Origin of the sequence: Winogradskyella echinorum, assembly GCF_014297365.1 — a bacterium.
GTDB lineage: Bacteria > Bacteroidota > Bacteroidia > Flavobacteriales > Flavobacteriaceae > Winogradskyella > Winogradskyella echinorum.
Genome location: NZ_JACOQD010000003.1, coordinates 1 through 115,343, shown reverse-complemented (window position 1 = coordinate 115,343; position 115,343 = coordinate 1). Strand labels below are relative to the sequence as shown.

Here is a 115,343-nt window from a genome sequence, read left to right as displayed (position 1 = left end):
CCTACTGAAGTTATGGTACAAAAATAGTAGTGTACCTATTTTTAAAACATGACTATTATCATGTTTGATGATTTTTTAATTATTTTAATCGTTTGCCTAAAACGTTTGTTGCAATTGTTGTAAAAACTACAATACTAATAGAACTTAAAGGCATAAGGATCGCTGCAACAACGGGCTCTAATTGCCCAGTTACGGCAAAGTATAATCCTATGACGTTATATATAAATGAAAGCAGAAAGCTCCATTTAATAATTTTTATTGCCGATTTAGAGGCCTTTATGTAAGAAAACAATTCTTTAAATTTTGTAGCATCTAAAATAGCATCACAAGCTGGTGAGAAGACATTTACATCTTCGGAAATGGCAATACCAACATCACTTTGCGCCAAGGCTCCAGCATCATTTAATCCATCGCCAATCATCAAAACTTTTGCGCCTTCAGATTGATGATATTTTATAAAATCGAGCTTATCTTCTGGTTTTTGGTTAAAAATGAGTTTGGTTTTAGCTGGAAGTAATTTTTTTAAATTTTCGCGTTCACCTTCATTATCACCAGAAAGGATAACCAAATCAAACTGTTGTTTTAATTGATTAAATAATTTTGAAACACCTTTTCGGTAACTATTATAAAATGTAAATTTTCCTTTATAAACATTATTACTACTTATGTGGACAGTCGTATTTAAAACTGTTGTTTCATTGGGATTGCCAACAAAACTGGCCGAACCAATTTTCATATTTACAGCCTTATGCTTTGCTTCAATACCTTTGCCAATGTGTTCTTCAAAGGCATCCAGAATAACAATATTATTTTCCTTTAAAACATTATATAACGTTCTACTTAATGGATGGTTAGAACCTCTTAATGAGTTTTTAAGTACTAAATTTTCAGAATCTGATAACAGATCACCATCATATTCGGCATTACTATGTTTATTAGAAGTTATGGTTCCGGTTTTATCAAAAATTACTGTATTTATTTTGGCGAGTTGTTCAATAACGCTCGCATTTTTTACATAAAATTTTTGCTTACCAAAGATTCTTAATAAGTTTCCAAAGGTAAAAGGTGCAGAAAGGGCTATTGCACAAGGGCAAGCAATAATTAAAACTGCTGTAAAAACATTCATGGCTTTTGTACTATCTGTAATTAACCAAAAAGCAGTTGCAATTACAGAAATAGATAAAATAGCAATAGTGAAATGCTTACTTATGGTATTAGTTATATTGGTAAAGCCATCCTCCTTATTTTTATTAAAAACGTCGTTACTCCATAATTGAGTAAGGTAACTTTGCTCAACAGATTTTAGAGCTTCCATTTCTATTACTCCCTGAGTTTGTTTACCACCAGCAAAGAGTTTGTCACCTGATTGTTTAGAAACGGTTTGAGATTCGCCAGTAACAAAACTGTAGTCTATTTTAGCGTTTCCATTAATTAAAATACCATCAACAGGAATTAATTCCTCATTTCTAATTAAAATACGGTCACCTTTTTCGATATCATAAACCTGTATAGAATTTTCAATTCCATTCTTATCAATTTTTGTAATTGCAATTGGAAAGTAAGATTTGTAATCGCGCTCAAAGGATAAGAAGTCATAAGTTTTTTGCTGAAAGAATTTTCCAACTAAAAGAAAGAAAACTAAACCAGCCAAACTATCAAAAAAACCAGAACCTAAATCAAAAATAATTTCAACAGTACTTCTTATAAACAATACAGAAATACCCAATGCAATGGGTACATCTATATTTAGTAATTTAGCTTTTAAACCTTTAAATGCTGAAATAAAGTAATCTTGAGCTGAGTAAAATACAACTGGTAATGAGAGAGCAAACATTAACCAACGAAACACTGGTTTGTACTGTTCTAACCAATATTCATTTACTTCAAAATACTCAGGAAATGATAAAAACATAATGTTTCCAAATCCAAAAGCAGCCACTCCAAGTTTATAAATTAGGGTTCGATTAATATGTTGTTTTCCAGATTTAAAATCGTCTAAACTAATATAAGGTTCATAACCAATTGAACTTAATAGCAGGACTACAGGTTTTAAATCCGTTGTTTCAGAATTATAAGTAATTCGTACTGTTTTCTTTCCAAAATTGACCTGTGAGTCCGAAATATTTGGATTGAGTTTGTTGAGGTTTTCAAGTATCCAAATACAAGAACTACAGTGAATATGTGGAATGTACAAGGTTACGATTTCTATAGAATCGCTTCTAAATTCCGTAAGTTTTTCTATAATATTGTCTTGAGATAGAAAATCGTATTTACCTTCAATTTCTTTAGGAATAGCACCTGGTGAATTCTGTAAGTCGTAATAACACGTTAAGTCATTTTCATTAAAAATTTCGAAAACGGTTTTACAGCCATTGCAGCAGAATGATTTCTCTTGAAATGTAATAGGTTGACTACCACAGTCATCTCCGCAATGAAAACAAGTATTGTGTTCCATTTAAATTTGCTCATTTATACCTGTAACAAATGTCACAATTGCTTGGTTTATAAAATATGATATTTGTCATGTAATTATTATATTTACAGAGATACCAAGTCAATTAAAATGAGTAAGTGCGAACAATGTATAGTTAAAGAATTTAATGCTCTTAAGACCTTAACTAAGGAGGAATTAATAAGAGTTTCTGCATGCAAAACAGGTAAGCATTACAAAAAAGGAGATGTTATTTTTGAAGAAGGGGAAACACTAAATGGAGTATTTTGTATAAGAGATGGAGTTTGTAAATTAACTAAACTGAGTGAAAACGGAAAAGACCAAGTTGTAAAACTAATTGTTAAAGGAGAGCTATTGGGTAAACGTTCGTTAATTAGTAATGAGAGTACAAACTTAAGTGCTGTGGCCTTAAATGATATGGAAATGTGTTTTATACCCAAAAGTGAAATAATGTTAGATTTAAATAAGAATCCAAAATTCACTATGGATGTTTTAAAGGATATGGCTCATGAGCTAAAAGATGCCGATGATTCTTTGGTAAATATGGCTCAGAAATCCGTAAAGCAGCGTTTGGCAGAAACTTTATTATATATCGAAAAGAATTTTGGTACAGATAATGACGGTTATTTAAGCATTGTACTGTCTCGAGAAGATTATGCGAGTATTGTTGGTACTGCAACAGAATCAACTATTCGAATTCTTTCACAATTTAAAAAAGACGGACTTATTTCTACAGCCGGAAAAAAAATTAAAATAGAAGACGAAAATGAACTCAAAAGAATAGAGTAATTAGTGATATTATAATTAAAAAGGCTGTCTTTTAATTTTAAGACAGCCTTTTTTTTAACTAGTTTATTTAGATTCCGTTTCTATTTTTTCTGAAGGTGTTTTGCCATCAATGGCTTCGTTTTCCTTTTTTAAATGAACATCTAAAAACTCAATGATTTTGCTATAAGCTTCAATTTGGTTTTCCTTTTTTATAAATCCGTGCCCTTCATCCTCAAATAAAACATATTCTACTGGCACTCCATTTTTTCTAACTCCAGCAACGATTTCATCCGACTCTACTTGTAAAACTCTTGGATCTTTTGAGCCTTGTAAAACTATTAAAGGCTTAGTAACTTTATCGGTATGAAATAATGGTGAAATCTTTTTGAGCCTTACAGAGTCTGCTGAAAAAGGATCACCTAACTCATCATAAAGTGCTTCTCTAAACGATTCCCAATAAGGAGGAATACTTTTTAGGGTACGCATCCAGTTGGTTACACCAAAAAGATTAACACCAACATCAAATTCTTCTGGTGCATAGGTTAAGGCAGCCATAGTCATATAACCACCATATGAGCCTCCTATAATACCAATTTTATCACCGTCAATTTCTGGCTGAGTCGCTAACCAGTTTTTACCTTCTACACAGTCTTGCAAATCCTTTTCTCCATGGTTTTTATCATCCATTTGATAAAAGGTTTTACCATAGCCGCTACTTCCACGATTGTTTACAGCTAAAACGGCATAACCTTGATTAACCATATACTGGATTAAAGAACTAAAGTTTTGACGTGTTTGCCCTCCAGGACCTCCATGTACCCATACCATTGCAGGCACTTTATTTTCTGCTGAAGCCTGATGAGGTAAATAATATATAGCTGGAATTTCAACTCCATCAAAAGATTTGTAACGAATTACTTTAGCTGTTACCAAGTCCTCTGAATTTATTTCATCATTAAGAACATCTGTTAATTTATGTTGTTTCTTCGTTTCAAAATTATAGGTATATAAATTAGATGGAGTATTAGAGCCTCCAACATACATACGCATCCATTTTTCATCGTCACTAAAGCCTACACTAGTTATACTTTTTTCTTCAAAATCTGGTAATTCAATTGGCTTCATTGTTTTAGCGTCTAAAACTTCTATGGCATTTTTTCCATCTTCGTTAACGTAAACTACCATATAAGTTCCTTCTGAAGTAAAGCCGCTTCCCATTATATCCCAAGATTTTTCTATTTCCTTTTTCTTCTCTTTTGTTTCAAAATTATAAGACATGAGGTATGAGAATTCTGAGCCATCATCAGTCGTATAGTAGAATTTTGAATTATCCTTAGAAAAATCTTGTGCAGAATTACCACTAAGATTATCGTTTATTTTAATGGTTTCCTTGGTTTTGGCATCATAAACAAATAGATCGCTATCGTTGGTGTTTATGGTTTTTGATAGAGCAAAATAGTTTTCGTCTTCAGACATGCCACTAAAATCCATTCCATCATTATTTTGGTATAATAATTCTGATGAATAATCTTCAATAGACATTTTGTAAACGTCAAAAAAACGTGGGTCTCGTTTATTAGAACCGTAATAAAGATGCTTGTCGTCTTTAGACCAACCATAAAAGTTTGCCTTTGCACCTTCAACAGGTGTAATATCTTTAATGACTCCATTTATTTCCCTAACAAATAAATGATCAATTTCGTCTCCATTGCCATCAGCACTCAACAACATTCTATTATCGTCTGGAAAATAGGCATTAGCAAAGTATGAAGTACTATCTGATGCAGTAATAGGAGTCATTTCACCACCTGTTGTCGGTATGGTATAGACATTATAAATACCAGAACGATTACTAGAAATTAACAGTGTACTATTGTCTGGTGAAAAACTGCCACCACTAACGGCTTCATTATCCATAAATTGTTTTATGGTATAATTTTTAACGTCTCTTTGTGTAATTGTATCACTTTTAGTGTCATCTTTACAAGACAACACAAAAAGCAAAATACATAAAGTAAAAAGTTGTGCTTTCATAATATTTGTTTTTTGATTGTTACTAATCTATCCCAAAAGTTTTTGTTTCCTTAAATGGGTCCATTTTTATCAACTTCATATTATTTTGATAATCTGTCCATTCTTTATTAAAGAAACTATTGGTTTCTCCTAATAGCTTATTTACAGCATCTTTTGCATGTTTTATTAATGTAGTTTCTGTAGAAGTTAAGCCTGTTTGGCTTCCGTAAATATAACCAGTCGCGGTTCTTAATCGTTGCAGAGCAGTTACTTCAGGGTTTCTTGTAATCCCTTGGCGTTTATCAATTTTTCCAAAGTATTTGTCAATTAAACTATCTAACGATTTTACAATTGCTTTAGAAGATTTTATTTCCTCTTTATATTTTTCCTTATCAAGTTGAGATAAATCTTTCTGATATTTTGAAGCAATATCTTTACTTTCTATAAGCTGTTTAGAAGCATCAGCTAAAGTTTCTTGCATTTTTTCTAATTCTTTTGCAGCAGCATAAACTTCGTCTATATTCTTTTGTGAAACATTTAATCTTGGATCTGATTCAACTTTTATAGTCGTTTCAGACATTTGGTCTCCATAATGTAAAACAGCTTTATAAGTTCCAGGTTTTACACTTACTCCTCCTGGTTCTCTGGTTTGTTTTCTAATTCTACGAGATGGTCTGCTAACACCAGCTTCATCCATATACCAAGTCCATTTATGAATACCATTTTCTTTTGGTGCCTTGGTTTTTAAGGTTCTAATTAAACGCGTTCCATCATATAATTTTAGTGTTAATGAATCCCATTTAACTTTTACTTCCTTCTTTTCAGAATCATCTTTTTCGTTGTCCTTTTTTTCTTTTTTAGGTTGTTCCTTTTTGTTAAACAAATAAGAAAAACGCGCTCCTCCGCCACGATTTTCACCATGGTAGGTGGCATCTGCTCCAAAACGACTTCCTGTTGGTTGTTGGTATGCAGCTTGGTAGGCTGTTGGTGGATCAAATAATTTAATATTAGAGGTCAATACGTCACTATTTTTAGCCATATCGCGTAAAGGTCTAATGTCATCTAAAACCCAAGCAGCTCGACCAAATGTACCAATTACTAAATCATTTTCTCTTGGATGAATAACTAAATCTTTAACCGAAGTTGTTGGAAAACCTTCAGTCCATTTTGTCCATTTCTCACCTGCATTTAGGGATACATATAAACCATCATCAGTACCTAAGAACATTAGATTTGGTACTTCTAAATCTTCAATAATAGATAAAGTGTAACTCTGTACATCATTTTCATCTACAATGCGCTCCCATGTTTTACCATAGTTTTTAGTTCTGTATGCATAAGGTGTATAGTTAAAACGTCTATAGTCGTTGGCAATTAAAAGTGCTTCTCCTTTATTTTTATCAGATGCTTTTATCTGAGCTACCCAACTTCCTTTTGGTAAATCTTTAATGTTTTTAGAGACCTCAATCCAATTATTTCCTCCATCGGTTGTATAATGCACGCGTCCGTCATCTGTACCAGCCCAAAGCATATCTTTTTCAACAGGTGATGGTTCTACAACTAGCACAGTACAGTGGTTTTCTGCTCCAGTGGCATCCATAGTTAATCCACCACTCTCGGCTTGTTTTAATTTTTCAGGATCATTAGTACTCAAATCTGGTGAAATGACTGTCCAAGTTTCACCTTTATCAGTAGATTTATGCACAAATTGACTGCCGAAATAGATGGTACTGTTATCAAATGGATCTATGTTAATAGCAGAATTCCAATTAAAACGTAATTCTACATCTGGATCTGGATGCGTTGGTCTAACACCGTAATTATTTCCTGTTTGCCAATCGTAACGACTTACGTAGCCTTGTTGGCTCATGGTCCAACCGTAACGAGAATCATCTCTATCTGGAATGACATCAAAACCATCACCAAAACTAATTTCTTGCCAATAACTGTTTCTTATGCCTTGCGCACGCCAAACGTAAGCAGGCCCTCGCCAAGAACCGTTATCTTGCATACCTCCATAAACATTATAAGGATAGTCATTATCTACGTTAATATGGTAGAACTGTGCCACTGGTAAATTACCAATAAACCTCCAAGTTTTACCGCCATCTTTGGTAATATTCATGCCACCATCATTACCATCTAACATAAAATCGCCATTTTCTGGATGAATCCACCAAGCATGATGGTCTGGATGAATTCCATTATCTACGCCATAAGCTGGCATCAGTTGTGTGAAATTTTTGCCACCATCTTCAGAAACATTTACATAGGTAAAAACAGAATACACACGATTTTCGTTTTGAGGATCTACATAAATTTCAGAATAGTAGAATGGTCGATTGCCAATATCACTCTTATTATTGATCATTTTCCATTTAAAACCACCATCTTCACTTTTATATAATGCATTCTTTTTTGCTTCTACTAAAGCATAAATTATATTTGGTTTGTTTGGCGCAATTGCCACTCCAATTCTACCAAGATTTCCTTTTGGAAAACCATCATCTTCAGTAATTTTTTTCCATGTTTTACCGCCATCGTGTGTAATGTGTAGGCCAGAACCTTCGCCACCAGAATTGAAGAACCATGGGTCTCTTTTGTGTTCCCACATGGCAGCAATTAATTTGTTAGGATTTGTAGGATCCATTACCAAATCGGCAACACCAGTTTTGTTATTTGTAAATAATATTTTATTCCACGTTTTTCCGCCATCTGTAGTTTTAAAAACACCACGTTCAGGATGTTCTCCCCATGGAGAACCAATAGCGCCAACATAAACAACATCTGGATTAGTTGGGTCAACAATTATTCTGTGAATATGTCTCGTTTTCTCTAGGCCCATTGCCATCCAAGATTTACCACCATCTAAAGATTTATAAACGCCATAGCCGCCGTTTAATGAGTTACGTGGATTTCCTTCTCCTGTGCCGACCCAAATCACACTAGGATTAGATTGCTGAATTTCAACAGCTCCAATAGAAGCTGTTACTTCCTTATCAAAAATTGGTTCCCATTTAATACCACCAGAAGTTGACTTCCAAAGTCCACCAGAAGCTGTACCTACATACATGACGTCTGGATTATTTGTAACAACATCAATAGCAGTAACACGACCAGACATACCACCAGGACCTATGTTCCTCGGTTTCATGTTTTTAACCATGTCCATTGAAAATTCTTGTGCAGAGAGAAGTGTTATGCAGAATAGCATAACGAGTGTGGATAATTTTTTCATTATTTTAAAGTTGTTTAACTAATGCTTAAAATTAATGAAAAGAATCTTTAGAATTCTAAAAGAGATGTTAATGCTTTATTCTTTTAATTTTTTAATCTGCTTTGGTTTTATCCATAACCAGAATCCACTAAATGATAATAGCATTAATCCTAAAGATGTAATTGTAGAGTACATAAATTTTACTGGTGTAGACTGGTTTTTAAACAGAAAATCAATGATAGAGCCATCATGTATCATTTCAATAACATCTGCGGTTCTCGTTTTTTCTGAAATTATCTTTCCGGTGTAACAATCTACTTGTAACTCCGTAAAATGATTTTCGAATCTCACTTTAGCAACACCTTTACTCGGTCTGTAGTCTATTCTATTAATTTCAGATGATAAATTGAGAGAGTCAATATACGCTATGGCATTAGATTTTATTTTATCTAAAGAAATTAAAACTCTATTATTAGCATTAATAGTTTGAGTACTAGGTTTAAATTGTAATTGATCTTTCCAGGTAAGAAGCAATCCAGTTGCACCTAATAAAAACATAAAAACAACCAATGGAATAGCAATAGCTCGATGCAATTTCCTATAAGTTCTAGATGTTTTGGCTAGTTGTTTTCTCTTTTGTCTCAAGGCTAAATATTAAGAAAAATAATATGTTTACTAAAGTATGTAATCTTGCATTAACGAAATCTTAAACTCTTGTTAACGTATTCATGTAGATTTAAAATTGCTTTTGTAAATTAGTTAAACTCTTAATTAGGAATTAGGAGGCGTTAATAAAATGTTAGAATAGAAATTATGTAAATATTACATTATGAAAAGCGTTATTTTTACATAGCTATGAAAAAAAAAATAAAAAAATCGGGATTCGTATTTAAAACCTACGAAGCGCCAAATCAATCGCCTTTCGAAAAACTCTTTGAGATTTTTAAGGAACTAATTACATATACTTCTGGTGATTTTGACGAAGCTATTGATTGGTTGCGTCAATTAGATAAAGAATATAAATTAACGACTCCAGAATATACCATTGATGATTTTATTGAAGACTTAAAGAATAAAGGTTACATACGCGAAGAGATTGATCCTAATGGAACAGGTGATGGAGATATTAAAATTACGGCCAAAACTGAGCGCGCCATTAGGCAACAAGCTCTGGATCATATTTTCGGAAAAATTAAACGAAGTGGTACAGGCAACCATAAAAGTAAAGGAGTAGGACTAGGCGACGAACATACAGGTGATTTTAGAGGGTATCAATTTGGAGATAATTTAGATAAAGTCTCAATGACAGAAAGCATTAGAAATGCACAAATAAATAATGGTATTGGTGATTTTAGTCTAACAGAAGATGATTTGGTGGTTGAAGAAACGCTTCATAAAAGCCAAATGAGTACAGTATTAATGATCGATATTAGTCATAGTATGATTCTATATGGTGAAGACCGTATTACTCCTGCTAAAAAAGTAGCAATGGCATTAGCAGAACTAATAACTACTCGCTACCCCAAGGATACTCTAGAGATTTTGGTTTTTGGAAATGATGCTTGGCCAATTAAAATTAAAGAATTGCCCTATTTAAAAGTAGGACCTTACCATACAAATACTGTCGCTGGATTACAATTAGCCATGGATATGTTGCGACGAAAGCGAAACACCAATAAGCAGATTTTTATGATAACAGATGGTAAGCCAAGTTGTTTACGTATGCCAGATGGTCAGTATTATAAAAACAGTAATGGGTTAGATCCGTTTATTACCAATAAGTGTTATGCTATGGCGCAACAGGCGAGACGTTTGCATATTCCAATTACCACATTTATGATTGCTGAAGATCCATATTTAATGCAGTTTATTAGAGAATTTACACAAGCAAATAGAGGTAAGGCATTCTATACAGGTTTGAAAGGGTTGGGTGAAATGATTTTTGAAGATTACGAAAACAATAGAAAGAAAAGAATTAAAGGATAAAAAAGCTTTTAGTGTTTAGGTGTTAACCTTTAGCTCAAACGAGCCGGTTAATAGCTAAAAGCTAATAGCCAAAAGCTATAAAATGAAAGATATAAAAACACTCGGAGAACTAAAAAAAGCAGGTTATAAATCGAAATCTATAAAAGATGAATTGAGGGATAATCTCATTGAAAATATAAAAAATAAAGTCAATACGTTTGAAGGCATTCACGGTTATGAAAATACTGTGATTCCAGAATTAGAACGTGCGATTTTGTCTAGACATAATATTAATTTATTAGGATTACGAGGTCAAGCGAAAACCCGATTAGCACGTATGATGGTGAATTTGTTGGATGAGTATATTCCAGTTGTAGATGGTTCTGAAATAAATGATGACCCTTTACAACCGATATCCAGATTTGCCAAAGAATTAATCAAAGAAAAAGGTGATGATACGCCAATCATTTGGTTACACCGAGATGAGCGTTTTGCTGAAAAATTAGCCACACCAGATGTAACCGTTGCCGATATAATTGGTGATGTTGATCCGATAAAAGCAGCAAATTTAAAATTAAGTTATGCGGATGATCGCGTAATTCATTACGGAATGATTCCAAGGGCTAATCGTTGCATTTTTGTGATTAATGAATTGCCAGATTTACAAGCCCGAATTCAAGTGGCACTTTTCAATATTTTACAAGAAGGGGATATTCAAATTAGAGGATTTAAATTGCGTTTGCCATTAGATATGCAGTTTGTCTTTACAGCAAATCCTGAAGATTATACCAATAGAGGAAGTATTGTTACACCATTAAAGGATAGAATTGGTTCTCAAATTTTAACGCATTATCCAGAGTCGGTAGATATAGCCAGAACAATTACATCTCAAGAGGCAAAATTAGATTCTAGACAATCAGAATCCGTTTATGTACCAGATTTAGCAAAAGACCTTTTAGAACAAATTAGTTTTGAAGCTAGAGAAAGCGAATATGTAGATGTAAAGAGTGGTGTAAGTGCTAGAATGAGCATTACAGCATTTGAAAATTTACTAAGTACAGCGGAACGACGAGCATTACTCTCAGGTGATGAGAAAACAACAATACGTTTATCTGATTTTATTGGTATAATTCCGGCTATAACAGGTAAAGTAGAACTTGTCTATGAAGGAGAGCAAGAAGGTGCTGATTATGTTGCTAATGAATTATTAAATAATGCTATTAAAACTTTATTTCCCGAATACTTTCCTAAAGTTGAAAAGCTTGAAAAACAAGGAGAAGAAACACCTTATGATGATTTAATTTCTTGGTTCTTTAATGGTGATGGTTTTGAATTGTTAGATGAATTTGATGACTCGACTTATAAATCTAAATTAGATGAAGTAAAACCTTTAGACAAATTGATTGCAGATTATCAACCAAGTATAGATGCAAATGATGTGTATTTTGAAAAAGAATTTATTCTTTGGGGTCTAACGCAATTTAAGAAACTGAGTAAATATCGTTTTTCTGAAGGGTTACAATTTAAAGATCCTTACGGAAGTTATATTAGTGGGTTGTAATTTACCACGAATCACGACTTTTAACATTAGCATCGCAGAGTTTAATTATCTCTGCGATTCTTTTTTGTTTGGTTTCGTCTCGTTTGGCTTGGTGTAACCAATACAAATAATTTTTTCTATAGCTAGGCGCAAAGTTGAGGAAGTTAATATGAGCATTTTCATTGGCATCAAATGCATTTTGAAGTTCTTCTGGGATAATTCCATTTTCAACATCATCCAAGGCAGACCAACTTCCATTTTCTTTAGCGATTTTAATCGTATTAAGTCCGCTTTTATGAATCAGCTTTTGTTGCTTTAATTCTTTAATGTGCGTTTTGTTTAGGGCACTCCATACGCTTTTTGGTTTTCTAGGGCAGAAGTATTGTCTGCGTTTTCCATCGCCTAAACTTTTTACCGTAGAGTCTATCCAACCATAGCATAGCGCAACTTTAACAGCTTCTTCCCAACGCATGGAATCGTTTTGATGTATTACTTTATAGAAAATAAGATAAACTCCATTTACTGTGTCATGGTTTTGGTGTAACCATTCTCTCCATTCGGTATCGGTTTTGAAATATAATTCAGGTAAATCTGACACTTATAATTTTTTTGAATTCACATAGAAATCCCTGTCAATTTTGATAGCATCAGTCTTAATTTTCTTCGTTTGCCATTTCGCTTTAGGAAACAGCCATTCTGATTTTCCATCAATTTCAATTTGAATAGGCATATCAAAACCATCAACGATTTCTGTCCAACGGTAAGTTAGTTCACCGTTCTCAATTTTATATTCTAGCATTGGTATTTTTGTGGTTCTTAAATACTGATTGAAAAACTCGGTTAAATCAATACCAGTTTTTAAACTGATATAATCTTCTATCTGTTTTGTAGTCACTGTTTGATGATAAAATTCTGAATTTAGACCTCTGAGAATTTGTCTCCATTTTTCGTCATCTTCAATAAGCTGTCGAAGTGTATGCAACATATTTGCTCCTTTGTAGTACATGTCACTAGAGCCTTCATTATTTACATTGTAAACACCAATTAATGGTCTGTCATTCTGAATACTTTCGCGCGTACCAATAACATAGTCAGAAGATGCCTCTTTGCCATAATAGTAGTCTAAAAAGAGGTTTTCAGAATAGGCTGTAAAACCTTCGTGAATCCACATATCTGCAATGTCCTTGTTGGTGATATTGTTTGCAAACCACTCATGACCTGCTTCATGTATGATTATGAAATCGAATTTCAAACCCCATCCTGTTTGTGATAAATCATGACCTAAATAGCCTTTTTTGTATTGATTACCATAGGTAACAGAACTTTGATGCTCCATGCCCAAATAAGGTACTTCAACTAGTTTAAAACTGTCTTCGTAAAAAGGATATGGCCCGAACCAATGTTCAAATGCTTTCATCATTTTAGGAGCATCCTTAAAATGATCTTTTGCTTTTTCAAGATTATAAGAAAGCACCCAATAGTCCAAATCTAGCTTCCCTTTTTCACCTTCATATACTTCAGAAAAGTTGACATAATCACCAATATTTACATTAACTCCGTAATTGTTAATTGGGTTATTTACAAACCAGTGAGAAGTTACAGTGTTATTATCATTTTCTACCAATTTTCTCAGACGACCATTAGAAATGTTAGATAGCCCTTTTGGGTTTGTAACACTGATGAGCATACTATCTACTTCGTCGTACATGTGGTCTTTGTTTGGCCACCAAACACTAGCACCTAAACCTTGGCAAGAGGTAGCAATGAAATGGTTACCATTTTCATCTTTCTTCCATGAAAAACCACCATCCCAAGGAGCACGTTTTGCTTCTCTGGGATTGCCTTTATAGTAAACTTCAATTGAATTTATATCTCCAATATTTTGATTATCGGTAAGTGTAATAAAATGCGCGTTACCGTTATGTTCAACTTGTAATTCTTTACCATTCTGAAGTACTTTGGTTATTTCCATTGGTTCTTGCAAATCAATTTGCATCACCTGATGAGGTTTTAATACTTTGTATTGAATGGTATTTTTTCCTGAAATAAATTTTTCTTTCGGTTTGACTTCGATATCGAGATGATAATAGGTTAAATCCCACCATTCACGCTCTGGTGTGATGCTACCTCTCAACGTATCTTGTTTTGTGAAATTTGTTTTATCTTGAAGTAACTGTGCTTCTGAAAATGAGAATATTAATACGAAAATTATAACTAGTGTATGTTTCACCTTTTAATTAATTTTTAGTTTCAAATATTTAAAAAACATCAATCCGGCCATTAGTAAAGTAAGCCCTAAATATAATGTACCGAAAATGATGAGATTCTTGTAGTTTTGATTAACGACTTCAAACTCTGATAATTCTGAAATCAATGCTAATACCATAAACAAAGTTAGAAGAGCAACGATAGAGGAAATAATTAATCCTAAAGTCGCATTTTTATTTATAACTTGATATACAATGATTGCTAACAATCCAATAGCGAAAGGATTTAAAAGATTTGACGTTAAAACCCAATAGTACATCACTGAAGCAATTAAAAATAATTCAGGAATTAAAGATTTTATATGTTTTAGCATATGATTTAAATTTTAAAAGAAATGTCTGTCTTCGCAGGAATGACAAAATCTATCTAATTATTTTATTCGGAAACACTACAACGCTTTCATGTCCATCTGCACCAACTGCTGCAACGCCAAAGAAGAAATTATCAATAACAATACCATCTAGAGTAAATTCAGTAACATTTTCTAAATAACGACTATGATTCCAAGTTGGTGAAGTTGTATCTCTCCAATAGATTTTGTAACCTTTTGCAGCTTCAACTTTAGTCCATTTTAATTTAGCAGAAGCTTCTACAATACCTCCAATACCAACTTCGGTTGGTGCAGGTGGAGCAGAGGCGAGACTTGCCATGGTGATGGCATTAACTGCAGTTAATTTTTTACAATACGGGAAATTGACATGCTCAAAGGTATCTCCATACTCAATACCGTTTTCAGTTCTGATATCCTGATGTTGCTGTGTGTAATTTTCGTGCGCTTCCATAATTCTAATACCTGCGAAACCAACATCATTAAAAGGTCTGTGATGTCCACCACGACCAAAGCGGTCTAAACGATATACCATCATTGGATTCATTTCTGGCATGTAGGTTCTAGTTGTTTCATAGACGTATCTCGCTAACTGACGAGATGTGCCATCAACCTCTCCACCATAAAAACGGCGACTTCTGGCTTGTCTTGCTAATTTTTCAAGATCTGTTTCTGCAGTTGTTATAGGCTCGGAGAAAATTCTGAAAGTACGGTTGTCAACAACACTGTCAACACCAGAAATATTGCCAATCATATCGTTATTTAAAACTCCGATGATGTCCCAGTTGTTATCTTGTGCATATTTCGCCATACCTTGACCACCAAACAAACCTTGTTCTTCACCTGAAAGTCCTAAATAAACAATACTGCTTTCAAATTTATATTTAGAAAGCACTCTTGCAGCTTCCATAGCACCAGCCATACCTGTAGCATTATCATTCGCACCAGGTGAATCTGAAGTAAAATCTGTTGGGTCTGATACTCTAGAATCAATATCGCCACTCATTATAATATAACGGTTTGGATATTTTGTGCCACGTTGAATGGCAACAACATTAACCACATTGACATCTTTTACGATGCGCTGGTTAGTGCCTTTTTTAATTAAATTACTTTGATAAAAAACTTCAAGACAGTTATTACAATCTTTAGAAATATTATCGAATTGCGATTTTATCCAACGACGAGCAGCACCAATACCACGTGTTTGTGAAACGGTGTCGCTAAGCGTATGCCTTGTGCCAAAATCGGCAAGTGTTTTTACATCGTTACGCAATCGCTCTTCTGAAATAGCATCTATTATGTCATAGATTTTTTGATCGGTTTGAGTGAAAGATTTTAATGAAAAGAAAATAACAAAAAGCGTGATAATATATTTCATAGCAGTCTTAATTTGTAAGCTTTAAAGTTCCGAAAATATTAGCATCAATCCAACCTTTGTTTTTGTCTTCTCCTTCTACATTAATGGACCCAATAAAATTTTCGCGCTCTGCACTTTTATCGTTATCGCAGTAGGCTAGAGCAAAGCCAATAGTTTTACCAACATGAAGTTTTACTGGTGAATTTTGAGCATCGTCTTTAAATGTATTATCAAATAATGAGATTTTTACTTCCCAAATTGAAGTATTGCCTTTAGTAACTCTTTTAGACTCTATATGCGAATTATATAATTTCCCTTCTTTTTTTGTTGACATATCAACTACGTTGCCATCCAAGGCAATATGATAAGCAAAGGCATTATGGTTGTATTGATGTTCGCCGCCACTGTTGTCTTCATCAACAAAAATTTCAAGGCAATCATCATCCCACCATGCTTCGAGAGGATTACTGTTTTTATCTAATAATACGTCATCTTTTATTTCGGCTAATAGATATAATGCGTCCTTAGACCAAGTTAATTTGTAACGACCAAAAAAATCGTCTTTAGCGTAAGCTTCACCTAGCCATAATTCATTCAGTGGTAGCCAATCCGTATGAGACCAGATAGCATCATCAGCTATTCCATTGATAACAGGGTTTGTTTTTGCTTTTTTTACAGTAGTGATTTGGCTATTACGTTTATTAACTTGCTTTTTATAGTGAAATCTTACGGTTTCGGTTTTGCCTTTATCTTTGATATCTACATAAACATTCATTTCCGTGTCATTTACTTTTTCAAAAGACATACCTTCAAAGACTACTTTGTTCTCAGTAATTTCTTTAAGCGGAAAATCGACCGTTTCCTCTTTAGTTTCCCAACCCTTTAAATCTGGTCCAAAATGTTTGAGTTGAAGAATTAATGAGTTTTCAATTTCTCTGATGACTTCGACTTCATAAAAGGTAACTTTTCCATCATTGATTAATTTGAATGTTGCCATCATAGAACCTCCAGATGGTTCGCTCCAGATTTCTTCAGTTTTACCACCAAAAGCTTCACCATGCCATGTGCCAGTAATCCAAGCAATGTTTTCAAGTTTTGGTTCTAGAGCTTTTTTATCTTGTGCGTAGAATAGTGTGCCTATCGCTAGTAATAAATTGGTGATAACATATTTCATTTGAGTACTTTATAATTAAGACGTTTACTATATGTAAATAGTGGACATATTTTTTAATTTTATTGTATAAATGTCACTTTAGATATTAATCCGTTTTCAACTTCGTAGATTGCGACTGCGTAATATATTTTACCATTGATTATTACTTTTTCTTTATCAATGACTTTATTACCAAGAACAATTCGATTTACTATTTCTGCATTTAAGTCTGGTACGTTTTCGAAGAAAGAGGTATAACCTTTACGCAATGCTTCTTGTCCTTCGGAATTTAATTTATTTGGGAAACTGTATAGTTTTACATCTTTTGAATATGTGTTTGTGAAAGTTTCAATATCTCTATTGTTATATGCCAATAGTTGTTTATTTACAATAGCCTCAGGATTAGAAGTTGTTTTTGAGTTTCCTATAAAAGTCATGGAGTTAATATCCTCATCAGTCTCGTATATAGTAACTTGTCTATTCGTTGTATTGTTTAAAGTTGCTAATTCTTCATCAACAACTATATTGTTTAAAACGATACGGTTTAAAACTTTTACTTGCGACTTTTTATTGTTTTTATAAAATTGCCTGTAATTTTCCTTTAGTGTATTACGTCCAGAATACATTCTTTCATTAGGAAATCTGTTGACTACCACATTTGCGTCAAAAGCATTTGCAAAAGCATCTAGATTTCTGGTATTAAAGGGTTCAATATGCTTTTGAACAATTTCTCCTGGTTGTGTATCAGTTGCTAGAGTAGTTTCATTACTATCATTATTTTCACCTGTTGTATCATCAGGCTCTGCTTTAGTTGGCTCGGTTTCCGTACCAATGTCACCAGCGATTAACAATTTTGTAGCAGTAGTATTAACTGCTAAGCGCGTAATTTTGGTGATATTGTTGGTTGATAAATTCGTAATTTGTTTCCAGTCATTATGTCGTTTTAATCGCAGTTTGTAAAGTACATCGTCTTTTCCAGAAAGTATGGTGTTTTCATTTAACCAGCAAATATCTTCAACACCAGCCATAGTATTAGTAATGACTTTTACGGCTCCAGTGTTTGGGTTTAAGGACTTTATTTGCCATTGATTATCATTTTCTTTTGAAATAAAACTTACTAAATTAGTATTCGGGATTTTATGAAAAGAACGTCCGACATTAGAAGCATATTTTACATTTGTTCCATCTTTAAGGTTGCTTACATATAAGTTTAAGTTATCTTCTTCAATAACTGCTGAAACAATAATATCCTCATTATACCAGGTATAGTAGGCAACAACCAAATCTTTAATGAGCTCTGTGGAATGTCCATTTCTTAAACTATAACTGTATAAACGTTGCTTACCATCTTTATCTAATCTAACAGCAGATAGTGCATTATTATTAGGGATTTTTAAAGGAGTATATTCTCCACCTTCTGTGAAATTTAGCCAAACTTTGGCGTTATAGCGCGTATCAAATTTAACAATATCAGTTTGTCCATTTCTTGTTGAAGCAAAGGCAATATATCTATCATCTATAAACGACGGCTGATTATCGTAACCTTCATTTTTAGAAATATTTATTCCGTTTTTAAGCTCAATTTTTATGTTATCAGTTTCTAATTCGAAAAGAAAAATTTCAGTATTGGATTGAGAAAAGGAAAATGACGTAAAAAATGATAGAATAATAAGTTGAAATAGTTTCATGACTAGTTTTTTGGAAAAACTAAAGATAGTGAAATAAAAAAAGCCAACTCAAATTAATGAATTGACTTTTTTTCCATTTCTAACTTAAACTTAACCTAAAAGCAGTACTTATTTTCTGCTTTTACTTTTTCAGCTATCTCAATACGTAGATCTACAATATCTGGATAGTTTGTATATTTTGTAAAACGTTTAAGACCCATTAACATCATACGTTGTTCGTCTCCTTCAGCAAAAGAAATAATACTTTCTTTACCTTTTTCTTCAACGATATCTACAGCGTGATATAAATATAATTTTGCCATAGCTATTTGAGCAGATTGCTCTTTTTCGCTAGTTCGCTTAACATTTTTCTCAGTTCTTAAAATTGCAGATTCTGCCATATAGATTTCAATTAAGATATCTGCAGCTGCAATAAGTAATTGTTGGTGCTCTTCTAGTTGCGGTCCAAATTTTTGAACAGCTCCACCAGCAACCATTAAGAATGTTTTCTTAAGCTTTGCAATCATTTGCTTTTCTTCAGAAAATAATTCTGAATAATCTGGAGTATCAAACGATGGAATACCCATTAATTCTTCTTGCACAGCTTGTGCAGGTCCTAATAAATCTACATGACCTTTCATGGCCTTTTTTACTAACATACCAACAGCTAACATTCTATTGATTTCGTTAGTTCCTTCATAAATTCGAGCAATACGAGCATCTCTCCAAGCGGCTTCCATTGGCGTTTCTTCAGAGAATCCCATACCACCAAAAATTTGGATTCCTTCGTCAGCACAATTTTGTACATCTTCGGACACTGCTACTTTTAAAATAGAACACTCAATAGCATATTCTTCCACACCTTTAAGCTCTGCTTCTTGGTGTGTATTACCAGCGGCAACTCTTAATGCGATTCTATCTTCAATATTTTTTGCAGCTCTATAGGTTGCAGATTCACCAGCATAAGCACTAGCTGCCATTTCAGCTATTTTTGTCTTAATGGCTCCAAAGTTTGCAATAGGAGTTTTAAATTGCTTACGTTCGTTGGCGTAATTTACAGCTGTTGTTAAAATACGACGTTGCGAATCTAAACAAGCGGCAGCCAACTTTATACGACCAACGTTAAGTGCGTTCATTGCAATTTTAAACCCTTCACCACGACCAGCTAACATGTTTTCAACTGGTACAACCGTATCGTTAAAAAATACTTGACGTGTAGAACTTGCTCTAATACCTAATTTATGTTCTTCTTCACCTAAAGTAATGCCGTTAGGATTATCGCCATCGTATTCTACGATAAATCCTGTAATATTTTTATCGTCTTCAATACGTGCAAAAACGATCATCAAACTACAGAAGCCTGCGTTTGAAATCCACATTTTTTGTCCATTAATTTTATATGATTTACCATCATCAGAAAGAGTGGCAGTAGTTTTACCAGAATTAGCATCAGAACCAGCTCCAGGCTCAGTTAAACAATAAGCACCAAACCACTCACCTGAAGCTAATTTTGGTACATACTTTTGTTTCTGTGCCTCAGTACCATATAATGTAATTGGCATGGTGCCAATTCCTGTGTGCGCACCAAAAGCAGTACTAAAAGATCCGGTACCAGACGAAATGTAATCACATGTTAAACATGTAGAAACAAATCCCATTCCCATTCCTCCATAAGCTTCAGGAACTGAAACACTTAAAAAGCCCATTTCACCAGCCTTACGCATAACTTCTTCAGTTAATGCATAATCTTTAGCTTCAAATCTTGGTTTGTGAGCGATTATTTCACGTTCGTTGAATTCCATTACGGATTCCTTCATCATGGTTTGTTCTTCTGAAAAATCTTCAGGAGTAAATACATCTTCACACTTTGTTTCTTTTACTAAGAATTGACCTCCACGTAGGATATCTTTTTCTGTATCTGCCATTTTATAGTATTGTATTAAGTTCTTTTGTTAATTTAAAAATTCGAATATTCCACAAGCACCTTGGCCAGTTCCAACACACATGGTTACTGCACCATATTTACCTTTCATGTCTTGCTTACGCATTTCATCAAAAAGTTGAACGGATAATTTTGCACCTGTACAGCCTAATGGATGACCTAATGCAATTGCTCCACCATTTACGTTAATGATATCTGGATTTAAGTTTAATTCTCTGATGACTGCTAAAGACTGCGAAGCGAAAGCTTCATTCAATTCTATTAATGCTAAATCATCTTGTTTTAAACCTGCTTGTTTTAATGCTTTTGGAATCGCTTTTACTGGTCCAATTCCCATAATACGAGGTTCAACTCCTGCAGCGGCATAATTTACCATACGTGCAACTGGTTCAAGACCTAATTCTTTTACCATATCTTCGCTCATTACCATTACAAAGGCAGCACCATCACTCATTTGAGAAGAGTTACCTGCTGTGACACTTCCACCAGCAGCAAATACAGCTCTTAGTTTTGCTAAAGCCTCTTTGCTAGTACCTGCACGAGGTCCTTCGTCTTTAGTTACTGTGTATGACTTTGTTGCTTTCTTTCCATTAGCATCAATATAAGTTTGCTCAACTTCTATTGGTACAATTTGATCTTGAAAACGATTTTCGGCTTGTGCTCTTAAGGCTTTCATATGCGAATTGTAGGCAAATTCATCTTGATCTTCTCTAGAGACATTGAATTGCTTTGCCACGGCTTCGGCAGTATTTCCCATTCCCCAATAATAATCTTCATGACCATTTTTTACAATGGCATCGTAATTCAATTCTGGTTTAAAACCAGTCATTGGGACACTACTCATACTTTCTGCACCTCCTGCAATGATACAATCTGCCATTCCGGCTTGAATTTTTGCTGTTGCCATACCAATAGTTTCAACTCCAGAGGAGCAAAAACGGTTAACGGTAACACCAGGTACATCAACAACTTCTAATCCCATTAATGAGATTAAACGCGCCATGTTTAATCCTTGTGAACCTTCTGGCATCGCGTTACCAACAATTACGTCGTCTATACGTTTTGGGTCTAAATTTGGCAGTTCTTTCATCATGTATTTGATGGTTTCTGCTGCCAATTCATCTGTTCTTTTAAAACGAAACACGCCTTTTGGAGCTTTACCAACTGCGGTTCTGTATGCTTTTACTATATATGCTGTTTTCATATTTTATGCTTTTAATTATTAGCTCTTGGCTTTTAGCATTGTGTTGTTTACTGCATTTGCCAATAGCTAAAAGCTAAAAGCAAAAGGCATAGTAATTTTTAATTACGTAACGGTTTCCCTTTAGTTAACATATGCTGAATTCTTTCCAATGTTTTACGTTCAGTACATAAAGACAAGAAAGCTTCGCGTTCTAAGTCTAATAAATACTGTTCGCTTACTAAAGTTGGTTCAGATAAATCGCCACCAGCCATAACATAACCTAGTTTATTTGCAATTTTTCTGTCGTGCTCACTAATGTAGTTGCTGTCTTGCATAGAGTCTGTACCTACCATAAACATACTTAAGGCTTGTTTACCTAGTACTTTAACATCTGTACGTTTTACAGGTTGCGTATAGCCCATATCAGCCATTAACATAGCATGCTGTTTAGCTACTGCTATTTGTCTATCTTTATTTACAACTACGATATCTTTTCCTTTTTGAAGAATTCCTAAATCGTAAGCTTCGTAAGCAGAAGTTGCTACTTTCGCCATTCCGATCGTTAAGAAATATTCTTGAAGTGTATTGAGTTGTACATCTCCTTTTTTAAATGTGTCTGATGCTCTTAAAGTCATTTCTTTAGAACCTCCACCACCAGGAATAACACCAACACCAAACTCAACCAAGCCGATGTAAGTTTCTGCTGCTGCAACCACTTTGTCTGCATGCATTGATAATTCACAGCCTCCGCCAAGAGCCATGCCATGCGGTGCAGCAATAGTTGGAATAGACGAGTAACGCATACGCATCATACTGTCTTGGAAATATTTGATAGCCATATTTAGCTCATCATATTCTTGTTCTGCAGCCATCATAAAAATCATTCCGATGTTTGCTCCAACTGAGAAATTAGCTGCTTGGTTTCCAACAACCAATCCTGCGAAATCTTTTTCAGCTAAATCAATCGCTTTATTTAATCCAGCCAAAACATCGCCTCCAATGGTATTCATTTTCGATTGGAATTCCACATTAAGAATTCCATCGCCTAAATCTTCTACTACAACACCTGAGTTTTTAAATACTTCGGATGTTTTACGAATATTATCTAAAATGATAAAGCTATCTTGACCAGGAATTTTTTCTTGTGTCTTCGTCGGAATATTATAAGCATACGTTGCTCCATCTTTAATAGAGTAGAAGCTATCGCTACCAGATTGAAGCATATCTTGTACCCAATCTGCAGGTTTTAAACCTTCAGCTTGCATCATTTCGATACCTTTTTCAACTCCAATAGCATCCCAAATTTGAAAAGGTCCATGTTCCCATCCAAATCCTGCCTTCATGGCATCATCGATTTTGTATAAATCGTCTGTAATTTCTGGAATTCTGTTAGAAACATATGCGAATAAAGCAGAGAAACTCTTTCTGTAGAATTCGCCAGCTTTATCTTTTCCTTTTACTAATATTTTAAAACGGTCTACAACCTTATCAACGGTCTTCGTTAATTCTAAGGTGGCAAATTTTGCGCGTTTAGCAGCGCGATATTCTAGCGTGTTTAAGTCTAGCGATAAAATCTCTTTTTTACCTTCTGCCGAAACATTCTTTTTATAAAATCCTTGACCAGTTTTGCTTCCTAACCATTTATTTTCCATCATGGTGTTGATGAAATCTGGTAATTTAAAAAGCTCTAAACGTTCGTCATTAGGACAATTTTCTCTAATTCCGTTAGCTACATGTACTAAAGTGTCTAGTCCTACAACATCAACCGTACGGAATGTTGCTGATTTAGGACGACCTATAACTGGACCAGATAATTTATCTACCTCTTCAATAGTTAAATCTAAATCCTTAACGGTATGAAATAAACTCATAATGCTAAAAATCCCGATTCTATTTCCAATAAAAGCAGGTGTGTCTTTAGCTACGACAGATGTTTTTCCTAAGAATTTTTCTCCATATTCATTTAAGAATTCTAATACAGAAGCATCTGTTTTAGGTCCTGGAATGATTTCAAATAATTTTAAGTAACGTGCAGGATTGAAGAAGTGTGTTCCACAGAAATGCTTCTGGAAATCGTCACTACGTCCTTCACTCATAAATTTAATAGGAATACCAGAGGTATTAGATGTAATTAAAGTACCAGGTGTTCTGTGTTGTTCTAGTTTTTCAAAAACTTGTTGTTTAATGTCTAGTCGTTCTACAACAACTTCCATAATCCAATCTACATCTTTTACTTTGGCAATATCATCTTCGAGATTACCAGTTGTAATTCTGTTTTTAAATGATGGATGATAGAGTGGAGCAGGTTTTGATTTAATGGAAGCTGTTAAAGCATCATTAACCAAACGGTTTCTTACCACTTTATCTTCTAAAGTTAAGCCTTTAGCTTTTTCTTTATCGTTAAGTTCTCGTGGTACGATGTCTAATAGTAAAACATCTACACCAATGTTGGCAAAATGACAAGCAATACCGCTTCCCATAATCCCTGAGCCAATAATGGCTATTTTTTTAATTCTACGTTTACTCATCTTATTTTAAAGTGTGTTCTTTTTGATTGTATATCTGTTTATTAGAAATCATATTATTAATGACTTCCGTTACTTTTTGAAAGTTTGCTAATTCTTCTTCAGAGACATTTGCTTTTATAGCTTCATTAAAAGTCAATACTTTTTCTCTTGAATAGGCTCTTTTCTCTCTACCAAATTCGGTTAAAAAAATTAAGACTCCACGACCATCTTCAGGGTTTGGTTTTCTAATAATCAATCCTTTTTCTTCCATTGTTTTTAGTGTACGAGATAAACTTGTAGCTTCCATACCCATTTTTGGACCTAAAGACGTAGAAGGTGTACCATTTTCTGGATCAATACTTAATAAAGCAAAGCCGGTAGCCATTGTAGAATCAAATTTTAAAGCTTCTTCGTTGTACATTTTGTTAACTGCTAACCAAGTGGTTCTAAGTATATAGTCAATGGTTTTGTCCTTCATAAGAAATAATTGAAAACCAAAGATAATAAAAAAATACTATGCACGCATAATAAATTAAGTATGATTTTTATGATTCCTTATATTTTGCACAAAAAAAGAGAACCATATTAGGGTTCTCTTAATAATTAGAGACTTTAATTGAGAATCCTTTTTTTAAGGTCTATAAATTTTCTCATACAAGTCTTTGTATATATCTTTAATAATGGCTCGTTTCATTTTCATGGTAGGAGTGAGATGACCACCATCTATAGACCAAACATCTGGAGTAAGTTCAAAACGTTTAATTTGTTCCCATTTACCAAAATGTTTATTGTATTTGTCTATTTCTTTTTGAATTCGGTTAATTACAATTTCTGAAGAGGCAATTTCTTCATCTGTTTTTCCCACACCATTTTGTTTATGGTCAATCCAATCTCTTATGAAATCGAAATTAGGCTGAATTAAAGCAGCTGGCATTTTTTCACCTTCACCGACAACCATAATTTGTTCTATAAAAAGGGATTGTTTCATGTCGTTTTCTAAAAGTGGCGGAATAACATATTTACCACCAGAAGTTTTAAACATTTCTTTTTTACGACCTGTAATTTTTAAGAAACCATCCGAGTCAATTTCACCTTTATCACCTGTATGGAAATAATCACCAGACATTACTTCTGCCGTCTTATCCGGATCTTTATAATAGCCCATCATTACATTTGGTCCCTTTATAAGGACTTCTCCATCTTCTGCAATTTTAACCTCTACGTTATCTATAGGTTTGCCAACGGTACCAACTTTATACATTTTGTCTTTGTATAAACCAACTGAAACAACTGGAGAGGTTTCAGTAAGTCCATAACCTTCCATCACTAGCATTTTAGCAGCACCAAAAACTCTTGCTAACCTAACTTGTAATGCAGCACTACCAGAAACCATTGTTGTTAATTCACCACCTAAGGCTTCTCTCCACTTACTAAAAATAAGTTTGTTGGCTATTTTGAGTTTAAACTCGTACCATGCTCCGTTGGCTCCATAAGGCTCCCATTTTTCACCCAGTTTAACCGCCCAAAAGAAAAGTGACTTTTTAATGCCTGTAAGTTCCTCACCTTTAAGCATAATTTTATCAAATACCTTTTCTAGCAGTCGAGGTACAACACTCATTAAGTTAGGCTTAATTTCTTTAGCATTTTCACCAATTTTGTCTATACCTTCTGCAAAATAAATTGAGGTTCCAGCATGTTGGTAAACATATATTAACACACGTTCAAAAATGTGACAAATTGGTAAAAAACTTAGAATGCGAGTTTCGCCATCTACTAAGGGAACTCGAGGAGAGCTGTCTAAAGCATTGCTAGTAATATTCCAATGTGATAACATTACGCCTTTAGGTCTCCCGGTAGTACCAGATGTATATATTATAGTTGCAAGATCTTCTGGTTTTACAGCGTCTTTACGAGCTTCAACTTCGGGTTGGTTACTTTCGTCTTTTCCGAGTTCAAATAATTCTGAATAATGTTTACAACCATCTATATGATTGAAAGAGTAAACTTCTTTTAAACCGGTGTTTGCTTGTACTTTTCTAACCTTTTCTAAAACTTCTTCATCTGAAACAAAGCAGTAAATAGATTCGCTATGATTTAATACATATTCATAATCTTCTGCACATATAGTTGGATAAATCGGTATATTTTGAGCACCCGTTTGTAAAATACCAATATCCATAATATTCCACTCGGTTCTATTGGTAGTAGAGATTACAGCAATTTTATCATTTTTTTTAATACCTAATCTCAAAAGTGCTCTACTAATTGTATTCGACTTATCAATGTATTCTTTGGTAGACATAGGTGTCCATTTACCATCATATTTTGTAACTAAGGCAGAATCAGATGGTTTATGTTTTAATTGATAGTATGGAAAATCAAAGAGGCGGGTTATCTCTGTCATATATTTAGCAATAATTAGTATGGGATATTACGAAAATATAAAAATTAACGGTATTAATCCTAAAGATTGTCAATATAGGAGTAATAATTTAAAATTTTGAGCATAAAAAAAGAGACTTTAAAATAAAGTCTCTTTTGATATTTTATCTCATTGAGTGCTATCAATTATTCAATAACCCTATATTAAATATGTTTAGCAAAAATATCTAAAAACAAAAATAGAGACTAATAATTGAAAAATGATGTAAATTATCGAAGTTAAATTATTTATTTAGATATTCATTTAAAAATGCATTTTCAGACTTAAAGTAGTCTTTAGGTGACTGTTTCATAAAGTGTTTAAAGTCTTTAACAAAATGCGAATGATCATAATAATTGTACATATGTATTAAATCTTTAAGATCAATTTCTTTGCCTTCGTGTTTTCTCATTAGTTTTAAAAAACGATGTAGGCGTATGTATTTTCCTGGTGTTAAACCAACAATTTTTTTAAATTGAGTTTCTAAAGTTTTTTGACTAAAATCTATATAATCCAATAGTTCGTAGGTATTAAGCATACCTTCTTTTTTATGTATAATTGCTATAAGCTTATCTATTAAGGCAGTTGTTTTGTTAGTTGTTATTGGTAGTTCTAAGAAGAATTTTTTCAATGATTTGGTTAAACCTTTAGCATCATCCTTATGAGTTAAAAAGATAGGATTTAGTAATTCATATAGTTTAGGGGCAAACGCTTTTAAAGGAACGTGTTTATTAGTTAATTTATGAATGTCTAGATTTGTTATTTTGTGTAACGCTGTTGGATGAAATGTTATACCGTATGAATTACTTTCTTGGTTAACTAAAAACTGATAAGATTCGTAAAATTGACCTGTTGCAATAAGACCAATTAAAGGAGTTTCTGTTTTTTTATAAACGGAACTTTGACCTTTACTGTATATATTAGTTATGGTTGTAAAACAAATAGGAAGTACAGTAGATTGAAAAGGTATATCCTCTTTACTAAATGTAAGTTGAAATAGCTCTTCTACAATAGGGTTTAGGTTTGTAGTGTCATAATACTTCAGAGTCATAAATCATCTTTGTTTGTAGGTAAATTACCGCAAAAATATTAATAACTCAAATTTAAAAATAGTTTTATTTATTCTCAATCCATTTTCTTGCATTAACAAAAGCTTCTAACCAAGGTGAAACATCGTCCTTTCTACCTTCTGGATAGTGCGCCCAATTCCACTGAAAAGTTGAACGCTCTATATGAGGCATCGTTACCAAATGACGACCAGTTGAGTCGCACATCATAGCTGTATTAAAATCTGAACCATTTGGATTATGCGGATAAGCTTCATAACCATATTTAGCAACGATATTGTATTTGTCTTCAGAATATGGTAAGTTGAATTTTCCTTCTCCATGAGAAATCCAAACACCTAAAGTAGAGCCTTCTAAACTAGAAAGCATTACAGAATTGTTTTGCTGAATTTTTACAGAAGTAAATGAGCTTTCGTGTTTATGGGAATCGTTATGAACCATTTTGCCATGAACTTCATGTTCTGGATTAATAAGATCTAATTCCATCCATAATTGACAACCGTTACAAATACCAACTGATAATGTGTCTTCTCTTTCAAAGAAGTTTTTAATGACTTTATTGGCTTGTTCATTGTATTTAATAGCTCCAGCCCAACCTTTAGCAGAGCCTAAAACATCTGAATTACTAAAACCACCAACGGCTCCTAAAAATTGAATGTCTTCTAAAGTTTCTCTACCCGAAATTAAGTCGGTCATGTGTACATCCTTAACATCAAAACCTGCCAAGTACATGGCGTTTGCCATTTCACGTTCTGAGTTACTTCCTTTTTCACGAAGAATTGCTGCTTTAGGTCGCTTACTGTCATTGCGAGGAACTTGTGACGTGGCAATCTCATCAAGTTTACCTGTAAAATGTGATGGAAATTTATATTGAAGCGGTTGTTGCTTATAATTATCAAAACGTTCTTTTGCTAAACCATTTGCTGTTTGTTTTTGGTCGAGTAGGAAAGAGGTTTTAAACCACATATCTCGTAATCTCGAAACCGTCATAGTAAAGACTTGATTGCCATTAATGATGCCTAAGACATCACTTTCAGTAACTTCACCTAACTTATGAAATTCTATTGCAGCATTAGATAATACGTTTTCAATCTCATTATCATTTTCTGCCTGAATCACGATTCCTGCATTTTCAGCAAAAAGAACTTTGAAAGCATCTTTTTCATCAAGACTTGTTATATCTAACTCAGCACCTATATTATTGTCAGCAAAACACAGTTCTAATAAGGTGGTAATTAAACCACCAGAAGCTACATCGTGACCAGCAACAATTTGATTATCTTTTATTAAATTTTGAATGGTATTAAAAACCGTTTTAACATAGTCTGCACTTTTAATGTTTGGTGTAGTGTTACCAATTTTATTATTAATCTGTGCGAAAGAACTTCCGCCAAGTTCGTAAGAATCTTGAGACATATTGATATAGTAAATTGATCCTTTTCCTTTTTTAAAGACAGGTTCAACAACTTTAGTTATATCGTTACAGTTGGCTGCTGCTGAAATAATAACTGTGCCTGGAGAAATAACATCTCCATCAGGATATTTTTGTTTCATTGAAAGGGAATCCTTTCCTGTTGGAACATTGATCCCTAAATCTATTGCAAATTCTGAAACCGCTTTTACAGCTTCATATAAACGAGCATCTTCACCTTCATTTTTACAAGGCCACATCCAATTGGCTGATAGTGATACACTTTTTAATCCATCTTTTAAAGGTGCCCAAATAATATTAGTTAACGCTTCTGTAATTGAGTTTCTACTACCAGCTTCAGGATTAATTAATCCCGAAATAGGTGAGTGACCAATACTCGTTGCGATGCCTTCCTTACCCTTATAATCGAGAGCCATTACGCCAACATTATTCAATGGTAATTGTAAAGGGCCAGCGCATTGTTGCTTAGCAACTTTACCACCAACACAACGGTCTACTTTGTTAGTTAGCCAATCTTTACAGGCTACTGCTTCAAGCTGAAGAACTTGATCTAAATAATCGTAAAATTTGTCTGTATTATAAGAAATGCCACTGTATGCTTTCTCAACCGTAGTGTCTGTCATTATGGTTTTTGGCGAGCTACCAAACATATCTTCTAAAGCTAAATCCATTGGTCTAGCTCCATTGGTTTTAGATTCAAAAGTAAAACGATGTTTTCCTGTGACTTCTCCAACATCGTAAATTGGAGAACGTTCTCTATCCGCTATTTTATGTAAGGTGTCTAAATGTTTATCTGCAATCACTAATCCCATACGTTCTTGAGATTCGTTACCAATAATTTCTTTAGCAGATAAAGTAGGATCACCAACAGGTAATTTATCTAAATCTATGTTTCCACCTGTATCTTCAACTAATTCTGATAAACAGTTGAGGTGTCCACCAGCACCATGATCGTGAATTGAAACAATGAAATTTTCATCACTTTCTACCATGCCTCTAACAGCATTTGCAGCTCGTTTTTGCATTTCAGGATTAGAACGTTGTACGGCGTTTAATTCGATACCAGAAGCAAATTCACCTGTGTCAGCAGAGGACACTGCGGCTCCTCCCATACCGATTCGGTAATTGTCACCACCAAGAATAACAATTTTATCACCTTCTTTTGGTGTATCTTTTAATGCTTGCTCTGCTTTTCCGTAACCAATTCCTCCAGCTTGCATAATTACTTTATCGTAGCCAATTTTTCCGTTTTGGTCTTGATGCTCAAAAGTTAATACAGAACCACAGATTAAAGGTTGCCCAAATTTGTTTCCAAAATCAGATGCTCCGTTACTTGCTTTAATTAAGATGTCCATTGGTGTTTGGTACAGCCACTTGCGCTCTGGAAATGCCTTCTCCCATGGACGCTCATCGTTTAATCTAGAATATGAAGTCATATAAACTGCAGTTCCCGCAAGAGGTAAAGAGCCTTTTCCACCAGCAAGTCTATCTCTAATTTCACCACCAGAACCTGTAGCAGCACCATTAAAAGGCTCAACAGTTGTTGGGAAATTGTGTGTTTCTGCTTTTAGTGAAATTACAGACTCAAAATCTTTAGTTGTATAATAATCTGGAACATCAGCACGCTTTGGTGCAAACTGTTCCACAACAGGTCCTTTTATAAAAGCGACGTTATCTTTATATGCCGAAACAATATCATTGGGATTTTGTTTCGAGGTTTCTTTTATAAGTTTGAATAACGACGTTTCTTTTTCTTCACCATCAATAACAAAAGTACCATTGAATATTTTATGACGACAGTGTTCTGAATTAACCTGAGAAAACCCAAAAACTTCAGAGTCGGTTAATGGTCGTCCTATTTTTTTTGAAACACTTTCTAGGTATTCTACTTCTTCATCACTTAGCGACAAACCTTCTTGTTGGTTGTATGCTGAAATATCTTCAATATTTAAAATGGCTTCAGGTTGAATGTCAATTTTAAAAACATCTTGATTTAAACTCGAAAATTTTTCAGATATCATTGGGTCAAAATCCTTGAAATCTTTGGTTGTCGAAGTAAACTCTTCAATTCTAATGATATTCGAAATTCCCATATTTTGGGTGATTTCAACAGCATTTGTACTCCAAGGGGTAATCATTGCTGCTCGTGGACCAACAAAAAAAGCATCGAGAGATGCTTGTTCTATTTTTGGCTGGTTGCCAAATAACCATACTAATTTAGAAATGGTTTCGGTTGATAATTCTTTTGTTGCTTGAACAGCAAATACTTTGCTGTTTTGGTTTCCGAAGAAATGAATCATTTATTTGAGATATTTGACGTGAAAATTAAAATGCAAAGTTAATTCATTTTGTGATATTACTATTAAAATTTAGGATACAAAAAGTGAAGTATTCAACAGGTTTTAAACAAAAAAAAGCAGTTCTATTGAACTGCTTTTAAGAATTAAGTTATATGCTTACTGTTTTATCAGCTTCTTAGTGATAGTAGCATTGTCTTGAGATATTTTGACAATATAAATTCCAGCTTTTAGGGACTGAAGATATATAGTGTTGGATGTGGATAATGTGTTTCTATAAACGCGTTTTCCAAGAATATCATAAATTTCTATATCAGTGTCTATATTAGATTTCAAATCTACAGTTAGATTATTTTTAACCGGATTTGGATGAATTTTTACATCAGAGATATCATATTTGTCTGCACCTAGAGTAGAGTAACAAGTATATGATAAGTCGTCAAATATCACTCTATTACTACCAGAACTATTACCGTCAATGACAACAGAAACGTTATTCTCAACATTAATATTTGGAATTGTAATAGTTTGTACTATGTCATCATAAGCAATCGTACCTACTAAATTTCCGTTGACCTTTACATTAAATGTACCAGCAGATCCGCTAAATACACGCTGTGTGGTTACAGTTAATGTGCCTATGCCACCAGAAGTAGTTGGAAGTGTTATAACGCCATCTCTAACAGTAATTGCTCTTCCGTTTAATGTTTGGTCTGTTCTTGCTTCTGTAGCAGAATATGTTAATCCATTATCTCCAGTCCAAGTTCTATCTGAATACGAACCTGAGTTTGAAGGAATAAGTTCAAATGTTTCAACTAGACAATCCGATCCACCGACAGTTCCATTATCTGTAGTTGTTTCACAATCTTGATTGCTAAAACCGGATTCATTACCTGCAGCATCTTTTGCTTTTATGGTAAAGCAATAGTTGGTGTTAGCCGTTAAGCCAGTAACTGTAAAGGAAGTGTTTGCAGTATTAAATGTATTTGTTCCATCAACATAAATATCATAAGAAACAACTCCTATATTATCTGTTGAAGCTGTCCAGTTTAAATCTATTGAGTTGTCTGCAGGATTTGAAGCGACTAAGTTGGTTGGATTTGAAGGCGCTTCAGTATCTGGATTTGGATTCCAAATTAAGTTAGCATATTCCGGATGATCAACAAACGGATTTGCATTGCCTTGGTAGTTATACGCAGCATTATTTCGGTCTATTTCCCTTTGATCTACAGGGTCAACATTGTAATGCCAATCTAATAACATATCTAAAGCCCAATCTTCTAAAGCTTGGTCTTCTGTTCCATTGAACATGTCAAAACTTGTGTAACCATCTACAGTATCTTCATATCGTGTGACGAAATAAAGAATAGCTCTTGCGATGTCACCTTTAAATTCGTCAATTGGTTCGAAAACAGTGCCTGAATAACCAGGTACATTACTGCTGCCTCTTTTAGATCCATTCATAGATGTCCAATTCGCAGAACCAACTGTTCCAAAAGGAAAACTTCCTCTTTGTCCATTAGCATAACCATCGCTTGGTACTACATGGTGAATGTCATTTTGCATAGGTGATGCACTACCAAAAGACGATTGAGGAATTGTATGCTCTCGGTTATAACAATCTCCTTCACCACTATAATTACCACAATTGTTTGAGCCGTGATTAAAGGTGTAAGGATCTGTACCGTTAGGATTTTCTGTGTAGTATAATAAAATGGTTCCATCATTCTCATATCCACTTTCTGAGATATTATCGGTATGCGTTGTTACATAACCAGAGTATAGAGATCCATAACCTTGATCACTATGACCATTAGTTATAATATTTTTTAATTGCGTTTTTAAAGTATAACCAGTTAAACCATCAGCACTATCGTAATAATTTGCAGGAATCTGGGCAAACGTAATATTTGTAATAAGTAAAGTAAAAATTAAAAAGTAAAAGTTCTTCATTTGATAGCTTTTGTTTAATAGTGATTTGGTTATTTTTTTTCTAAAAGTGCCATATAGAATCCATCAAAACCAGACTTATAGGCTAATATCTTTTTGTCCTTAACAAATGTAAAATCTTTTCCGGCTTCGGATGTTAAGAATTTGTCAACTTGTTTTTGATTTTCAGATGGTAGAACAGAACATGTAGCATAGACCATTTTTCCTCCCGGTTTAACCATTTTAGAATATTTTTCTAAAACTTCCTGTTGTGTTTTCTTAATACTCTCCACAAACTCTGGTTGTAATTTCCATTTGGCATCTGGATTTCTACGTAAAACACCTAATCCTGAACATGGTGCATCAATTAATAAACGGTCTGCTTTACCATGTAATTTTTTAATTGGTTTAGTAGAGTCAATTACCTTCATCTCAATATTGTGAACACCATTTCTGCGGGCTCTTATTTTGAGTTTCTTTAATTTACTTTCGTAAATATCCATAGCAATTAACTGACCTTTGTTTTCCATAAGAGATGCTAAATGCAAAGTTTTACCACCTGCACCTGCACAAACATCTACAACTTTCATGCCTGGTTTTACGTCTAAATAATCTGCAACTAATTGAGAAGATGCATCTTGCACCTCAAACCAGCCGTTCTTAAATGCTTCAGTTACGAAAACATTTGCACGTTCTTTTAATTTTAATGCAGAAGGATGATCTGGCAGTAACTCAGTTTCTATATCTTCGGATTGAAGTTTTAACTGTAAATCTTTTTTATTCGTTTTTAAAGTGTTAACTCTAAGAACGACATCCGCTTGTTCGTTTTGTTTGGCAAGCTCTTTAGTCCATTCGGCTTCTCCTAATTCCTTTACTCCTAATTCATCAATCCAATCTGGAACCGATTCTCTAAATTTTCTAATTTTAGAAAGCTCATCAAACCGTCCTTTTATTTTTCGAGATGGAGTATCTGTAAAATATTTCCAATCAGGTAATCTTATGCCTTTAAGTGTTGCCCATACCGCAAATAGTCTCCAAAGATTATCTCTATCGTAGGGTGCTTTTACATCTGCAATTTCTGCATACAGTCTTTGATAACGAACTATTTCGTAAACGGTTTCGGCAACAAAACCTCTATCACGACTTCCCCAACGCTTATCGCGCTTTAGTAATTGTTGTATCACCTTATCAGCATATTCACCTTCATTAAAAATAAGATGTAAGCCATCTATTACTGCAAAGCATAAGTTTCTATGTAGTCGCATTTTTATTTTATTCTTTTTTTAGCTTTAGTTTAAATACTTTAGCCGCAATTGTTTAAATTAAACAAGCGTGCAAAGGTAAGAGAAAAGTTTAAAAGTATTTAAGTTTATATAAAAGTGTTCTTATCTAAAAATATAAAAAATCCGCAAGTTTTTTTTGAAAATTGCATCTAAAGTAAATTACCCGTATTGTAAGCATCTCAATTTTTGAAGGAAACCGAATTTATAACAGAGTTAAAATCAAAAAGCCCTAAGGCTTACAGTGCGCTATTGGATATGTTTCAGCAAAAAGTTTTTGGCACATGTATTTCGTTTGTTCCAAATAGAGAAGATGCTGAGGATATTGCACAAGATGTATTTATGGAAGTGTTCAACTCTATTTCTAAATTTAAAGGAGACTCAAAATTATCGACTTGGATTTATAGAATAACAACCAATAAGTGCTTAGAGTTTATTAGAAAAAAGAATACAAAAAAGCGTTTTGCGTTTTTACAATCAATTACAGGCAATGCAGTTCCTATGGATAAGACTGATTATTTCACAGAAATGAATCACCCAGGAATTTTGCTAGAGAATAAAGAACTTAACGCTACGCTTTTTAAAGCTATTAATAGCTTAGCTGAAAGTCAAAGAGTTGTTTTTACGCTTCATAAAATAGATGGAAAGAGTTATCAGGAAGTGGCAGAAATTACAAAAAGAAGCTTGTCTTCTATTGAATCTGTTATGTTTAGAGCTAAAAAGAATTTACAAAACACTCTAGAAAATTATTATAAAAATGAATATTAACACAAGTTTTTTTAAACTTATGCATCTAAATATATAGTTATGAAATCTGATTTAGACATGGATAAAAAAGTTAAGGAAACCTTTGATTCAGTAGAATCTATTGAAGAGGTTAAAGTCTCACCATTTTTTAAGGAAAAAGTGATGCAGCAAATTCGTAATGCATCTGAAGAAGTGCAAGAAGCAACTTGGTCTTGGTTTACTCCAAAATTACAGTTAGCAACCTTAGTATGTGTTGTTGTTTTAAATGTTATCGCATTTAACAATTTGCAAGAATCTACATACAATGAGAATGTAAATAGTTTTGCTGAATCATATGGTCTTTCAATAAGTGAAGAAACTGTCTTATTAAATTAAATTATGAAAAAAAATACATTTTTATATATTTTGCTCGTTTTTCTAATTGTTGTTAACGGTTTTTTTCTAATTAATTACATCGGAAAAAATAATGATTCGAGGCCAGAAGAATCGCAAAGAGAAAAAGATTTTATTGTACGAGAGCTTGGGTTTAATGATACTCAATTAGAGCGTTTCTATGTGAAAAGTGCAGGACACCATCCAACCATGATGCGTTTATCTAATGATATAAAAGAATTAAAAGATAAGTTGTTTAATAAATTGTCTGATGATGAGATAAATGAAAGCACAATTGACTCAATTACAGCATTAATTTGTGATAAGGAAACAGAAAAAGAAAAAGAAATATTCTATCATTTCAAAATGATTAGAGACATAGCCAATGACAAGCAAAAAGAAAAGTTTAATAGTATATTAATGGATGCTTTACGTCGTGGAGACCGAGGAAACAGACCACGTCCTCCTATGAGAGGAGAAGGTCATAGACCTCCACCACATTAATGAAAATAGTCAATTTTTATAATCAAAAGACCTTCAAAATAATGAAGGTCTTTTTTTTGTGATTTTTTTAACAAGACCAAGCACAAGTTAAATAAAGCAAGTTCATCTAAATAAACATAACTTAAAATTAAATTATAAGAAGTAACACTTCAAAAGATTAGTATAAGCATTTGTTCTAGTAGTTATTTAAAATATTTCAAATGGTCAATCTGTTCGTGATATAAAATAAGTGGAGAAGTTACCTACGTTTAAAGTTTATTAAAAAGAGATGGATAAGAATTGAAATAGATTTATTACAAAGGAGGAATTAAAAAAGGCAACTAAACTAGAGCGAAAAGAAAAGAATAATGATTCAAATTAAACTAACCCAAAAATTTAAAGAGATGAAAAGACTTAGAAAGAATTTTAACCAAATATTTATAGCGTTTATTTTCAGTGCTTTCTTAATAACTTTTAATGGATGTAGCGATGATGATTCTACAACATCAAATGATGAAGATGAGCAAGAGGTAATTATTGACGATACAGATTTTGAAGCTACTGACTGGACAGAAGCCACGCACAGTAAAGACGCAGATCCAAATTTCGACGAAGTTTTTGAAGATAATGCCGTTAAAAGAATTGATATAGTTATTACAGAAGCACGTTGGCAAAGTATGCTCGATGACATGACCAATTTATATGGAGCATTTGGAAGTGGTAATGGTTCATTTTCAGATGATGATGAAGATCCTATTTTTGTACCTGCAGAAGTGTTTTATAATGACATCGAATGGTATCGTGTAGGTGTTCGTTTTAAAGGAAATTCCAGTTTGGCATCGTCTTGGGCAAATGGCGTCTTAAAATTGTCGTTTAAATTGGATTTTGATGAATTCGAAGATGATTACCCACAAATAGATAATCAACGTTTTTATGGTTTTAAAAAATTAAGCCTTAAAAATAATTATGACGACAAGTCTATGCTTCGCGAAAAAGTGGCAACAGATGTATTTAGAAATGCAGGATTAGTGGCTTCCCATACGGCATTTTATGCGGTTTATGTAGATCATGGAGATGGACCACAATATTTTGGGTTGTATACAATGGTAGAAGAGGTTGATGATACAGTTTTAGATACCCAATTCTCAGATGATGATGGAAATTTGTACAAACCAGATGGAGATGCAGCAAGTTTTGCAGCTGGCACCTTTGATGAAGACGAGTATGTAAAGAAAACCAATGAAGATGACGCAGATTTTACTGATGTTGCTAATCTACTTTCAATTTTAAATGATGGAACAAGAACGACTGATGCTGCAACTTGGCGAACTAATTTAGAAACTGTTTTAGATACTGATGTGTTTCTAAAATACTTGGCGACTAATACTGTAATTCAAAATTGGGATACCTATGGCAGAATGACCCATAATTATTATCTATACAACAATCCGGATACGAGCAAATTAACATGGATACCTTGGGATAATAACGAGTCCTTACAATTTGGGAAACAAGGTGGATCGTTGCCATTAGATTTTTCTGGATTAAATGCTTCAGAATGGCCATTGATTGGTTATCTGTACGCAGATGATGTTTATAAAGCGCAATACGATACTTATGTGCAAGAAGTGGTAGATGGAGCATTTAATGTAAGCACTATCCAATCCCAATACGCAACTTATTCGGCTTTAATTGAGCCTTATGCAACTTCTGAAGTGACAGGTTATACATTTTTAAATAGCAGTTCAGAATTTCAATCGGCAGTTAATCAATTGAATGCACATGTTGTATCTCGTGCTAATGCCGTAAATGCATACTTAGATTAAGATATTGAGTTTAGATTGTTTGATTAGTTGATTAAAAACCTCGGGAGAGATTTCGAGGTTTTTTTTTAAGAAAATCTAATATCAATAAAGAATATACATTAAGAAAGAGATTAAATAAATTTAAAATATAGAATTATGAATAAGACTAAAATTAAGGCAATTATTACGTTTTTAGCAATACTGTTAAGTTTCACTGTATTTGCACAAGGACCAGGTGGCAGAGGAGGAAGACAAGGAGGAGGAGAACAACGTGGTGGAAGACCTGATGCTTCTGAAATTCTAAAAATGTTAGATACTAACAAGGACGATAAAATTGACAAAGACGAAGCATCAAAAGATAGAAGAGGCAAAATTTCTGAAGATTTTAATGACATTGATGCTAATGCAGATGGGTTTATCGATTTAGAAGAATTGGAAGTTTCTTTAGATGGTAAAAGACCAAAAAAAGTATCTGCAGAAAGCATAATAAAAGAAGTTGATCAAAATGAAGATGGATTGTTAAATGAATTAGAAGTTGCGGCAAAAGATAAACGCAATTTAATTGATAATTTCAAAGAAATTGATGCTAATGAAGATGGACAACTTGATATTGAAGAATTAAAGTTGTTTTTCGGAAAGGAAGATGGTAAAAGGAAAAAGGGGCGAAGAAAGACAAAGAATTAATAAAATGGACTATTTAAAAATGAAAAGTAAATTATTCTATTATGCCTTTGCAATGGTCACAATCTTCAGTTTTGTAAGTTGTAATAGCCAAAAGAACAATTCTGGTCATACACACAATGGGTCAGAAGACCATTCTCACGACCATACTGAAACGCCAGAAAATTATTTTGGAAATTATACTCTTAAAGATGCCAAATATGGTACACAAACAGTTGTCACCGTAAATGGTGATACTAGAACTATGCTAACCAATGCATTGCCCAACCATAAGACGGGTGATTTTCCAAATCAAGGAAATCCAAATACTATTTCTGCGCAGAATAGAACGTATTCATTTCCAGTAAATCCAAAATATACTAGAAACCCACAGTGGATAAGAGAACCAGGTGTAGCGCTTAATGGTGTTAAATTTGAACCAGGAACAGCAGAAGTTGTCGAATGTGATACGGGTGAGAATTATCGAGTAGAGGCGCTTCAAGATGTCATTGATTTAGGTTTGGATTTTAACCACGCACATGTTCAGCCGACGGGAGCTTACCATTATCATGGTACGCCAACTTCAGTTATTGCAAATTTTGACTCAGGTGAAGATTTGGTACATATCGGTTTTGCACACGATGGTTTCCCAATGTATTATTCTAAAAGCGGAAAGTATAAGCCTAGCTATAAAGCAATATCAGGAAATAGAGAAGGAGAGGATTGCACATATGAAAATCCACATCAATCTATGGATATATCTGTAGGAGGTCATCACGACGGTACATTTACTTCAGATTTTGAATATGTTGAAGGTTCGGGTGATTTAGATGCGTGTAACGGTATCAATATTGATGGAAAATATATGTATTTAGTTACCGCTGAATTTCCATACGTCAGCCGTTGTGTTATGGGCGAGGTTGATGCAGATAAGCAGCGAGAAGTAGGCATGCAAGGAGGACAAGGAGAAGGAAGAGGTGGGCCACCAAATATAAATGAGTTGTTTACTGAAATGGATACCAATAAAGATGGCAAATTATTTAAAGCTGAAGTTAAAGGCCCTTTGAAAGATAATTTTGATAGAATTGACGCCAATCACGACGGTATGCTAATTAAGGAGGAATTGGAAAACGGTGGTCAGCAAAATAGACCGAGACCAAGAGGTGGCAGAAATTAAATTAAACTAAAGCGCAAGATTTTTTAATCAACCGCATCTAAACATTATTCAAACTATAAAATGATTAAACATGAAGAATTTATTTAAATTTATAATATTGATGATATCAATAGTTTTATTAAACATTGGCTGTTCATCAGATGATAATTCATCATCCACTGACGATGGAGATGACGGAGTGATTGCAGAACTGCATCCAGCTTTTGCTGCATTTAATTCAGATGCGACAACAATTTATGTAGATGGATCTAATGTAGTTATAGAAACTACAGGTTTACCAGATCATGAGACAATTTATTGGGGAGAAGGTCATGCATTATATAGAGATGAGCCAAATGTAGCAACTACACCAAGTATTATGTCTAGTAATAATAATGCAACAACAATTACAGTTGATGCTACTCCTAATTTGTCTGGCAGTACTGTTTCTACAACTTTTAATACTATTGGTATAGCGGTAAGTGGAGCATCAATTTTTAACGATCAAGAAGGTGGTGGGCCATTAGACCAGGCAGCTGCTAGTTTAGATTGGACAGGTGCACACATTGGGCCAGGTGTATACCACTATCACTTAGAACCAAAAGCTTTTTCAGATGATGATGAAAATTTAGTCGGAATTCTTTTAGATGGTGTTTTTTTATACGGAAGAAAATGTAATTCTACAGGAACTTATCCAACAGATTTAGATGCATCTGGTGGGCATACTTCAACTACCCAATATACTGATGGTACTGAAGAATATCATTACCATATAATTAACGAAGTGTATTCTACAACTGGGTCTTACTTAGCATTTGCAGGACCATATCGAGGTTATTAATTATGAGAGTAATATTAATAACAATGTTACTTTGTTTATTGGGCTGTAAAGAAGCGTCAATAAATACTTCTTCTGATATTTTGTCTGATATAAAAGAAGATAACATAATTGTTATAGATAGTAGAGAAGTACTAAAGTCTGAATTAGTTTTAAATCAGCTAGAAGGTGTATGGTATTATGAAGGACAACCTTACAATGGCTATTCATTAAAGTTTCACGATAATGACTCTTTAAAAGAAAAGCTAGGATTTTATAACGGAAAAAGACATGGTGTTGCCAGGACCTGGTCTAAACATGGTGTTTTAAGGATTGAATCGTATTATAATCAGAATAAATTAACTGATGACTATAAAAGTTATTGGGAAAATGGAAATTTAGCGTTGCAAGTAAACTATGTCGATGGTAAAAAACAAGGAGAAGAAAAGCAGTGGTACTCTAATGGAGAATTGTCTAAGTTAAGACAATTAGTAGGTGGTAGTGAAGAAGGGATTCAAAAAGCTTGGTTACCAAATGGACAACTTTACGTGAATTATGAAGCTAAAAATGGTCGCATATTTGGATTAATGCGAGCAAATTCTTGCTATAAATTAGAAGATGAAAAAGTTATTAGAAAGCAAAATATATAAAATAGTATTAGTGGTGCTTTTTCTTGTTGTTTTTAGTTGTAAAGACAAGGTGAAAAAAGAATACTTTAAAGCAAAAGAAATAAGTAGGGTAGATTACCTACCTTATTACAATGATGAATCTTTTACACCAAATTGGTTAATACCTGGTACGGAAGAAGAACAACAGTTTCATAGAATTCCAGATTTCAAATTAATTAATCAGTTAGGTGAAACTATAACACAAAAAACGTTTGATAATAAAATCTACATAACCGATTTCTTTTTTGCTAGTTGCCCAGGAATTTGTCCACAAATGACAGGTAATATGTTTAAGTTACAAGAAGAATTTATAGACGATGATGAGGTTTTGTTTTTGTCGCATACGGTTACACCAACACAAGATTCTGTTCCTGTACTAAAAAACTATGCAAAGCGAAATGGTATAATTGATAACAAATGGCATTTGGTTACTGGAGATAAGCTACAGATTTACAACTTAGGACGCGAACATTATTTTATTGAAAATGATCTCGGTGAACCAAAGAATATTGATGATTTTCTACATACCGAAAATTTTTTGCTCATAGATAAAAACAAACATATTAGAGGTATTTATAACGGATTAAATAGAGCATCAATGCAACAATTAATAATAGATGTTAAAGCATTGAAAGCAGAAGCTAGAGTGATGACCTAGCTTATTTTTGATTGATTGATGACAAGCTTCGCGGTTATATCGCGAAGCTTTTCTATTTTTATGGGAAAATTGAGACTATGCGCCATTTAATTGTATGTGTTATTTTGTTTGGTTTGATTTCCTGTAAAAAGGAAAAAGTAAATAAACCTAGAAAATTTTCTAAAGTTGAAATTGATACGCTTTGGGAAGATCGAGAATTAAGTGTTAGAGCTTTGGATTTAGGTGAGAATGATGAATTTTATTTTGCAGGAAATAATACAAAATTTGGTAAATCTTATATAGATGGTTTCGATCCATTTAGAGAGGTTGTAATAAGAGGGTATGATTCATTACTGACGGAGTCTTTATTGGAGTTTCGGTCAGTATCGAAAACAAGTGACCATTATTTCTTTTTTTCTGTTTTGAGTCCTGGATATTTATTTAGGTTAAAAATTGATGAGTTCTTTGATGGTTTACCAGAACGAGTATACCAAGAAACCCATCCAAAAGCTTTCTATGATTCTATGGACTTCTGGAATGACCAAGAAGGTATTGCGATTGGTGATCCAACAGACGATTGTATGAGTGTAATTATCACCAGAGATGGAGGCAGCACTTGGGCAAAGATGTCTTGTGATGATTTACCGAAAGCAAAAGACGGAGAGGCTGCATTTGCTGCTAGTGATACTAATATTTCAATTGTCGGAGATCATACTTGGGTAGCCACAGGAGGTAAAACAAGTCGAGTTTTATATTCACCAAATAAAGGAAAAACTTGGGAGGTTTATAAAACTCCAATCATTCAAGGTAAGGAGACCACAGGAATGTATTCTATAGATTTTTATGATGAAAAAAACGGTTTTGCTATTGGTGGAGATTATACGAAGCCTAATGATACCTTAAATAATAAAATAAGAACTAACGACGGAGGTAAAACTTGGACTGTAGTTGCTAATGGTAAAGGTCCAGGTTACAGAAGTTGTGTTCAGTATGTGCCTAATAGTAATGGGAAGGAACTCGTTGCTATTGGTTTTAAAGGTATTGATTATAGTAATGACGCAGGTGATACATGGAAACATCTTAGTGACGAAGGTTTTTATACAATAAGGTTTTTAAATGATTCTACAGCTTATGCTGCGGGTAATCGTAGAATTAGTAAGTTAACTTTTAGAGAATAAAAAAAGAAGCCAATTGGCTTCTTTTTTTTGTATTTATTTACGATTTTTTCCTCTATCTCCTTGACGTTTTCTAAATTCTTGTAGCATTTTACGTCTAAATGAACTTTCTGCCTGTATAAGAGCGACTATCTTTTTTGCAGGTAATATTTCTAATAAGTCGTTAAGCATTTTAGAGCGTAGCGCAACCTTTTCCTTTTCTACATCTATCATATGTATTAAAAGTGCTTTAGCTTCACTTTCGGTTAAGTCTTCCGACTTTTTTTCATTACGCTTTTTTCGCGATTTATCTCTTAATTTATTTTCAGCTTCTTCATTAGCATTATAAATTGGCCAAAATTTTTGCGCTTCTTTTTGCGTTAAGTCTAATTGCTCCGTTATATGAGCAACTTTTAAGGCTTTAATCTTTTCACTATCTATTTTTTGTGCAAATACACTTACTGAAATAAATAGTAGAAAAAATAGGGTATAGGTCTTTTTACTCATAGAATTTATATTTTCTATATTGAATTTGTGATTTTTTGTTGAAAAACTCATAATTTTTAATCTAAAATAAAATCTTCAGAATCTATAGATTCAATGTATTGATTTATAGTTTCTTCTGAAATTTGAACATCAATAAAGTCATTTACAGAAATATCATTTTCAGTAAATAATACAGCTAACTCATCAGATGTGTAGTCTTCTTGATATAAATAGCTCTCTAAAGCAAGAGTATCTACGGCATCAAAAGTAACATCCTTATTATTAAATACAATACTGAATAATAATGCAAAACTAGCAGCAATACCTGCAACGTAATAAAACTTTGATTTAGATTTTAATCTTATAACAGGTTTTTCCTCATTATTGAGTTTACTAAACACATTATCTTCAACCGTATTAAAGTAATCATTAGGCACCGTAAAACCAGAAGTTTCAATACTTGCAATAGTTTTCTTTTCTGCTAAACGTTCAAAGAGTTTATCATCAAAAGACTCAAAGTATTGCTCTGGTGTTTTAAAACCAGTTGATGTTATGTTATTTAATTTATTCTTTTCCATTGTATGTTGAATTTGATTCTGTATATGTTACTAAACAGTCCAAAATTCTTTTTTCTAACTATTAGACTTCAAATTTGTTAAAAGGTTTAATCAGACTTTAAAAATGCTTCGATCTTCTTGGCTGCTATATGATAAGATGCCTTTAATGCACCTTCGCTTGTTTCTAAGATTTCCGCCATGTCTTTATATTTTAAGTCTTCAAAATATTTCATGTTAAATACAATCTGTTGTTTTTGGGGTAACGAAGCTATAGCTTTTTGCAATTTTAACTGAATATCATCACCTTCAAAATAAACGTCTGCAGTTAAGTTATTAATAGCCTTAGTTTGGTGCTCTTCATTTGTAATTTGTAAACGCTTTGCATTTTTATTAATAAAAGTTATTGATTCATTAGTTGCTATACGATATAGCCAAGAAAATAATTTACTATCTCCTTTAAATTTATCAATACTTCTGTACACTTTTATAAAGGTATTTTGAAGTACATCATCTGCATCGTCATGACTAATTACAATCTTTCTAATGTGCCAATACAAACGCTCCTTATAGAGTTGTAATAGCTCCCTGTAGGCTGTTTCTTTAGACTTAGGATTCTGTAGACGTAATATAAATTCTGATTCGTTATCCAAGTATTTTACTTTGATATTTAGACTCCATAAGTTAATAAAAGTTTAATTGCTATTTATGTTAATTTTAGCCTTATAATGGATGTATTGAAAATCAGTTAGTTACAAAATAATACTTCGATTAAAAGCAAAAAAATACGATAAAATGCAAATTTTTCTTGTTTTGTTTAGTTATTTATTTTATGTTTGACCCAGCTTAACCTATTAAACGTTATCAGTTCCCCAAATCTGATAACAAAAGAGAAGGATGCACGTAAAAGTGCATCCTTTTTTAATTATTAAAATGTTGATAATTATATGGTTATTCGAAACTTTGCATTTCTACTAACTTATGGTAAACACCATTTTTAGCCATTAATTCGGCATGTGTGCCTTGTTCTGAAATTTCACCCTTTTGCATTACAACAATTAAGTCTGCATTTTGGATTGTAGATAGTCTATGAGCAATAACAATAGAGGTTCTGTTTTTCATCATTTTTTCAAGAGCATCTTGCACTAGACGTTCACTTTCTGTATCTAAAGCTGAGGTAGCTTCATCCAATATCATTATTGGAGAATTTTTTAAAACTGCTCTTGCAATACTTAAACGTTGTTTTTGTCCTCCAGATAATTTTCCACCAGAATCTCCGATATTAGTATGTATTCCTTGAGGTAAATCTTTAACAAATTCCCAAGCATTTGCAATTTTTAAAGCTTCTATAATTTCGTCTTCCGAAGCATTCTCTTTTCCAATTTTTAAATTATTAACAATGGTGTCATTAAATAAGATTGAATCTTGTGTTACCAATCCCATTAACCCTCTTAAAGAATTTTTAGTAAGGTTTTTAATGTTTTCACCATCAATAGAAATGTCTCCTACACTAACATCGTAAAAACGTGTTACTAAATTTGCTATTGTACTTTTTCCACTACCAGATTGCCCTACTAAGGCAACACTTTTTCCTTTAGGTACTGTAAGTGAGAAATTTTTAAGCACTAAATCATCTTCATACTTAAAAGATATGTTATTTAGTTTTATCTCAGTTTCAAACCCATTTTTTGTGATAGCATTAGGGACGTCATCTAATGGTGAAGGAGTCTCAATAATTTCTAAAATACGTTCTGCAGCTGCATTTCCAGTTTTTACTTGGTAGCTCGCTTTACTAATTGCTTTTGCAGGTGTAAGAATTTGATAAGCTAAAGCCATGTAACCAATAAAAGCACCTCCAGAAAGTGTTTGTTCTACCATTACCATATTACCACCATACCATAGTAGTGCCGCAATGGTTGCAATTCCAAGAAATTCACTTGTTGGTGAAGCTAAGTTTTGACGATTCATTAAGGTGTTAGAAAAATTGTAGAAGCGGTTTGTAGATTCTTTAAATTTCTCATTAAAACGGTTTTCAGCATTAAAACCTTTAATGACTTTAAGACCTCCTAAAGTTTCTTCTAATGTTGAAAGAAATACACCTTGTTCGCGCTGTACTTTGTCGGATTTTCGTTTTAAACTTTTACCAATTCTAGAAATAATAAATCCAGCAACAGGAATGAAAATAAATACAAAAATGGTAAGCTTTACAGATATCATAAACATTGCTACAATGGCAAAAATGATTGTTAAAGGCTCTTTTACTATAAGCTCTAAAACTGAAAGCATTGAATTTTTCACCACACTGACATCACCAGAAATTCTTGCTATAATGTCTCCTTTCTTCTTTTCAGAATAATAAGAAATAGGTAATGTTATCACTTTATTATAAATTTCATCTCTTATATCTCTAAGAACACCATTTCGGAGAAAAGTGATAAAGAATAGTGCCAAGTAATTAAATAGATTCTTCAATAGGAAAAGGCCTATAATGAGAATAATCATATAGAGTAATGCACGTTGCGGTCCTTCAGTTTCTGTCGTGGTAGTTACTATATAATTTAAATAGTTTTCGGCATAATCTTTAATGTTTTTAATACCATTGTATATAGGTTTATTAAATACTTTTTTACTCTCTCCAAAAAGCACGTTTATCATTGGCATAAGTGATACCATGGCTAATGTGCTAAATAGAGCATAAAAAACATTACAAACAATATTTAGTATGGCAAAGCGCTTATACGGAACAATAAAACGAGAAAGCTTCTTTATATAATCCATTAATTACAAATTCATATCCTTGAGGATTGCATCAATTTTATTTTCCAACAATTGCTCCGTTTCTTTAAATGCAGACACATTGTCTAGTTTGGTGTTAACACTGATGTAGAATTTTATCTTTGGTTCAGTACCACTAGGTCTTAAGGCTATTTTACTGCCGTCTTCTGTATAATAAATTAACACGTTAGATTTAGGAACATCTATAGTTTTCTCAGTATTATTCACCATATCTTTAGCAATAGATAATTGATAATCTTCAATTTTAATAACTTTAGAACCGTTGACCATTTTAAGAGGGTTTTCTCTAGCATCAATCATCATTTGTTTGATTTCTTGAGCGCCTTCGATTCCTTTTTTAGTTAATGATACCAAACGTTCTTTAAAAAAGCCATGTTCTAAATAGAGATCAATTAAGGCCTCATAAGCAGTTTTATTATTCGCTTTTGCTTGAGCTGCAATTTCACAAGCTAAAAGGGTAGAGGTAACAGCGTCTTTATCACGCACAAAATCACCTACCATAAAACCAAAACTTTCTTCTCCACCACCAACAAAATCTAGCTCTGGGTAGTCTTTTATCAGTTTGGCTATCCATTTAAAACCTGTAAGTACAATTTTGCAATCAACATCGTATGATTTTGCTAAAACAGAGAGCATTGGTGTAGAAACAATAGTGGTTGCTATAAATTGATTTCCGTTAATTTTACCAGATGCCTTCCATTGCTTTAATAGAAAATCTGTCATTAAAAGCATGGCTTGGTTACCGTTAAGAATAACCAACTCGTTTTCTAGGTTTCTTACTACAACTCCTAAACGATCGCAATCAGGATCTGTACCAATTACAATATCTCCATCAACTTTTTCTGCAAGTTCCATTGCCATTTTAAGTGCTTCTGGTTCTTCAGGATTTGGTGAAACCACAGTTGGGAAATCTCCGTTTGGTTCACATTGTTCTTCAACAATATTAACATTAGTATAACCTGCACGTTTTAGTGTCTCTGGTATTGCAGTTATTGAAGTACCATGTAAGGATGTAAAAACGATATTAAGATTTTGTCTAGCATCTGAGGACGTGTTAAAACTTCCATTTTTTATAGAGTTATCAATAAATACATCATCGATTTCTTTTCCAATAAATTGAATTAAATTAGGGTTAGCATCAAACTTAATTTCAGAATAATCTAATTTATTTATTTCTGCTATTACGGCAGCATCTTGTGGTGGTACTAATTGTCCTCCATCTTGCCAGTATACTTTGTAGCCATTATATTCTGGTGGATTATGAGATGCGGTTAAAACAATGCCACAATGGCAACCTAAATGTTTTAATGCAAATGATAATTCTGGAGTAGCTCTTAAGTCTTCAAACAGATAAACTTGAATTCCGTTAGCCGAAAAAATATCTGCAACCACCTTACCAAAGGTTTTGCTATTATGCCTGCAATCATAGGCAATGGCTACTTTCACTTGTTCATTCGGAAAAGATTCTTTTAAATAATTACTTAAACCTTGCGTGTTTTTTCCTAAAGTATATTTATTGATTCGGTTAGTACCTAAACCCATAATACCTCGCATTCCTCCTGTACCAAACTCTAAGTCTTTATAAAAACTTTCTTCTAAGCCTTTTGGGTCAGAAGCAATCATATGTTTTATCTGTTCTTGAGAATCTTTATCAAAAGCAGGAGTTAACCAAGAATTTACACGCTCTAAAATTTCAGGTTTAATATGGATCATAATTATTTAGATTTATTAACAATAAGTATCGTAAACAAAAATAAACAATTCACAATTTGTGAAAGATTATAAAGATGTAAAATCTTGGGAATTAAGATAAATTTATATCCTCTTTTATAAAATATCGTTGTTGTTGACGTTTAGAGCGTAAAACAAGTTCGCCTAAGAAACCAGCTATAAAAAATTGCGAACCTATTATCATAGTTGATAACGCTATGTAAAATTGTGGTCTATCTGTTATTAATCGACCCGTTGGGTTAAAGAATAATTTATCTAAACCTAAGTAAAACGAGAACCCAAAACCGATTACGAACATTAATACACCTAAGGCGCCAAAAAGATGCATAGGTCGTTTGCCAAATTTTGAAATAAACCAAATGGTTAAAAGATCTAGAAACCCATTGATAAAACGGTTCATCCCAAATTTAGTTTTACCGTATTTTCTAGCTTGATGTTGAACTACTTTTTCACCTATATTTAAAAAGCCAGCATTTTTTGCTAGTACTGGAATGTAGCGATGCATTTCTCCATAAACATCAATATGTTTTACAACATTGTTACTGTAAGCTTTTAAGCCACAATTAAAGTCGTGTAGTTTTACACCAGATGTGCGTCTTGCAGCCCAATTAAATAGCTTAGAAGGTAAATTTTTAGAGATAACAGAGTCGTAGCGTTTCTTTTTCCATCCAGAAACCAAATCATAATTTTGTTTGGTTATCATTTGGTATAATTCTGGTATTTCTTCTGGGTTGTCCTGTAAATCGGCATCCATAGTAATAACCACGTCACCTTTGGCCTTCGCAAAACCAGCGTGTAATGCTTGAGATTTGCCAAAGTTTTTTAGAAATCTAATTCCTTTTACGCTAGAATTAGCTTGAGAAAGTTGAGAAATGACTTTCCAAGACGTATCAGTACTACCATCATCAATAAATAGAATTTCGTAAGAAAACGAATTGGATTGCATCACTGATACAATCCAATCGTGTAATTCTTTTAAAGAATCTTCTTCGTTAAGTAGTGGTATAACTACTGATATATTCATAAGGATTATCGTCTAATTTCTAGACTTCAAAAATAGAGAATTTTTTTAAGCCTCGTTAGGGTCTTTCTTTTTCATTATTAATGCCACAATTAATCCAATAACTGCATAGAAAATAAGTCCTTTAGCAATATTTAATAATTGTGTACTAATTCCCATTGCATCTTGTTCAGCAGCTTGAGCCATTGCTTTTTCTATTTCACTTTCTGGTGCTCCAAACCTTTCCATTAGAGCTCTTGCTTTTTCCATACCAATCTCTTGTAACATTGCAGCGGCATCTGGATCAATAAAACTAAATAATATAATTGTAACGAGTGTACTTATAATTATACCAATAGCTACAGTTATAAAGTAAGATGAAAAAGCTTGTTTAAAACTCATAAAGCCGCCTAAAATGCTTTTAGATTTTGCTGATGATATTATCCCAAAAACTATAGCTAATAAGGGCAAGAGTAATATCATTATCCAAAAGTTAACAAGTAATTCAATATTTACAGCGTAAGCAATAATAGTGAAGGCGGATAATATTAGACCTAGATATAGACCATAATTTATCGATACGGATTTCAAAGATTTTTCCATAATATAAGATGAGTTTTTTAGTTAATTGACTAGTTAGTACTCAAAGATAGCTAAATGTTACATATTTTTGTAAAATAAAAATTCTTAAAAAGATTGTAGATTTATAAAAAATACTTAAATTTGCACCTCGAAAAAATCGAATTTATTTAAAGCATTTAGCGATGAAAGCAGGAATACATCCAGAAAATTATAGAGTAGTAGCGTTTAAAGACATGTCTAATGACGATGTTTTTTTAACTAAATCTACAGCAGATACAAGTGAAACTATTGAGGTTGATGGTGTTGAATATCCATTAGTAAAATTGGAAATTTCTAGAACATCACACCCATACTATACTGGTAAATCTAAATTAGTAGATACAGCTGGTCGTATTGATAAGTTTAAAAACAAATATGCTAAGTTTAAAAAATAAACATAGCTTACCGATAATCGAAAAAGCCTTTCTAATAACAGAAAGGCTTTTTTGTTTTCTATAATTAGGCTACTTTTGAGTAATGTAATTAAGCCAATAATAGGCTTCTTTAAACATAAAACTTTAAAATGAATTATATTTTATTCGACGGGCCATATAGAAATAATCTTTTGCCGTTTACATATACAAGACCAGTTGCAGATATTAGAGTTGGTATTTTAACCATTCGTCAGAAATGGGAATCTTATTTAGAATATACTACAACAACGGTTACTGAAGATTATTTAGCAGACAAGTTTCCAATGGTAGAAATGGAAGAGAACATTATGATTAATGCCTCTTTTTTACCTAATATGGAAGTGGTTGAATTTGTGAAAAATCTAAAACATAATCAGGCATTATTCAAGGGTGAAGATGTTATTGCATTTTATGCTAAAGAAGGAGAGGAAGTTAATGACTTTTCAACATTTGAAGCCGTTGAGTTTGAAGGAGATATTTTAACATTAGAACATACTTGGGATATTTTTTCAAAAAATGGTGAAGCTATAGCTGAAGATTTTAATTTAATAACTAAAGAAAGACAATCTCAACCCATACCTGCTACTGTTAATACGATCAATCCAGAAAACATTTTTATAGAAAAAGGAGCCATTGTAAACTTTGCAACTTTAAATGCAAGTACTGGTCCAATTTATATTGGTAGAGACGCAGAGGTGATGGAAGGTTCTATAGTGAGAGGCCCTTTTGCACTTTGTAATAACGCTACATTAAAATTGGCTAGTAAAATATATGGCCCTACGACTATTGGACCACACAGTAAAGTAGGTGGTGAAGTTAATAATTCTGTGATATTTGGGTTTTCTAATAAGGGACATGATGGTTTTTTAGGAAATTCTGTATTAGGAGAATGGTGTAATTTAGGAGCAGATACAAATAATAGTAATCTAAAAAATAATTATGCCGAAGTGAGACTTTGGGATTACCAAACCGAAGGTTTTGCTAAAACCGGATTGCAATTTTGCGGTTTAATGATGGGAGACCATAGCAAATGTGGAATTAATACAATGTTTAATACTGGTACGGTTGTTGGTGTAAGTGCTAATATCTTTGGAAGTGGTTTTCCTCGTAATTTTGTGCCAAGTTTTTCTTGGGGCGGAAGTAAAGGATTTGTAACCTACAAAACGAATAAGGCTTTTGAAGTTGCTGAGGTTGTAATGGCAAGACGTAAAGAGGAATTCACAGATAGAGATAAAGCTATTTTAGAACATATTTTTGAAGAAACAAAACAATATAGAAGAGAATAAAATGATACTAAGACCCAAATTGCTAGTACTTTTTTTACTTACAACATTTTATGGATTTTCTCAGAGTAAAGATGTTGAATTAAAAAAACTTAAAATTAATAATAAACTCGATCATTTTGCTGCTAGAGTAGTTAATGACAAAGTGTATTACTGTTCTAACCTTACAAGAAAAAATGGCCGAGCTATATTAGATAAATATGCTCAAAACTTGTATGGAATTTATGAAGGTGAACTTGCTGAAGATGGTGAAATTAAAAATTCAAAATTAGTAAAAAGACCAGAGGTTGGTATGTCTAATATGACGGCAGCAACTTACACAAAAGATGGTAAGTATATGTATTTTACTTCAAACCACACAAAAGCGGGAGAAAACAAACTTCAAGATAAAAATACTTTTAATCTTTTAATACAACGAGCAGAGTATAAAGAAGGTGTAGGATGGACAAATTTTACAACATTACCATTTTGCGATCCAAATTATAATTTTTTACATCCTGCTTTAAGTCCAGATGGCAATACCTTATATTTTGTTTCAACAATAAAAGGTACCAAAGGCAAATCTGATTTGTATAAAGTTTCTATATCTAATCACGAAACTTATGGTGAGGTTACAAAGCTAAGCGAAAAAATAAATTCGTCTCGTAAAGAGATTTTTCCTTTTGTAAGTGCAGATAACAAGCTTTACTTTTCATCAGATAGACGAGGTGGAAAAGGAGGGTTAGATATTTATAGCTATGATTTATCATCTGCAGATCCTGAACAAATTCCAGTGTCATTAAATAAACCTATTAACACAGTTGGTGATGACTTTTCGTTTTTCTTAAATGATGATTTAACTACGGGTTATTTATCGTCGAGACGATTAAAAGGCGAAGGTGGTGATGACCTTTATTACTTTTCTAAATTTTAAATTTCAATTGGTTATAATCCGTATTTGAGAATTATATAAAAATTATTATATATAGTAATCAATATTCTTCACGGAGTAAAAAGGTATAGTCAAATTATTTTTAGTGTGCTATAAAGTATTTTAAAATATGCGTAAAATTTTATCATATCGTTTTATTGGCTATTTAACTTTAATAATCGTTGTTATACTTATTAATATTGCTCTTAAATATGGAGATGGCCCGAGTTATTACCGCTATTTTGTAAAACCAATTGCCCCAATACTTATAGTACACTATTTTTTTAAAAATGTTCAAAATTTTAAAAGAGAAAAAGCCATAATAGTCGTTTCTGGAATACTTATGTTTTTTGCAGGAGACTTGTTTTTTTTAGATCGTTATTCGGTTTTTAGTTTTAACATGGCTATAGTAATGTTGATTTTTGCCAAAATCTGTTTTATAACTTGTTTTTTAAATCACAAAGATTTTAATTTTAAACGTATAATTCCATTTTTAATTTTATGTAGTTTATATATGCTGTTTATTTTTACGGCTATTATAAATAATTTAAAGGAGATTTATTTTGTGCAGGTATTAGTGTATTTGTTTGTCTCTTTGTTATTTGGTTTATTTACATATCTCAGATATGGAGTTGTAAATAAACTGAGTTTTATACTTGTTTTAACTGGTTTTGTTTTAATGTTAATTGTAGATGGATTAACTGCTTTAAACATGTTTGCACCATCTTTTCAATACAATTTTCTAAGTAGCACAATAATTGCCTTAGCATTTAACTTGTCTCAGTTTTTTATTGTGGTAGGTCTATTAAAGGAAAATGCAAAAAACTAATAGATTAAAACATTAAGTAATGCCAATTTAGTGTTTTTTAACCTGTTTTAATTCTAATAAATTGGTAGCATTGATTCCTAATCCTTTAACCTCTTTTCTGGTAAAACGTACTACTTCATCATAGAACATAGGTACAATTGGTGCTGAAGCCATGATTAAAGAATCCATTTTGGTGTATAACTGCTCTCTTTTTGTAATGTCAGTTTCAAGATATGCAGATTCATACATGGTATCAAACAAATCACTTTTAAAATGTGTGTAATTAGGACCATTTGGTGCAAAATTTTTGCTGTAATAAAGTGAAAGGTAATTTTCAGCATCAGGATAATCTGCAACCCAACTGGCTCTAAAAAAGTCTAACTGACCATTAGCCTTGGCATCTTTTAAGCTCGAAGCTGGTATAACGTCCACATTAACAGTTAGACCTGTTTTTTGTATTTCGCGCTGAATAAATTCGCAAAAGCTTAAATAGTTACTTGTTGTAGTTAAAGTCACTTCAGGATTGTCTATTCCTGTTGCTTCCTTAAATTCTAATACTAGTTGTTTGGCTAATTCTGGTTGATAAGTGTAGCCAATGGTGTCATCAAAACCTGGTAAACCTTTTGGTATAAAACCACCTTTTGCGGGTATACCAATGCCATTTCGTAGATAGGTCATCATCTTATGGCGATCAAAACCTATGTTTATAGCTTTTCTCAGTTTTATAGCCTGAATTTCAGAAACCTCAGTTTCCATAAAAAATGCTAAATATTCAGTATTGAGATAAGGGCCTCGTATCATATTTACCTCATTGGCATAAAGTGCTCTTAACTTTCCGTTAGATGTTAAAATTTCATCTTTATAGGATGCATCTAAGCCAGATACAAAATCAATATTGCCTTGAGCAAATTGTAAAAATTCACTTTGTTTATCTGGTAAAAATGTTATGGCAATCGCTTCTAGATAAGGTAATTGCTGTCCTATAGAGTCTGTTTCAAAATAATGATCATTTCTTCTAAAGACGAGTTTTAGATTTTCCTCCCATCGCTTAAATGTAAATGGACCTGTACCAATTGGGTTAGATCTAAAGTCATTTCCATAATGTTCTACAATCTCTTTTGGTACAACAGAGCAATATTTCATTGTTAGTAAACCTAAAAATGCTGGAAAAGGTTGTTTTAATTTTATTTGAAATATAGAATCATTAATGGCAGAAAAGCTTTCCACCTTATTAAGTACCCAACTACCAGGAGACGCAATAGACTGATCTTTTAAACGATTGAGGCTGTATTCAAAATCCGAAGCTTTTACTGATCTAGTAGAATCATTACCAAATAAATGATGTTTGTGAAAAAACACATCTTTTCTAAGGCTAAATGTATAGGTTTTAGCGCTATCAGTAATCGTCCAGTTTTTGGCAATACAAGGTTTAACATTGAGTTGGTCATCCATTTGCACCAAACCATTAAACAATTGGTGCGTCGCCCAAATGTCTGCTATATCTTTAGAGAAGGCTGGATCTAGTGAGCCAATGTTTTTGTGCTCATTGTATTTAAAAACGAGATGGTCTTTGTTAGACTTATTTTTAGAATTACAAGACAGAATAATTAAAGCTATTGCACAATATGGTATCCTACTGAATAAGAATTTGGTGAGTTTTAGCATATAACTATAATGTTGTAAATTTGCAGCCACAAAATTTATAAGATTCTTTTTTAGCCTTGATTTAAGTGCTAAAGGTAAATTTAAAAAAATCCTGAAACAAGTTCAGAATAACAAAACATGAATTCTAAAAAAGTTGCATTCTATACTTTGGGTTGTAAGCTCAACTTCTCTGAGACTTCTACAATTGCTAGAAGTTTTAAAGACGAGGGTTTTCAGCGTGTAGACTTTAAAGACAATGCGGATATTTATGTTATTAATACATGTTCTGTTACAGAAAATGCAGATAAGCGTTTTAAATCTATTGTAAAGCAAGCACAAAAAGTAAATCCGGATGCATTTGTGGCTGCCATTGGGTGTTATGCACAATTAAAACCAGAAGAGTTAGCAGATGTCAACGGTGTAGATTTGGTTTTGGGTGCTACTGAGAAGTTTAAAATTACAGATTATCTCAACGATTTAACCAAAAATGACTTCGGAGAAGTACATAGTTGCGAAATTGAAGAAGCTGACTTTTATGTTGGTAGTTATTCTATAGGTGATAGAACGCGTGCATTTTTAAAAGTACAAGATGGTTGCGATTACAAATGTACCTATTGCACAATTCCATTAGCCAGAGGTATTTCTCGTAGTGACACTATGGAAAATGTGATTAAGAATGCTAAAGAAATTGCGGAGCAAGACATAAGAGAAATTGTGCTTACAGGTGTTAATATTGGTGATTATGGTAAAGGTGAATTTGGGAATAAAAAACACGAACATACTTTTTTAGATCTAGTTACTGAATTAGATAAGGTTGAAGGAATTGAACGTCTCAGAATCTCATCTATAGAACCCAATTTATTAAAAAATGAAACTATTGATTTGGTTTCAAAGTCGAGAGCGTTTGTACCGCATTTTCATGTGCCTTTGCAGAGTGGAAGTAATGATATACTGAAAAAGATGAAACGTCGCTACATGAAAGAATTGTATGTAGATCGTGTGTTTAAAATAAAAGAAGTAATGCCTCATGCTTGTATTGGTGTGGATGTCATAGTTGGTTTTCCTGGTGAAACAGATGAACATTTTTTAGAAACCTATAATTTCTTAAATGAACTCGATATATCTTATTTACATGTCTTTACATATTCTGAACGCGATAATACAGAAGCGGCAGAAATGGAAGGTGTAGTTTATAAAAATGTACGAGCAAAACGTAGCAAAATGCTGAGAGGTTTGTCTGCTAAAAAGCGTCGTGCTTTCTATGAAAATCAATTAGGTACAGAAAGAACTGTTTTGTTTGAAGGTGAAAATAAAGAAGGATATATACACGGTTTTACAGAAAACTATGTAAAGGTTAAGACTCCTTGGAATCCTGAGTTGATCAATACGCTTCATAAAGTTAATCTTACTAAAATTGATGAAGATGGTTTGGTAAGGTTTGATTTTGTTAAAGCTTTGGTCTCATAAATAAATACTTATATACTTTATATTTTTTTTGAGAAAACTATATTTTTATAACCTTTCCCACTCACTACAAAGTTTAATTCTCCTACGTTTTTAAAATCGTTTTTTTCATAGAATCGTATGGCTCTTTTGTTTTTTATATAAACCGTAAGCCACATTTCGTCTGATTTTAATGTTTTAGCTTGCTCTTCAACAAAAGTGAGTAATTGTTTTCCAATTTTTAAGGGTATAAAATCATTTAAGAGGAATATTCTTTCTAATCGACAACTATTTTGAACTGTAATATTTTCGTTTGTAGCATTAACAATTAATTTAGCATAGCCTGCAGGAAAATCGTCAACGTAGATAATATAGAAGTGTTGATTAGAATCCATAATAAGCTGTTTTGTTTTGGCAATTGAAAAATTCTCATCAAGATATTTTAGTACATCATTTTTATCTTCTATATAGTGACCATGGGATTCTGACCAAGTTAATCTGCCTAAAAGTGCTAAAACCTCTACATCTTTTATGGAAGCTATTTTTATTTTAATCATTATTAGTCTTATATTTTCGTAATCTTTTAATGTGATAACCATGCAAAAGCACTGCAATTGTGCATCCGACAATTATAGGTGTAGCACTAATTAGTACACCATATAAAATATAACCCATATTTGCAATAAGTGATATTACCCTTAATTTATATTCTCCTTTTGTTGACATTGAATATAAATTAATCACTAACGCTCCGTAACCAATGCAATCAATTAAAAATGGACTCATATATTATCTTTTTTGTGGTTGAATATTTTTAAATCGATCCGAATTTAGTTTAGCTTTCTCCAAATCTTTTGGTTTAAATATTTGTTTTGTAGAGGCAGGAAATTTTTCAAATTCTTTTTGTGGTCTTATAGGTCGTGGTACAAAATTTCCTGAACAACTGGGGCAAACATTTTCAAAAATGTCTAAAGCGCATGTTTTACAGTAGGTGCACTCAAAAGAGCAGATCATAGCTTCGGTAGAAGTATTTGGTAAATCTTTGTTGCAGTGTTCGCAATTTGGTCTAATGTCTAACATATGTAATACTTTACGTTTAGGATTGCTTATTTAAAAAACTGATATTACAAATATAGAAAGCATTTATTTGTTTTTGGTTTATAATCGAATTAATTAATTTATATTTGAATTCGATTATGTCAAATATTAGTTAAATAAGTTTTTATTGTAAATGGATGTGTTAGATAGAAAAATATTAGAAATGCTTCAAATCAACGCTCGAGAAAGCTTTGCTAAAATAGGTAAAGAGGTAGGTTTATCTGCTCCTGCTATTGGTAAACGTGTAAGACAATTAGAAGAAGATGGTATTATAGAAGGTTATGCATTAAGAGTTAATCATGAAAAATTAGGAGTAGAGACAAAGGCATATATAACGTTAGTAATGCATCAAGGATTAACTGGGACATCGGATGTTTTAGATAGAATACGTGCTATGGAAGAGGTGCAGAGCTGTGATAGAATTACTGGTGACGATTGTATATGTGTTTTAGGTTATTTTAAAAATAACAGGCACCTTATAGCTTTTCTCGAAAAGATGTCTCAATATGGATCTACAAAGACAAGTATTATCTTAGAAGTATAGGAATATGTATGTATATAGTTACTTCTTTGTGATTTATCTTATGAAATTATATTTCAAAAAACTATAAATAAAAAAATCCGATGCTTTAAAGAACAACGGATTTTTTTATTTAATTTTTTTAAAGATTAGATACGAATACCAACTGGTAGCATACGTTTATACTTTCTGTTTCGTCTTACGAATTTAGCAATTTCAGGACTTGTAGGTACCACACTAATATTTCGTTCTTTGATATTGCTAAATACTAAGTCAATGAAATCTAATTCAAATTCATCAGTTCTAATAGCATCAGGAATTATCATTTTAGTTAAAAATATCTTACGCTCTTGCAAAGAATATTCTATAATTGCCATGTCGTTTTCAACCTTTAATTCAAATTGACGGAGAAATTCATTGTCAATCAATTCAGCTGTTTCAGTCATAATTTCTTTAATTTAAGATTAGCGGTTGGCGTGTAGATACTATATTTTCTATAGTTTTGCTGTGCAAAGGTACAAAAAATACATGTAAGTTTTAGTTTTACAGTGTTAAAACCTTAAATTATAATCAATTAAGACACTTCTATTAAAGAGATTTATACCTATGGATGTAGAAATCACAAATGTATATTTAATGCCAGGCATGGCAGCTAACCCAACTATATTCGAATATATAAAACTACCAGAGTCGCATTACAATATTCATTGGTTAGAATGGCAAATTCCCGACAAAGATGAAACTCTGCAAGCATATGCAAAACGTATGTGTAATTTTATTAAGCACGATAATGTTGTTTTACTGGGTGTATCCTTCGGTGGCATTTTGGTTCAAGAAATGAGTAAATACATTAAATTAAAGAAGCTAATTGTCGTTTCTAGCGTAAAATCACATCATGAGTTGCCTAAACGATTCAAACTTCTTAAAATTACAAAAGCTTATAAGATATTACCAACTCAGTTGGTGAGTAATATAGATCTTTTGGCTAAATATGCTTTTGGTGAAACCATAAAAAAGCGTGTAGATTTGTATAAAAAGTATCTTTCTGTAAGTGATAAAACATATTTAGATTGGGCTATAAAGCAGGTTGTATGTTGGGATCAAGAAGAACCAAATCCAGAGGCTATATATATTCACGGAGATAAGGACATGGTTTTTCCGCATTCTTGTGGCGGAGAATGCCTAGTTATTAAAAATGGTTCGCATATAATGATTATCAATAAGTATAAATGGTTTAACGAAAATTTACCAAAACTAATTGAAGCCTAAATTTGTATAATTCAATAGTTTTTCTAAATTGTAAAAAAAATAAAGCCATGCAAATCTTAAAAAACACTTTAGCCGCAATAGGATTGGTCTGCGTATCCGGACTTTTTATCTTTTCTATGCAAAAAGCGCCAGCAGATGAAAATGCAACTTCAGACGCTAACCTTGGAAAAGAAAAACCTTTAATAAACGATTATAATGTTTACGCATTAGAAATGCCTGAAGGATTAAATTTTGCTGGGGAATTAGTGCCAATAGAGAATCCAGATATCTATGAGCGTATGGATAAAGAATTATTGGTTAACACCTATTGGCAATCTAACGGGTTATTAATGTTTAAGCGTGCGCAAAAGTACTTTCCTATAATAGAACCAATTCTTAAAAAAAATGGAGTACCTGATGATTTTAAGTATTTAGCTGTTATTGAGAGTGGATTAGTTCAAACTGCAAAATCGCCTGCAGGAGCAAGTGGTGTTTGGCAAATTATGAAAGCAACCGGAAGAGAAAATGGTTTAGAAATAAATACAAATGTTGACGAACGTTACAATTTAGAAAAAGCTACGGAAGTGGCATGTGATTATTTAAAAAAGGCAAAAGACAATTTAGGTTCATGGACAGCAGCTGCAGCAGCATATAACGCTGGTAATGCAGGTGTTTCTAGACGTTTTAAAGAGCAAGGTGTTTCAGATTACTATGATTTATTATTAGGTGAAGAAACGGGACGCTATGTATTTAGAATTGTAGCTTTAAAAGAAATATTATCTCATCCAGATAAGTATGGTTTTAACTTTAATAAAACCGATTTGTACAAACAAGTACCTACAAACAGTGTTGAAGTAGATACAGCAGTCACTAATTTTGCACAGTTTGCAAAACGCTTTGGTATTAATTATAAGATTTTAAAATTGCATAATCCTTGGTTAAGAGAAAACCATCTAAATAATAAGTCCAGAAAATTATATAAAATAGAGATACCAAAAGAGGGCTATTACAATACTAAACCTTAATATTTGGATTTTGTAAAAAACTATATTTGGCAAATACTGCTAGGGCTAAATTATATTTTAGCCCTTTTTGCTGTTTTTACAATTTTATTAAAAAAAATAAACCCAACAAAAACCTTAAGTTATATTATAGTTTTGTTGGTTTTTCCTTTTGTAGGCTTATTAGTCTATTATTTGTTTGGACAAGAATATAGAAAATCTAAAATTTTTGACAGAAAAAAAGTTCTTAACCAATCAGTTGTTAAGCGAATAAAGGATGAACTAGAATTAGATTCTAAGACAATTAAAGAAGTTGATGATATTTTACATGAAAAATCGAAACTAATTCCTCTTTTATACAATAGTGAAAACTCTAAATTAACTATTAATAATGCCGTAAGGCTTATTAAAAATGGTGATGAAAAATTTAAATTATTACTAGAAGACTTAAAAAATGCCAATCACCATATACATCTTGAATATTTTATAATTAAAGATGATAAAATAGGAACAGAAGTTTTAAATCTGTTATGTGATAAAGCTAAAGATGGAGTAGAGGTAAGAATTATTATAGATGATGTAGGTAGTTCTATTACATCAAAAATGAAGCGAAAAATTAAGGAAAGCGGTATAGAAATGTTCTCCTTTATGCCAGTATTGTTTTCGAAGTTTACTGGGCAGATGAATTATCGAGACCATCGTAAAATAGTTGTTATTGACGGACAAATAGGTTACGTAGGAGGAATAAACATTTCAGATGCTTATGTAAATTCTAATAATGATAAATATTGGAGAGATACACATATAAGAATTGTTGGGGAAGCTTTAAAATCACTTCAAATATTGTTTTTTTCAACATGGGATTTTGTTAGCGACTCGCACTTAAAGATTTCAAAAAAATACTTTCCAGATCATGATTGCAAAGAAAGTGTTCCATTACAAATTGCAGCAAGCGGTCCAGATACAGATTGGTCTAATATAATGGAGGCCTTTTTTTTAGCTATAACTAATGCCGAAAATTATATATATATCACAACACCATATTTTATTCCAAATGACGAGATTGTAACAGCTTTACAAGTCGCAGCCAGAAGTAACATAAAAGTAAAGATTATTGTTCCCAAAAAATCAGACTCTTGGATTGCAGAGTATGCCACAAATTCTTATTTAGAACAATTATTAGAGGCAGGTGTTGAGGTTTACCATTATACTAAAGGTTTTGTACATGCTAAAACTATGGTAATTGATGGAGTCTTTGGTACAGTTGGCACAGCTAATATGGATTATAGAAGCTTTAATATTAACTTTGAAATTAATGCACTTATTTATAACGAAGATTTTTCAACGAGTCTAAATAAACTGTTTGAAGATGATATTAAAAGCTCTGAGAAGTTAGAGTACCAATCTTGGAAAAATAGATCTAAAAGGACAAAAATTATAGAAGCCTTAGCTAGATTACTAGCGCCACTTTTATAAAATTATCTTCTACTTCTGCGGTTTTGCCTAGAAGAGGTTGGTTGACCATATTGCTGCTTTGGTATAGAAGCTTTTTTCATTTGTTGCTTCATCATTTTAATTTGGTCAGCAAGCATATCTCTTTTGTCGAGCTTATCAGCTTCAGCTAATAATTTTTGAGCTTCTTGCTTACGACGCTTAGAAAAAGCAATTCCAGCCAAGTTCAATTTAGCCATCGCTAAATCATGATCCATTGATAAACCAAGATCAATAGCTTTTTTAAAGTATTTTTCGGCTTCATTCATATTGGTTTGTGAAACCATGATACCATTAAGATAATTTAAATACCCTTGTTGTTTCTTTACTAAGGCGCCTTCAGGATTTTTAATCTTATCTAACCACTTTTTAGCACCCGGAAAATCTTGTTTTCTAAGTTTTAAAAAGGCTAATAATATCAGTTCATTCTTAAAGTATAAGAAGATAAAAATTGTAGAAAGTAAGATATACATAATGCCATTACCAATTTCACCTTCAGTAAATTGATAGATACCAAAAGCAATGATTAATACAGCAATGACTAGTTTTATATTTTTATTGAACATATTGTTGTTTATTTTTTGCAGTTCGCAAAGGTAATAAAAACAATTAAAAATTTTTTCTTTTTGCTACTTGCTAAAGTAAAAACTTGTTGTATATTTGCACGCAGTTTTGAGATAGCTCATAACATTTAAAAAGATTATTCAGATTTTAAATAAATAGGACATGCCAAAAAGAACGTTTCAACCGTCGAAAAGAAAGAGAAAAAACAAGCACGGTTTTAGAGAGAGAATGGCTTCTGTTAACGGAAGAAAGGTTTTAGCACGTAGAAGAGCTAAAGGAAGAAAGAAATTGTCTGTATCATCTGAAGCAAGACATAAAAGATAATGATTAACAATTGTTAATAATATTAGGGCGTTACTTAGGTGTAACGCCTTTTTTTGTATCCTATTGATAACTATTTTTGCACACCATAATATTTATTACTCATGCCAAAAAACAAAAACATTAAATCTATTTTACTTATCGGCTCTGGCCCGATTATCATTGGTCAAGCTTGTGAATTTGACTATTCAGGATCTCAAGCATTACGCTCATTAAGAGAAGATGGAATAGAAACAATTCTTATAAATTCTAATCCTGCTACAATAATGACAGATCCTACAATGGCGGATCATGTTTATTTATTGCCATTGACTACAAAATCTTTAATTAAAATTTTAAAAGAACATCCGCAGATTGATGCTGTTTTACCAACTATGGGAGGGCAAACGGCTTTGAACCTATGTATTGAAGCAGATGAAAAAGGAATTTGGAAAGATTTTGGAGTAGAGATAATTGGTGTAGATATTGATGCAATAAACATTACAGAAGATAGAGAAAAATTCAGAGAGTTAATGTTAAAAATTGGTGTTGGTATGGCACCACAGGCAACAGCAACATCTTTCTTAAAAGGAAAGGAAATAGCTCAAGAATTTGGCTTTCCATTATGTATTAGAGCATCGTTTACCTTAGGTGGTGCTGGAGCTTCTATAGTATATGATGAAGAAGAATTTGATGAATCCTTAACCAGAGGACTAGAAATTTCGCCAATCCACGAAGTAATGATTGATAAAGCATTACTAGGTTGGAAGGAATATGAATTAGAACTACTTAGAGATAAAAACGATAATGTAGTTATTATATGTACAATTGAAAATATGGACCCTATGGGTATCCATACTGGAGATTCTATTACAGTAGCACCAGCAATGACTTTATCAGATAAAACTCAGCAAAAAATGCGAGATATGGCAATCCATATGATGCGTAGTATTGGTGATTTTGCAGGTGGTTGTAACGTTCAGTTTGCTGTAAGTCCGGATGAAGAAGAGGATATTATTGCCATTGAAATTAATCCAAGAGTATCGCGTTCTTCGGCATTAGCTAGTAAAGCAACAGGTTATCCTATTGCAAAAGTAGCAGCTAAATTGGCATTGGGTTATAATTTAGATGAGTTAAGCAATCAGATTACAAAATCTACATCAGCATTATTTGAGCCAACCTTAGATTATGTTATCGTTAAAATACCACGTTGGAATTTCGATAAATTTGAAGGGTCTGATCGTACATTAGGACTGCAGATGAAAGCTGTTGGTGAGGTAATGGCAATTGGTCGTTCGTTTCAGGAAGCACTGCATAAAGCAACACAGTCTTTAGAAATAAAACGAAACGGTCTTGGTGCTGATGGTAAAGGGTATAAAGATTACGATACTGTAATTGAGAAGTTAACTAAAGCAAGTTGGGATCGTGTATTTGTTATCTATGATGCTATCGCTATGGGAATTCCATTAAGTCGCATCCATGAGATTACAAAAATTGATATGTGGTATTTAAGACAATATGAAGAATTGTTTCAAATTGAAAAAGAAATTTCTACATATAAAATAGATACTATTGAACGCGAGTTGCTTTTAGAAGCTAAACAAAAAGGCTATGGTGATAGACAAATAGCGCACATGTTGGGCTGTTTAGAAAGTGAAGTTCATAAAAAGCGAAGTGATTTTAAAATAAATCGTGTTTTTAAGCTAGTAGATACATGTGCAGCTGAATTTAAGGCGCAGACACCATATTATTATTCAACCTTCGAAAATGAAGTGGAAACTGCAGATGGACAAGTTTCTGTGCATAATGAAAGTGTTGTAACTGATAAGAAGAAAATAATCGTTTTAGGTTCTGGTCCAAATAGAATTGGTCAAGGTATTGAGTTCGATTACTGTTGTGTTCATGGTGTATTAGCTGCTGCAGAATGTGGTTATGAAACTATAATGATTAACTGTAATCCAGAAACAGTTTCTACAGATTTTGATATTGCAGATAAACTTTATTTTGAACCTGTGTTCTGGGAACATATCTACGATATTATTCAACACGAAAAACCAGAAGGAGTAATCGTTCAATTAGGAGGACAAACGGCCTTAAAACTTGCTGAAAAATTAGAGAAATGGGGAGTTAAAATAATGGGAACCAGTTTTAAATCTCTAGATTTGGCTGAAGATAGAGGAAGTTTCTCTAATATATTAAAAGAAAACAATATTCCTTATCCAGAATTTGACGTTGCAGAATCTGCAGATGAAGCTTTGGCTATTGCGGATGTTTTAGATTTTCCAATATTAGTAAGACCTTCTTATGTACTCGGAGGACAAGGGATGAAAATTGTAATTAACAAGCAAGAATTAGAGTCTCATGTTATTGATTTATTAAAATCTATTCCTGGAAATAAATTGTTATTAGATCATTATTTAGATGGAGCTATTGAAGCAGAAGCAGATGCAATATGCGATGCAGATGGTAATGTGTACATTATAGGTATTATGGAGCATATTGAGCCTTGTGGTATTCACTCTGGTGATAGTAATGCAACACTACCGCCATTTAACTTAGGGGAGTTTGTTATGCAACAAATTACCGACCACACACATACTATTGCTAGAGCATTAAATACAGTAGGTTTAATAAATATACAATTTGCTATAAAGGACGATACAGTTTACATCATTGAAGCAAACCCTAGAGCATCACGAACAGTGCCGTTTATTGCAAAAGCTTATAAAGAACCTTATGTAAATTATGCGACTAAAGTAATGTTAGGTGAGAAAAAAGTTACTGATTTTAACTTTAATCCGCAGTTAGAAGGTTATGCTATAAAACAGCCAGTATTTTCGTTTAATAAGTTCCCAAATGTGAATAAGAAACTTGGGCCAGAAATGAAGAGTACTGGTGAAAGTATATTGTTTATTGATAGCTTAAAAGATGACGAATTTTACGATTTATATTCGAGACGTAAGATGTATTTAAGTAAATAATGGCACACTTTTCGATGAAATACATAGTAAATTGATTAATAATCATTAACTTAGCTATTGATTAAAGCCCTACTTATATGAAAACAAAATTACTTTTATTACTATTTTTTGTTTCTGCATTTTCGTTTGCTCAGCTAGCTACTGACCAAAAAGAAGAATTTACAATTTCGCCAAATCCATCAAAAAATAAGCTTAATATTAAGTTGTCTAGTGAAAAAGATGATTTAAAAATTGAAGTTTTTGATGTATTAGGAAAGCGAGTATATAAAGGAGAAATTTCGAAATTAGAATCTTCAATTAATGTTGCAAATTGGAAAAGCGGAGTATATTTAGTAAGGGTATTTAATGATAAAACCACACAAACTAAAAGATTTATTAAGCAATAACTTAATTTTTAAAATAAATTTAAAGCCATTACTGTAATTAGTGATGGCTTTTTTATTTAAAGTTAATTTTAACACGATGATTTTTTAATTGTTCTAAATGTTGATCTAAATTTTTATAAAGATTCTCTAAATCTTCACTTCGTTTACTATCACTTTCTTTTCTTATTATAGATTTAATAAACCGCTTTGCAGCCAATTTATTGGTTAATATTAAACCTGGAACAGTCACTGTTTTACCATCTTCACCTATAGCGACCATAGTAAAGTAAGACGAATTGCAATGTTTTACTTTACCTGTCCTAATATTTTCAGATTCTACTCTTATACCAACAACCATAGATGATTTGCCAACATAGTTAACAGATGCCTTCATGGTTACTAATTCGCCAACTTCAATAGGGTTTAGGAAGTTTACCTTATTTACAGAAGCAGTCACACAATAACTTCGTGAGTGTTTAGATGCGCATGCAAATGCAATATTATCCATTAAACTTAAAATATAACCTCCATGTATTTTTCCACCAAAATTGGCATGAGAGGGTTTCATTAGTTCTGAAATTTGGATTCTAGAATCTTCTGTTGTTCTATACATAATTTCTAAGATATAAGTAAATAAGACTAATTAGTATGGCTATACCAAAGCTAATTAGTGTACCAATTAAGATGTATTCGGTAAGTTTTCTTTCTTTAGAAGCTGTTAAATCACCAAATCTAAACACTGATTTTGCAGTAATTAAAAATCCTACAGCTTCCCAATGACTAGTCGCTATAAATATAAAGACCAATAGACGCTCTAATACACCTATGTATTTTCCTGCGTCTTTAAGCGATTCATTGTTTTTCGTTAGTTTAGAAATATTCCATTTAGAAAAAATAGTTTTCATAATAATGGAAGTAGGTGTAGTTAAAAAGCCAATACTAATAAGTAATAATAGAAAATGTGTATTTAAAGTAAAAGTAAATTCTATGTCACCTTTAAAAAATAATAGAGCTAAGACTATTAGGGTAATAAAATGCATTAACTGATCTATAAAAAAGTAAAAGCGTTTTGTCTTTTTCTTTTGTAAAGTAAGTTTTAAAGCATCAATAATAAGATGCAAAGCGCCAATACTTATTATGAGCAGTGTATAAGACAAATCCCAAACTATTAAAAACATTAAAGCTATATGAATCGTAACATGCACATATAGCCATATAGATTTTAGCTTTTTCTTTTCTTTGTCTTTAACCCATTTTTGAGGTTGTAAAAAGAAATCACCAATAAGATGAGCTAAAATAAGTTTTAAGAGTAATGCAGTCATAGTTGCGCAATTTTTTCTCTATAAAGAGTGTCTAATTCTAATATTTCATCTAAATATGCACGTTTTTGGCGTTTACTTACCGCGTCTTGACTTATACCGATAAGTTTAGCTAATTCTACTTGGATCATTTGAGGATGCTCTAGTGTTAGTTTTACAACCTCAGCCGAGTTAACAGTCCAGTTGTCCATAGCAATTAGTGCAAGTCTAAAATAAAGATTAATTTCTTTATTAATAACTTCGTTGCTGGTTTTTAGTTTAAGGTTTTGTTTTTCTTTTTTTAGAGTTTCAAATGTTTCACCCGAAAATATAAAAGCTTCACCATTAGATTCGCTTACTGAATCTCCGTGATAATCTTTTGTGCCAATACCAATGGACATGCGTACATCTAGACCTTTTATAGATTTTAAAAATGCTTTTATATATACAGTAGTTCTAAAACTATCTTTGATATCACTACACTCTAATTGAAAACTATCACCTCTGTATATATCGTAAAAAGATGCATCTGTGGTAAGTTTAGATAAAGCTAATTTTAACGGTGTTAGCCATAAATCTTCATTGAATGCTTTACGAGATTTTATAATATCACCTGTAATTATACTAGTCATCATACTTGTATTTAATACAAATATATGCCTTTTTAATGGAATAAAGAAAATTATTCCTTTTTTATGGAATATTTTATATTATGCTCTTTTTATGGAATAACAAAAAAACTGTAACTTTATTTTATGTCCTTTGTGTGTGTTTTTTTACGAATACCATGTTCTATTTCTGCAGTATAAAATAGACCAATAAAAAGAAGAAGAATTCCAAATAGTCCGCACATTACAGTAATAAAAATATTAAGGTCATCTTGATTAGTTATTTTATAATCTGTAAAAAGAAATATAAGGCAAAGACAAATTAAGCTAATTCCAAAAATTAATATTCTGGCATATACAAATCTCAGTGTCCATTTATAGATAGTATTTATAACTTTTTTATTCAATATCTTCTGAAGCTCTTTTAATAATACTCTCAGGAAGGGCTTTCTTGGCTTTGGCACCCATTTTCTTAATCTTTTCGACACGACTAATTAAATTCCCTTTGCCCTCAACCAATTTGTTCATCGCTGCAGAATAATCCGTTTTAGCAGCATCAATCTTTTTGCCAACACCAGTTAAGTCGGTTACTAAACCTTCAAACTTATCGTACAACGCTCCTGCTTGTTTAGCAATTTCAATAGCATTTTGTTGCTGTTTTTCATTATTCCACATGGTATCAATTGTGCGTAGTGTAGCTAAAAGGGTAGAAGGAGTAACGATAACTATGTTTTGTTCAAAAGCTTTATTGTATAAAGAGTTGTCTTCATTTATTGCTACAGCAAAAGCTGGTTCTATAGGAATAAACATCAATACAAAATCGGGTGATTCTATATCATATAAATCTTGATAGTTTTTAGCAGACAATTGATCGACGTGTTTTTTAATAGAATTTACATGTGCCTTTAAAAACAGAGCTCTTTGGTCGTCGTCTGCATTAACCATGCGTTCATAATCGGTTAAAGACACTTTAGAATCAATAATCATCTTTTTGTTGTCAGGTAGATGCAGTACCACATCTGGCATAACACGAGATCCATCTTCGCGCTGAAAATTCTGCTGTACAAAATACTCTCTATCTTTCTCTAAACCAGATTTTTCTAAAACACGTTCTAAGACTAGTTCTCCCCAATTTCCTTGCATTTTACTGTCACCTTTTAACGCTCTTGTAAGATTAGTGGCTTCTAATGCCATTTGTTGGTTGAGATCTTTTAAACCTAATAACTGTTCTTTTAAAGCTGAGTGCATACTAATACTTTCCTTCTGAGTATCTTCAACTTTTTTCTCGAAGGTTTTAATCTTTTCTTCAAGCGGGTTTAAAATATTCTTGATGTTTTCTTTATTCTGAAGCGTAAATTTTTCAGACTTTTCATCTAAAATTTTAGAAGCCATCAACTCAAAATCCTTTCTAAGCTGTTCTTGTTGTTTGGCTAATTCTTCATCGCGTTTAAGATTCTGTTGTTGTAGGTTTTCAAATTCAGAATTACGTCTAGAAAGTTCGGTATTCAAAAAATCTTTTTCTCTACGTATCTCTTCGCGTTCCGATTCAATTTTTTCAACCGTTTGCTTTAGTTCACTGATGTTATTATTAAGTTGAAGTTGGCGTTCTTCAAGTGTACTTTTATCACTTTTACTTTTAAGTTGCGCAAACTTAAGCCCAATAAAAGCGCCTATGCCAGCAGAAATAATGATAGCTATAAATAGAATGAGTGTCTCGTTCATTAAATGAAATAAAATTTAACCAAAGATAAGTATTTTGTGATACAGAGTGAAGAGAAGAATTTACTTAAAAGTAGATTCATTTCACATTATAGACTTTGATTAAATTTTATTTTAATTTTTGAATTGTTTTTCAAAAATCTGTAAAACTAAAAATAAGGGTTAATAATTGATTAAGCTATTCTTGCACTCTACTTAGCTTCCTTTATATAGCCCCAGCCAAGTAATTGTTTATTGATAATTTCTAAAATACCATCAGGTACCGAACGGACTCCAATAACTAATTGGGAGTCTTCAATGTTATTATAATTTAAGGATGCTTGGCAAACCACAAAATCTACATTTTTATGCTTTGCAAGTGCTGCCATATCTTCTGAAACAGTTGACTCTTCTTTAACAACCATTTTGTATGCTCCACTATACATTACCATCTCAAATTGTGAATTTGGATAGGCTTCAGACATCAGTTTTATGTGTCTTATGGCAGATTCATGTACCTTGGTGTCACTACTTGTAACATCAAATACAATTTTAACTGGTTTTTCTTGAGCAAAAATCATAGTGCTGAATAAGCACACTAACATTAAATTTAATATTGTCTTCATAAAATTTTTATTTAAAAATTAATTATTCTCCAGCAAAGATGTAGCCACAGCCATTTTCTTGTGCTCTGCCAAGTGCCCAAACTCCTGATGGAACTGGTTGAATTCCTGGAAGAATACCACTTACCCAGTCTTCGTATACTTCAGCAGGATCCAAATTCATTTGCTGAGCTACAGCATTACTATAAACCTTTGTTGCTAAGTCGCACGCACAAAACATAGCACCACGTTCTTGTAATCGTTTAATTCCATCTATAATTGGTAATGGAAAATCTCCATCTTTAGGCTCGTAATATGGATTTCTAAGCGATGGTTTACCTGTAGAATTATCAGTTACATTAAACACTACTCCAAGGTTGTACTTTTTCCATAATCTATCTTCGAGAGCTAAGCCTAGAGCACTATGCCTTAAAACAGTCATTGCAGTCATATCTTTATCTGCTGTACCTGTTTCATTATTTGATAGATAATAGGCCCAGTTCCAAATAATCGGGAAACCATCATGTGGTGTAGATCCGTCATATACTATTCGGTGACTTCCTTTAATTTTTTTAAACCACTTTTCTGAATCATTAAATTCTATTTCAATGGCCTTTGCGGATTTAGCGTAAATAGGATTTGTAAGTACACCTAATGTACTTGCAGTAGCGCCTAATGCAAGAGCTCCAATAAATTTACGTCTAGAGTTTTTGTTTTTTGTTTTCATATTATTTGGTTTTAATCATGTTATATTTTTGCTCATAAAAAGCCATAATCGGTTGAAAGGGACCTAGTTGATGTTGTGTCACTGAAAATGAATCTATATATGGTGGATATGGTGTAGATACAGGTTTTCTGGTGAGATCCGGAAAATCATATTCTGAATTAGGTTTCGAAGGTCGTTTTTGACGATTTATATAACCTGCAACATCGTAAGCTTCTTCATCAGTTAATTTGGGAGCTTCATAAGTGGTGCCATAAGGCATATTGGCTTTTATAAATTGTGCAGCTGTAATTACGCGTGTCATTCCTGCTCCATTATTATAAGAATCTTCACCCCAAAGTGGTGGATATTTATAAGTGTAGCTGCCTAAAGTTCTGACTCCCTGCCCATTTTTACCATGACAGACAATACAATTTAACTCAAAAACTTGTTGTCCTTTTTTTAAATCAACAGCTCTATCTGGTATTTGTATTTTTACAAACCCTTGCCCAGTTACTTTTCCGTCTTCAGGAGAAAATCGGCTTAACCATGTGAGGTAAGCAACAATAGCTTTCATTTCTTTTGAATTAGGAGGCATCGTTCTGCCATTAAGACTTCGCTCCATACAACCGTTAATACGTTTTTCAATACTTCCTATTTTATTTTCTCTACCTCTATACTGAGGAAATCTATTTATAATACCAATTAGTGGTGCAGAGTAAGGTTTTGTGCCAGATTGTAAGTGACAATTATTACAGGCTAACCTATTGCCCGAATAAGCTAAATTTGAATCTTCGTTTTCGGGACCGATATATTTTGGTGTTTGGATAAAAAGTTGATGCCCAAATTTTATAGCTTCATTTTCTTTAGAATTATCTAATAAAGAAACATCATACTGAGATGAAATAGGGCCGAGTGAAATTTCATAAGGAGAAATTGTATCTTTTGAAAAAACATTAAAATAATACAGTAAAATAAATAACCCAACTAGTACCATTAAGCTAGAAGTGACAACGATTTGGTTAAGTATTTTTTTTATTAAAATTAAAATATCATCTTCCATAATATATGGTGCTTATTAAGCACAAAACATTTGATTTATTATTAATCATATGCAGTTATTATAGGGAGTTTTTAGGGGAATTTCTGCCAGTGTGAGACAAATGTATTAGTGATAGTTAAAGAAGTATTGCACAATTGTTTCAAAAGAATGAAACATTGTTCCAAACTAATAGAAATAGGTATTACACGTGGTTATTACGAAATGTAATAGGTGTCATTCCTAGCTCTTTTTTGAAAACTCTAGAGAAATAAGTCGAAGATTCAAACCCAACTTCATAAGCAATTTCATTACTGTTGAGTTCAGTAGTTACTAATAAATATTTAGCTTTCTCTATGCGGATATGATTGATGTAATTTGTAACAGACATACTGGTTAATGCCTTAATTTTTCTATGCAATTGTGTGCGGCTTGTACCAAGTGTTTTTGCTAATTGATCAATAGATAATTTTATGTTTTTGTCTAAAACATATTTTTGAAGATTTTGTATCAAATCTATATCTAATTGATTTGTAGTTGTATTTTTTGGACTTTCTTTTAGTAGTAAAAGCTTTTTAAAGTAATTAACCTGTTCCTGTTTTTTCTGGAGTAAATTTTTAATAATAAGTAATAATTCATCCTTATCAAAAGGCTTAAAGAGATAAGCATCTATTCCTAACTCATAGCCTTTTATTTTATCTTCTTGGGCTGTTTTTGCACTTATGATTATAAAAGGGATGTGAGAAGTATTTACATCGTTTTTAATGTGTTTACAAAACTCAAAGCCATCCATTTTTGGCATCATTATATCGCTGATAATAAAATCAATAGTTTTGTTTTTTGCAATTTTTAAGCCTTCTACACCATCTTTAGCCGTAATAATATTATAAATATGCCCTAGTAATAAGCTGACATAATTTCTTATTTCTTTATTGTCTTCAACAAGCAATATTGTGTGTAATTCTATGTTTTCTGCTGTTACTGATTCAACACTTTTAGTTGTATTAGTATTTGCTGCAAACGGAATTTGATATACCAATTCTGCAGTAGCATTTATCGTGTTTTTAATTGGCAGTTGTATCGTAAAGGTCGTTCCTTTATTAATTTCGCTCTCTACATCAATTTTCCCTTTTAAGAGATTAACGAGTTCTTTGGTAAGTGCCATTCCAATTCCATTTCCAACATCAATATTATCTTCAGATGTTTTATAATAACGATTAAAAATATGTGGTAAATGTTTACGATCAATACCTTTTCCCGAATCTGAAATTTTGAGTATTAAATTTTGATTACTCTTATCAATTTCAACATTAATTTTACCTTTTTCGGGTGTAAACTTTATGGCATTAGATAATACGTTATTTATTATTTTCTGTAATTTATCATCATCAAAATCCATTTTTAACGACTCAATTGTTGAAGAGAATGTAAGTTGTTGTTGTTTAGAATCTGAATGAAACTTATAATATGACACGCATTGTTTTATAAACGCAATGATATCGCCATTTTTATAATTTGCTTTTACTTTACCAGCATCAAAGGACACTAACCCTAATATTTGATTAACGAGTTTTAGTAATTGATCTCCACTACGATGTATTCCTTTTAGCTTTTCGGTGTTTTTGTTATTACTGTTTTCTTCAATAAGTACTTTAGATAATCCATTTATCAGTGTTAGAGGTGTTCTAAATTCGTGAGATATATTGGCATACATTCTTGTTTTTAATTCATCGAACTCTATTGCTTTTTGCTTTTCTGCTACTGCTAGTTTTTTGTCTAGATTAAATCTATAAAGTAACCAAGCAATTGTAATTAGTAGAATGCTGTATATTAAATAGGCGAGCCAAGATTTATACCATGGTGCACGTACAGTAAAGTTATAGTTAACCTCATTACACTCACCAAAATTATTACAAGCCTTAATTTTAAAATCATATTTGCCTTGTGTTAAATTGGTAATATTTATTTCTTTATTTGTAACCAAATCTATCCAATCTTCACCCAGTTTATAAGAGTAGTTTGATTGCTCAGGTAGTTCAAAGTCTAACGCACTGAGATTAATTACTAAGTTGGTTGTACCACTTTCAAAAATTAATTCTTGATTTTCTAAACTATTATTTTCGTAATAAGTTTTACCATTTCCTGTTATTTTTCTAACATAGGGTTTTGGTGTATGTGAGCTTGATTTTTGATTTTCTGATTTATGAATTAAGATACCATTTCTACTACCAACGATATATTCTTCTGTATTTTTTCTAATAACTGGGCCAGTTATATATTGCTCGTTATTATTAATATTTATAATGGTATGTGTATTATTATTTATGTTGTATTTACCCAGAAATCCTTTTCCTATGGTAAACATTATACTATCGTTATACTTATAAATTCCTGCAAAATACCCATCCATTTGGTTTTGTATCCCTTTTTTAAAATCTTTAAAATTGGTATAACCTAAACCATTGTCATAACCAGCAACCCAAACACGTCCTTTTTTATCTTCGAGAAAATTGCTGGCATCATGATAAGATGGAACAGAATCTTTTGGATTTAAAAGTGAAATTTTTAAATCATCTAAGTTCATTACACTTTCGGTACCTTTTGCTATCCAAAGTTTATTTTTACTATCTATATATAAGCTGTTTATCCATACATGATTTCCTTCTTTATAAGTATTAAACTCTTCTTTATAATTTTTAATTGTATTACTGTTAAAGTCCAGAGAGGTAAGGCCATTTCGTCTTGCTCCAACCCAAAATCTATTGTTTTTATCTTTAACAATACTTTGTATTGAAGAAGAGGGATGATTTAATTGAAGTGGAGATAATTTACATTTTTGAGTATTTGTATTGAAAATATATAATTTTTCATAAGAGGCAATAAGCAGGTTTTCTTCATCCATAATTACCATATCTCGTAAGTTGTAATTATCAATTTCTCGTTCTGTAATTTGTATAGTTTCAAAAGAAAAGTCATTTAAATTGATTTTGTATAAGCCAGAACCATTATGGCCTATGACATATAAATAGTCTTTTAAAAACAACATTTTTTCAATAAGAAAGGGGTTTTCTAAATTAGTTCTATCTTCAAGTAGAATAAACTTATTTTGAGAGTTTGACGGGTTGTATTTAAACAGCCCTTTGCCGTAACCAAACCAAATAATTCCATTAGAATCTATAAACTTAACACCCTTAATATTACTCTTTGAAGCGTTGTTAATGGCTACTTTTTCTATAGCATTTGTTGCTGTGTTAAACTGTATTAAACCATCTGTTGACGTAACCCATAAATTTTGATCATTACTTTTAAAGAGTTCTAATATGAGCAAATGAGAATTAGGAAATGTGTTTTTTAAAGGTTGATTAAATTGTTGAGTTTCTAAATTAAACACAACTAAACCTTCTTGCCAAGTTCCAAGATATATATTGTTTTTTGTGGCTGCAATTTCACGAATTCGATTTTGAGGCAAGTCAACATTATCATTAAAAACAAATACTTTATAAGTTTTTGAAGTAGTGTTAAAACGAATTAGACCACCACTAGAAGCTAACCATAATATAGTATTATCATTTAGGTCTTTAGCCATAGAACGTATGCTATTTATCCAAGCATTATTCTCTTGAGTTGGGTTGTTAAGACGAAAACTTTCGAAAGTGTTATTTCTAATGTCAATTTTTACTAAGCCATATCCAAAAGTAGAAGCCCAACAGGTTTCCTTATCATCAAATAATATGCTCGAAATTCGCTTTATAGGTAAGTTTACAGATGGTACTAATTGACTTATAGGTTTAAATTGAATATTTTTTAATGACGAATAAAAAATACCTAATGCGGTCCCAATGAATATCTTTTCGCCTGATTTGTCAAAAGAAAGCGCATTTACGTTTCCAAATTTTTGTAAAGAATCATTGGCAATAAAAGAGTTGTAATTTGCAAAATGATTGCCATCAAAACGAGTAACACTTTTACCATTAGCAATCCATATAAATCCATATTTATCTTCAACTATATCAACAACAGAATTTGAAGATAGCCCATCCTCAATACTATAATGGGTTAGGTTGTCTAAGTCTGAAATATCAATTTGCGAATGTAAAAAGTTACAACCAGTAAGTTGTAACAATAGAATTACTACAAATCGGTGAAACTTCATTTTTGTAAAATTTGTATTAGGTATATTTTCAATGAAGTAAGGTAGTCGTTTTGACGTAGAAATTAAAATAGAATTTCATTATCAGTAGATTAGAGTAACAACTTAATGTTTTATGTTACCTTAAAACTTCCTGATTTATCATCGAAAACAATCAAATCTTTTGGGAAAAGGGATTCAAATACACCATCAGAAATTAAACGGCAAGGCTGGTCGCAAACTATAGTGTCTTTAGACATAACAATCATAGTGTCGCAAAGTTGAATGGCCAAATCAATTTCGTGTGAAGAAAACAGAATAGTTTTACCGGTTTCTTTAGTCAGTTTTTGAAGCAATTTTAAAATGTAAGCCTTATGATACATATCGAGATGCGTAGTTGGCTCATCTAAAACAATAATATCTGTATCTTGTGCTAGAGCGCGTGCTATCATTGCTTTTTGGAGTTGTCCATCACTAAGTTCGAAGCATCTTTTTGCTTTTAGATCTAATATATTTACTTGTTCTAAAGACGACTCAATAATAGCATTATCGCTATCGGTAAGATTACCAACCCAATTAGTATACGGATGTCTTCCTAAGGCAACTAACTCAAAAACCGAAAGATTTTTAGAAATTAAAGGCTCAGTTAATACAATACTGAGTTGCTTTGCTAATTCTAAAGTTGAAGTGGTTTTTAAATCTTTGTCATTTAAAAAAACACGTCCAGATAAAGCAGGTTGGACTTTTATTAGCGTTCGTAACAGTGTCGATTTTCCGATACCATTAGCACCAACTAACCCAATCAATTGTCCTTTTTGTAATTCGAAGTTTATGTTCGAAGCAATGATAGTTTCGGCTTTCTTGGTTTTGTAGCCAATTGAAAGTTGTTCTGCTTTAAGGATAATATGTGATGTTTCTCTTTTCATTTAAAACATCATTTTACGTTGTCTAACCAATAGCCAAATCACAACAGGTGCACCAACTAAAGCGGTTATAGCATTTATTGGTAAGGTGTAATCACTAGCAGGTACTTGCGCAATACTATCGCATATTAGCATAACTATAGCACCAAATAAAAATACAGCAGGTAATAACACTTTGTGGTTCGAAGTTTTGAAAATCTGTCGTGTTAAATGCGGAATAGCTAATCCTATAAATGCAATTGGTCCAGCAAAAGCGGTTATAGTTCCTGCAATTAAACTTGTAGCTATAATGATGATTAATCGACTTTGTTTCAAATTTAAACCTAAACTTTTCGCGTAATTATCTCCAAGCAAAAGACTATTGAGGCTTTTTATTGAAGCTATACTAAGAATAATTCCAATAGCATATATTCCGAAGAAAATCAATAACTCTTCCCAAGACAAATTGCTCAAACTTCCAAATCCCCAAAAAATATATTGTTGCAATTGTTCTGCAGAACTAAAATAGGAGAGTACACTGACAACAGCAGCAGTTATACTGCCAAACATTAAACCAATTATCAGTATAGCCATAGTATCTCTTACTTTGCTCGAAACTGCTAAAACTGCCAACAACACTAAAAAACTTCCTAAGCTTCCCGCAATAACAATGCTCCATTTAGAAATTAAAGCTGTTGCGAATAAGCTACCAAATAATCCAGAACCTAAAATAACTAAAGCTACGCCCAAACTTGCTCCAGAGCTAATGCCTAAAACAAAAGGTCCAGCCAATGGGTTTCTAAAAAGGGTTTGCATTAAAAGACCAGATATTCCCAGTCCAGAACCCACTAAAATTGCTGTAATTGCTTTTGGTAATCTAAAATCAGTTACAATAATTTGCCAAGTCGAATTGTCAATAGTTCCGAAAAGACTACCGAAAATACTTTTTAAAGGAATGCTAACTGATCCTAAGCTAATGTTAACAACAAAGCAGAATAATAAAACTACTATTAGTAATAAGAATTGAGAGCGATATGTTTTTTGGTTGTTCAATAGTTTTATGTCATTCCGAGGAACGAGGAATCTTAAGCTACATTACAAATTTAGATAAAAAAGATGCTTCACTGCGTACTGATTGATACTAATCTATTTGAGCCTTTTAAAAAAGTAAGGTGTATAATTTTCTAACAACTCCGGATGGCAAATTTTAATTAGATCCTTTAAAACTAAATCGGGTCTTGCAGTACCTAATTCGTAATATAAAACTCCACCTGTTTTACCAGTTGTATTCGAAAATGTATAAATATTTCGTTTTTTGAAAGCTTCAAAATTTGAATAAAGCGCATTAGTCTGTTCTAACTGCTCAAAGCTGCTATAATAGGAAGGGCTTAACCATAAATCAGCGTCTTTTGCCTTGTCTAAAACGGCTTCAAAACTCAAAGCTAAGCTTCCATTTCCTGTGGTCTCACTCCATAGGTAATTAACATTAGCATCTTTTAGAAATTGTGCTTCAGGACTAGAGCCATTTGGCAAATACCATACATCTTTGTGCATAGCTCCACTTAAAATTGTTGGCTGCGTTTTGGCTTGTTTGGCTATTTCTTTTGCAGCTAAATATTCTTTTTCAATGGTATTAAAAATAGAATCTGCTTCTTTCTCTTTATTAAAAAGGACACCAAAGAATTTAATCCATTCTGCCTTTGCCAAAGCTGAAGATTCTACCCAATCTCCATTATAAATTACTGGTATTCTGGCTTTTTTAATAGTTTCAAACGTTTTGTTGACTCCGTCAACACCAAAGCCAATCACTACATCTGGATTTAATTCTAAAAGCACTTCGGTATTAATGCCTTCGTTTTTACCTAGTTCTCTTACTTTGCCATTATCAATTAGCTTTCTAGTTTTTTCTGAAGAAATATAATCGGATCCGGGAAATCCCACTAAAGTTTGTTCTACACCTAAAAGTTCTAAAGCAGGAATATGTGTGGTTGAAGTTACTACCGTTTTTGTAATAGGTGTAACTATTACAGCATCATAATCATCTTTATTATAAGTTATTTTAGACGCTTGTTCTTTAGTAAGCAGCAAATAGGTGAATTTCTGTTCTGCTTCAGGCCATGCGCTTGTTATTTCTATAGTTTTGCTATGATCAGATATCTCAATTCGAAAACCCTTAGCATAGTTAAGTTTAACATCTTTATTTATAGTTGGAGGTAGAGTTCTTGTGAGGTCAGGACCTTCTTTGCAACTGTTTAAGATAATAGTAAATAAAAATAAAATACGGACAAGTTTCATATGTAACCTTTGTAACTAACATTTATATAATTGAGTTGTAATTTTGATAAAACTACAATTATGAGAGTCGATTCAAATTTAACACTATATATCGTTGCAGGAATAATCATTGCACATTTTTTAATTGGTTTCGTATATCTTATCTATAAAATGAATAAGAAAAAGGACGATTAATTTCAATTCTTTATTCTATTTTCGCACCGAAATTAGGTTCTAATCGTTAACCGATTGGATTAAAAGGGAATCTGGTGCGAATAATTTTTCAATTCCAGAACTGTTCCCGCAACTGTAAGCTATAAAGCTTGTTATTACCTTCAATGTCACTAGAAATTATTTTCTGGGAAGACCAATAACAAGACGCAAGTCAGGAGACCTGCCAATTTCAACATAAAAGTCAAACTTTCGGGATAAAAGTTTACATACTAATTTCAGTGTGTTCTCGAACAATTAAATTTAAAAATGAACAAAGCAAAAGTGTTTTGTAGCATCCTTGGTATAGGTATGCTATCAGTTGGATTTGCGCAAACAAAGCAAGATTCAGTAAAAGTTGAACAGCTAGAAGAAGTTGTAATTACGGATTCAAAATTTCAACTAAAACGTGAAAACTCTGGTAAGGTGATTACCAAGATTTCTTCAAAAGATTTAGAAAAATTACAAGGACAATCTATCGCAGAAATTATTGGTAGAACTGCAGGAGTCGAAGTGAATGGTATACGCAGCAATGCTGGTCAGAACCTTAGTTACTTTATACGTGGTGGACGTAATCGCCAGGTTTTAGTTCTAATTGATGGTATTCAAGTTACAGATGCATCGCAGATAGCTAACGATTATGATCTACGCTTATTAAATGCAGATCAAGTAGAGTCTATTGAGATTTTAAAAGGTGCGTCTAGTACACTTTACGGAACAGGTGCTGCAACAGCTGTAATAAACATAAAGTTGAAAGAAGCGAGTAAAAAAGCGATAAATTTAAATATTACAAGTACACTTGGAACCAACCAGGCTTCAGATGAAAATAATTATGCTATCGAAGATTTTAGAAATAGTGTGTCTTTAAACGGAAGTGTTGGTAAATTTAATTATTTAGCTAGTTTTGGACATCAGTTCACAGATGGTTTATCGGCAATTGCAGACGGAACAGAATCTGATGCGTTTAATAGTTACAACGGAAACTTAAAATTGGGTTATAAATTCAGTAACGCTTTTAAATTAAGTACTTATGCAAGTTTTGATAATTATGATGCTGATTTTGATGATAGCTTTGGTATGGCAGATGCAGATAATGTATATATTTCAAAACAATATAGACTAGGTGTGTCTCCAGAGTTTAAGTATAATAAAGGAAGCATTACCATAAATGCAGCTTATAGTGATGTTGAACGCGAAATAGTATCTAGTTTTCCTTCTCAATTCAATGCACAGAATATTGTTGTAGATGCTTTTAACCGTTATAATTTTAACGATAAGTTTTATACAGTTTTAGGTGTGAATTTTCAAGATAATCAAATGGAAAGTTTTGCAATTCCTTTTGGAGACACAGATTTTAGTCAATCAATAGATCCTGAAAATGCACAATTTACTATTACAGATCCTTATGTAAATGCTGTATATGTTTCAGATTTTGGATTTAATGTTAACGCAGGAGCACGTCTAAACAATCATAGTGAATATGGAAGTCATTTAGTGTATAGTTTAAATCCTTCTTATGTTAAAGAAACAAGTTTTGGTTACATAAAAGGTTTGGCTAGTTATAGTACCGCATTTATAACACCATCATTGTATCAGCTATTTGAGCCTACTTATGGTAATGCAGATTTAAACCCAGAAGAAAACCAAACAATAGAAGTGGGAGCAGAAGTGTCTATCAAAGACAAAGCAACGATGAGCTTAGTGTACTTTACAAGAAATGAAGACAATTTTATTGATTTTGTAGATACAGGAGGATTTGTGTTTCAATACCAAAACATTGACGAATCTTTTTCGGCAAGTGGTTTAGAATTTGTAGCGCAGGCTAAATTAACCAAAGGGCTAAACCTTAATCTTAATGCAACTTACACAAAAGTAGATGAAGATTTAAGTCTTAGGATACCAGAAATAAAAGTAAATACAAGATTAGACTATCAATTGTGCGATTCTACTTTAATGAGTTTATCTTATCAATATAATGATGAAAGAGAAGATTCAGTTTATAACAGCACAACGTTTATGAATGATATTGTAAACCTAGAATCGTATGGATTGTTAGATTTTTATGTCAGTCATAAAATTTTAAATAATAAAATGACACTCTTTGCGAATGTTACAAATATCTTTAATGAAGAATACCAAGAACTCTTTGGTTTTGCCACTAGAGGTAGAGGTGTTAATTTAGGATTTAGACTAAACTTATAAATTGAACAGCATATAATAATAAAAGCCGCTTAAAAGCGGCTTTTTTTAATTGTCTATATACATTATTTGTTCTTTCGATAAAGATTGATTTGCTTTTATGAGCGTTAAATTTTCAAAACTACGACCTAATGGACGATCACCTGTTAAAATATCACCTATAGCAGCTGACAATAAAGGTTCATTTATATCACCAAGTGTTCTAAATGTACTTGGTGTTTCTGTTATTTCTATATCTGGTATTAACCCAGTTGAAGGCACAAGTTGGTCGTTTACATTAGTAGAATTTGCTACTAAAGGTTGCAAAGCATAAGTATGACTTGGGTTTATATTTTCAGTTGTAAACAAACCAGGAGAATCATATACTGTTCGTGATGCTTGAGTTTTACCAACGGTATTTTCTCCAATAACAACGACATCTATATAAGCTTTTAGGCTATTTATGAGTAATTCACTAGCAGAAGCAGTTCTTCTATTAGTCGTCAATACATAAACTTTAGACAGATTAAGACTGTTAATAGAGCCACCATCTTCAATAGAATTAGTAAAAACAAAATCTTGGTTTAAATTTTGTAAATTATCATTATAAAAAGTTCTCGAAAAGACTTGGTCAGTAAACTGACCTGTTATCATACTTCCTAAATAAGCAGCAGTTTGTATTGCACCACCACCATTGTATCTTAAGTCTATAACTAATTCAGTTACACCTGCTGTACTAAATTCGCTAAATGCAGCATTCAATTCATTATTAAAACTACTATTAAACGCATTATACATTAAATAACCAACAGTGGCATCTGGTAAGTCAATGACTTGGGCAAGGTGTACAGGGTTCTCAGTGTAGGCTTCTTTATTAAGGCTAGCACTTTCTCCATTTAGAGTAATGGTGTCATCAGCGCTTTCAGGTGTACCGTTGTTATCATAGTCAGCAAAATTTAGAGTGAAAGAATCCTGATAAATAGGGTCACTAAGGTCATCTACATCATTAACTGTTAATGGTACATTATTTACGGCTCTAAAAATTTGCCCTCTTTCTAAACCTAAATTATCTGCAACACTATTATTTAATACTAAAGTAATTGCACCAAAGACGTCGGTATTACTGCCTGGAACCAAATAAAAATTAAATTCTATACCACTACTTAAACTAAGACCTTGTTGCTGGTTCTGCAAATCGAAATAGTTGCTATATATACGACTAAATCTCGCATCAATAGGCTGAAAACGTAAAGACTCAAACAGTTCTTCTGGTGAAGAAAAATCATCTAAATAATCAGAATATTCGTCAGTTGTAGAAAAACGATCATTTGCTAAATCCGGAATTTCTGGTTGATATAAATAAACAAAATTCATTGCTTTCCATACAAAGTCATTAATATCAGAAGATGCTATAGCATTATCATCCAAATCTTCAAAACAACCTGTTACTGTAAATAATACAAAACCAGTTAAAAATAACGTTGTAATCCTTTTGCTTAATCTATTTATGCTTAAGTGTTTGAGAGGTTTTTTTAAGTTTTTCATTTCTTTTTCTTTTTGAGTAGCAATCTTTTACTTTAGTCAGTAAAACTCTAAATTTACTTACATTATTATAAATAAAAAAATTAAATAACTTCTTCGTGTAACAAAATATAAAGTGTATCGTCGTAATATTGAAAGCGAGTAAAAAACGCTTTTAACCACCAATCAAAAAAGTAATGAAGCAGGCAGATTTTGTAAGCTTAGTGATGCCATTTAAGGATAAAGTATTTCGTTTAGCAAAACGATTACTCGTTTCTCGTGAAGAGGCCGAAGATGCAACACAAGAAATTTTGTTAAAACTGTGGAATAATAAACAGAAAATTGGCGAGTACAAAAATGTTGAAGCTTTTTCTATGACAATGACAAAGAATTTTTGCTTAGATCGTTTAAAATCGAAACAAGCGCAGAATTTAAAAATTGTACACAGTAATTATACGGATGATAACAGTTCGTCATTACAAAAGCAAGTAGAAGCTAGAGATAGCATGGATTGGGTTTCTAAAATAATGGAAGACCTGCCAGAACAACAAAAAATAATAGTGCAACTAAGAGATATTGAAGAATACGATTTTGCTGAAATTTCTAAAATGTTAGATATGAATGAAACAGCCATTAGAGTGTCTTTATCTAGAGCACGAAAAACAATAAGAGAAAAATTAACTAATACACATCAATATGGTATTAAATAATATAGAAACATTATTAGAAAAGTATAACAATGCAGAGACAACGCTAAAAGAAGAAGCGCAATTAAAAGCCTATTTTGCAAGCGACAATGTGACACCACATTTAGAGCATTACAGACCAATGTTTCAATACTTTTCGGTTTCAAAACAAGAACAGTATACCAAAGACGTTCCATTAAACACTAAGAAAAAATCTAGATTATATCAGTGGATTTCTGTCGCAGCCGTTGCCGTTCTTATGCTTGGTTTAATTGTGCCAAAAATGTTTGGTCCTACAGAGCAAGAAAAGCAAGAAGCCCTTTTAGTTTATAATCAAACGATGGAAGCTTTCAATCTCATCTCTTTAGGAATGAACGAAGGAAAATCACAATTAACAAATTTAGCTTTGGTTAGCGATAACATCCATGAAGGTGCAGAGCAGGCAAGTAAGCTAGGTGAATTTAACACAGTAACAAACAAAATTTTAAAAAACAAGTAACACTTAAAAATTAGAAATTATGAAGAATTTAATAATAATAACAGCGCTCGTACTAGCACCAATATTCAGTTTTGGTCAAGGTATTTTCGATAAATATGAAGATAACGATGAAGTATCATCTTTTGTAATCAATCAAAAAGCGTTTAGAATGTTAGCGACTATTGATTTAGATACAGATGATCCAGAAGCTAAGGAGTTTATGGAAATGGTTAAAAAAATCACTGGACTTAAAGTATTTACTACTGGAGATGATAAGGTGTCTGCTGATATGAAATCTACAGTAACCAAATATTTAAAATCATCTAATCTTGAAGAATTAATGCGTTTTAAAGATGGTGACCAAACCGTTAAGTTTTATGTAAAAGAAGGTAAAGACGAAAATCACGTAAAAGAATTATTAATGTTTATGACAGGTCTTAAGGAATTAACTGAAGGACAGGATATAGAAATTAATGGTAAGAAGCGTGTTTTTGAAACTGTAGTATTGTCGTTAACAGGTGATATAGATTTGAGACAAGTGTCTAAAATCACAAACCAAATGGATATTCCAGGTGGTGATCAGTTAAAGAAAGCTGGAGAAAAGAAAAACTAAATAGTTATGATACAATCAATCAAAAAATCAATGGTAGTGTTGTTTTTGGTTGCAGCTTTTACAAGTTGTAACCAAGGACCAACATTGCAAACTTATTATGTTGATAACGAATTAAAACCTGGTTTTGCATCTTTTGATGTGCCAACAAGTTTTATAAATGTTGAAGACATAGAAATGACCGACGATCAGCGTGAGGCATACAACTCTGTAGACAAATTAAATGTATTAACGTATATCGAAGAAAATACAGATGATGCAGAATACAAAGCAGAATTAGAAAAAGTAAAAGCGATTCTTAAAAATCCAAAGTATGAAGAGTTAATGCGAGGTGGAAATTCTACTGATGGTAAGTTTGTAGTAAAATTTTTGGGTGAAGTTGATAATATAGACGAGCTTATCATTTTTGGAAACGCAAACAATAAAGGTTTTGCTATTGCAAGAATATTAGGTGATGATATGAATGCTGGTAAGCTAATGTCTTTGCAGTCTGTGTTACAAAATGCAAAATTTGAAGACACTAATTTAAATGGTCTAACAGACTTTTTTAAATAAAGAAATTTAAGTAACTGACACTTATTTAAATGTTAATGAGAATCGTCTTGAAGTGTATCTTCAGGGCGATTTTTTTTAGTATCATTTTTTAATGCATAATTAAAGGCAAAAACAAATAAAATGCCAGTACTTATAAATAGAGAAGCTTTAACGATGAAGTAATCGAGTATTTTAAATAACCCAGCTGCAAAAAAGCCAAAAGCTATTCCTGTAACGCAATACAGCGCAATAGCATTTTTAGACGTAGGGATTAGCTTCACGATTTTAGTTTTAGATACCAGTATAATTACTTGGCGTTATGGCTTTTAATTCAGATTTAATAGTATCAGAAACCTCTAAAGTATCAATAAAATTTGAAATAGAACTCTGAGTAATAGCTTCGTTAGTTCTAGTTAAACCTTTTAAGGCTTCGTATGGGTTAGGATAATTTTCGCGTCTTAAAATGGTTTGAATGGCCTCAGCAACAACTGCCCAATTATTTTCTAAATCTTGGGCAAATTTAGATTCATTCAATAATAATTTACCTAAGCCTTTCACTGTAGATTTAAACGCAATAAGTGTATGTCCAAAAGGCACACCAACGTTTCTTAAGACAGTGCTATCGGTTAAATCTCTTTGTAGTCGAGAGATCGGTAATTTTGCAGACAAGTGCTCAAAAATAGCATTGGCTATGCCTAAGTTGCCTTCACTGTTTTCAAAATCAATAGGATTTACTTTATGAGGCATAGCAGAACTACCAACTTCACCTTTTTTAATCTTTTGTTTAAAGTAATCCATAGAAACATACGTCCAGATATCTCTGTCTAAATCTATGATAATAGTATTGATGCGTTTTAGAGCATCAAATAAAGCAGCCATGTGGTCGTAATGCTCAATTTGCGTGGTTGGGAATGAATGTTGTAGACCTAGTTTTTCTTGCACAAACTGAGTACCAAAGGCCTTCCAATCTATGTTAGGATATGCTACTTTATGTGCATTAAAATTACCAGTTGCACCACCGAATTTGGCAGCACTTGGCACATCGTTTAATAAGTTGAATTGTTCTTTTAAGCGGACTACAAATACGTCTATTTCTTTACCTAATCTTGTAGGAGAAGCAGGTTGTCCATGTGTTCTCGCTAGCATTGGTATATCTGCCCAATCTTTTGCTAAGCCTTCTATTTTTTCTAATAGAGCTAAATATTCTGGCACATACACATCGTTCATTGCTTCCTTAATGCTTAAAGGAATCGCAGTGTTATTAATGTCTTGAGAGGTTAAACCAAAATGAATAAATTCCTTATAATCCGATAAGCCTAAAGCATCAAACTTTTCCTTAATAAAATATTCAACAGCTTTTACATCATGATTAGTTACTTTTTCTATATCCTTAATTGCAGATGCATCTATTGCTGTGAAGTTTTTATAGATGGCTCTTAAATCTTCAAAAATCGACGAAGAAACCGGTTCTAATTGTGGTAATGGTAATTCACATAACGCAATAAAGTACTCAATTTCTACTAAAACACGATATTTAATCAATGCTTCTTCAGAAAAATAATTACCTAAAGCTTCTACTTTAGATCTGTATCGACCATCTATTGGTGAAATTGCGCTAAGTGCTGTGAGTGCCATTTATGTTGGTTATTTAGAAGTGGCAAAGATAAGAAAGTTAGTGAGATGCAGGAAGTGCGAAGCTATAAGTTTTTGGAATTTGATTTTTTGTTTTTGGATTTTATTTTTTTTAGAATATGTCGAGCTCGAGCCTTAAAAGCTGCACTTTGTGCATGAAAATCGCGCTCTAAAATTGTCACTAATTCTGGATGAACCCAATCGAACTCAGTACCTAACAGATATAAAGCGTTCATTCCGTATGCTTTTGGTGCTACTTTTTCATCATTTATCATCCAATCAAAACAAGCTTCAGTAATTTTTTCCTTGTGCGTTTCATTTAAATGAGATGTAATAAAATTATTTTGTTTAGAATAATACGCTTTAATTAAATATTCACAGATTTTTGCCACAGGTCTAACAGCAGAATCTAGATGTACTTTAGAGATGTTTTCTGTAAACGTATCCAAGTGCGGAACTATAGCCTCAAGTTTTTCTCCACACATAAACTCAAAAACCCAGGCTGCTCTTGGCGAAATTTTATCATCTACATCGAACAGAATTTCTAATAATGGTTTTAATAACTCCGGATTATCAATTACTAAATTAGCATAGTACAATCGTTTTTCGCGCGAATGATTCACATAGCTTAATTCCTTATAAAGTTCTGCTTTAGTCAATAGAAATTCATTAAATTTAGACTTCTAAATTAATCAAAAATGAAGATTCTCAAAAAACTAGGACTATTACTTCTTGTGGTATTTATAATTGCTCAATTCTTTGGGCCAGAAAAAAATGATGGAGATTTAAGTTCAGTAGATGCTTTTTTTACCGATACTAATCCACCTGAGGATGTAAAGTTGGTATTAAAAAATGCTTGTTTAGATTGTCATAGTGACCACACACGTTACCCATGGTACAATAATATTACTCCTGTAAATTATTGGTTGGCGGACCATGTTAAACACGGTAAAGGTGATTTTAATGTGTCTAAATGGAATGATTATTCAGACAAAAAAAAGGATCATAAAATTGAAGAGTTGATTGAAATGGTTGAAGCCAAAGAAATGCCATTACCAAGCTATACATGGACACACGGAGATGCTAAATTATCACAAGATCAGATAGATGCGATGGTGTCTTGGGCAAAGACGGTTAGACTTAAATATGTTTTTCTAAAAGAGCCTCAATAAAAAATAAAAATTACAATTTTAAAAATCCCAAATTCCAAAGGGTAGTATCGGAATTTGGGATTTAGTTTTTTGAAATAGTTTACAATGAAAGATAAACTTTTAATCATTGGATTAGTATGGCCAGAGCCAAAAAGTTCCGCGGCTGGTAGTAGAATGTTGCAATTGGTAGAACAATTTCAAAAGCAAGGTTATGAGATTACGTTTGCTTGCGCAGCTAAAACATCTCAGAATACGTTTAATTTATCGCACCTTGGTATAAAAACTCAAGACATTCTCTTAAATGATGCTTCCTTTGATGCGTTCATATTGGCATTAAATCCTAATATTGTTTTATTCGATCGGTTTATGACCGAAGAACAATATGGTTGGCGCGTAGCGAAACATTGTCCTACTGCATTAAGAATTTTAGATACTGAAGATTTTCACGGTTTAAGAAAGGCTAGGGAATTGGCTTTAAAAGCAGGAGAAGAAGTTACTGTAGAATATTTACAAAATGATACTACCAAACGAGAAATTGCCAGTATTTATCGTTGCGATTTAAGTTTAATAATTTCTGAAGCAGAAATAGAAATCTTAACGAAACAGTTTAAAATAGATAGAGATTTACTGTATTATTTACCGTTTTTATTAGAACCAATTAATGATTTAGAAATAAAAGAGTTTCCATCTTTTACCGAAAGACAACACTTCATCACTATCGGAAACTTTTTACATCCACCAAATTACGATGCGGTTTTATACCTAAAAAACAATATTTGGCCACTAATTAGAAAGCAATTACCAAAAGCAGAGTTACTTATTTATGGTGCGTACGAATCTCAAAAAGTATCGCAACTGCATAATGAAAAACAAGGCTTTTTAATCAAAGGTTTTATACAAGACGTAAACGAAGTAATGCAAAAAGCTAAAGTTTGTTTAGCACCTTTGCGTTTTGGCGCAGGACTGAAAGGAAAACTTGTTGATGCGATGCAAAACGGAACACCTTGCATAATGTCTAGTATTGCTGCAGAGGGCATGTTTGGTAATCTAAAAGCTAATGGGTTTGTAGAAGATAGCACGGAAGTTTTTGCTGAAAAATCGGTTGAGCTTTATCTTAATACAGAAACTTGGATTAGTAGGCAGGAGCATGGTTTTAAAGTATTAAATAAGCGATTTAGCAAAATAGATTTTCAATCTGATTTTAAAAGTAGAATTAGTGAGCTTTTAAAAGATCTGCAATACCATCGTCAAAAAAATTTTATTGGTAATTTATTACAACATCAAACGCTTCAAAGTACTAAGTATATGAGTAAATGGATTGAAGAGAAAAACCGCTAATTTTCTGGTTAAGAATCTTTAATACATATATATATTAAATCGTTGTCTTCACTTTACTTTTAAAACGTCTTCAATTCAATTTCTTTCAGTTTAGACTTTATTTTATTTGTAAACATTCGTTTTATTGTTTTTTACCTAGGTTTTTGGTCAAAATAGATCCATGCCAGATTTTAATAGTGGAGATTATTTGCTTTAAAATCTTAAAAGTTTCACAAATTATTATTTGCATCAACATAAGAATGATAAGAGCTAAGATTAGGTAGCGATTCAATCTAATTTTGTATCGAACCAAAACACATATAACATGTCGTTATTAACAATAATACTTAGCATTTTATTACCGCCTTTAGCAGTTTTTTTAAAACATGGCTTAAAAACAGAATTTTTAATCAGTGTCATCCTAACTATAATAGGATGGTTACCAGGCGTCATTTATGCTTTTTATGTAAATAGTAAATAAACTTATGGAAAATATTTTAGTAGCAGGTGCCAACGGTACCACAGGAAAAAAAATAGTTAATCTTTTAAAGGCATCACAATACTTTAACCCTACTGCGATGGTAAGGAAGGAGGAACAATTAGATCAATTTAAATCTGAAGGAGTAGATACGGTTTTGGCCGATTTAACTGAAGATTTAACACACACCGTTAAAGGTATTGATAAAGTAATTTTTGCAGCAGGATCTGGTGGTAAAAATGTTGTTGAAGTCGATCAAGAAGGAGCTAAACGTTTAATGGCAGTCGCCAAAATGGGAAACGTAAATAGATTTGTAATGTTGAGCTCAATGGGAGCAGATAACCCTGAAGCTGTGGATGACTTAAAAGATTATATGAAAGCAAAGCACAATGCCGATGAACATCTTAAAAATAGTGGACTTAAATACACTATAGTGAGACCAGGAACTCTTAACAACACGGAAGGGACAGGCAAGATTGAATTGAATAATAAATTGAATAAGCAAGGGGAAATAAGTAGAGCAGATGTTGCTCAAACTTTGGTAAAGTCATTACATGATGATGCACCATACAATACCACATTTGAAATTATAGAAGGTGATACACTTATCGGTAAAGCAATGAATGAGTTAAATTCAGTGGTTAATTAGGTTAATCCTATGTATGCACGTTGAATATTGAAAATAACTTAAAACCAATAAATAATTTTAAAACTTAAACAATGGAAAATTTAAATAAAAAAACAGTAGCAATTTTAGCAACAAACGGCTTTGAAGAAAGTGAATTAAGAGAACCAAAAAAGGCATTAGAAAATGCAGGAGCCGATGTACATATCGTATCCTTAGAATCTGGGGAAATTAAAGGTTGGTCAGATGGTAATTGGAGTAATTCTTACAAGGTTGATAAAACCATTAATGAGGTGTCTCAAAGCGATTATAACGCACTAATGCTGCCAGGTGGTCAAATTAATCCAGATATTTTGAGAAAAGACAAGAACGCTGTGAAATTTGTAAAATCCTTTTTTGAAAATCATAAGCCAGTAGCTGCTATATGTCATGCACCTTGGTTATTAGCAGAAGCAGATGTGTTGAAAGACAGAAAAGTGACATCTTATGCATCTATAAAAACGGATATGATTAATGCAGGTGCCAACTGGGTAGATGAAGAGGTTGTTGTTGATTCTGGATTAGTAACAAGTAGGTCTCCTGAAGATTTGCCGGCTTTTAATGCAAAATTAGTAGAAGAAGTTTACGAAGGTAAACATGAAGAACAGACTGTGTAATTTTAAAATAATTAGCACTTTTAATTATATAAAGACACCTTTTTAAGGTGTCTTTTTTATAGCATATAATGCCAAATATTACGTCCACATGTTACTTGTTAGTACGTTGTTAGTATCATTTTTGGTGCTTATAAAACAAGACAAGTCTCAAGTTTTAAAACAGTGTTTGCATAGAAAAGTTTTGTTTTAAATTATATTTATTTTTTATGATTTTTGTAATTTCAAAGATATCACGATTGCAAAATTTAGTTTTTAGTCTTTGTTTACAATCAATATCTTAATGCTTATTTGGTAATAAATATATTGTAACACGTAAAGCGCCCAACTAACTCTTAATTATCTCTCTATATTCCTCAAAAAAAGCTTCAAATAAAGTCATGTTTGTATTAAAGAATTCAATGACATCTCTCCAAGTGTTTTTATTGTGGATAGAAACATTTTGTTCTAATGGCAAATAGATACGCGATATTTCTTTTCCATTGTCTAAAAAGTATTCTTCTTCGAAAATAGCATTTGGTAAATAATCGGTTTGTAAAATACTTTTTAGAGCTACTAGTTTTTCCCAACAGTTAATTCGATTTTCAAGATTGTCTTCAAGATCTAAAGCAATTAATGCAGACTTCGTATCAAAATGAAATTTAAAAGCAACTCCTTTTATTTTGGTGTCATACAATAACCATTTTTTGGGAAAAGATTTTCCGAAACTGGTCCAAAATTCTTGTCGTAATAATCTACTTTCTTCTTTTGAGAACATTTAAATAAAATACGCTATTAAAACACCTAAACAAATCGCAACGAGCTTAGATAAATTAAATTTATGACCTTCGCCAGTTTCAAATAAAATTGTAGTAGAAATATGTAAAAAGATGCCTATAACTATAGCGTTAACTATGTTTATATATTCCGTGGCAATGGCCGTATTATTAGAAATGTAAGTTCCTAAAGGTGTCATAGCTGCAAACAATACTAAGAAACTTACAATCTGTACTTTGGTATAACTAGACTGTAATAAAAAGGTGGTGATTAAAGCTGCAATGGGTATTTTATGAATTAATACACCATATACCATATCATTATGCTGATGTATTGGGAAACCTTCTAAAAAACTATGTAAACATAAGCTCACAAACAGTAACCATGGAAAAGCTGTATCATCTTTATGAATATGCACATGGCCGTGCTCCGCACCTTTAGAGAAAAACTCTAAAATAATTTGTAGCAAAATACCACACATAATAAATAGACCAGTTTGTTTGGCGTCTATGTGATGATATACCTCTGGCAATAAATCGAAAAGCGTTAGTGCTAATAAAAATGCGCCACTAAAAGAAAGAAGTAATTTGGTGCCAATAGATTTTTGCTTTTTCGTTAAAAAAGCTATGATCACACCAATTATAATTGCATATACAGGAAACAGGTATTTGTTCATGTTTACTCTACTTAAAAATCATAATCAAACGTTCTGATGTTTTTGAATGGTAAGGATGCAACTTGTAATCTCCAAATACATCTAATAAATACACACCAGCTTTTTCAAACAAATCTTTAAAATCCTCTAAAGTAAAGGCTTTAACACGTTCTTGAAACTCGTAGTGTTCACCATCTACTTCAAACTTTATATCTTTAACTATATAGCCATTTTTAAAACTACGCTTTTGATGAAAATCAATGCCTTCGACTGTTTTTATGTCTTCGTTAACTAAGTTTTCAATCACATAATTTACGTTCATAAAGTCAATGACACCAAAGCCAAATTCATTGAGTTCCGCTTTAATAGATTTTATGGTTTCAAGATTACAATTTTCATCTTCAAAATAGCCGAAGCTTGTAAAGAGATTAAAAACAGCATCAAATGCATCAGGATAAGGTTTACTCATATCATGTACATTAAATTGTAAAGTGTCGTTTTCAAACTGTTTGGCGTGGGCAATACTTTGCTCAGATAAATCTGCACCAATTACATTGTAACCAAGAGAATTAAGATATACAGAATGTCTGCCTTTACCACATGCTAAATCTAAGATTTTACCACCTTCAGGAATGTTAAGATAGTTGGTTAAATTATCCATAAACACTTGGGCTTCTGTATAATCTCTGTCTTTATATAAAATGTGGTAGTATGGTGTATCAAACCACGAAGCGTACCATTGTTTAGTTGATTTAGTCATAATGATAAATGTCCTGCAAAAATACTGTATTTTTGCAATCTATTTGACGTAGTACATGGACAATAATTTCAAAATGGTAGCCAAAACCTTATTTGGCTTCGAAGATATTTTAGCAAAAGAACTCACGCAACTTGGTGCGATGGAAGTAGAAAAAGGCGTGCGTAATGTTGGTTTTGTTGGTGATAAAGGTTTTATGTACAAGGCAAATATGGGGATTCGTACAGCCATAAAAATTCTAAAGCCTATACATTCTTTTAGAGTTACTAGAGAAGATGATCTTTACAAGAATGTAAAAAAAATGAAATGGGAAGACTATTTAAAGCCTACAGGTTCTCTTGCTGTTGATGCTACAGTACACAATAGTATTTTTACACATTCGCAATACACAGCTTTAAAAACTAAAGATGCTATTGTAGATCGCTTTAGAGATATTGATGGCACACGACCAGATGTAGATTTACGCTTTCCGGATTTAAAAATTAATGTACATATAGACCGCCAGAGATGTACTATTTCTTTAGATACATCTGGTGAATCTTTACATAGACGTGGTTATAAAACCGCAACTAATATTGCTCCAATTAACGAAGTGCTTGCTGCAGGTTTAATTATGATGAGTGGTTGGGATGGACAAACCGATTTTATGGATCCGATGTGTGGTAGTGGTACCATGTTGGCAGAAGCGGCTATGATTGCGTGTAATATTCCACCTAATCTTATGAGAAAAGAATTTGCCTTTGAGCGTTGGAACGATTGGGATGTGGATTTGTTTGAAAAAATTGAAGAATCTCTTTTAAAGAAAACACGCGATTTTCATCATAAAATTTTAGGGTACGATAAATCTCCTTCGGCTGTAGCTAAAGCAAAGGAGAATATAAAGAATGCGCATTTAGATGAGTTTATCCATATACAACACGAAGATTTCTTTAAAACCCAAAAAGCAGGTACTGAGAAATTGCACATGGTGTTTAACCCACCATATGGTGAGCGTTTAGAAAACCTAAATGTAGAGGAGTTCTATGGAAATATTGGTTCAACCTTAAAACACGGTTATCCAAACACTAACGCATGGTTAATTACGTCTAATCTCGAAGCCTTAAAGTTTGTAGGTTTGCGACCTTCTCGAAAAATAAAAGTATTTAATGCTAAACTCGAAGCTCGTTTGGTTAAATACGAAATGTATGAAGGGAGTAGGAAAGCTAGTAAGCAGTAAGCATCTTTCAGTATGCAGTATCAGTTGGTAGTTTTAAGTTTGAGAAACTATTAATCTATAGATTTAACGATCTAATCCTTCTAGCTGCAAATTATAATCATATTGTAAATCTTCATGCAGTACACTAATTTTTTTCTTAATAGACAGTAGTTGTCTTTGATAAAGATTACTTAGAGTAATGTTTCTGTGAATTGAAGGTCTTAATGCATTTAAGTGTTCACAAAAATAGAGTAGAAGCTCAACTTCAGTAGATTTTTTAAGCGAATAGCGACTGTAAACTCTAATTTGTCTTAGAATTTTTCTAATCGTTTTTTTCATATAGAAATAACTATCTGTATTGATACCTTCAAAAAGTTCGTCTAGAGTAGATTTTACACTAGCAATGTAGCCGTCTTCATCATGTGCTTCAAACAATAAGTAGGTGAGTAGTGCCTTATTTTCTTTTTTAAATTTTCCTAGGCGCAAACATAATTCAAGTAAATCCTCTTTAGGTAAATGCTTTAGTTCCTTTTTTATGGTGACAATAGATTCAATCTTCATATTACAAATTTAAAGCTTTTAAAACAGTTTTTTTATAGGTTTGCCCAATAGGAATAGTATGCGAATCTACAGTAATTTGGTTTCCCGAAAGATGATTCATTTTATTTAGATTAATACTGAACGATTTGTGTATACGAAGAAAATTGTCTGGTAAATTTTCTATAAATCCCGAAAATGTGCTGTGCGTAGTTATCGTTTTTTCTTCGGTATGTACCTTAACATAATCACCAAATGCTTCTATATACTGAATGTCTTTAAAAAATACTTTATGTAATGTTTTATTTTCTTTCAAAATAGTGAAATTGTTTGTGTTAGAAGTGTCAGTACTATTTAAAATTTTATGTATCGCTGTTAAAAATCGCTCATAGGAGATAGTTTTAAGTAAGTAGTCTATAGCATTAACTTCAAAACCGTCAACTGCATATTGAGAATAAGCTGTTGTAAAAATTACTTTTGGTGGGTTTTTTAAGGATTTGTAAAAATCTAATCCAGATTGTTGAGGCATATTAATATCTAAAAACAACAAATCTATAGCGTTATTAAGTTGTAAATATTTAAACGCTTCTGCGGCATTGTTGCAAGTTTCTTTTAAAAATAAAACATCAGTTTCTTTAATAAAATGCTGAAGCACCTTCTGAGAAGATGGTTCGTCATCAATGATTAAGCAGGTGATATATTTATTAGGCTTCATGATTTATATTCAATGTTATTTTAAATATATCTTTCGTTTCATCAACTTTAAATTGATGCTGATGTGGATACACCAAATTTAAATTTTTCCGAAGATTTTCTATACCTACACCAGAGTGTCTATTTTTAAGTTGGTTTTTAGTATTTAGATTAGCATTGGTAATAGTAAATTTAAACTGAGATCCGCTTTGTTGTAGTTCTATTTTTATTGGTGTCATTGTTTCACCAGCAATAATACCGTGCTTATAGCTATTCTCTAATAACGGTAAAAGTAGCATAGGATAAATTTTATATTGTTCATTTTCTATTTGAATATTAAATTCAGTTGGTGTAGGTGTGTCTACACGATGGTTTTGAAATGCAATATAATTTTTAAGCAGGCTTATCTCTTCTTTTAGACTTACACGTTCGGTGTCAGAATCATAAATAACATATCTAAGGATATCTGAAAGTTGCACTATAGCGTTTGTTGTACCTTCTTTTTTTTCTAGGGCCAAAGCATAAATAACATTTAAAGAATTAAATAAAAAATGTGGATTTATTTGAGCTCTTAAGGCCGATAATTGCGTTTCTATCTGCTGGTTTTTAAGCTTTAGAATTTTGTTTTCGTTGGTGTTATAGTAAAGCCAATCTTCTGCTAATTTTAGTAAGGTTGTAGCAATAAAAAAAATCGCAAAAACCAAAAATACATTAGATTTAGAAAGATAAGATATAAAGAAATAATTAGGAAAAAGTAAGTCTAATATAGGTTGTAATAGCCAACAACTTAATGATGCAAATACTATTAAATTTAAAATAAATAGAAAGATGTAGATAACGTATTTTTCTTTTTTTAAGAATTTAGGAATTAAAACATAAAAATTGATACTCACTGGTATCGCAAGTGATATCAAAAATATGATTGTATAAATATAATCGACCGCTATAGGTATAGTACCTTTAGAGAATATAAATAGTAATACAACAAACGCCAAAAACCACAGAACACTATTAAATAGTAATGGCCTGTGGTAGTCGGTTTTATTTAAAAGTGAATTGAGATTAAGGCTTTGCATTTGTTTTTGTTAAAGTAAGTTGATCAGATTTTTTCCATTTATTTTCAATGTTTGCTTTCATATATTTCTTTAAAAAGGCATACAACTCTTCAGAAGTGGCTGTTAGTAAAAGTGCCTCTTCAGGACCTATATTTTCGTGCTTAAGTCGCATTTTATTGGCGTTAAAAATATCTTTCACTTTTGATTCGTCTAACCAAGACAAAGACACCGTTTTATTAATATCTAGCTTGGCTACAGAATGTGTTTTTAAAAGGTGCTCTGCAGCCAAACTATTAATCTCTTCATCTCCAATCTCAATAGGGATAAAGTCCAGAAAATACTGATTATTTATTTTGAATGGCATAGCAATAAAACTAGCTTCTTTTTCTTTTTTTAAGTATTTTATATAGTAGCCAGATTTATAAGTTTCATAAGCAACTTTGTCCTCTTCTGAAAGGGTTACGCCTTCTCTTTTATCTTGTTCAAATTTTTCTTTTATAGATTCTACTGTCCATTCACCTTTTTTGTTATCAATCCAGTTTCCAAGCAGGTTTTTATCAAAGCTTAAACTATCTTTTGTATAAAAAGGTTGAAGTGATTTTACTATACAAGAATTTAGGAGTATTGCAATGGCGATGAGTATAATTGATTTCCATGTTTTCATAATACTTAAGTTTTTAAAGTTTCAGCTAAACTCTCGTTATTTAAAATAGCCTACAATAAATTTCGACAAACACAAAGCAACTAATGCCAAACAATTAAAAAGTATACCAAAAGTAAAATTGGTTTATAGTAATACTTTAACAATCTATTATTTAGTACCTTTTAATAAATTAATGCTTACAGTTGCCAATTCACTATCAGGAAATTTCGCAAAATGATTATCATCTGGTATCAAACCTACTTGCTTTGCCATGGCTCTAAACACATCAACCTCTAAAATATATTGGTCGCTATAACCATGTGTAGCATCGTAAGCTGTAGCTGCAGTTTTGCCTAAATTTTTAGATGTTAATTCCGGACTAATGGTATGCAATTCTATGATGAGCAAGCCAAATTTTTCAACATAAGGTTTCCATTTTTCTAGATGTTCTAAAAGTGATGCTTCTACATCATTATTTGCTAATCGTTTTCCTTTTGAAGCGTAAGCACCTGAAGACTGACTCACAAAATCATAATGTTGATTTGGCGCATTCCAAACCCTATTGTGATCTAAAAAGGTACGCACGTTTAATAGATCTAGTAATTCTATGTTATAATCTTCTTTTAAGTCTGAAGCTAATAGGTCTGGTCTACCAATATCTCCCCAAATCACTTTAGCCCAAATATCGGCCTTTATAAGATTAGCTCTTGTAACTTTTAATGCGGCTTTATTAAAGTCAGCACCAACTAAAAATAGTGGATACTCGTCGAGTAATTTACCTCTTAGAGTTTGCTGATCTATCACATTAAATATATGTTCAATAAACGCTCCATTACCGCAACCCATATCTAAAATGCCCTTAGGTTGCTCGTCAATGGGTCTATTGAACAAATCGATAATCACCTTATCAATTACTTTAAAATAGGTTGCATGAGCACCACCACTTCCCCAAACATTCATTTCGCGATGCACATGTTTTTCGGTATCACTTGGAGAAGCTGTTTGTAGCACTAAAGGATTGCCAAAGATAAGTTCATCGAGTTGTAAAAATGTTGGAATATAAGATACAGTAACACCATAAGCACTAGCACGCTTTGCAAAAAACAAACCTTTATCCGTAAATTGGTAGGTGTTTTTCTTTTTCTTAAACCAGTCTAAATGTGAGAAGAAATCTAGAATTTTTTTAAAACTTTCTGGGTCTTTATGATACTCTTCTGCAGTAAAAGAGGCTTCCATAAAATATTTATGAAACAATCCATTTACACCTAATAATACAATTATAGGACCCGCAATAACTCCTTCTATATGTTTTAAAACTTGATATTCAATTGAACGTGTGTTAGAAATATCTAAATTATAATTGGCTTCATACTTCTTAAAAATACGTTCTAAAGCAATAAAAGCGTCTGCACTTATCATTTTATCATTAGCAAATTGATCTGAATATTTTAAAAGATTAACAGCATCTTCATATAAATGGACTAACTGAAAGGCTTTTGCACTATTAGAATTTACGTTATAAGTAATAGAATCGGTTTTATTATCGAGTTGCTGTTCTAACCAACCTTGCGAACAAAGCACACGTAATGCAATGTTTAGATAACCTTCATTAGCATTAAAGGTTGTTGCTATATCAGAAAGGTTAACGGTTTTGTGCTGTAATAGATAATCTAAAACTTCTTTTTTGTGAAGAGCATAAGCTGTTGTTGCCGTTGCAATACCATCTAAATGTCTAAAGATGATACTTCTTAATTTAGATTTATCCGATTTAGTGAGCATATAAAAATGGTTTAGATCTAAATATAAAAAAACCATCACTTGTGTGATGGTTTTTAAGTTAAAAATATGATTTTGTAATTTGATTATCTCAATTTAGGAAAGTCTATCGGACTCAACTCATGCATTATGCCGTAAACCGCTTCAAAAATATCTTCTACAGATGGTTTAGAAAAATAATCGCCATCAGTACCATACGCTGGTCTATGTGGCTTCGCAGCTAGGGTTTTTGGTTGGCTATCTAGATACTCAAAAGCATTTTGCTCATTCAATATTTGGTCTAAAATATATGCTGAAGCTCCGCCTTTTACATCTTCATCAATCACCATAACACGATTTGTTTTGGCAATGCTCTTTACAATATCGTGGTTAAGATCAAATGGTAATAATGATTGCACGTCTATAATCTCTGCATCAATACCAACTTCTTGTAATTCTTTAGCAGCTTGTTCCACTAAACGTAAAGTTGAACCGTATGACACTAACGTAATATCTTCTCCTTCTCTAATAGTTTCAACAACACCAATTGGTGTTTTAAATTCACCAATATTACTTGGCATTTTTTCTTTAAGTCGGTAACCGTTTAAGCACTCAACAACCAAAGCAGGTTCATCACTTTCTAATAGTGTATTGTAAAATCCGGCTGCTTTAGTCATGTTTCTTGGTACTAAAACATGGATTCCTCTAATAAGATTTAGAATACCTCCCATTTGTGAACCAGAATGCCATATGCCTTCTAAACGATGACCACGTGTTCTCACAATAAGTGGTGCTTTTTGGCGACCTTTTGTTCTGTATTGTACGGTTGCTAAATCATCACTCATTATTTGAAGCGCATACATAACGTAATCCAAATACTGAATTTCTGCTATAGGACGCAAACCACGCATGGCCATACCAATACCTTGTCCCATAATGGTGGCTTCTCTAATACCAGTATCTGACACTCTAAGTTCTCCGTATTTTTCTTGTAAACCTTCTAATCCTTGGTTTACATCTCCTATATATCCAGCATCTTCTCCAAAGATTAAAGCTTCCGGATAATTTCCAAAAATGGCATCAAAGTTTTCTCTTAGCACAACGCGTCCATCAACGTCTTCGGCATTAGCATCATAGGTTGGTAGAACTTCAGATTGGTTTAAGGCATTCAGATCTGATGCACTATGTAAGTGCGAACTGTATTTTGGTTGAATAGCGTTTATATAATTGTTTATCCAATTTTGTAATGCTATTTTTTCTGATGATGCTTCCGAAACCACATAGCGCAGTGCTTTACGTGCAGCAGATAATATATCTCGTCGTAAAGGTTCGTCTATAGCAACTAAATCATTTTTTAATTTCGTAATAAATACACCATTAGGACTGGTTGTTGCTAAATTTTCTAATAGAGAAACAGCTTGATTACGCTCATTTAAAATAGGATTAATAAATGAAGCCCATGCCGCTTTTTTACCATCTCTAACGGCTTTTTTAAGCTCTTTTTCTATGGTTCTTAACTCGTCGTCAGTAGCAATATTATTGCTAATCATCCATTGTCTTAATTGTGCATTACAATCGTATTCTGCTTCCCAAGCCAAACGCTCTTCATCTTTGTAACGTTCGTGCGATCCAGACGTTGAGTGGCCTTGCGGCTGCGTTAATTCTTGTACATGTATCATTACAGGTACATGTTCTTTTCTAGAAATTTGTGCAGCACGTTGGTAAGTGTCTATGAGTTCAGGGTAATTCCAACCGTTAACTCTAAAGATTTCGTAACCTTTATTATTCTTATCGCGCTGAAAACCTTTAAGTATTTCAGATATGTTTTCTTTTGTAGTTTGGTGTTTAGCGTGTACTGAGATGCCATATTCATCATCCCAAATACTTATAACCATTGGTACTTGCAAAACACCTGCTGCATTTATGGTTTCAAAAAATAAGCCTTCACTTGTACTTGCGTTACCAATAGTTCCCCAGGCTATTTCATTACCTTGATCGGAGAATTTAGTAGTATCAATACCTTTAACGTTTCTGTAAATTTTAGAGGCTTGTGCTAATCCTAATAATCTAGGCATTTGCCCTGCAGTAGGTGATATATCTGAACTTGAATTTTTTTGTTGGGTTAAATTTTTCCAATGCCCATTTTCGTCTAAACTATGGGTAGCAAAATGACCTCCCATTTGGCGACCAGCAGACATTGGCTCTTCCTTTAAATCTGTGTTAGCGTATAAACCAGCAAAAAATTGCTCAATAGTTAATTCGCCAATAGCCATCATAAAGGTTTGATCTCTGTAATATCCAGATCTAAAATCACCATTTTTAAAGGCTTTTGCCCAAGCAATTTGTGGCACTTCTTTACCGTCACCAAAAATGCCAAATTTTGCTTTACCAGTTAAAACTTCCCTGCGACCAAGTAAACTACACTCTCTACTTGTTACAGCAAGTTTATAGTCATTTAAGACCTCTGTCTTAAAATCATCAAATGTAATCTCTGTTTTAATGTTAGGGTCTGTCTTCATAAAGTTCAAATTTCGCTATTGCAAAAGTACGGAAATTAAAAATTTTACACAACAGCTAAGACTGTTATAATATTGAATTATTCTTAAAATAAACCTATTATGATTGACAATTATTTAAAATAGAAGTATATTTTAACTTTTCAATAAGAATATGTTAATACCACTTCCTTCTAAAAAGTCCGAGAAGAACTTGAGGATCTACGGTAAACATAAAGCGAATACGTTGGTCGTAATTAGGTTGTCCAATTTCCCAACCGAGGTTAGAGTAAAGTGGTAAATAAATTTCAAAATAATCTTCTACAAGATTAAGTCTTATACCAGAATCGTACACAAACTTTGCTGGCTGAAATTTGTTTTTAACCAAACCTACATCACCATAAAATTGAATATACCTCCAAATAGAAGTGCTAAAGTTAGCTGTAGTCATCCACTGGTTAGCAAAAGGAGTTTCTAGCTTAGATTTAAAACCACCTTCTGCAATGATAATTTGCTGACTAAAAAGTCCTGCAGCTTCAGAACGGCCTAAGTAATTTAAATCAAATAAGTAATCTGTTGGTCGGTCTAAGGCAAAACTAAAATAGTTAGAGTTGGGGTCTGAGTTGTTTTTTAAAAACACACCAGCAAAAAACCTTAAATTAACGTTTCGGTTATCTTTTGTGAGTTTCCTAAATTCATAATTTAAAGAAACTTTACTAAAACGATCTGCAACTTGAAAATCGGTATTAAACCTAGAATAATTAATAATTCCTGGATTAGAATGTGTATAACGTAAGTTAAAAACGCCATAGTCTGGTTCATCAAGTTCAATAACAGCATTTTCACCAATATCTCTATTAATACTTACATAACGTGCTGTGATATTGTCTATTTGGTCCGATCTAAAATCATCATCATCTCTAAACGAAAATGAAATTGAAGGTCTAATTCGGGTGAAAAAAGCATCTTGAGCAAAAGATTGATAACCGGCAAAAATACCATAAGTGATATCAAATAGATTTTTGTTTTCAATATTATGAGAATAAAAAATAGATGTAGAACCTGTTAGCGATTTTGATTTAGTAGCATACTGAGGCGAGAATCTATAATTAAGACGTTTTCTTAAAATGGTTTTGTTATACACCTTAGTCCCTAAAGTAAGACCGTCGTAAATATTTTTAAACTCTACCAAAGGCATAAAAAATATCTGATTATAATCTGGATCTTCTATATCCTTAAAAAGTCTGAATTGTAAGGGCTTATTGTTTAAAAAGGAACCATTAACGGCTTTGTGGTTATCTCGTTGATTAAACTCTGGAATAACATTATCGTAATCTAAAACAAACTTATCAGTTGCGTCTTTTGCGAGGGTTATGGTTTTTGTATCTTTTATATTTTCTACCCATAACTTACCTAATACAGAATCATTGCTTAACTTAAAAAGAGAAATCGGCATGCTATTATCTCTTTTGTTGCGTATGGTAAGCTGTATAGAATCTTCAGTTGTTTCTATCGATTTTATTTTAAAGTCAATCTTTTTTCTGGTATTAACATAATCAGTAAAAAACCAATTGATATCTTTTTGGGTTTTAGATGTAATAAAACTTTTAAAATCTTCAACATTTACGGGCTTTAATTGATGTGTAGTTAAAAATTCTGTAATGTTTTGAGATAAATCAATATCATCCGTAAACTTATCTAAATAGTTCAATCCAACTCCAGCCTTATATTTACCAGCAATATTGGTATTAAATTTAGTTAAGGAGTCTTTACTGGTACTTAAAGGTTGATCTTTGTTTTTTCGAGCAATTTCCATCGAATATAGAAAATACTGAAAGTTAAAATCTAAATCTGCTGCATGAAAAGCTCTAATGCCCCAAACATTAGCCAGTGTTCCTAGCAATTTCATATCAGGATAATGTTCTTCAACATATTTGGCTAAATAGTAAATTTGTAACCCTTCACTTAGCCAATGTTCTTTTCTTGGATTAAGAAGCAATACATTGTCAATGTACTTTTTTAAAGCGGTTTTTAAAAGCTTTAACTCGTATTGAAAATCATCTGGAAATGGTCGTAAAAAACTTGGTAATTGATTTAAACCATAAAGCGGATTCTTGTTATAATCTATATTAGAAACCAGTAATTTAGTATGCGGATATTTTCCAAGATGCTGTGTTAAATAACGCGTAATTTTATCCGTAATAATAGCTTTATCACTTGGTGGTAAGCCTTTTTCGTAGATATTAGAGAGTACTATAAAATCATCTGTTTGTATAAAACTAAACTGGGGAAATTTTCTAAGCGATAAATAGGTGTCTATTCTATTATCTCCATATAAAACAGTGGTTTGCCTTTTATTTTTAGCATCTGGTTTTAGTTCTATATCATTGAGTTCAGATGTGACTTTATAATTCAATGGATGTGTAATACTTAGACTTATATCTGCTTTCGGAATAAATAAATCATCTAAATTTTTATTACTGTAATAATGCCATTTTCCGTTATAAACAGTCGGAGTGATATACCAATATTTAAGTTCAAAATCACCACTTTTTGTAAACCCATAATCAGTAAACTCAGCATCAGGTACCACCAGATTGTAGTGCAGTTTTAAGTGATAAGATTCGCCAGGTTGTAAAGGCTCCTTTAAGGTTACTTTTAAAACATCTGGATGCGCTTTTAAATTTTGATATTCTAAAGACTCATCATTTTTATTCTTAATTGATGTTACAATCGTATAGCCGCGTTGTTCGCTTTTTGCTAAGTGAAATTTAGTGCTAAACTCTTCTTCAAAACGTTTGGCTAAAGGAGTTGATTTAGTAGAGTAACTGTTGTTCCAATCGTTAAGGTAAACTTCAGATAATACATCATTAGATTCATTTTTATAGATAATGGTCTGGTCAATTGTAATGGTTTTAGTGTCTACATCTACATCAGCTATAATGTCAATTTTGTTTTGAGCACCTGCAATGGTGCCAAAAATTAAAAATAAGAATGATATATATAGTTTTTTAATCAATTAGAAATTATGAATTTTAGCGGTTTTATATTTTTATCAGCACTTGCTATAAAGTACAAACCATCGTCTAAACCAGATACGTTAAATACTTGTTCGTAATCCGAATGTAATGCTATAGTCTTTACGGTTTGACCCAAATTATTATAAATAGTTAATTGAGAATTAAATAATTTAACCGCACTGATATAGAGTGTTAAGTTATTTTGAATTACACTTTGCTTCAAAGAAAATGACAGGGAAGTTTCTACCGTATCAATATTTAATAAAGTAGCATCAGTTTCTAATGATACTGTAACGGGAAGATGGTCACTAAAATTGTGCAAGGCATCTCTAACATCAAATGAAAATTCTGAACTTGTATTACCACAATTTGAAGAATTAATTCGACTATTATAGCAAGACACTAAACCATTATTACCATATACTTTATAAGAATCTGGCACATACGTTAAGTCTGCAGTACTTATCATATTCGCCGAAGTGAGTATAAAATCAAAACGATCATCGAAACCACCTGTGCTACCACCAAATCCATTTTGTGTACGTGTAGATTGTGTAAATACTTCTACATAATTGGTGTTGTTATGCCAGCTACCTACTTTGTTAGCAGGATCTTTAAGTTCTATTACATTACTATCGCTTAATAAGGTTTGAAACGCAGCTTCACTTGCGGTATATACATTTAAGTCTCCACCCAAAAGCACCATAGCATCAGCAGGTAAGGTATCTAAATAAGCTTCTAAATCTAGAACCATTTCAAAGCGTTTTTGCGCATTTTCAGTACCACTAGAGGCTTTTAGATGACACACCACAACATAGAACTCAATTGGGTTGGTAGCTTGGTCTATAGTGTTTAACTTCAGTTTATATATGTTAAAATCTCTGAGATAACTTGGTACAATAATTTCGTCCTCTAATATAAATTTAGAGCTATCGTAATAGATTAAATTTTGAAGGTCGTTTTGGTCTCCTAAAGCATCGTCAGAGGTATTAGAAACATAGGTAGCCATTTCAAAATTAGGACTAATAGTGTTTCGTGTAATATTTAACACGTTAGTGGCTCCTGTAATGTTATTTATTTCGCACACTAAGAACAAATCGGGCTGATATCCAGACAGAATTAGTTCTAAGTCATCCTCACGATTAGCAACAGCTGTTTCTAAAGGGTAGTTGAGCAAATTATAAAACATCACTTTAAAGGTTTCTTGCGCAGAAACATTCAAAGAAAATAAAAGTCCAATAAATAAGAATCCGAAATAGTTCTTTTTCATAGCAGTGAAAATAGTTTGGATATCTTAGAAATTAGGGCTTAAGCCAGATTCTTTATAAAACGCATTAAGGATAGTTATAACCTCTTCCGAAGTATCTACAAGATGAATTAAGTCTAGGTCTTTAGGGCTAATATTACCAGCATCTAGTAAAGTGGTTTTTACCCATTCAAACAAGCCTCCCCAAAATTCTTTTCCTACTAAAATAATAGGGAAGGTTTCAATTTTGTGAGTTTGTATCAACGTAATGGCTTCAAATAATTCATCAAGTGTACCAAAACCTCCAGGCATTACCACAAAGCCTTGAGAGTATTTTACAAACATAACCTTACGTACAAAGAAGTAATCAAAATCTAAACTCTTATCACCATCAATATAAGGGTTGTCATGCTGCTCAAATGGTAAATCTATATTAAGACCTACAGATGTACCTCCTGCAATATGTGCACCTTTATTACCAGCTTCCATAATACCTGGTCCACCACCTGTAATGACTCCGTAACCATGTTCTACGATTTTAGCAGCGACATCTTCAGTTAATTTATAGTATTTATGATCTGGTTTTGTTCTGGCTGAACCAAAAATAGAGACACAAGGCCCAATTTTACTCAGCTTTTCGTATCCATTAACAAACTCTCCCATGATTTTAAAAATCGCCCAAGAGTCGTTTGTTTTTATTTCGTTCCAACCTTTATGTTTATGTTCTTTTCTCATATATATTTAGTATTCTGTATTTATTTTGACAACTTGCTAATTTAACGCTTTTATAAGTACGAGCGCAAGTGTGTAACAATATATTATTAATTCAATTCTTTTCTTAAAAACTGTGCTGTATAACTCTTTTTGTCTTTTATCAGTTGTTCTGGTGTGCCTTTAGCAACCACTTCGCCACCTCCTTTACCACCTTCGTAACCAATATCTATAATATAATCCACCGTTTTAATCACATCTAAGTTGTGCTCAATAATTAAAACGGTATTGCCTTTGTCTGCAAGTTTATTGAGTACTTTCATTAGCACTCTTATATCTTCAAAATGTAAGCCTGTTGTAGGCTCATCTAAAATATAAAATGTGTTGCCTGTATCGCGTTTACTCAATTCTGTAGCGAGTTTTATACGCTGCGCTTCACCACCAGAAAGAGTTGTACTTTGTTGTCCTAACGTAATATAACCCAAACCAACATCTTTAATGGTTTTGAGCTTACGATGAATCTTAGGTATATGCTCAAAGAAATTTACGGCTTCTTCAATCGTCATGTTCAACACATCACTTATAGATTTGCCTTTATAACGAATCTCTAAGGTTTCTCTATTAAAACGTTTGCCTTGGCAGGTTTCGCACTCTACATACACATCTGGTAAAAAGTTCATTTCAATAACGCGCAATCCACCACCTTGACAGGTTTCGCAACGACCTCCTTTAACGTTAAAACTAAAACGTCCTGGTTTGTATCCACGGATCATGGCTTCAGGAATTTTAGCAAACAGACTCCTAATTTCATCAAAAGTTTTAGTGTATGTTGCCGGATTACTTCGTGGTGTCCTACCAATTGGTGATTGGTTAATGTCAATCACTTTGTCGATATGTTCCAGACCTTTAATGCTTTTGTAAGGCATTGGTTTTTTTACGCCATTAAAATAATGCGCATTAAGAATAGGGTAAAGGGTTTCATTTATTAAGGTCGATTTCCCACTACCAGAAACTCCAGTAACGCCAATCATTTTACCTAAAGGAAACTCTATATCTACGTTTTTTAAATTATTGCCTGTACAGCCTTTTAAAACAATTTTTTTACCGTTGCCTTTGCGTCTTGTTTTAGGAACTTCAATTGCCTTTTCGCCATTAAGGTAAGCAGCCGTTAGTGTATGTTCTTTTAATAGCTCTGATGGTGTGCCTTCACTAATAATCTCACCACCATGTTTGCCAGCAAAAGGGCCAATATCTATAACATGGTCGGCACGTTCAATCATATCTTTATCGTGTTCAACTACTATTACTGAATTGCCTACATCTCTTAAAGAGACTAAAGAATTAATCAACTTTTCATTATCGCGCTGGTGCAAACCAATACTGGGTTCGTCTAAAATATAAAGCACACCAACCAATTGCGAACCTATTTGAGTAGCCAAACGAATACGCTGCGCTTCTCCACCAGATAACGATTTAGAACTTCGGTTTAGAGATAAATAGGTTAAACCTACATCCAATAAAAACTGAACACGGTTTCTTATTTCTTTTATAATTTCTTCACCAATTTGTTGTTGAGTCTTCGATAAACGTGCTGTTAAACCATCTAACCATACGCCAAGCTCAACCACATCCATTTTTACCAATTCGGCAATACTTTTACCATCTACTTTAAAATAGAGTGATTCTTTACGCAAACGCGAACCGTCACAAACAGGACACTCTACTTTGTCCATAAAGTCCTTGGCCCAACGCACTAATGAAGTGGAGTTAGACTTATATTGGTTGTCTATAAAATTAGCAACACCTTCAAAATCGATATTATAATCTCTAGCCACACCAAGTAATTTGCTTTCTACGGTAAAGCTATCTTTGCCACCATAAAGGATAACTTGTTTGGCTTCTTCTGGAATGTCTTTCCATGCATCGTTTAACGAAAAATCAAAACGTTGTGCTATGGTTTGAAACTGTTTAAAAATCCAGCTTTTCTTTTCTGGACCATGTGGTGCTAAAGCTCCATTTTTAATGGATAAGGTGTCATCGGGTACCAATTTACGTTCATTAACTACATACAATTCACCAATACCATTACAGTTAGGGCATGCTCCCTTAGGCGAATTAAACGAGAAATTATTAGGCTCTGGATTCGGATATGAAATACCTGAAGACGGACACATTAAATTACGACTAAAATAACGCGGCTCATTAGTTTCTTGGTCTATCACCATAAGCACATCATCTCCATGATACATGGCAGTGTTTATGGATTCCATCAGTCGTTTTTCATTGTCCGTAGTAGCATCGATCTTTAAACGATCGATTACAATCTCTATATCGTGCGTTTTGTAGCGATCTAACTTCATACCTTTTTCAAGATCCACAATGGCACCATCGGTTCTTACTTTTACAAAACCTTGCTTGGCAATCTGCTCAAACAATTCACGGTAATGCCCTTTTCGCGATCGTATTACAGGAGATAAAATATTAATGCGTTTGTCTTTATACGATTCTAATATTAAATCCTTTATTTGTTCATCGCTATAGCTTACCATTTTCTCACCAGTCTCATAACTGTAAGCATCGGCAGCTCTGGCATACAACAGACGTAAAAAGTCATAAATTTCGGTGATAGTACCAACGGTAGAACGTGGAGATTTACTCGTTGTTTTTTGCTCAATGGCAATAACAGGAGACAAGCCATCAATCTTATCGACATCTGGTCGTTCTAAACTACCTAAAAACTGACGTGCATAGGCCGAAAATGTTTCAATATAGCGACGTTGACCTTCGGCATAAATCGTGTCAAAAGCCAAAGACGATTTACCACTACCAGAAAGCCCAGTAATTACGACTAGTTTTTCTCTAGGTATGGTTACATCTATATTTTTGAGGTTGTGGACGCGTGCTCCTTTTACTTCAATAGAATCGTCAAAATGGCTCATAAATGCTTTAAAATATAGCTAATGTTGGCAAAGTTGCAAAGGTACAATATTTAGTTGTTAATTTAATGTGAAGCCTTCACCTCAAAATGTAGTTTATAAAAAAAGCCCTGAACAAATCAGAGCTTTAAAATAGTATTATTTTATAGGTCGTTTACATCTGTGGTGCCATTTCGCCCGATGCAATAGACTTTTCGTAATTAGCTTTTACTTTACTTAGGAAACCAAAAAATTTAGAACCATCTTTTTTCTTTAAAACCACATAGGTATTGTCGTTCTTATCCGTAACAACTTCATCAATCACTACAGTATTACCATGCACGCTCTTGTAGTTTGCAAGTTTTCCACGCTTTACGAGCATATTTAACTTAGGAAACTTAATGTGGTTGTAAGAGGTACCGTTTTGTGCTTTTATAACGAGTTCATCACCAACTTTAGGATCATTCTGAGCACTTAATGAAAAACAGAATCCTAAAAATAACAAGGTTAAAAATACATTTTTCATAATAAAATAGGTTTAAATTAAGAATAGTGCAAAACTAACAGGAATAGATAGAATAGCAATGCACTATAGCTTTTTTTTAACATATCAAACGGTGTTATGCTGGTTCGTAGGTAGATTTAATAGTAATTTCATCTCAATTACAATGGTGCTAATTAAAATTTTATATAACTTAGGCACAATTCGCTACATGCCAACTCCTTAATGGCAGAGCATATCATAATTCGTTGTTGACAGCACGAAAGTAAAATATATAAAAGTGAGTATAGGTTTCTTACACATAGTCATAGGTATATAACGATCAAATAAAGACGATTAATAATTAAGACAATTGCTGTTTTTTAAAATGAAAGAATTATGGCACTCATAGAAAACAACCATTATTTTGTATCAACGAGCTCTGTAGTATTAAGAGAAGCACCAGATGCTAAATCCGAACCCAGAAACCATTTGCTTTTTGGAGATTGGTTAGTGTACAAAGGTCCAATTCAAAATGGTTTTGCTAAAATCTATTGTAGAGGTAATACAGGTTGGATTCCTGAAACAAGCATTAGAGAAGAAAGAATTTTAGAAATCAACTTTTTAGATATTGGCATTGGCGATGGCTGCCATATCGTTACGCCAGACGACGAAATTATCTTAATAGATGCAGGTAAAACGGATAATATGGAGCGCTTTTTATCCTGGAGATATAACCTTAGACAGCGAAAAGTAAAAGGGGTAGATGGTGTATTACCAACAGATCCTAGTGGAAGATTACCCATGGAAATAGATCATATAGTTATGTCGCATCCAGATAAAGACCATTATTATGGATTTCTAAATGTGTTTAAAAACAAAAAACTAAGCGTTAAAAATATATATCACAGCGGCATTGTAGAGCGTCCGATTAAACCCCAAGATAAAGACCCTAATTTACATTATTACAGCAAGGACGATTTAGGGGGTTATTTAAAAATAAACAGAAAAACAGCCTATATATGGGAACTCATAAGAAGCAATACAGAAATGTATCAAATCATTGCTAAGTTTCCAGATACTACCAAACAGTACATGACCACGCTGCGCGAAGCAGTAACCAATAGTCCCAAGGTTAAGTTTCATACCTTAAGTCATAAAACAGGTTATTTAAACGGATTTACTCCACAAGATAAAATGGCTTTAAAAGTGTTAGGACCTGTTACCGAGCCAATGACGATAGGCTCAGAAACCAAAGACTGTTTAAAACGTTTAGGCGCAGAAGGAGTCACAAAAAATGGACATTCGGTGGTCTTTAAACTCAAAATTGGAAAATTAGAGGTGTTTCTCGGTGGTGATCTCAATACAGAATCCGAAGACTACCTCATTAAACATTATTGCGAAACAGATAAAGACGTTTCCAAGCTCGAAAAAGAAGTGAGTAAATTAATGGCTAAAGGCAGCACCATCACAAACGACCAAGCTCAAGATTTAGCCATTCATCAAGCCGATATACAAGCTATTATAACCAAGGCACGCAAAACGTTTCAAGCAGATATTGTAAAAGCCTGCCACCATGGAAGTCATCATTTTTCTGAAACCTTTTTAAAATGTCTCAATGGCATTGTAACGGTCGTATCTAGTGGAGATGGAGATAGCTATGCGCATCCAAGACCAGATGCGTTAGGATCATTTGGTAAATATGGTAGAGGAGAACGTCCACTTATTTTTAGTACAGAAATTGGGAGAAGCACTAAAGAGTTTAGTAATATCTACGATTATTTTGAACTTTTAAAGGAATACGAATCTGCAATTGCAGCAGCACCAACCGAAGACATCAAGGAAGACATCCGTAAAGAAATGGAAGGCAAAAAAGACCGTAATGTAGTGGTTTATGGAATGATTACCGTTAGAACCGATGGAGAACAGGTCATATTAGCACAAAAGCTTGAACAACCCGATGGTAAGGATAACAAATGGGATATCCATGAGCTAAAATACAATCCCAACAATTTACAGTTTGAGTATATTAAAAAAACAGGGCATTAATAAGGAGGTCTTTTACTTCAAATTAAAAAGGACCTTGGGCTCTTTTTTAGAGGGCTATGTTGAGTAATATTGGTTAACCAATTATGAGGTTTTAAAGTAGAATTCCTGTTGTAAATATCAGAAAAACCTTTCAAAGATAAAATTAGTAATTCATCTAGTTTTTATTTCCAAGATTATAAAAATACATACATTTCAATGATTAACAAATACTGACTCCTTATCAGTATGCGTTAATTAATTTTTGTTGACGGCACCACTAGTTACAGCTACCTGTTAAAAGGGAATAGTACTTATGGTGCTTTCCATTTTTAGACCAACAAAAATCTAATAACTTAAAAAAATGCCACACAACAACAACCTAACCCAAGCTATTCAAAACCTCATTGAAGCCATTCTAAAAACTTTAGGTTATGGCACTACTAAAAAAAATGAACTTGCCATTAACATGTAGAGACATACCAATAAGTCGGAGTAGAATAAAAATAAAGGAGTCTCCACAAATCAAACAAAACTATTTAAAGTAACATTGAAAGCAAAAATTGTACGCAATCCTTAATATACAGAGGTAAATATTTGCGTGGAGAAAGAAGGTAATTGACCACAGATTAACTGAAATTAGTTCTCAACAAAAAAATAATATGTTAATCTTCTTATTTCAAACAACAATATAAATATTATATCCAAACCACTTTCGTACTTGAAATTCCGACAAGGTCGGAACCAACAATTTTCAGAAATAGTGAGCCATTAAAACCGTTATAAAAATCTTATAAGGATTGAATGTAATAGTGTATTCAATAACCATAATATGATTTATTAGCGAACGTTACGCAGTAATTTCCTAACAAATCGTTTTGACTTTTTAATTCGTTTTGTGTCAAGACAAAATGAATGTGATTATTTCGGTAAATTAAAAGCAAATATGCTATTTCAAAAAAAAGAACTACCATTCCAACTATATTTGTAAATAAACCAATTAAAGACAAAAATTTAATGTCAAAGAATAACTCCCTTGCTAAATCTATTCAAAAGCTGATAGAAGCTATTCTTTCTGCACTTGGTTATAAGAACACCAAAAAACGCACATGGCATCAACACGTTGTGCCATACCAAGAAGGTTGGGCAGTAAGGCGAGAAGGTAACAAACGCATTACCTCCAAACACCGCAAACAAAGCACAGCTATTAACAAAGCTAAGGTGTTAGCCAAACGCTATAAGGCAGATGTAATCATTCATCGAGAAAGCGGTGGCATTAGAGATCGGGTGAGTTATCGTGAAAATGACTAAAAATAACGCTGGGATATGGAGATGTACATGCATAACACTCAGTTTTCCCCAGTATTAAACTATAGCCATTGTCTTTTCGGATTAAGTCCGTTAGGAATTACACGTAGCAGAATTAATTACTATGTTATAAAACTTATTGCAAGAATTTATTCAAATATTACTTCCAAACCACCATCGTACTTGCTATTCCGACACGGTCGGAAAAGCTGTCGGCAGTATATATAACATAAATCCGTTAAAAATAGCTTCAACAGTATAGGACTTTTTGGTTCGTTTTTGGTCCTGCAAAAATGAATAAGTAAAATAATACCATCAATAGTAAAGAGATTTCCAGCCTATCAAAAGGGAGATGAGTCCGTTTTTGTTCATGCAATTGCCCAGCATATCATGAGTGATTAAACAACGAAAATGGACTAAAAAAAAACAAACATAATATTTCGATCAATCTAAAATTCTAATAATTCTTTACCTTTATTCCCACAAAGCTAAATCAATACACCATCATGAAAATCATAGGCATTGGCAAAAATTACGTCAACAACACATCCGAAATAACCGCTTTAAAAACAGGAGTACAAACCATATTTACCAAACCAGAATCGACTTTAGTAACAGACAATAACAACATTCCCTTTCCAAAGGTGACAAACCAACTCGCTTACGAAGTAGAACTCGTCGCAAAAATTGGTAAAAAAGGCAAAGACATCAGTTTAGAAGATGCAGAATCTTATATTTCAGAAATAGCCGTAGGCATCGACTACACAGCAAAAGATGTATTAGCTGCAAGCAGAGAAAATAAAGGCCCTTGGGCATTAGCCAAAGGATTCGATGGAGCGTCACCAATGTCGGGTTTTAAACCGATAGCACACTTCCCGGATTTAAACAATATTAATTTTGACTTAAAAATAAACGGAGAACAAAAACAAGTCGGTAATACAAGCCTTATGATTTACAATTTTGCTGAAATTATTGCCTATGTATCTACCTTCATGACATTAGAGCCTGGTGATTTAATTTTTACAGGCACACCAGCCAATGGAGCAGGACTAAATATCAAAGGAGACCATTTACAAGCGGCAATAGAAGGAGAGTTGTTATTGGATTTTAAGTTAGTGTAACTTTTTTTTAGCATAATATTCAAGTTCTTTGGCCCGAAAAGCAAGCCTTAAAAGAACGACAAATATTATCATAACAAAATCTCAATAGATACTTATAACCATT

Annotated in this window: 100 protein-coding genes and 1 riboswitch; of the genes, 39 read left to right on the top strand and 61 right to left on the bottom strand. The window is 32.6% G+C overall.

All coding sequences use genetic code 11. The features are described from left to right. Positions 1-79 precede the first annotated feature (79 nt). Positions 80-2,455: a heavy metal translocating P-type ATPase gene (locus H8K90_RS12350; protein ID WP_186846296.1), complete on the bottom strand. Its 2,376-nt coding sequence runs from the start codon at positions 2,453-2,455 to the stop codon at positions 80-82. 108 nt (positions 2,456-2,563) lie between these two features. Between H8K90_RS12350 and H8K90_RS12345 the strand changes: the two genes are divergently transcribed. Then, positions 2,564-3,241, top strand: coding sequence for a Crp/Fnr family transcriptional regulator (locus H8K90_RS12345; protein ID WP_186846295.1), 678 nt, complete (start codon positions 2,564-2,566; stop codon positions 3,239-3,241). 63 nt (positions 3,242-3,304) lie between these two features. Here H8K90_RS12345 and H8K90_RS12340 read toward each other — a convergent pair whose 3' ends face one another. From H8K90_RS12340 to H8K90_RS12330, 3 genes are all read right to left on the bottom strand, one after another. Then, positions 3,305-5,254, bottom strand: a complete 1,950-nt coding sequence (locus H8K90_RS12340) for a S9 family peptidase (RefSeq protein WP_186846294.1) — start codon at positions 5,252-5,254, stop codon at positions 3,305-3,307. A gap of 22 nt (positions 5,255-5,276) precedes the next feature. Then, positions 5,277-8,471 (bottom strand): VPS10 domain-containing protein, encoded by a 3,195-nt coding sequence (locus tag H8K90_RS12335; protein ID WP_186846293.1) that lies wholly within the window; start codon positions 8,469-8,471, stop codon positions 5,277-5,279. Between the two features lie 75 nt (positions 8,472-8,546). After that, positions 8,547-9,095, bottom strand: coding sequence for a PepSY domain-containing protein (locus H8K90_RS12330; RefSeq protein WP_186846292.1), 549 nt, complete (start codon positions 9,093-9,095; stop codon positions 8,547-8,549). A gap of 210 nt (positions 9,096-9,305) precedes the next feature. Between H8K90_RS12330 and H8K90_RS12325 the strand changes: the two genes are divergently transcribed. Together H8K90_RS12325 and H8K90_RS12320 are read left to right on the top strand one after the other, a co-directional pair. Then, positions 9,306-10,436, top strand: coding sequence for a vWA domain-containing protein (locus H8K90_RS12325; protein ID WP_186846291.1), 1,131 nt, complete (start codon positions 9,306-9,308; stop codon positions 10,434-10,436). An 82-nt stretch (positions 10,437-10,518) separates the two neighbouring features. Further along, positions 10,519-11,976, top strand: coding sequence for a MoxR family ATPase (locus H8K90_RS12320; RefSeq protein WP_186846290.1), 1,458 nt, complete (start codon positions 10,519-10,521; stop codon positions 11,974-11,976). A gap of 1 nt (position 11,977) precedes the next feature. On the opposite strand, the gene H8K90_RS12315 is transcribed toward H8K90_RS12320, so the two are convergent. From H8K90_RS12315 to H8K90_RS12245, 15 genes are all read right to left on the bottom strand, one after another. Next, positions 11,978-12,553 carry a YdeI/OmpD-associated family protein gene (locus H8K90_RS12315; protein WP_186846289.1) on the bottom strand — a complete coding sequence of 192 codons (576 nt, stop codon included), beginning with the start codon at positions 12,551-12,553 and terminating at the stop codon, positions 11,978-11,980. Then, positions 12,554-14,185, bottom strand: coding sequence for a M1 family metallopeptidase (locus H8K90_RS12310; protein WP_186846288.1), 1,632 nt, complete (start codon positions 14,183-14,185; stop codon positions 12,554-12,556). A gap of 3 nt (positions 14,186-14,188) precedes the next feature. After that, complete coding sequence (locus H8K90_RS12305; protein ID WP_186846287.1) at positions 14,189-14,536, bottom strand: hypothetical protein; 348 nt, start codon at positions 14,534-14,536, stop codon at positions 14,189-14,191. A gap of 49 nt (positions 14,537-14,585) precedes the next feature. Continuing rightward, on the bottom strand, positions 14,586-15,932 hold the full coding sequence (locus tag H8K90_RS12300) for a M28 family peptidase (protein WP_186846286.1): 1,347 nt from the start codon (positions 15,930-15,932) through the stop codon (positions 14,586-14,588). Between the two features lie 7 nt (positions 15,933-15,939). Then, entirely contained in the window at positions 15,940-17,085 is a 1,146-nt protein-coding gene (locus H8K90_RS12295; RefSeq protein ID WP_222611356.1) for a DUF6265 family protein, read from the bottom strand. Between the two features lie 59 nt (positions 17,086-17,144). Further along, positions 17,145-18,752 (bottom strand): nuclear transport factor 2 family protein, encoded by a 1,608-nt coding sequence (locus tag H8K90_RS16900; protein WP_222611355.1) that lies wholly within the window; start codon positions 18,750-18,752, stop codon positions 17,145-17,147. Between the two features lie 95 nt (positions 18,753-18,847). Next, positions 18,848-20,656 (bottom strand): acyl-CoA dehydrogenase family protein, encoded by a 1,809-nt coding sequence (locus tag H8K90_RS12285; protein ID WP_186846285.1) that lies wholly within the window; start codon positions 20,654-20,656, stop codon positions 18,848-18,850. A 27-nt stretch (positions 20,657-20,683) separates the two neighbouring features. Continuing rightward, on the bottom strand, positions 20,684-21,877 hold the full coding sequence (locus H8K90_RS12280) for an acetyl-CoA C-acyltransferase (RefSeq protein ID WP_186846284.1): 1,194 nt from the start codon (positions 21,875-21,877) through the stop codon (positions 20,684-20,686). 98 nt (positions 21,878-21,975) lie between these two features. Beyond that, positions 21,976-24,384: a 3-hydroxyacyl-CoA dehydrogenase/enoyl-CoA hydratase family protein gene (locus tag H8K90_RS12275; RefSeq protein WP_186846283.1), complete on the bottom strand. Its 2,409-nt coding sequence runs from the start codon at positions 24,382-24,384 to the stop codon at positions 21,976-21,978. A 1-nt stretch (position 24,385) separates the two neighbouring features. Continuing rightward, positions 24,386-24,841 (bottom strand): MarR family winged helix-turn-helix transcriptional regulator, encoded by a 456-nt coding sequence (locus H8K90_RS12270; protein ID WP_186846282.1) that lies wholly within the window; start codon positions 24,839-24,841, stop codon positions 24,386-24,388. A gap of 153 nt (positions 24,842-24,994) precedes the next feature. Continuing rightward, positions 24,995-26,767: an AMP-dependent synthetase/ligase gene (locus H8K90_RS12265; RefSeq protein WP_186846281.1), complete on the bottom strand. Its 1,773-nt coding sequence runs from the start codon at positions 26,765-26,767 to the stop codon at positions 24,995-24,997. 262 nt (positions 26,768-27,029) lie between these two features. Beyond that, positions 27,030-27,836, bottom strand: a complete 807-nt coding sequence (locus H8K90_RS12260; RefSeq protein WP_186846280.1) for a helix-turn-helix domain-containing protein — start codon at positions 27,834-27,836, stop codon at positions 27,030-27,032. Between the two features lie 64 nt (positions 27,837-27,900). Then, positions 27,901-31,584: a phosphoribosylformylglycinamidine synthase gene (gene purL, locus H8K90_RS12255; protein WP_186846279.1), complete on the bottom strand. Its 3,684-nt coding sequence runs from the start codon at positions 31,582-31,584 to the stop codon at positions 27,901-27,903. Between the two features lie 156 nt (positions 31,585-31,740). Then, positions 31,741-33,534 (bottom strand): endonuclease, encoded by a 1,794-nt coding sequence (locus H8K90_RS12250; protein WP_186846278.1) that lies wholly within the window; start codon positions 33,532-33,534, stop codon positions 31,741-31,743. Between the two features lie 29 nt (positions 33,535-33,563). After that, positions 33,564-34,775 (bottom strand): RsmB/NOP family class I SAM-dependent RNA methyltransferase, encoded by a 1,212-nt coding sequence (locus H8K90_RS12245; protein ID WP_186846277.1) that lies wholly within the window; start codon positions 34,773-34,775, stop codon positions 33,564-33,566. Between the two features lie 204 nt (positions 34,776-34,979). On the opposite strand from H8K90_RS12245, the gene H8K90_RS12240 reads away from it, so the two are divergent. The 10 genes from H8K90_RS12240 (at position 34,980) to H8K90_RS12195 (ending at position 43,313) form a co-directional block, all read left to right on the top strand. Then, complete coding sequence (locus H8K90_RS12240; protein WP_186846276.1) at positions 34,980-35,558, top strand: RNA polymerase sigma factor; 579 nt, start codon at positions 34,980-34,982, stop codon at positions 35,556-35,558. Positions 35,559-35,597: 39 nt separating this feature from the next. After that, the gene (locus H8K90_RS12235; protein WP_186846275.1) at positions 35,598-35,912 is read left to right on the top strand and encodes a hypothetical protein; all 315 of its coding nucleotides are present in this window, start codon (positions 35,598-35,600) and stop codon (positions 35,910-35,912) included. Positions 35,913-35,915: 3 nt separating this feature from the next. Continuing rightward, positions 35,916-36,413, top strand: coding sequence for a hypothetical protein (locus H8K90_RS12230; RefSeq protein ID WP_186846274.1), 498 nt, complete (start codon positions 35,916-35,918; stop codon positions 36,411-36,413). A 383-nt stretch (positions 36,414-36,796) separates the two neighbouring features. After that, positions 36,797-38,218 carry a CotH kinase family protein gene (locus tag H8K90_RS12225; RefSeq protein ID WP_246457730.1) on the top strand — a complete coding sequence of 474 codons (1,422 nt, stop codon included), beginning with the start codon at positions 36,797-36,799 and terminating at the stop codon, positions 38,216-38,218. Between the two features lie 135 nt (positions 38,219-38,353). Continuing rightward, positions 38,354-38,881: a CREC-EF hand family protein gene (locus tag H8K90_RS12220; protein ID WP_186846272.1), complete on the top strand. Its 528-nt coding sequence runs from the start codon at positions 38,354-38,356 to the stop codon at positions 38,879-38,881. 19 nt (positions 38,882-38,900) lie between these two features. Then, positions 38,901-40,034, top strand: a complete 1,134-nt coding sequence (locus H8K90_RS12215; protein ID WP_186846271.1) for a YHYH protein — start codon at positions 38,901-38,903, stop codon at positions 40,032-40,034. Positions 40,035-40,104: 70 nt separating this feature from the next. Next, positions 40,105-40,854 (top strand): YHYH protein, encoded by a 750-nt coding sequence (locus tag H8K90_RS12210; protein ID WP_186846270.1) that lies wholly within the window; start codon positions 40,105-40,107, stop codon positions 40,852-40,854. 2 nt (positions 40,855-40,856) lie between these two features. Beyond that, positions 40,857-41,480, top strand: coding sequence for a toxin-antitoxin system YwqK family antitoxin (locus tag H8K90_RS12205; protein WP_186846269.1), 624 nt, complete (start codon positions 40,857-40,859; stop codon positions 41,478-41,480). Then, a complete protein-coding gene (locus H8K90_RS12200; RefSeq protein WP_186846268.1) occupies positions 41,449-42,156 on the top strand; it encodes an SCO family protein in 708 nt (235 codons plus the stop codon). Before H8K90_RS12205 ends, H8K90_RS12200 begins: the two co-directional genes overlap by 32 nt. Positions 42,157-42,233: 77 nt before the next feature. Next, complete coding sequence (locus tag H8K90_RS12195) at positions 42,234-43,313, top strand: WD40/YVTN/BNR-like repeat-containing protein (protein WP_186846267.1); 1,080 nt, start codon at positions 42,234-42,236, stop codon at positions 43,311-43,313. Between the two features lie 33 nt (positions 43,314-43,346). On the opposite strand, the gene H8K90_RS12190 is transcribed toward H8K90_RS12195, so the two are convergent. The 7 genes from H8K90_RS12190 to H8K90_RS12160 form a co-directional block, all read right to left on the bottom strand. Continuing rightward, a complete protein-coding gene (locus H8K90_RS12190; protein WP_186846266.1) occupies positions 43,347-43,796 on the bottom strand; it encodes a Spy/CpxP family protein refolding chaperone in 450 nt (149 codons plus the stop codon). Positions 43,797-43,852: 56 nt separating this feature from the next. After that, positions 43,853-44,353, bottom strand: coding sequence for a hypothetical protein (locus H8K90_RS12185; RefSeq protein ID WP_186846265.1), 501 nt, complete (start codon positions 44,351-44,353; stop codon positions 43,853-43,855). 86 nt (positions 44,354-44,439) lie between these two features. Then, on the bottom strand, positions 44,440-44,982 hold the full coding sequence (locus H8K90_RS12180) for an RNA polymerase sigma factor (protein WP_186846264.1): 543 nt from the start codon (positions 44,980-44,982) through the stop codon (positions 44,440-44,442). Between the two features lie 298 nt (positions 44,983-45,280). Next, positions 45,281-47,107 (bottom strand): ABC transporter ATP-binding protein, encoded by a 1,827-nt coding sequence (locus H8K90_RS12175; RefSeq protein ID WP_186846263.1) that lies wholly within the window; start codon positions 47,105-47,107, stop codon positions 45,281-45,283. A 3-nt stretch (positions 47,108-47,110) separates the two neighbouring features. Next, the gene (locus tag H8K90_RS12170; protein ID WP_186846262.1) at positions 47,111-48,838 is read right to left on the bottom strand and encodes a phospho-sugar mutase; all 1,728 of its coding nucleotides are present in this window, start codon (positions 48,836-48,838) and stop codon (positions 47,111-47,113) included. Positions 48,839-48,929: 91 nt separating this feature from the next. Further along, positions 48,930-49,880: a glycosyltransferase family 2 protein gene (locus H8K90_RS12165; RefSeq protein WP_186846261.1), complete on the bottom strand. Its 951-nt coding sequence runs from the start codon at positions 49,878-49,880 to the stop codon at positions 48,930-48,932. A 45-nt stretch (positions 49,881-49,925) separates the two neighbouring features. Next, positions 49,926-50,459, bottom strand: coding sequence for a DUF4199 domain-containing protein (locus H8K90_RS12160; RefSeq protein WP_186846260.1), 534 nt, complete (start codon positions 50,457-50,459; stop codon positions 49,926-49,928). A 161-nt stretch (positions 50,460-50,620) separates the two neighbouring features. Between H8K90_RS12160 and H8K90_RS12155 the strand changes: the two genes are divergently transcribed. The 4 genes from H8K90_RS12155 (at position 50,621) to H8K90_RS12140 (ending at position 53,912) form a co-directional block, all read left to right on the top strand. After that, positions 50,621-50,872, top strand: coding sequence for a type B 50S ribosomal protein L31 (locus H8K90_RS12155; RefSeq protein WP_008272030.1), 252 nt, complete (start codon positions 50,621-50,623; stop codon positions 50,870-50,872). A 128-nt stretch (positions 50,873-51,000) separates the two neighbouring features. After that, positions 51,001-52,176 carry a GlmU family protein gene (locus H8K90_RS12150; RefSeq protein WP_186846259.1) on the top strand — a complete coding sequence of 392 codons (1,176 nt, stop codon included), beginning with the start codon at positions 51,001-51,003 and terminating at the stop codon, positions 52,174-52,176. Beyond that, positions 52,145-53,086 (top strand): TolB family protein, encoded by a 942-nt coding sequence (locus H8K90_RS12145; RefSeq protein ID WP_186846258.1) that lies wholly within the window; start codon positions 52,145-52,147, stop codon positions 53,084-53,086. The genes H8K90_RS12150 and H8K90_RS12145 overlap by 32 nt, the downstream gene beginning before the upstream one ends. 127 nt (positions 53,087-53,213) lie before the next feature. Then, on the top strand, positions 53,214-53,912 hold the full coding sequence (locus H8K90_RS12140; protein ID WP_186846257.1) for a lysoplasmalogenase family protein: 699 nt from the start codon (positions 53,214-53,216) through the stop codon (positions 53,910-53,912). A gap of 27 nt (positions 53,913-53,939) precedes the next feature. On the opposite strand, the gene H8K90_RS12135 is transcribed toward H8K90_RS12140, so the two are convergent. Beyond that, the gene (locus H8K90_RS12135) at positions 53,940-55,556 is read right to left on the bottom strand and encodes an ABC transporter substrate-binding protein (protein ID WP_186846256.1); all 1,617 of its coding nucleotides are present in this window, start codon (positions 55,554-55,556) and stop codon (positions 53,940-53,942) included. Positions 55,557-55,673: 117 nt separating this feature from the next. Here H8K90_RS12135 and mtaB point away from each other — a divergent pair, with 117 nt between their 5' ends. Beyond that, positions 55,674-57,002 carry a tRNA (N(6)-L-threonylcarbamoyladenosine(37)-C(2))-methylthiotransferase MtaB gene (mtaB, locus tag H8K90_RS12130; RefSeq protein ID WP_186846255.1) on the top strand — a complete coding sequence of 443 codons (1,329 nt, stop codon included), beginning with the start codon at positions 55,674-55,676 and terminating at the stop codon, positions 57,000-57,002. A 17-nt stretch (positions 57,003-57,019) separates the two neighbouring features. On the opposite strand, the gene H8K90_RS12125 is transcribed toward mtaB, so the two are convergent. The 3 genes from H8K90_RS12125 to H8K90_RS12115 are packed head-to-tail and all read right to left on the bottom strand — an operon-like array spanning position 57,020 to position 58,058. After that, a complete protein-coding gene (locus H8K90_RS12125) occupies positions 57,020-57,535 on the bottom strand; it encodes a GNAT family N-acetyltransferase (RefSeq protein WP_186846254.1) in 516 nt (171 codons plus the stop codon). Continuing rightward, positions 57,528-57,764: a hypothetical protein gene (locus H8K90_RS12120; RefSeq protein ID WP_186846253.1), complete on the bottom strand. Its 237-nt coding sequence runs from the start codon at positions 57,762-57,764 to the stop codon at positions 57,528-57,530. The genes H8K90_RS12125 and H8K90_RS12120 overlap by 8 nt, the downstream gene beginning before the upstream one ends. Before the next feature lie 3 nt (positions 57,765-57,767). Then, the gene (locus tag H8K90_RS12115) at positions 57,768-58,058 is read right to left on the bottom strand and encodes a DUF1272 domain-containing protein (protein WP_186846252.1); all 291 of its coding nucleotides are present in this window, start codon (positions 58,056-58,058) and stop codon (positions 57,768-57,770) included. A gap of 151 nt (positions 58,059-58,209) precedes the next feature. Between H8K90_RS12115 and H8K90_RS12110 the strand changes: the two genes are divergently transcribed. Next, a complete protein-coding gene (locus H8K90_RS12110; RefSeq protein WP_261799353.1) occupies positions 58,210-58,620 on the top strand; it encodes an Lrp/AsnC family transcriptional regulator in 411 nt (136 codons plus the stop codon). A 125-nt stretch (positions 58,621-58,745) separates the two neighbouring features. Here the strand turns inward: H8K90_RS12110 and H8K90_RS12105 are convergent, their stop codons facing one another. After that, positions 58,746-59,042 (bottom strand): N-acetyltransferase, encoded by a 297-nt coding sequence (locus H8K90_RS12105; RefSeq protein ID WP_186846251.1) that lies wholly within the window; start codon positions 59,040-59,042, stop codon positions 58,746-58,748. A gap of 160 nt (positions 59,043-59,202) precedes the next feature. Between H8K90_RS12105 and H8K90_RS12100 the strand changes: the two genes are divergently transcribed. From H8K90_RS12100 to cls, 3 genes are read left to right on the top strand one after another with little or no spacing between them, the layout of a single operon-like run. Further along, positions 59,203-59,865: an alpha/beta hydrolase family protein gene (locus tag H8K90_RS12100; RefSeq protein ID WP_186846250.1), complete on the top strand. Its 663-nt coding sequence runs from the start codon at positions 59,203-59,205 to the stop codon at positions 59,863-59,865. Positions 59,866-59,912: 47 nt separating this feature from the next. Then, complete coding sequence (locus H8K90_RS12095; RefSeq protein WP_186846249.1) at positions 59,913-60,869, top strand: lytic transglycosylase domain-containing protein; 957 nt, start codon at positions 59,913-59,915, stop codon at positions 60,867-60,869. A gap of 3 nt (positions 60,870-60,872) precedes the next feature. After that, positions 60,873-62,321, top strand: coding sequence for a cardiolipin synthase (gene cls / locus H8K90_RS12090; protein ID WP_186846248.1), 1,449 nt, complete (start codon positions 60,873-60,875; stop codon positions 62,319-62,321). Positions 62,322-62,323: 2 nt separating this feature from the next. Here the strand turns inward: cls and H8K90_RS12085 are convergent, their stop codons facing one another. Next, complete coding sequence (locus H8K90_RS12085; protein WP_186846247.1) at positions 62,324-62,902, bottom strand: tetratricopeptide repeat protein; 579 nt, start codon at positions 62,900-62,902, stop codon at positions 62,324-62,326. Positions 62,903-63,062: 160 nt separating this feature from the next. Between H8K90_RS12085 and rpmH the strand changes: the two genes are divergently transcribed. From rpmH to H8K90_RS12070, 3 genes are all read left to right on the top strand, one after another. Further along, positions 63,063-63,224, top strand: a complete 162-nt coding sequence (rpmH, locus tag H8K90_RS12080; protein WP_186846246.1) for a 50S ribosomal protein L34 — start codon at positions 63,063-63,065, stop codon at positions 63,222-63,224. A 101-nt stretch (positions 63,225-63,325) separates the two neighbouring features. Continuing rightward, positions 63,326-66,181 (top strand): carbamoyl-phosphate synthase large subunit, encoded by a 2,856-nt coding sequence (gene carB, locus H8K90_RS12075; protein ID WP_186846245.1) that lies wholly within the window; start codon positions 63,326-63,328, stop codon positions 66,179-66,181. A gap of 77 nt (positions 66,182-66,258) precedes the next feature. Continuing rightward, entirely contained in the window at positions 66,259-66,567 is a 309-nt protein-coding gene (locus H8K90_RS12070) for a T9SS type A sorting domain-containing protein (protein ID WP_186846244.1), read from the top strand. Positions 66,568-66,619: 52 nt separating this feature from the next. Here the strand turns inward: H8K90_RS12070 and H8K90_RS12065 are convergent, their stop codons facing one another. The 11 genes from H8K90_RS12065 to H8K90_RS12015 form a co-directional block, all read right to left on the bottom strand. Continuing rightward, a complete protein-coding gene (locus H8K90_RS12065) occupies positions 66,620-67,159 on the bottom strand; it encodes an acyl-CoA thioesterase (RefSeq protein WP_186846243.1) in 540 nt (179 codons plus the stop codon). After that, entirely contained in the window at positions 67,152-67,868 is a 717-nt protein-coding gene (locus tag H8K90_RS12060; RefSeq protein ID WP_186846242.1) for a DUF3307 domain-containing protein, read from the bottom strand. The genes H8K90_RS12065 and H8K90_RS12060 overlap by 8 nt, the downstream gene beginning before the upstream one ends. Beyond that, complete coding sequence (locus H8K90_RS12055) at positions 67,865-68,479, bottom strand: HMG-box domain-containing protein (RefSeq protein WP_246457725.1); 615 nt, start codon at positions 68,477-68,479, stop codon at positions 67,865-67,867. Before H8K90_RS12055 ends, H8K90_RS12060 begins: the two co-directional genes overlap by 4 nt. A gap of 372 nt (positions 68,480-68,851) precedes the next feature. Beyond that, positions 68,852-70,174, bottom strand: coding sequence for a DNA recombination protein RmuC (rmuC, locus tag H8K90_RS12050; RefSeq protein WP_186846241.1), 1,323 nt, complete (start codon positions 70,172-70,174; stop codon positions 68,852-68,854). A 188-nt stretch (positions 70,175-70,362) separates the two neighbouring features. Continuing rightward, positions 70,363-70,776 carry a DsrE family protein gene (locus tag H8K90_RS12045; RefSeq protein ID WP_186846240.1) on the bottom strand — a complete coding sequence of 138 codons (414 nt, stop codon included), beginning with the start codon at positions 70,774-70,776 and terminating at the stop codon, positions 70,363-70,365. A 22-nt stretch (positions 70,777-70,798) separates the two neighbouring features. Then, on the bottom strand, positions 70,799-71,479 hold the full coding sequence (locus H8K90_RS12040; protein ID WP_186846239.1) for a Tat (twin-arginine translocation) pathway signal sequence containing protein: 681 nt from the start codon (positions 71,477-71,479) through the stop codon (positions 70,799-70,801). 1 nt (position 71,480) lies between these two features. Further along, entirely contained in the window at positions 71,481-72,518 is a 1,038-nt protein-coding gene (locus H8K90_RS12035; protein WP_186846238.1) for a c-type cytochrome, read from the bottom strand. A gap of 181 nt (positions 72,519-72,699) precedes the next feature. Further along, positions 72,700-76,647, bottom strand: a complete 3,948-nt coding sequence (locus tag H8K90_RS12030) for a hybrid sensor histidine kinase/response regulator transcription factor (protein WP_186846237.1) — start codon at positions 76,645-76,647, stop codon at positions 72,700-72,702. 110 nt (positions 76,648-76,757) lie between these two features. Further along, positions 76,758-77,549, bottom strand: a complete 792-nt coding sequence (locus H8K90_RS12025; protein WP_186846236.1) for an ABC transporter ATP-binding protein — start codon at positions 77,547-77,549, stop codon at positions 76,758-76,760. Further along, entirely contained in the window at positions 77,550-78,578 is a 1,029-nt protein-coding gene (locus H8K90_RS12020) for a FecCD family ABC transporter permease (RefSeq protein WP_186846235.1), read from the bottom strand. It lies immediately after the preceding gene. A gap of 93 nt (positions 78,579-78,671) precedes the next feature. After that, positions 78,672-79,820: an ABC transporter substrate-binding protein gene (locus H8K90_RS12015; RefSeq protein WP_186846234.1), complete on the bottom strand. Its 1,149-nt coding sequence runs from the start codon at positions 79,818-79,820 to the stop codon at positions 78,672-78,674. Between the two features lie 191 nt (positions 79,821-80,011). After that, a riboswitch (cobalamin riboswitch) is annotated at positions 80,012-80,215 on the top strand. A 64-nt stretch (positions 80,216-80,279) separates the two neighbouring features. On the opposite strand from H8K90_RS12015, the gene H8K90_RS12010 reads away from it, so the two are divergent. Next, positions 80,280-82,211 carry a TonB-dependent receptor plug domain-containing protein gene (locus H8K90_RS12010; protein ID WP_186846233.1) on the top strand — a complete coding sequence of 644 codons (1,932 nt, stop codon included), beginning with the start codon at positions 80,280-80,282 and terminating at the stop codon, positions 82,209-82,211. A 45-nt stretch (positions 82,212-82,256) separates the two neighbouring features. Here the strand turns inward: H8K90_RS12010 and H8K90_RS12005 are convergent, their stop codons facing one another. Beyond that, positions 82,257-83,732, bottom strand: a complete 1,476-nt coding sequence (locus H8K90_RS12005) for a S41 family peptidase (protein ID WP_246457721.1) — start codon at positions 83,730-83,732, stop codon at positions 82,257-82,259. Between the two features lie 173 nt (positions 83,733-83,905). Between H8K90_RS12005 and H8K90_RS12000 the strand changes: the two genes are divergently transcribed. From H8K90_RS12000 to H8K90_RS11985, 4 genes are read left to right on the top strand one after another with little or no spacing between them, the layout of a single operon-like run. Then, on the top strand, positions 83,906-84,418 hold the full coding sequence (locus tag H8K90_RS12000; protein WP_186846232.1) for an RNA polymerase sigma factor: 513 nt from the start codon (positions 83,906-83,908) through the stop codon (positions 84,416-84,418). Beyond that, positions 84,405-84,893, top strand: coding sequence for a hypothetical protein (locus H8K90_RS11995; RefSeq protein ID WP_186846231.1), 489 nt, complete (start codon positions 84,405-84,407; stop codon positions 84,891-84,893). The genes H8K90_RS12000 and H8K90_RS11995 overlap by 14 nt, the downstream gene beginning before the upstream one ends. A gap of 19 nt (positions 84,894-84,912) precedes the next feature. Then, the gene (locus H8K90_RS11990; protein WP_186846230.1) at positions 84,913-85,485 is read left to right on the top strand and encodes a DUF4252 domain-containing protein; all 573 of its coding nucleotides are present in this window, start codon (positions 84,913-84,915) and stop codon (positions 85,483-85,485) included. Positions 85,486-85,491: 6 nt separating this feature from the next. Next, positions 85,492-86,037 carry a DUF4252 domain-containing protein gene (locus H8K90_RS11985; RefSeq protein WP_186846229.1) on the top strand — a complete coding sequence of 182 codons (546 nt, stop codon included), beginning with the start codon at positions 85,492-85,494 and terminating at the stop codon, positions 86,035-86,037. Between the two features lie 32 nt (positions 86,038-86,069). On the opposite strand, the gene H8K90_RS11980 is transcribed toward H8K90_RS11985, so the two are convergent. From H8K90_RS11980 to H8K90_RS11970, 3 genes are all read right to left on the bottom strand, one after another. Further along, positions 86,070-86,297: a hypothetical protein gene (locus tag H8K90_RS11980; RefSeq protein WP_186846228.1), complete on the bottom strand. Its 228-nt coding sequence runs from the start codon at positions 86,295-86,297 to the stop codon at positions 86,070-86,072. 10 nt (positions 86,298-86,307) lie between these two features. Then, the gene (purB, locus tag H8K90_RS11975) at positions 86,308-87,651 is read right to left on the bottom strand and encodes an adenylosuccinate lyase (RefSeq protein ID WP_186846227.1); all 1,344 of its coding nucleotides are present in this window, start codon (positions 87,649-87,651) and stop codon (positions 86,308-86,310) included. 62 nt (positions 87,652-87,713) lie between these two features. After that, positions 87,714-88,307: an adenylosuccinate lyase gene (locus H8K90_RS11970; protein ID WP_186846226.1), complete on the bottom strand. Its 594-nt coding sequence runs from the start codon at positions 88,305-88,307 to the stop codon at positions 87,714-87,716. Between the two features lie 39 nt (positions 88,308-88,346). Between H8K90_RS11970 and H8K90_RS11965 the strand changes: the two genes are divergently transcribed. From H8K90_RS11965 to H8K90_RS11945, 5 genes are all read left to right on the top strand, one after another. After that, positions 88,347-88,820, top strand: a complete 474-nt coding sequence (locus H8K90_RS11965; protein WP_186846225.1) for a heme-binding domain-containing protein — start codon at positions 88,347-88,349, stop codon at positions 88,818-88,820. Positions 88,821-88,904: 84 nt separating this feature from the next. Further along, a complete protein-coding gene (locus tag H8K90_RS11960) occupies positions 88,905-90,137 on the top strand; it encodes a glycosyltransferase family 4 protein (RefSeq protein WP_186846224.1) in 1,233 nt (410 codons plus the stop codon). 304 nt (positions 90,138-90,441) lie between these two features. Next, a complete protein-coding gene (locus H8K90_RS11955; protein WP_186846223.1) occupies positions 90,442-90,597 on the top strand; it encodes a YqaE/Pmp3 family membrane protein in 156 nt (51 codons plus the stop codon). A gap of 4 nt (positions 90,598-90,601) precedes the next feature. Next, on the top strand, positions 90,602-91,243 hold the full coding sequence (locus H8K90_RS11950) for an SDR family oxidoreductase (RefSeq protein ID WP_186846222.1): 642 nt from the start codon (positions 90,602-90,604) through the stop codon (positions 91,241-91,243). A 71-nt stretch (positions 91,244-91,314) separates the two neighbouring features. After that, a complete protein-coding gene (locus H8K90_RS11945) occupies positions 91,315-91,875 on the top strand; it encodes a type 1 glutamine amidotransferase domain-containing protein (protein WP_186846221.1) in 561 nt (186 codons plus the stop codon). 325 nt (positions 91,876-92,200) lie between these two features. Here the strand turns inward: H8K90_RS11945 and H8K90_RS11940 are convergent, their stop codons facing one another. Genes H8K90_RS11940 through H8K90_RS11930 form a run of 3 tightly spaced genes read right to left on the bottom strand, consistent with a single transcriptional unit; the run spans position 92,201 to position 94,043 of the window. Continuing rightward, entirely contained in the window at positions 92,201-92,629 is a 429-nt protein-coding gene (locus tag H8K90_RS11940; RefSeq protein ID WP_186846220.1) for a DUF4268 domain-containing protein, read from the bottom strand. Next, positions 92,630-93,304: a ZIP family metal transporter gene (locus H8K90_RS11935; RefSeq protein WP_186846219.1), complete on the bottom strand. Its 675-nt coding sequence runs from the start codon at positions 93,302-93,304 to the stop codon at positions 92,630-92,632. It lies immediately after the preceding gene. 7 nt (positions 93,305-93,311) lie between these two features. After that, positions 93,312-94,043: a class I SAM-dependent methyltransferase gene (locus H8K90_RS11930; protein ID WP_186846218.1), complete on the bottom strand. Its 732-nt coding sequence runs from the start codon at positions 94,041-94,043 to the stop codon at positions 93,312-93,314. 55 nt (positions 94,044-94,098) lie between these two features. Here H8K90_RS11930 and H8K90_RS11925 point away from each other — a divergent pair, with 55 nt between their 5' ends. Next, entirely contained in the window at positions 94,099-95,256 is a 1,158-nt protein-coding gene (locus H8K90_RS11925; RefSeq protein WP_186846217.1) for a THUMP domain-containing class I SAM-dependent RNA methyltransferase, read from the top strand. A gap of 63 nt (positions 95,257-95,319) precedes the next feature. Here the strand turns inward: H8K90_RS11925 and H8K90_RS11920 are convergent, their stop codons facing one another. From H8K90_RS11920 to H8K90_RS11870, 11 genes are all read right to left on the bottom strand, one after another. Beyond that, positions 95,320-95,796 (bottom strand): hypothetical protein, encoded by a 477-nt coding sequence (locus tag H8K90_RS11920; protein ID WP_186846216.1) that lies wholly within the window; start codon positions 95,794-95,796, stop codon positions 95,320-95,322. 1 nt (position 95,797) lies between these two features. Beyond that, positions 95,798-96,487 carry a LytR/AlgR family response regulator transcription factor gene (locus tag H8K90_RS11915; protein ID WP_186846215.1) on the bottom strand — a complete coding sequence of 230 codons (690 nt, stop codon included), beginning with the start codon at positions 96,485-96,487 and terminating at the stop codon, positions 95,798-95,800. After that, on the bottom strand, positions 96,477-97,541 hold the full coding sequence (locus H8K90_RS11910; RefSeq protein WP_186846214.1) for a sensor histidine kinase: 1,065 nt from the start codon (positions 97,539-97,541) through the stop codon (positions 96,477-96,479). The genes H8K90_RS11915 and H8K90_RS11910 overlap by 11 nt, the downstream gene beginning before the upstream one ends. Beyond that, positions 97,528-98,184 (bottom strand): hypothetical protein, encoded by a 657-nt coding sequence (locus tag H8K90_RS11905; RefSeq protein WP_186846213.1) that lies wholly within the window; start codon positions 98,182-98,184, stop codon positions 97,528-97,530. Before H8K90_RS11905 ends, H8K90_RS11910 begins: the two co-directional genes overlap by 14 nt. 147 nt (positions 98,185-98,331) lie before the next feature. Beyond that, a complete protein-coding gene (locus tag H8K90_RS11900; RefSeq protein ID WP_186846212.1) occupies positions 98,332-99,942 on the bottom strand; it encodes a class I SAM-dependent methyltransferase in 1,611 nt (536 codons plus the stop codon). A gap of 83 nt (positions 99,943-100,025) precedes the next feature. Then, the gene (locus H8K90_RS11895) at positions 100,026-102,437 is read right to left on the bottom strand and encodes an alpha-ketoacid dehydrogenase subunit alpha/beta (protein ID WP_186846211.1); all 2,412 of its coding nucleotides are present in this window, start codon (positions 102,435-102,437) and stop codon (positions 100,026-100,028) included. 154 nt (positions 102,438-102,591) lie between these two features. Beyond that, positions 102,592-105,432, bottom strand: a complete 2,841-nt coding sequence (locus H8K90_RS11890; protein WP_186846210.1) for a gluzincin family metallopeptidase — start codon at positions 105,430-105,432, stop codon at positions 102,592-102,594. Further along, the gene (locus H8K90_RS11885; RefSeq protein WP_186846209.1) at positions 105,429-106,703 is read right to left on the bottom strand and encodes a hypothetical protein; all 1,275 of its coding nucleotides are present in this window, start codon (positions 106,701-106,703) and stop codon (positions 105,429-105,431) included. Before H8K90_RS11885 ends, H8K90_RS11890 begins: the two co-directional genes overlap by 4 nt. A gap of 24 nt (positions 106,704-106,727) precedes the next feature. Further along, positions 106,728-107,414, bottom strand: coding sequence for an LOG family protein (locus H8K90_RS11880; RefSeq protein WP_186846208.1), 687 nt, complete (start codon positions 107,412-107,414; stop codon positions 106,728-106,730). Between the two features lie 86 nt (positions 107,415-107,500). Then, positions 107,501-110,329 carry an excinuclease ABC subunit UvrA gene (gene uvrA / locus H8K90_RS11875; protein ID WP_186846207.1) on the bottom strand — a complete coding sequence of 943 codons (2,829 nt, stop codon included), beginning with the start codon at positions 110,327-110,329 and terminating at the stop codon, positions 107,501-107,503. A gap of 151 nt (positions 110,330-110,480) precedes the next feature. Next, entirely contained in the window at positions 110,481-110,831 is a 351-nt protein-coding gene (locus H8K90_RS11870) for a hypothetical protein (protein ID WP_186846206.1), read from the bottom strand. A gap of 354 nt (positions 110,832-111,185) precedes the next feature. Here H8K90_RS11870 and H8K90_RS11865 point away from each other — a divergent pair, with 354 nt between their 5' ends. The 3 genes from H8K90_RS11865 (at position 111,186) to H8K90_RS11855 (ending at position 115,240) form a co-directional block, all read left to right on the top strand. Further along, positions 111,186-112,835 (top strand): ComEC/Rec2 family competence protein, encoded by a 1,650-nt coding sequence (locus H8K90_RS11865; RefSeq protein ID WP_186846205.1) that lies wholly within the window; start codon positions 111,186-111,188, stop codon positions 112,833-112,835. 993 nt (positions 112,836-113,828) lie between these two features. Then, complete coding sequence (locus H8K90_RS11860; RefSeq protein ID WP_186846204.1) at positions 113,829-114,122, top strand: DUF2188 domain-containing protein; 294 nt, start codon at positions 113,829-113,831, stop codon at positions 114,120-114,122. A gap of 503 nt (positions 114,123-114,625) precedes the next feature. Continuing rightward, positions 114,626-115,240 carry a fumarylacetoacetate hydrolase family protein gene (locus H8K90_RS11855; RefSeq protein WP_186846203.1) on the top strand — a complete coding sequence of 205 codons (615 nt, stop codon included), beginning with the start codon at positions 114,626-114,628 and terminating at the stop codon, positions 115,238-115,240. Positions 115,241-115,343: the final 103 nt, after the last annotated feature.

Bases quoted from the DNA above. Each gene is read 5' to 3' on its own strand.
- H8K90_RS12350 (WP_186846296.1), bottom strand. From the start codon at position 2,455: ATGGAACACAATACTTGTTTTCATTGCGGAGATGACTGTGGTAGTCAA.
- H8K90_RS12345 (WP_186846295.1), top strand. From the start codon at position 2,564: ATGAGTAAGTGCGAACAATGTATAGTTAAAGAATTTAATGCTCTTAAG.
- H8K90_RS12340 (WP_186846294.1), bottom strand. From the start codon at position 5,254: ATGAAAGCACAACTTTTTACTTTATGTATTTTGCTTTTTGTGTTGTCT.
- H8K90_RS12335 (WP_186846293.1), bottom strand. From the start codon at position 8,471: ATGAAAAAATTATCCACACTCGTTATGCTATTCTGCATAACACTTCTC.
- H8K90_RS12325 (WP_186846291.1), top strand. From the start codon at position 9,306: ATGAAAAAAAAAATAAAAAAATCGGGATTCGTATTTAAAACCTACGAA.
- H8K90_RS12320 (WP_186846290.1), top strand. From the start codon at position 10,519: ATGAAAGATATAAAAACACTCGGAGAACTAAAAAAAGCAGGTTATAAA.
- H8K90_RS12305 (WP_186846287.1), bottom strand. From the start codon at position 14,536: ATGCTAAAACATATAAAATCTTTAATTCCTGAATTATTTTTAATTGCT.
- H8K90_RS12300 (WP_186846286.1), bottom strand. From the start codon at position 15,932: ATGAAATATATTATCACGCTTTTTGTTATTTTCTTTTCATTAAAATCT.
- H8K90_RS12295 (WP_222611356.1), bottom strand. From the start codon at position 17,085: ATGAAATATGTTATCACCAATTTATTACTAGCGATAGGCACACTATTC.
- H8K90_RS16900 (WP_222611355.1), bottom strand. From the start codon at position 18,752: ATGAAACTATTTCAACTTATTATTCTATCATTTTTTACGTCATTTTCC.
- H8K90_RS12285 (WP_186846285.1), bottom strand. From the start codon at position 20,656: ATGGCAGATACAGAAAAAGATATCCTACGTGGAGGTCAATTCTTAGTA.
- H8K90_RS12280 (WP_186846284.1), bottom strand. From the start codon at position 21,877: ATGAAAACAGCATATATAGTAAAAGCATACAGAACCGCAGTTGGTAAA.
- H8K90_RS12275 (WP_186846283.1), bottom strand. From the start codon at position 24,384: ATGAGTAAACGTAGAATTAAAAAAATAGCCATTATTGGCTCAGGGATT.
- H8K90_RS12270 (WP_186846282.1), bottom strand. From the start codon at position 24,841: ATGAAGGACAAAACCATTGACTATATACTTAGAACCACTTGGTTAGCA.
- H8K90_RS12265 (WP_186846281.1), bottom strand. From the start codon at position 26,767: ATGACAGAGATAACCCGCCTCTTTGATTTTCCATACTATCAATTAAAA.
- H8K90_RS12260 (WP_186846280.1), bottom strand. From the start codon at position 27,836: ATGACTCTGAAGTATTATGACACTACAAACCTAAACCCTATTGTAGAA.
- purL (WP_186846279.1), bottom strand. From the start codon at position 31,584: ATGATTCATTTCTTCGGAAACCAAAACAGCAAAGTATTTGCTGTTCAA.
- H8K90_RS12250 (WP_186846278.1), bottom strand. From the start codon at position 33,534: ATGAAGAACTTTTACTTTTTAATTTTTACTTTACTTATTACAAATATT.
- H8K90_RS12245 (WP_186846277.1), bottom strand. From the start codon at position 34,775: ATGCGACTACATAGAAACTTATGCTTTGCAGTAATAGATGGCTTACAT.
- H8K90_RS12235 (WP_186846275.1), top strand. From the start codon at position 35,598: ATGAAATCTGATTTAGACATGGATAAAAAAGTTAAGGAAACCTTTGAT.
- H8K90_RS12230 (WP_186846274.1), top strand. From the start codon at position 35,916: ATGAAAAAAAATACATTTTTATATATTTTGCTCGTTTTTCTAATTGTT.
- H8K90_RS12225 (WP_246457730.1), top strand. From the start codon at position 36,797: ATGAAAAGACTTAGAAAGAATTTTAACCAAATATTTATAGCGTTTATT.
- H8K90_RS12220 (WP_186846272.1), top strand. From the start codon at position 38,354: ATGAATAAGACTAAAATTAAGGCAATTATTACGTTTTTAGCAATACTG.
- H8K90_RS12215 (WP_186846271.1), top strand. From the start codon at position 38,901: ATGAAAAGTAAATTATTCTATTATGCCTTTGCAATGGTCACAATCTTC.
- H8K90_RS12210 (WP_186846270.1), top strand. From the start codon at position 40,105: ATGAAGAATTTATTTAAATTTATAATATTGATGATATCAATAGTTTTA.
- H8K90_RS12205 (WP_186846269.1), top strand. From the start codon at position 40,857: ATGAGAGTAATATTAATAACAATGTTACTTTGTTTATTGGGCTGTAAA.
- H8K90_RS12200 (WP_186846268.1), top strand. From the start codon at position 41,449: ATGAAAAAGTTATTAGAAAGCAAAATATATAAAATAGTATTAGTGGTG.
- H8K90_RS12195 (WP_186846267.1), top strand. From the start codon at position 42,234: ATGCGCCATTTAATTGTATGTGTTATTTTGTTTGGTTTGATTTCCTGT.
- H8K90_RS12190 (WP_186846266.1), bottom strand. From the start codon at position 43,796: ATGAGTAAAAAGACCTATACCCTATTTTTTCTACTATTTATTTCAGTA.
- H8K90_RS12185 (WP_186846265.1), bottom strand. From the start codon at position 44,353: ATGGAAAAGAATAAATTAAATAACATAACATCAACTGGTTTTAAAACA.
- H8K90_RS12175 (WP_186846263.1), bottom strand. From the start codon at position 47,107: ATGGATTATATAAAGAAGCTTTCTCGTTTTATTGTTCCGTATAAGCGC.
- H8K90_RS12170 (WP_186846262.1), bottom strand. From the start codon at position 48,838: ATGATCCATATTAAACCTGAAATTTTAGAGCGTGTAAATTCTTGGTTA.
- H8K90_RS12165 (WP_186846261.1), bottom strand. From the start codon at position 49,880: ATGAATATATCAGTAGTTATACCACTACTTAACGAAGAAGATTCTTTA.
- H8K90_RS12160 (WP_186846260.1), bottom strand. From the start codon at position 50,459: ATGGAAAAATCTTTGAAATCCGTATCGATAAATTATGGTCTATATCTA.
- H8K90_RS12155 (WP_008272030.1), top strand. From the start codon at position 50,621: ATGAAAGCAGGAATACATCCAGAAAATTATAGAGTAGTAGCGTTTAAA.
- H8K90_RS12150 (WP_186846259.1), top strand. From the start codon at position 51,001: ATGAATTATATTTTATTCGACGGGCCATATAGAAATAATCTTTTGCCG.
- H8K90_RS12140 (WP_186846257.1), top strand. From the start codon at position 53,214: ATGCGTAAAATTTTATCATATCGTTTTATTGGCTATTTAACTTTAATA.
- H8K90_RS12135 (WP_186846256.1), bottom strand. From the start codon at position 55,556: ATGCTAAAACTCACCAAATTCTTATTCAGTAGGATACCATATTGTGCA.
- mtaB (WP_186846255.1), top strand. From the start codon at position 55,674: ATGAATTCTAAAAAAGTTGCATTCTATACTTTGGGTTGTAAGCTCAAC.
- H8K90_RS12125 (WP_186846254.1), bottom strand. From the start codon at position 57,535: ATGATTAAAATAAAAATAGCTTCCATAAAAGATGTAGAGGTTTTAGCA.
- H8K90_RS12120 (WP_186846253.1), bottom strand. From the start codon at position 57,764: ATGAGTCCATTTTTAATTGATTGCATTGGTTACGGAGCGTTAGTGATT.
- H8K90_RS12115 (WP_186846252.1), bottom strand. From the start codon at position 58,058: ATGTTAGACATTAGACCAAATTGCGAACACTGCAACAAAGATTTACCA.
- H8K90_RS12110 (WP_261799353.1), top strand. From the start codon at position 58,210: ATGGATGTGTTAGATAGAAAAATATTAGAAATGCTTCAAATCAACGCT.
- H8K90_RS12105 (WP_186846251.1), bottom strand. From the start codon at position 59,042: ATGACTGAAACAGCTGAATTGATTGACAATGAATTTCTCCGTCAATTT.
- H8K90_RS12100 (WP_186846250.1), top strand. From the start codon at position 59,203: ATGGATGTAGAAATCACAAATGTATATTTAATGCCAGGCATGGCAGCT.
- H8K90_RS12095 (WP_186846249.1), top strand. From the start codon at position 59,913: ATGCAAATCTTAAAAAACACTTTAGCCGCAATAGGATTGGTCTGCGTA.
- H8K90_RS12085 (WP_186846247.1), bottom strand. From the start codon at position 62,902: ATGTTCAATAAAAATATAAAACTAGTCATTGCTGTATTAATCATTGCT.
- rpmH (WP_186846246.1), top strand. From the start codon at position 63,063: ATGCCAAAAAGAACGTTTCAACCGTCGAAAAGAAAGAGAAAAAACAAG.
- carB (WP_186846245.1), top strand. From the start codon at position 63,326: ATGCCAAAAAACAAAAACATTAAATCTATTTTACTTATCGGCTCTGGC.
- H8K90_RS12070 (WP_186846244.1), top strand. From the start codon at position 66,259: ATGAAAACAAAATTACTTTTATTACTATTTTTTGTTTCTGCATTTTCG.
- H8K90_RS12065 (WP_186846243.1), bottom strand. From the start codon at position 67,159: ATGTATAGAACAACAGAAGATTCTAGAATCCAAATTTCAGAACTAATG.
- H8K90_RS12060 (WP_186846242.1), bottom strand. From the start codon at position 67,868: ATGACTGCATTACTCTTAAAACTTATTTTAGCTCATCTTATTGGTGAT.
- H8K90_RS12055 (WP_246457725.1), bottom strand. From the start codon at position 68,479: ATGATGACTAGTATAATTACAGGTGATATTATAAAATCTCGTAAAGCA.
- rmuC (WP_186846241.1), bottom strand. From the start codon at position 70,174: ATGAACGAGACACTCATTCTATTTATAGCTATCATTATTTCTGCTGGC.
- H8K90_RS12045 (WP_186846240.1), bottom strand. From the start codon at position 70,776: ATGAAGACAATATTAAATTTAATGTTAGTGTGCTTATTCAGCACTATG.
- H8K90_RS12040 (WP_186846239.1), bottom strand. From the start codon at position 71,479: ATGAAAACAAAAAACAAAAACTCTAGACGTAAATTTATTGGAGCTCTT.
- H8K90_RS12035 (WP_186846238.1), bottom strand. From the start codon at position 72,518: ATGGAAGATGATATTTTAATTTTAATAAAAAAAATACTTAACCAAATC.
- H8K90_RS12030 (WP_186846237.1), bottom strand. From the start codon at position 76,647: ATGAAGTTTCACCGATTTGTAGTAATTCTATTGTTACAACTTACTGGT.
- H8K90_RS12025 (WP_186846236.1), bottom strand. From the start codon at position 77,549: ATGAAAAGAGAAACATCACATATTATCCTTAAAGCAGAACAACTTTCA.
- H8K90_RS12015 (WP_186846234.1), bottom strand. From the start codon at position 79,820: ATGAAACTTGTCCGTATTTTATTTTTATTTACTATTATCTTAAACAGT.
- H8K90_RS12010 (WP_186846233.1), top strand. From the start codon at position 80,280: ATGAACAAAGCAAAAGTGTTTTGTAGCATCCTTGGTATAGGTATGCTA.
- H8K90_RS12005 (WP_246457721.1), bottom strand. From the start codon at position 83,732: ATGAAAAACTTAAAAAAACCTCTCAAACACTTAAGCATAAATAGATTA.
- H8K90_RS12000 (WP_186846232.1), top strand. From the start codon at position 83,906: ATGAAGCAGGCAGATTTTGTAAGCTTAGTGATGCCATTTAAGGATAAA.
- H8K90_RS11995 (WP_186846231.1), top strand. From the start codon at position 84,405: ATGGTATTAAATAATATAGAAACATTATTAGAAAAGTATAACAATGCA.
- H8K90_RS11990 (WP_186846230.1), top strand. From the start codon at position 84,913: ATGAAGAATTTAATAATAATAACAGCGCTCGTACTAGCACCAATATTC.
- H8K90_RS11985 (WP_186846229.1), top strand. From the start codon at position 85,492: ATGATACAATCAATCAAAAAATCAATGGTAGTGTTGTTTTTGGTTGCA.
- purB (WP_186846227.1), bottom strand. From the start codon at position 87,651: ATGGCACTCACAGCACTTAGCGCAATTTCACCAATAGATGGTCGATAC.
- H8K90_RS11965 (WP_186846225.1), top strand. From the start codon at position 88,347: ATGAAGATTCTCAAAAAACTAGGACTATTACTTCTTGTGGTATTTATA.
- H8K90_RS11960 (WP_186846224.1), top strand. From the start codon at position 88,905: ATGAAAGATAAACTTTTAATCATTGGATTAGTATGGCCAGAGCCAAAA.
- H8K90_RS11955 (WP_186846223.1), top strand. From the start codon at position 90,442: ATGTCGTTATTAACAATAATACTTAGCATTTTATTACCGCCTTTAGCA.
- H8K90_RS11950 (WP_186846222.1), top strand. From the start codon at position 90,602: ATGGAAAATATTTTAGTAGCAGGTGCCAACGGTACCACAGGAAAAAAA.
- H8K90_RS11945 (WP_186846221.1), top strand. From the start codon at position 91,315: ATGGAAAATTTAAATAAAAAAACAGTAGCAATTTTAGCAACAAACGGC.
- H8K90_RS11940 (WP_186846220.1), bottom strand. From the start codon at position 92,629: ATGTTCTCAAAAGAAGAAAGTAGATTATTACGACAAGAATTTTGGACC.
- H8K90_RS11935 (WP_186846219.1), bottom strand. From the start codon at position 93,304: ATGAACAAATACCTGTTTCCTGTATATGCAATTATAATTGGTGTGATC.
- H8K90_RS11930 (WP_186846218.1), bottom strand. From the start codon at position 94,043: ATGACTAAATCAACTAAACAATGGTACGCTTCGTGGTTTGATACACCA.
- H8K90_RS11925 (WP_186846217.1), top strand. From the start codon at position 94,099: ATGGACAATAATTTCAAAATGGTAGCCAAAACCTTATTTGGCTTCGAA.
- H8K90_RS11920 (WP_186846216.1), bottom strand. From the start codon at position 95,796: ATGAAGATTGAATCTATTGTCACCATAAAAAAGGAACTAAAGCATTTA.
- H8K90_RS11915 (WP_186846215.1), bottom strand. From the start codon at position 96,487: ATGAAGCCTAATAAATATATCACCTGCTTAATCATTGATGACGAACCA.
- H8K90_RS11910 (WP_186846214.1), bottom strand. From the start codon at position 97,541: ATGCAAAGCCTTAATCTCAATTCACTTTTAAATAAAACCGACTACCAC.
- H8K90_RS11905 (WP_186846213.1), bottom strand. From the start codon at position 98,184: ATGAAAACATGGAAATCAATTATACTCATCGCCATTGCAATACTCCTA.
- H8K90_RS11900 (WP_186846212.1), bottom strand. From the start codon at position 99,942: ATGCTCACTAAATCGGATAAATCTAAATTAAGAAGTATCATCTTTAGA.
- H8K90_RS11895 (WP_186846211.1), bottom strand. From the start codon at position 102,437: ATGAAGACAGACCCTAACATTAAAACAGAGATTACATTTGATGATTTT.
- H8K90_RS11885 (WP_186846209.1), bottom strand. From the start codon at position 106,703: ATGAAAAAGAACTATTTCGGATTCTTATTTATTGGACTTTTATTTTCT.
- H8K90_RS11880 (WP_186846208.1), bottom strand. From the start codon at position 107,414: ATGAGAAAAGAACATAAACATAAAGGTTGGAACGAAATAAAAACAAAC.
- uvrA (WP_186846207.1), bottom strand. From the start codon at position 110,329: ATGAGCCATTTTGACGATTCTATTGAAGTAAAAGGAGCACGCGTCCAC.
- H8K90_RS11870 (WP_186846206.1), bottom strand. From the start codon at position 110,831: ATGAAAAATGTATTTTTAACCTTGTTATTTTTAGGATTCTGTTTTTCA.
- H8K90_RS11865 (WP_186846205.1), top strand. From the start codon at position 111,186: ATGGCACTCATAGAAAACAACCATTATTTTGTATCAACGAGCTCTGTA.
- H8K90_RS11860 (WP_186846204.1), top strand. From the start codon at position 113,829: ATGTCAAAGAATAACTCCCTTGCTAAATCTATTCAAAAGCTGATAGAA.
- H8K90_RS11855 (WP_186846203.1), top strand. From the start codon at position 114,626: ATGAAAATCATAGGCATTGGCAAAAATTACGTCAACAACACATCCGAA.